The 113,281-nt window shown below is 68.6% G+C and carries 105 protein-coding genes, 3 tRNA genes and 1 riboswitch (1 of these 109 cut by a window edge); of the genes, 47 read left to right on the top strand and 61 right to left on the bottom strand.

Going from position 1 to position 113,281, the window contains the following annotated elements; genetic code table 11:
* The 3 genes in view from ABZ880_RS28620 to pdhA are tightly spaced (each overlapping or abutting the next) and all read right to left on the bottom strand, a layout consistent with a single transcriptional unit that may run on beyond the window.
* Positions 1 to 775 carry the 5' portion of a dihydrolipoamide acetyltransferase family protein gene (locus ABZ880_RS28620; RefSeq protein ID WP_361268139.1) on the bottom strand. It extends 536 nt beyond the left edge of the window, so only the first 775 of its 1,311 coding nucleotides appear in the window; it begins with the start codon at positions 773 to 775; the stop codon falls past the left edge of the window.
* Complete coding sequence (locus tag ABZ880_RS28615; RefSeq protein WP_361268136.1) at positions 775 to 1,779, bottom strand: alpha-ketoacid dehydrogenase subunit beta; 1,005 nt, start codon at positions 1,777 to 1,779, stop codon at positions 775 to 777. The genes ABZ880_RS28620 and ABZ880_RS28615 overlap by 1 nt, the downstream gene beginning before the upstream one ends.
* Complete coding sequence (gene pdhA, locus ABZ880_RS28610; protein WP_361268134.1) at positions 1,779 to 2,912, bottom strand: pyruvate dehydrogenase (acetyl-transferring) E1 component subunit alpha; 1,134 nt, start codon at positions 2,910 to 2,912, stop codon at positions 1,779 to 1,781. Before pdhA ends, ABZ880_RS28615 begins: the two co-directional genes overlap by 1 nt.
* Positions 2,913 to 3,103: 191 nt before the next feature.
* Here pdhA and ABZ880_RS28605 point away from each other — a divergent pair, with 191 nt between their 5' ends.
* The gene (locus tag ABZ880_RS28605; RefSeq protein WP_361268417.1) at positions 3,104 to 3,589 is read left to right on the top strand and encodes an Lrp/AsnC family transcriptional regulator; all 486 of its coding nucleotides are present in this window, start codon (positions 3,104 to 3,106) and stop codon (positions 3,587 to 3,589) included.
* Positions 3,590 to 3,607: 18 nt separating this feature from the next.
* Here the strand turns inward: ABZ880_RS28605 and ABZ880_RS28600 are convergent, their stop codons facing one another.
* Both ABZ880_RS28600 and ABZ880_RS28595 read right to left on the bottom strand, forming a co-directional pair.
* Positions 3,608 to 4,198: a TetR/AcrR family transcriptional regulator gene (locus ABZ880_RS28600; protein ID WP_361268131.1), complete on the bottom strand. Its 591-nt coding sequence runs from the start codon at positions 4,196 to 4,198 to the stop codon at positions 3,608 to 3,610.
* Positions 4,195 to 5,712 (bottom strand): 3-hydroxyacyl-CoA dehydrogenase, encoded by a 1,518-nt coding sequence (locus tag ABZ880_RS28595; RefSeq protein ID WP_361268128.1) that lies wholly within the window; start codon positions 5,710 to 5,712, stop codon positions 4,195 to 4,197. The genes ABZ880_RS28600 and ABZ880_RS28595 overlap by 4 nt, the downstream gene beginning before the upstream one ends.
* Positions 5,713 to 5,872: 160 nt before the next feature.
* Here ABZ880_RS28595 and paaN point away from each other — a divergent pair, with 160 nt between their 5' ends.
* Entirely contained in the window at positions 5,873 to 7,564 is a 1,692-nt protein-coding gene (paaN, locus tag ABZ880_RS28590) for a phenylacetic acid degradation protein PaaN (protein ID WP_361268125.1), read from the top strand.
* Here the strand turns inward: paaN and ABZ880_RS28585 are convergent.
* The 3 genes from ABZ880_RS28585 to ABZ880_RS28575 are packed head-to-tail and all read right to left on the bottom strand — an operon-like array spanning position 7,561 to position 10,331.
* Positions 7,561 to 8,304, bottom strand: coding sequence for a TrmH family RNA methyltransferase (locus tag ABZ880_RS28585; RefSeq protein ID WP_361268123.1), 744 nt, complete (start codon positions 8,302 to 8,304; stop codon positions 7,561 to 7,563). The two genes, paaN and ABZ880_RS28585, sit on opposite strands and share 4 nt — an antisense overlap.
* 33 nt (positions 8,305 to 8,337) lie before the next feature.
* Complete coding sequence (locus ABZ880_RS28580; RefSeq protein ID WP_361268120.1) at positions 8,338 to 9,552, bottom strand: HTTM domain-containing protein; 1,215 nt, start codon at positions 9,550 to 9,552, stop codon at positions 8,338 to 8,340.
* Positions 9,549 to 10,331, bottom strand: a complete 783-nt coding sequence (locus tag ABZ880_RS28575) for a DUF5819 family protein (protein ID WP_361268117.1) — start codon at positions 10,329 to 10,331, stop codon at positions 9,549 to 9,551. The genes ABZ880_RS28580 and ABZ880_RS28575 overlap by 4 nt, the downstream gene beginning before the upstream one ends.
* Before the next feature lie 296 nt (positions 10,332 to 10,627).
* Between ABZ880_RS28575 and paaA the strand changes: the two genes are divergently transcribed.
* The 6 genes from paaA to ABZ880_RS28545 all read left to right on the top strand — a co-directional run bounded on the left by paaA (position 10,628) and on the right by ABZ880_RS28545 (position 15,461).
* Complete coding sequence (gene paaA, locus ABZ880_RS28570) at positions 10,628 to 11,623, top strand: 1,2-phenylacetyl-CoA epoxidase subunit PaaA (protein WP_361268114.1); 996 nt, start codon at positions 10,628 to 10,630, stop codon at positions 11,621 to 11,623.
* The gene (gene paaB, locus ABZ880_RS28565; RefSeq protein ID WP_020130608.1) at positions 11,620 to 11,907 is read left to right on the top strand and encodes a 1,2-phenylacetyl-CoA epoxidase subunit PaaB; all 288 of its coding nucleotides are present in this window, start codon (positions 11,620 to 11,622) and stop codon (positions 11,905 to 11,907) included. The genes paaA and paaB overlap by 4 nt, the downstream gene beginning before the upstream one ends.
* Positions 11,904 to 12,626, top strand: a complete 723-nt coding sequence (gene paaC / locus ABZ880_RS28560; protein ID WP_361268110.1) for a 1,2-phenylacetyl-CoA epoxidase subunit PaaC — start codon at positions 11,904 to 11,906, stop codon at positions 12,624 to 12,626. The genes paaB and paaC overlap by 4 nt, the downstream gene beginning before the upstream one ends.
* Positions 12,620 to 13,162 (top strand): 1,2-phenylacetyl-CoA epoxidase subunit PaaD, encoded by a 543-nt coding sequence (paaD, locus tag ABZ880_RS28555; protein WP_361268107.1) that lies wholly within the window; start codon positions 12,620 to 12,622, stop codon positions 13,160 to 13,162. The genes paaC and paaD overlap by 7 nt, the downstream gene beginning before the upstream one ends.
* The gene (locus tag ABZ880_RS28550; RefSeq protein ID WP_361268104.1) at positions 13,162 to 14,223 is read left to right on the top strand and encodes a 2Fe-2S iron-sulfur cluster-binding protein; all 1,062 of its coding nucleotides are present in this window, start codon (positions 13,162 to 13,164) and stop codon (positions 14,221 to 14,223) included. The genes paaD and ABZ880_RS28550 overlap by 1 nt, the downstream gene beginning before the upstream one ends.
* Positions 14,224 to 14,327: 104 nt before the next feature.
* Positions 14,328 to 15,461 (top strand): acyl-CoA dehydrogenase family protein, encoded by a 1,134-nt coding sequence (locus tag ABZ880_RS28545; protein WP_361268101.1) that lies wholly within the window; start codon positions 14,328 to 14,330, stop codon positions 15,459 to 15,461.
* Positions 15,462 to 15,497: 36 nt separating this feature from the next.
* Here the strand turns inward: ABZ880_RS28545 and ABZ880_RS28540 are convergent, their stop codons facing one another.
* The 4 genes from ABZ880_RS28540 to ABZ880_RS28525 form a co-directional block, all read right to left on the bottom strand.
* Positions 15,498 to 15,827, bottom strand: coding sequence for a rhodanese-like domain-containing protein (locus tag ABZ880_RS28540; protein ID WP_361268415.1), 330 nt, complete (start codon positions 15,825 to 15,827; stop codon positions 15,498 to 15,500).
* Positions 15,828 to 15,943: 116 nt separating this feature from the next.
* Positions 15,944 to 16,786 carry a J domain-containing protein gene (locus ABZ880_RS28535; protein WP_361268098.1) on the bottom strand — a complete coding sequence of 281 codons (843 nt, stop codon included), beginning with the start codon at positions 16,784 to 16,786 and terminating at the stop codon, positions 15,944 to 15,946.
* A gap of 96 nt (positions 16,787 to 16,882) precedes the next feature.
* Positions 16,883 to 18,295 carry a DUF2252 domain-containing protein gene (locus ABZ880_RS28530; protein WP_361268095.1) on the bottom strand — a complete coding sequence of 471 codons (1,413 nt, stop codon included), beginning with the start codon at positions 18,293 to 18,295 and terminating at the stop codon, positions 16,883 to 16,885.
* Positions 18,296 to 18,527: 232 nt separating this feature from the next.
* A tRNA-Leu gene (locus tag ABZ880_RS28525) sits at positions 18,528 to 18,614 on the bottom strand.
* Between the two features lie 476 nt (positions 18,615 to 19,090).
* Here ABZ880_RS28525 and ABZ880_RS28520 point away from each other — a divergent pair.
* From ABZ880_RS28520 to ABZ880_RS28485, 8 genes are all read left to right on the top strand, one after another.
* On the top strand, positions 19,091 to 19,939 hold the full coding sequence (locus ABZ880_RS28520) for a DUF3662 and FHA domain-containing protein (RefSeq protein WP_361268093.1): 849 nt from the start codon (positions 19,091 to 19,093) through the stop codon (positions 19,937 to 19,939).
* 10 nt (positions 19,940 to 19,949) lie between these two features.
* Complete coding sequence (locus ABZ880_RS28515) at positions 19,950 to 20,462, top strand: FHA domain-containing protein (protein ID WP_361268091.1); 513 nt, start codon at positions 19,950 to 19,952, stop codon at positions 20,460 to 20,462.
* Between the two features lie 90 nt (positions 20,463 to 20,552).
* Positions 20,553 to 22,109 carry a Stp1/IreP family PP2C-type Ser/Thr phosphatase gene (locus tag ABZ880_RS28510; RefSeq protein ID WP_361268413.1) on the top strand — a complete coding sequence of 519 codons (1,557 nt, stop codon included), beginning with the start codon at positions 20,553 to 20,555 and terminating at the stop codon, positions 22,107 to 22,109.
* A gap of 27 nt (positions 22,110 to 22,136) precedes the next feature.
* On the top strand, positions 22,137 to 23,579 hold the full coding sequence (locus ABZ880_RS28505) for an FtsW/RodA/SpoVE family cell cycle protein (RefSeq protein ID WP_361268088.1): 1,443 nt from the start codon (positions 22,137 to 22,139) through the stop codon (positions 23,577 to 23,579).
* Positions 23,576 to 25,063, top strand: coding sequence for a penicillin-binding protein 2 (locus ABZ880_RS28500; protein WP_361268085.1), 1,488 nt, complete (start codon positions 23,576 to 23,578; stop codon positions 25,061 to 25,063). The genes ABZ880_RS28505 and ABZ880_RS28500 overlap by 4 nt, the downstream gene beginning before the upstream one ends.
* Before the next feature lie 169 nt (positions 25,064 to 25,232).
* Complete coding sequence (pknB, locus tag ABZ880_RS28495) at positions 25,233 to 27,251, top strand: Stk1 family PASTA domain-containing Ser/Thr kinase (protein WP_361268082.1); 2,019 nt, start codon at positions 25,233 to 25,235, stop codon at positions 27,249 to 27,251.
* A 187-nt stretch (positions 27,252 to 27,438) separates the two neighbouring features.
* A complete protein-coding gene (locus ABZ880_RS28490; RefSeq protein WP_361268079.1) occupies positions 27,439 to 27,927 on the top strand; it encodes a hypothetical protein in 489 nt (162 codons plus the stop codon).
* A gap of 213 nt (positions 27,928 to 28,140) precedes the next feature.
* Entirely contained in the window at positions 28,141 to 28,545 is a 405-nt protein-coding gene (locus tag ABZ880_RS28485) for a hypothetical protein (protein ID WP_361268076.1), read from the top strand.
* A 23-nt stretch (positions 28,546 to 28,568) separates the two neighbouring features.
* Here the strand turns inward: ABZ880_RS28485 and ABZ880_RS28480 are convergent, their stop codons facing one another.
* The 6 genes from ABZ880_RS28480 to ABZ880_RS28455 are packed head-to-tail and all read right to left on the bottom strand — an operon-like array spanning position 28,569 to position 32,881.
* Entirely contained in the window at positions 28,569 to 29,321 is a 753-nt protein-coding gene (locus tag ABZ880_RS28480) for a class E sortase (protein WP_361268073.1), read from the bottom strand.
* 6 nt (positions 29,322 to 29,327) lie between these two features.
* The gene (locus ABZ880_RS28475) at positions 29,328 to 30,545 is read right to left on the bottom strand and encodes a class E sortase (protein WP_361268070.1); all 1,218 of its coding nucleotides are present in this window, start codon (positions 30,543 to 30,545) and stop codon (positions 29,328 to 29,330) included.
* Entirely contained in the window at positions 30,542 to 31,180 is a 639-nt protein-coding gene (locus ABZ880_RS28470; protein ID WP_360843408.1) for an aminodeoxychorismate/anthranilate synthase component II, read from the bottom strand. Before ABZ880_RS28470 ends, ABZ880_RS28475 begins: the two co-directional genes overlap by 4 nt.
* Positions 31,177 to 31,374: a hypothetical protein gene (locus ABZ880_RS28465; RefSeq protein ID WP_361268067.1), complete on the bottom strand. Its 198-nt coding sequence runs from the start codon at positions 31,372 to 31,374 to the stop codon at positions 31,177 to 31,179. The genes ABZ880_RS28470 and ABZ880_RS28465 overlap by 4 nt, the downstream gene beginning before the upstream one ends.
* Before the next feature lie 17 nt (positions 31,375 to 31,391).
* Positions 31,392 to 32,078 carry a class E sortase gene (locus ABZ880_RS28460; RefSeq protein WP_361268064.1) on the bottom strand — a complete coding sequence of 229 codons (687 nt, stop codon included), beginning with the start codon at positions 32,076 to 32,078 and terminating at the stop codon, positions 31,392 to 31,394.
* A 23-nt stretch (positions 32,079 to 32,101) separates the two neighbouring features.
* On the bottom strand, positions 32,102 to 32,881 hold the full coding sequence (locus tag ABZ880_RS28455) for a DUF881 domain-containing protein (RefSeq protein WP_361268061.1): 780 nt from the start codon (positions 32,879 to 32,881) through the stop codon (positions 32,102 to 32,104).
* Between the two features lie 142 nt (positions 32,882 to 33,023).
* Between ABZ880_RS28455 and crgA the strand changes: the two genes are divergently transcribed.
* Positions 33,024 to 33,278 (top strand): cell division protein CrgA, encoded by a 255-nt coding sequence (gene crgA / locus ABZ880_RS28450; protein ID WP_361268058.1) that lies wholly within the window; start codon positions 33,024 to 33,026, stop codon positions 33,276 to 33,278.
* 257 nt (positions 33,279 to 33,535) lie between these two features.
* Here the strand turns inward: crgA and ABZ880_RS28445 are convergent, their stop codons facing one another.
* Together ABZ880_RS28445 and ABZ880_RS28440 are read right to left on the bottom strand one after the other, a co-directional pair.
* Positions 33,536 to 34,423: a rhomboid family intramembrane serine protease gene (locus tag ABZ880_RS28445; RefSeq protein WP_361268055.1), complete on the bottom strand. Its 888-nt coding sequence runs from the start codon at positions 34,421 to 34,423 to the stop codon at positions 33,536 to 33,538.
* 100 nt (positions 34,424 to 34,523) lie between these two features.
* On the bottom strand, positions 34,524 to 35,057 hold the full coding sequence (locus ABZ880_RS28440) for a peptidylprolyl isomerase (RefSeq protein ID WP_361268052.1): 534 nt from the start codon (positions 35,055 to 35,057) through the stop codon (positions 34,524 to 34,526).
* Between the two features lie 364 nt (positions 35,058 to 35,421).
* Here ABZ880_RS28440 and ABZ880_RS28435 point away from each other — a divergent pair, with 364 nt between their 5' ends.
* On the top strand, positions 35,422 to 36,123 hold the full coding sequence (locus ABZ880_RS28435; RefSeq protein ID WP_361268049.1) for a DUF5324 family protein: 702 nt from the start codon (positions 35,422 to 35,424) through the stop codon (positions 36,121 to 36,123).
* A 66-nt stretch (positions 36,124 to 36,189) separates the two neighbouring features.
* Here ABZ880_RS28435 and ABZ880_RS28430 read toward each other — a convergent pair whose 3' ends face one another.
* The 4 genes from ABZ880_RS28430 to ABZ880_RS28415 all read right to left on the bottom strand — a co-directional run bounded on the left by ABZ880_RS28430 (position 36,190) and on the right by ABZ880_RS28415 (position 38,398).
* Positions 36,190 to 36,918, bottom strand: a complete 729-nt coding sequence (locus ABZ880_RS28430; protein ID WP_361268046.1) for a hypothetical protein — start codon at positions 36,916 to 36,918, stop codon at positions 36,190 to 36,192.
* Positions 36,902 to 37,504: a sigma-70 family RNA polymerase sigma factor gene (locus tag ABZ880_RS28425; protein WP_361268043.1), complete on the bottom strand. Its 603-nt coding sequence runs from the start codon at positions 37,502 to 37,504 to the stop codon at positions 36,902 to 36,904. Before ABZ880_RS28425 ends, ABZ880_RS28430 begins: the two co-directional genes overlap by 17 nt.
* Positions 37,501 to 37,680, bottom strand: coding sequence for a hypothetical protein (locus ABZ880_RS28420; RefSeq protein WP_361268041.1), 180 nt, complete (start codon positions 37,678 to 37,680; stop codon positions 37,501 to 37,503). Before ABZ880_RS28420 ends, ABZ880_RS28425 begins: the two co-directional genes overlap by 4 nt.
* A gap of 645 nt (positions 37,681 to 38,325) precedes the next feature.
* Positions 38,326 to 38,398: transfer RNA gene (locus ABZ880_RS28415), tRNA-Ala, on the bottom strand.
* Between the two features lie 182 nt (positions 38,399 to 38,580).
* Here ABZ880_RS28415 and ABZ880_RS28410 point away from each other — a divergent pair.
* The gene (locus tag ABZ880_RS28410) at positions 38,581 to 39,129 is read left to right on the top strand and encodes a DNA-binding protein (RefSeq protein WP_361268038.1); all 549 of its coding nucleotides are present in this window, start codon (positions 38,581 to 38,583) and stop codon (positions 39,127 to 39,129) included.
* A gap of 189 nt (positions 39,130 to 39,318) precedes the next feature.
* A complete protein-coding gene (locus ABZ880_RS28405) occupies positions 39,319 to 40,899 on the top strand; it encodes a protein kinase (protein WP_361268035.1) in 1,581 nt (526 codons plus the stop codon).
* 56 nt (positions 40,900 to 40,955) lie between these two features.
* Here ABZ880_RS28405 and ABZ880_RS28400 read toward each other — a convergent pair whose 3' ends face one another.
* Complete coding sequence (locus ABZ880_RS28400) at positions 40,956 to 42,233, bottom strand: hypothetical protein (RefSeq protein WP_361268032.1); 1,278 nt, start codon at positions 42,231 to 42,233, stop codon at positions 40,956 to 40,958.
* Between the two features lie 255 nt (positions 42,234 to 42,488).
* A complete protein-coding gene (locus ABZ880_RS28395) occupies positions 42,489 to 42,617 on the bottom strand; it encodes a DLW-39 family protein (protein WP_003999697.1) in 129 nt (42 codons plus the stop codon).
* Between the two features lie 338 nt (positions 42,618 to 42,955).
* On the opposite strand from ABZ880_RS28395, the gene ABZ880_RS28390 reads away from it, so the two are divergent.
* Complete coding sequence (locus ABZ880_RS28390; RefSeq protein WP_361268029.1) at positions 42,956 to 43,276, top strand: DUF6344 domain-containing protein; 321 nt, start codon at positions 42,956 to 42,958, stop codon at positions 43,274 to 43,276.
* Between the two features lie 432 nt (positions 43,277 to 43,708).
* On the opposite strand, the gene ABZ880_RS28385 is transcribed toward ABZ880_RS28390, so the two are convergent.
* From ABZ880_RS28385 to dnaA, 9 genes are all read right to left on the bottom strand, one after another.
* A tRNA-Ile gene (locus tag ABZ880_RS28385) sits at positions 43,709 to 43,785 on the bottom strand.
* Between the two features lie 100 nt (positions 43,786 to 43,885).
* Positions 43,886 to 44,701 carry a DUF3566 domain-containing protein gene (locus ABZ880_RS28380; protein ID WP_361268026.1) on the bottom strand — a complete coding sequence of 272 codons (816 nt, stop codon included), beginning with the start codon at positions 44,699 to 44,701 and terminating at the stop codon, positions 43,886 to 43,888.
* Between the two features lie 18 nt (positions 44,702 to 44,719).
* Positions 44,720 to 47,314: a DNA gyrase subunit A gene (gyrA, locus tag ABZ880_RS28375; protein WP_361268023.1), complete on the bottom strand. Its 2,595-nt coding sequence runs from the start codon at positions 47,312 to 47,314 to the stop codon at positions 44,720 to 44,722.
* Positions 47,315 to 47,356: 42 nt separating this feature from the next.
* Positions 47,357 to 49,417 (bottom strand): DNA topoisomerase (ATP-hydrolyzing) subunit B, encoded by a 2,061-nt coding sequence (gene gyrB / locus ABZ880_RS28370; RefSeq protein ID WP_361268020.1) that lies wholly within the window; start codon positions 49,415 to 49,417, stop codon positions 47,357 to 47,359.
* A gap of 398 nt (positions 49,418 to 49,815) precedes the next feature.
* Positions 49,816 to 50,370 carry a DciA family protein gene (locus ABZ880_RS28365; RefSeq protein ID WP_361268017.1) on the bottom strand — a complete coding sequence of 185 codons (555 nt, stop codon included), beginning with the start codon at positions 50,368 to 50,370 and terminating at the stop codon, positions 49,816 to 49,818.
* Entirely contained in the window at positions 50,367 to 51,488 is a 1,122-nt protein-coding gene (recF, locus tag ABZ880_RS28360) for a DNA replication/repair protein RecF (protein WP_361268014.1), read from the bottom strand. Before recF ends, ABZ880_RS28365 begins: the two co-directional genes overlap by 4 nt.
* A 52-nt stretch (positions 51,489 to 51,540) precedes the next feature.
* On the bottom strand, positions 51,541 to 52,416 hold the full coding sequence (gene gnd, locus ABZ880_RS28355; RefSeq protein ID WP_361268011.1) for a phosphogluconate dehydrogenase (NAD(+)-dependent, decarboxylating): 876 nt from the start codon (positions 52,414 to 52,416) through the stop codon (positions 51,541 to 51,543).
* A 180-nt stretch (positions 52,417 to 52,596) separates the two neighbouring features.
* The gene (gene dnaN / locus ABZ880_RS28350) at positions 52,597 to 53,727 is read right to left on the bottom strand and encodes a DNA polymerase III subunit beta (protein ID WP_361268008.1); all 1,131 of its coding nucleotides are present in this window, start codon (positions 53,725 to 53,727) and stop codon (positions 52,597 to 52,599) included.
* Between the two features lie 857 nt (positions 53,728 to 54,584).
* On the bottom strand, positions 54,585 to 56,555 hold the full coding sequence (gene dnaA / locus ABZ880_RS28345; protein WP_361268005.1) for a chromosomal replication initiator protein DnaA: 1,971 nt from the start codon (positions 56,553 to 56,555) through the stop codon (positions 54,585 to 54,587).
* 383 nt (positions 56,556 to 56,938) lie between these two features.
* On the opposite strand from dnaA, the gene rpmH reads away from it, so the two are divergent.
* From rpmH to ABZ880_RS28300, 9 genes are all read left to right on the top strand, one after another.
* A complete protein-coding gene (gene rpmH, locus ABZ880_RS28340) occupies positions 56,939 to 57,076 on the top strand; it encodes a 50S ribosomal protein L34 (RefSeq protein WP_015659252.1) in 138 nt (45 codons plus the stop codon).
* Positions 57,077 to 57,097: 21 nt separating this feature from the next.
* On the top strand, positions 57,098 to 57,469 hold the full coding sequence (rnpA, locus tag ABZ880_RS28335; RefSeq protein ID WP_078912589.1) for a ribonuclease P protein component: 372 nt from the start codon (positions 57,098 to 57,100) through the stop codon (positions 57,467 to 57,469).
* Positions 57,466 to 57,843 carry a membrane protein insertion efficiency factor YidD gene (gene yidD / locus ABZ880_RS28330; RefSeq protein WP_361268001.1) on the top strand — a complete coding sequence of 126 codons (378 nt, stop codon included), beginning with the start codon at positions 57,466 to 57,468 and terminating at the stop codon, positions 57,841 to 57,843. The genes rnpA and yidD overlap by 4 nt, the downstream gene beginning before the upstream one ends.
* Positions 57,844 to 57,846: 3 nt before the next feature.
* On the top strand, positions 57,847 to 59,145 hold the full coding sequence (yidC, locus tag ABZ880_RS28325; protein ID WP_361267998.1) for a membrane protein insertase YidC: 1,299 nt from the start codon (positions 57,847 to 57,849) through the stop codon (positions 59,143 to 59,145).
* A gap of 15 nt (positions 59,146 to 59,160) precedes the next feature.
* Entirely contained in the window at positions 59,161 to 59,673 is a 513-nt protein-coding gene (locus ABZ880_RS28320; protein ID WP_361267995.1) for a R3H domain-containing nucleic acid-binding protein, read from the top strand.
* Between the two features lie 119 nt (positions 59,674 to 59,792).
* Positions 59,793 to 60,509 carry a 16S rRNA (guanine(527)-N(7))-methyltransferase RsmG gene (gene rsmG, locus ABZ880_RS28315; RefSeq protein WP_361267993.1) on the top strand — a complete coding sequence of 239 codons (717 nt, stop codon included), beginning with the start codon at positions 59,793 to 59,795 and terminating at the stop codon, positions 60,507 to 60,509.
* A gap of 298 nt (positions 60,510 to 60,807) precedes the next feature.
* Positions 60,808 to 61,881, top strand: coding sequence for a ParA family protein (locus ABZ880_RS28310; protein ID WP_361268410.1), 1,074 nt, complete (start codon positions 60,808 to 60,810; stop codon positions 61,879 to 61,881).
* Positions 61,878 to 62,978: a ParB/RepB/Spo0J family partition protein gene (locus ABZ880_RS28305; RefSeq protein WP_361267990.1), complete on the top strand. Its 1,101-nt coding sequence runs from the start codon at positions 61,878 to 61,880 to the stop codon at positions 62,976 to 62,978. Before ABZ880_RS28310 ends, ABZ880_RS28305 begins: the two co-directional genes overlap by 4 nt.
* Positions 62,979 to 63,307: 329 nt before the next feature.
* Positions 63,308 to 63,925: a GNAT family N-acetyltransferase gene (locus ABZ880_RS28300; protein ID WP_361267987.1), complete on the top strand. Its 618-nt coding sequence runs from the start codon at positions 63,308 to 63,310 to the stop codon at positions 63,923 to 63,925.
* A gap of 81 nt (positions 63,926 to 64,006) precedes the next feature.
* Here the strand turns inward: ABZ880_RS28300 and trxA are convergent, their stop codons facing one another.
* The 7 genes from trxA to ABZ880_RS28265 form a co-directional block, all read right to left on the bottom strand.
* The gene (gene trxA, locus ABZ880_RS28295; RefSeq protein WP_003991504.1) at positions 64,007 to 64,339 is read right to left on the bottom strand and encodes a thioredoxin; all 333 of its coding nucleotides are present in this window, start codon (positions 64,337 to 64,339) and stop codon (positions 64,007 to 64,009) included.
* A gap of 41 nt (positions 64,340 to 64,380) precedes the next feature.
* Positions 64,381 to 65,349, bottom strand: a complete 969-nt coding sequence (gene trxB / locus ABZ880_RS28290) for a thioredoxin-disulfide reductase (RefSeq protein ID WP_361267985.1) — start codon at positions 65,347 to 65,349, stop codon at positions 64,381 to 64,383.
* Between the two features lie 169 nt (positions 65,350 to 65,518).
* The gene (locus ABZ880_RS28285) at positions 65,519 to 66,433 is read right to left on the bottom strand and encodes a hypothetical protein (protein WP_361267982.1); all 915 of its coding nucleotides are present in this window, start codon (positions 66,431 to 66,433) and stop codon (positions 65,519 to 65,521) included.
* Positions 66,430 to 67,155 carry an RNA polymerase sigma factor SigM gene (gene sigM / locus ABZ880_RS28280; RefSeq protein WP_361267979.1) on the bottom strand — a complete coding sequence of 242 codons (726 nt, stop codon included), beginning with the start codon at positions 67,153 to 67,155 and terminating at the stop codon, positions 66,430 to 66,432. The genes ABZ880_RS28285 and sigM overlap by 4 nt, the downstream gene beginning before the upstream one ends.
* 31 nt (positions 67,156 to 67,186) lie before the next feature.
* On the bottom strand, positions 67,187 to 68,905 hold the full coding sequence (locus tag ABZ880_RS28275) for a serine/threonine protein kinase (RefSeq protein ID WP_361267976.1): 1,719 nt from the start codon (positions 68,903 to 68,905) through the stop codon (positions 67,187 to 67,189).
* A gap of 138 nt (positions 68,906 to 69,043) precedes the next feature.
* Positions 69,044 to 71,335, bottom strand: a complete 2,292-nt coding sequence (gene murJ, locus ABZ880_RS28270; protein ID WP_361267974.1) for a murein biosynthesis integral membrane protein MurJ — start codon at positions 71,333 to 71,335, stop codon at positions 69,044 to 69,046.
* Between the two features lie 45 nt (positions 71,336 to 71,380).
* A complete protein-coding gene (locus ABZ880_RS28265; RefSeq protein WP_361267971.1) occupies positions 71,381 to 73,771 on the bottom strand; it encodes a DUF6049 family protein in 2,391 nt (796 codons plus the stop codon).
* 270 nt (positions 73,772 to 74,041) lie between these two features.
* Here ABZ880_RS28265 and ABZ880_RS28260 point away from each other — a divergent pair, with 270 nt between their 5' ends.
* A complete protein-coding gene (locus tag ABZ880_RS28260; protein ID WP_361267969.1) occupies positions 74,042 to 75,484 on the top strand; it encodes a CCA tRNA nucleotidyltransferase in 1,443 nt (480 codons plus the stop codon).
* A 126-nt stretch (positions 75,485 to 75,610) separates the two neighbouring features.
* On the opposite strand, the gene ABZ880_RS28255 is transcribed toward ABZ880_RS28260, so the two are convergent.
* The 4 genes from ABZ880_RS28255 to ABZ880_RS28240 all read right to left on the bottom strand — a co-directional run bounded on the left by ABZ880_RS28255 (position 75,611) and on the right by ABZ880_RS28240 (position 79,424).
* Positions 75,611 to 76,138: a hypothetical protein gene (locus ABZ880_RS28255; RefSeq protein ID WP_361267967.1), complete on the bottom strand. Its 528-nt coding sequence runs from the start codon at positions 76,136 to 76,138 to the stop codon at positions 75,611 to 75,613.
* A 125-nt stretch (positions 76,139 to 76,263) separates the two neighbouring features.
* Positions 76,264 to 77,526 carry an MFS transporter gene (locus ABZ880_RS28250; RefSeq protein WP_361267965.1) on the bottom strand — a complete coding sequence of 421 codons (1,263 nt, stop codon included), beginning with the start codon at positions 77,524 to 77,526 and terminating at the stop codon, positions 76,264 to 76,266.
* Positions 77,527 to 77,613: 87 nt separating this feature from the next.
* Positions 77,614 to 78,696: an inositol-3-phosphate synthase gene (locus ABZ880_RS28245; protein WP_361267963.1), complete on the bottom strand. Its 1,083-nt coding sequence runs from the start codon at positions 78,694 to 78,696 to the stop codon at positions 77,614 to 77,616.
* Between the two features lie 44 nt (positions 78,697 to 78,740).
* Positions 78,741 to 79,424, bottom strand: coding sequence for a PadR family transcriptional regulator (locus ABZ880_RS28240; protein WP_361267961.1), 684 nt, complete (start codon positions 79,422 to 79,424; stop codon positions 78,741 to 78,743).
* 352 nt (positions 79,425 to 79,776) lie between these two features.
* On the opposite strand from ABZ880_RS28240, the gene ABZ880_RS28235 reads away from it, so the two are divergent.
* Positions 79,777 to 82,404, top strand: a complete 2,628-nt coding sequence (locus tag ABZ880_RS28235; protein ID WP_361267959.1) for a transglycosylase domain-containing protein — start codon at positions 79,777 to 79,779, stop codon at positions 82,402 to 82,404.
* Positions 82,405 to 82,535: 131 nt separating this feature from the next.
* Positions 82,536 to 84,044 (top strand): glycosyltransferase 87 family protein, encoded by a 1,509-nt coding sequence (locus tag ABZ880_RS28230; protein ID WP_361267957.1) that lies wholly within the window; start codon positions 82,536 to 82,538, stop codon positions 84,042 to 84,044.
* Between the two features lie 112 nt (positions 84,045 to 84,156).
* Here the strand turns inward: ABZ880_RS28230 and ABZ880_RS28225 are convergent, their stop codons facing one another.
* From ABZ880_RS28225 to ABZ880_RS28215, 3 genes are all read right to left on the bottom strand, one after another.
* Positions 84,157 to 85,188 carry an alanine racemase gene (locus ABZ880_RS28225; RefSeq protein ID WP_361267955.1) on the bottom strand — a complete coding sequence of 344 codons (1,032 nt, stop codon included), beginning with the start codon at positions 85,186 to 85,188 and terminating at the stop codon, positions 84,157 to 84,159.
* Positions 85,189 to 85,298: 110 nt separating this feature from the next.
* Complete coding sequence (gene femX, locus ABZ880_RS28220; RefSeq protein ID WP_099930055.1) at positions 85,299 to 86,420, bottom strand: peptidoglycan bridge formation glycyltransferase FemX; 1,122 nt, start codon at positions 86,418 to 86,420, stop codon at positions 85,299 to 85,301.
* A gap of 179 nt (positions 86,421 to 86,599) precedes the next feature.
* The gene (locus ABZ880_RS28215; protein WP_361267953.1) at positions 86,600 to 86,914 is read right to left on the bottom strand and encodes a hypothetical protein; all 315 of its coding nucleotides are present in this window, start codon (positions 86,912 to 86,914) and stop codon (positions 86,600 to 86,602) included.
* A gap of 286 nt (positions 86,915 to 87,200) precedes the next feature.
* Between ABZ880_RS28215 and rpsF the strand changes: the two genes are divergently transcribed.
* From rpsF to rplI, 4 genes are all read left to right on the top strand, one after another.
* Positions 87,201 to 87,491 (top strand): 30S ribosomal protein S6, encoded by a 291-nt coding sequence (gene rpsF, locus ABZ880_RS28210; RefSeq protein ID WP_005482942.1) that lies wholly within the window; start codon positions 87,201 to 87,203, stop codon positions 87,489 to 87,491.
* A 77-nt stretch (positions 87,492 to 87,568) separates the two neighbouring features.
* Positions 87,569 to 88,162 carry a single-stranded DNA-binding protein gene (locus ABZ880_RS28205; RefSeq protein WP_361267951.1) on the top strand — a complete coding sequence of 198 codons (594 nt, stop codon included), beginning with the start codon at positions 87,569 to 87,571 and terminating at the stop codon, positions 88,160 to 88,162.
* 81 nt (positions 88,163 to 88,243) lie between these two features.
* A complete protein-coding gene (rpsR, locus tag ABZ880_RS28200) occupies positions 88,244 to 88,480 on the top strand; it encodes a 30S ribosomal protein S18 (protein ID WP_003949403.1) in 237 nt (78 codons plus the stop codon).
* Between the two features lie 18 nt (positions 88,481 to 88,498).
* Entirely contained in the window at positions 88,499 to 88,945 is a 447-nt protein-coding gene (gene rplI, locus ABZ880_RS28195) for a 50S ribosomal protein L9 (protein ID WP_250073675.1), read from the top strand.
* 144 nt (positions 88,946 to 89,089) lie between these two features.
* On the opposite strand, the gene ABZ880_RS28190 is transcribed toward rplI, so the two are convergent.
* Positions 89,090 to 90,427, bottom strand: coding sequence for an MATE family efflux transporter (locus ABZ880_RS28190; protein ID WP_361267949.1), 1,338 nt, complete (start codon positions 90,425 to 90,427; stop codon positions 89,090 to 89,092).
* A 461-nt stretch (positions 90,428 to 90,888) separates the two neighbouring features.
* Between ABZ880_RS28190 and dnaB the strand changes: the two genes are divergently transcribed.
* The gene (gene dnaB, locus ABZ880_RS28185) at positions 90,889 to 92,367 is read left to right on the top strand and encodes a replicative DNA helicase (RefSeq protein ID WP_361267947.1); all 1,479 of its coding nucleotides are present in this window, start codon (positions 90,889 to 90,891) and stop codon (positions 92,365 to 92,367) included.
* Between the two features lie 73 nt (positions 92,368 to 92,440).
* Positions 92,441 to 93,826: a serine hydrolase domain-containing protein gene (locus tag ABZ880_RS28180; RefSeq protein ID WP_361267945.1), complete on the top strand. Its 1,386-nt coding sequence runs from the start codon at positions 92,441 to 92,443 to the stop codon at positions 93,824 to 93,826.
* Between the two features lie 59 nt (positions 93,827 to 93,885).
* Here ABZ880_RS28180 and ABZ880_RS28175 read toward each other — a convergent pair whose 3' ends face one another.
* Both ABZ880_RS28175 and ABZ880_RS28170 read right to left on the bottom strand, forming a co-directional pair.
* Complete coding sequence (locus ABZ880_RS28175) at positions 93,886 to 94,338, bottom strand: GNAT family N-acetyltransferase (RefSeq protein WP_361267943.1); 453 nt, start codon at positions 94,336 to 94,338, stop codon at positions 93,886 to 93,888.
* A 33-nt stretch (positions 94,339 to 94,371) separates the two neighbouring features.
* Positions 94,372 to 95,238 (bottom strand): GNAT family N-acetyltransferase, encoded by an 867-nt coding sequence (locus ABZ880_RS28170; protein WP_361267941.1) that lies wholly within the window; start codon positions 95,236 to 95,238, stop codon positions 94,372 to 94,374.
* A 196-nt stretch (positions 95,239 to 95,434) separates the two neighbouring features.
* Between ABZ880_RS28170 and ABZ880_RS28165 the strand changes: the two genes are divergently transcribed.
* On the top strand, positions 95,435 to 96,067 hold the full coding sequence (locus ABZ880_RS28165) for an HAD-IB family phosphatase (protein WP_361267939.1): 633 nt from the start codon (positions 95,435 to 95,437) through the stop codon (positions 96,065 to 96,067).
* Between the two features lie 415 nt (positions 96,068 to 96,482).
* Positions 96,483 to 98,048, top strand: coding sequence for a globin domain-containing protein (locus ABZ880_RS28160; RefSeq protein WP_361267937.1), 1,566 nt, complete (start codon positions 96,483 to 96,485; stop codon positions 98,046 to 98,048).
* A 14-nt stretch (positions 98,049 to 98,062) separates the two neighbouring features.
* Here the strand turns inward: ABZ880_RS28160 and ABZ880_RS28155 are convergent, their stop codons facing one another.
* From ABZ880_RS28155 to ABZ880_RS28135, 5 genes are all read right to left on the bottom strand, one after another.
* Complete coding sequence (locus ABZ880_RS28155; protein WP_351472992.1) at positions 98,063 to 98,545, bottom strand: NUDIX hydrolase; 483 nt, start codon at positions 98,543 to 98,545, stop codon at positions 98,063 to 98,065.
* 88 nt (positions 98,546 to 98,633) lie between these two features.
* Positions 98,634 to 99,539, bottom strand: a complete 906-nt coding sequence (locus tag ABZ880_RS28150) for a LysR family transcriptional regulator (protein ID WP_361267935.1) — start codon at positions 99,537 to 99,539, stop codon at positions 98,634 to 98,636.
* A gap of 242 nt (positions 99,540 to 99,781) precedes the next feature.
* Positions 99,782 to 100,933 (bottom strand): cystathionine gamma-lyase, encoded by a 1,152-nt coding sequence (locus tag ABZ880_RS28145; protein WP_361267933.1) that lies wholly within the window; start codon positions 100,931 to 100,933, stop codon positions 99,782 to 99,784.
* Positions 100,930 to 101,421, bottom strand: a complete 492-nt coding sequence (locus ABZ880_RS28140) for a low molecular weight protein-tyrosine-phosphatase (RefSeq protein ID WP_361267931.1) — start codon at positions 101,419 to 101,421, stop codon at positions 100,930 to 100,932. Before ABZ880_RS28140 ends, ABZ880_RS28145 begins: the two co-directional genes overlap by 4 nt.
* 7 nt (positions 101,422 to 101,428) lie before the next feature.
* Positions 101,429 to 101,806, bottom strand: coding sequence for a phage holin family protein (locus ABZ880_RS28135; protein WP_361267929.1), 378 nt, complete (start codon positions 101,804 to 101,806; stop codon positions 101,429 to 101,431).
* Between the two features lie 59 nt (positions 101,807 to 101,865).
* Here ABZ880_RS28135 and ABZ880_RS28130 point away from each other — a divergent pair, with 59 nt between their 5' ends.
* From ABZ880_RS28130 to ABZ880_RS28115, 4 genes are all read left to right on the top strand, one after another.
* Entirely contained in the window at positions 101,866 to 102,183 is a 318-nt protein-coding gene (locus ABZ880_RS28130) for a cupin domain-containing protein (protein ID WP_361267927.1), read from the top strand.
* Between the two features lie 149 nt (positions 102,184 to 102,332).
* Entirely contained in the window at positions 102,333 to 102,545 is a 213-nt protein-coding gene (locus tag ABZ880_RS28125) for a DUF5326 family protein (RefSeq protein WP_361267925.1), read from the top strand.
* 408 nt (positions 102,546 to 102,953) lie between these two features.
* Entirely contained in the window at positions 102,954 to 103,697 is a 744-nt protein-coding gene (locus ABZ880_RS28120) for an IclR family transcriptional regulator C-terminal domain-containing protein (RefSeq protein WP_361267923.1), read from the top strand.
* Positions 103,698 to 103,795: 98 nt separating this feature from the next.
* Positions 103,796 to 104,233: an SsgA family sporulation/cell division regulator gene (locus ABZ880_RS28115; protein WP_361267921.1), complete on the top strand. Its 438-nt coding sequence runs from the start codon at positions 103,796 to 103,798 to the stop codon at positions 104,231 to 104,233.
* Positions 104,234 to 104,441: 208 nt separating this feature from the next.
* Here the strand turns inward: ABZ880_RS28115 and ABZ880_RS28110 are convergent, their stop codons facing one another.
* Positions 104,442 to 106,019, bottom strand: coding sequence for a YibE/F family protein (locus ABZ880_RS28110; RefSeq protein WP_361267919.1), 1,578 nt, complete (start codon positions 106,017 to 106,019; stop codon positions 104,442 to 104,444).
* Positions 106,020 to 106,090: 71 nt separating this feature from the next.
* Positions 106,091 to 106,280: riboswitch (TPP riboswitch) on the top strand.
* Here ABZ880_RS28110 and thiC point away from each other — a divergent pair.
* A complete protein-coding gene (gene thiC / locus ABZ880_RS28105; RefSeq protein WP_361267917.1) occupies positions 106,273 to 108,075 on the top strand; it encodes a phosphomethylpyrimidine synthase ThiC in 1,803 nt (600 codons plus the stop codon). It overlaps the preceding riboswitch by 8 nt.
* A gap of 135 nt (positions 108,076 to 108,210) precedes the next feature.
* Here the strand turns inward: thiC and ABZ880_RS28100 are convergent, their stop codons facing one another.
* The 3 genes from ABZ880_RS28100 to ABZ880_RS28090 all read right to left on the bottom strand — a co-directional run bounded on the left by ABZ880_RS28100 (position 108,211) and on the right by ABZ880_RS28090 (position 111,666).
* The gene (locus ABZ880_RS28100) at positions 108,211 to 109,077 is read right to left on the bottom strand and encodes a hypothetical protein (RefSeq protein ID WP_361267915.1); all 867 of its coding nucleotides are present in this window, start codon (positions 109,075 to 109,077) and stop codon (positions 108,211 to 108,213) included.
* Positions 109,078 to 109,269: 192 nt separating this feature from the next.
* On the bottom strand, positions 109,270 to 110,352 hold the full coding sequence (locus ABZ880_RS28095) for a metallophosphoesterase (protein WP_361267913.1): 1,083 nt from the start codon (positions 110,350 to 110,352) through the stop codon (positions 109,270 to 109,272).
* Positions 110,353 to 110,553: 201 nt separating this feature from the next.
* Positions 110,554 to 111,666 carry a LacI family DNA-binding transcriptional regulator gene (locus ABZ880_RS28090; protein ID WP_361267911.1) on the bottom strand — a complete coding sequence of 371 codons (1,113 nt, stop codon included), beginning with the start codon at positions 111,664 to 111,666 and terminating at the stop codon, positions 110,554 to 110,556.
* A 421-nt stretch (positions 111,667 to 112,087) separates the two neighbouring features.
* On the opposite strand from ABZ880_RS28090, the gene hisC reads away from it, so the two are divergent.
* Positions 112,088 to 113,167 carry a histidinol-phosphate transaminase gene (hisC, locus tag ABZ880_RS28085; RefSeq protein WP_361267909.1) on the top strand — a complete coding sequence of 360 codons (1,080 nt, stop codon included), beginning with the start codon at positions 112,088 to 112,090 and terminating at the stop codon, positions 113,165 to 113,167.
* Positions 113,168 to 113,281 lie beyond the last annotated feature (114 nt).

Here is a 113,281-nt window from a genome sequence, read left to right as displayed (position 1 = left end):
TGCCGCCGGCGGCATTCATCGCCGTCCGCGCGCGCATGAGTTCTGTCGCGTCGGCGTCCACCCAGCAGGTCGCGTCCGGTATCTCCCGGCGGCTGCGGGAGAGCTTGTCTGCGACGGCTCCGCGGATGCCCTTGAGGGGGACGCGGATGCCGGTGGCGCCGGGTGCGGTCTGTGCAGGCGCCGGTGCCTTCCGAGGCTCGGGGGGTGCCGTCGCCCGGCCCTGCGCGGCAGCGGCCCGCAGTGCGTACTCGACGTCCGCCCGGAGGATCAGCCCGTCGGGTCCGGAGCCGGCGAGCTCCCTCAGGTCGAGACCGTTCTCCCGGGCGAGGCGACGGACCAGGGGCGAGATCACGGGGACGGGTCCCTCGACCGCTTCGGGAGTCGTGGACCGCCCGTTCACCGCAGCGGACACCGGCTGGCCCGGACGGACCCTGCGCCGCCGGGCGGGCGCCTCGGAAGTGCCGTAGCCCACGAGCACGTTGCCCGAGCCCTTGGTTTCCGAGGCCTCGGTCTCGCCGGCCGGGACCGGTGCGCCCACCGCCACCGTGATCAGCGGTGCCCCGACGGGCAGTTCCGTGCCCTCCTCGCCGAAGCGGGCGGTGACCACACCGCCGTAGGGGCAGGGCACCTCGACCATCGCCTTGGCAGTCTCGACCTCGACTACCGGCTGGTCGACCGTGACGACGTCGCCGACCTCCACCAGCCAGCGCACGATCTCCGCCTCGGTGAGCCCCTCCCCGAGGTCGGGGAGCTTGAACTCGAGCACCTGTGCCATCAGCTCTCGGCCTCCCACTGCAGACGCCCCACGGCGTCCAGGATCCGGTCCACGCCGGGCAGGTGGTGACGCTCCAGCATCGGCGGCGGGTAGGGGATGTCGAACCCGGCCACGCGCAGCACCGGCGCCTCCAGGTGATGGAAGCAGCGCTCCGTGACACGGGCCGCGATCTCCCCGCCCGGGCCTCCGAACCCGCCCGACTCGTGCACGACGACCGCGCGCCCGGTCCGCCGCACCGAGGCGCCGACCGTCTCGTCGTCGAACGGCACCAGTGAGCGCAGGTCGACGACTTCGAGGTCCCACCCCTCGGCCTGTGCCGCCTCGGCGGCTTCGAGGCAGACGGGAACCGACGGTCCGTACGTGATGAGCGTGGCGCTCCGGCCCGAGCGCCGCACCACCGCGCGGCCTATCGGTTCAACGTCCGTCGGGTGCTCGGGGTTCCAGGAGTCCTTCGACCAGTACATGCGCTTGGGCTCGAGGAAGACGACGGGGTCGTCGGAGGCGATGGCGGCGCGCAGCAGGCCATAGGCGTCGGCGACCGTGGCGGGCGTGACGACATGGAGCCCCGGAGTCGCCATGTAGTACGCCTCGGAGGAGTCGCTGTGGTGCTCGACGCCGCCGATTCCGCCGCCGTAGGGGACACGGATGGTGATCGGGAGCGGCATCGTGCCGCGGGTGCGGTTGCGCATGCGGGAGACGTGCGAGATCAGCTGCTCGAAGGCGGGGTACGCGAACGCGTCGAACTGCATCTCCACCACCGGGCGCAGGCCGTACATCGCCATGCCCACCGCGGTGCCGAGGATGCCGGCCTCGGCCAGGGGCGTGTCCGTGCAGCGGTCCTCGCCGAACTCCTTGGCGAGCCCGTCGGTGACCCGGAAGACACCGCCGAGGGTGCCGACGTCCTCGCCCATGACGTGCACGGTGGGGTCGGCGGCCATGGCGTCGCGCAACGCGCGCGTGAGGGCCTGCGCCATGGTGGCCGGCTTGACGGCGACGGTGGTCATCAGTGGCCGCCTTCGTGTTCCGCGTGCAGCTCGGCCTGCAACTGGGCCTGCTGCTCGCGCAGTTGCGGGGTGGGCTCGGCGTAGACGTGGGCGAACAGGTCCATCGGGTCGAGCACCGGGTCCTGGTTCATGCGTTCGCGCAGGTCGGCGGCCATGGTCTCGGCGGCGTCCCGTGCGGCCCGTATGCCGTTCTCGTCGAGCAGGCCGCGCTCGGTCAGCTCGTGCTCCAGGAGCGCGATGGGGTCGTGCGCACGCCAGGCCTCGACCTCGGCGTCGCCGCGGTAGCGGGTCGCGTCGTCGGCGTTGGTGTGGGCGTCCACGCGGTAGGTGATCGCCTCGATCAGCGTCGGGCCGCCGCCCTCACGCGCGTGCCGCACGGCGTCGGTGAGGACCTCGTGCACGGCGGCCGCGTCGTTGCCGTCGACCAGGCGGCCGGGCATGCCGTAGCCGACGGCCTTGTGGGCCAGCGACGGCGCCGCGGTCTGCTTGGCGAGCGGTACGGAGATCGCGAAGCCGTTGTTCTGGACGAGGAAGACGACCGGGGCCTGCCAGACGGCGGCGAAGTTCAGCGCCTCGTGGAAGTCGCCCTCGCTGGAGCCGCCGTCGCCGACCAGGGCGAGCGCGACCACGTCGTCGCCCTTGAGGCGTGCGGCGTGCGCGAGGCCCACGGCGTGCGGGAGCTGGGTGGCGAGGGGAGTGCACAGGGGGGCCACGCGGTGCTCGTGCGGGTCGTAGCCGGTGTGCCAGTCGCCGCGCAGCAGGGTGAGCGCCTGGACGGGGTCCAGTCCGCGGGCGACGGCGGCGAGGGTGTCGCGGTAACTGGGGAAGAGCCAGTCGCGCTCCTCGATGGCCAGCGCGGCGGCGACCTCGCAGGCCTCCTGGCCGGTGCTGGAGGGGTAGACGGCGAGCCGGCCCTGCTTGGTGAGGGCGGTGGCCTGTGCGTTGTACCTGCGGCCGCGCACCAGCTCGGCGTACAGGCGGCGCAGCAGGGCCGGGTCGGCCTTTCCGGCGGCCTCGGTGCCGAGGACTCGGTAGGGCTCCGCGTCGGGCAGCAGCGGCGCGGGGTCGGTGCGGGGCTGCCAGGCGGGCGGCGGCGATGGCCGATACGCGCCCCGCTGCTCCATGACCGTCATGACGGCACCTCCTCGTGGGAGCGGCTTCAGGCGCACCACGGGTGTGTGTCGCGCCTCACCTACCGATTGTTCGGTCGTCGGCACATTTTGGCTACAGGCCCCTTCGGGCTGTGGACAATCGGTTCTCCACAACCTCAAATGAACGCAGTACGTCCATGGTAGGGAGGCGGGGGGACATGGCACCTGAACAAATGGCCGAAGGGTCGGAAGGCGGAAGTCCCCTGCCGCTGCCGCGTCCGCTCGACGCCATCGATTCGGACATCCTGCAGATGCTCCAGGCCGACGGCCGCGCGTCGATACGGTCGGTCGCGGAACGGGTGCACGTGTCGCGCGCGAACGCCTACGCGCGTATCAACCGCCTCATCGAGGACGGCGTCATCCGCGGCTTCGGCGCCCGCGTCAACCACGAACGCGCTGGTCAGGGCACCTCTGCCTACATCACCCTGAAGATCGTCCAGAATTCCTGGCGCACGGTGCGGGAACAGCTCAGACAGCTGCCCGGTGCCTCCCACATCGCCTTGGTGGGCGGTGACTTCGACGTACTGCTGCTCGTCCACACACCCGACAACAAGGCGCTGCGCGAGCTGGTGCTCACCCGGCTCCAGGCCATGCCCGAGGTGCTCAGCACCCGCACGCTGCTGGTGTTCGAGGAGGAGGACCTGGAGCCGCAGGGCTGAACCCTTTCTGCGGCTCTCTCAGGCCTCCTTGCGCAGGCCGCCGAAGACCAGCTGCGCCACCGCGTCGGCCACTTCGCGCTCGCTCATCCCGCGCCCGTCGGGGCGGTACCACTCGACGATCGAGTTGATCATCCCGAAGACCAGCCGCGTCGCGAGCCGCACCTCGACGTCGCCGCGCACGTCCCCGTCGGCAGCCGCCGCCTTCAGCAGCTCGGCCACCTGGTGGTCGAAGTCGCGGCGCCGGTCCAGCGCCCACCGCTCGGTGTCCGTGTTGCCGCGCACACGCAGCAGCAGCGTCACGTACGGCAGGTCGCCGATCAGCACCTCGACCATGCGCCGCACGACGTACTCGAGGCGCTCGGCGGCGCGCCCCACGCGCGCGTGCTCCTCGTCGAGGATCCCGAAGAGCCCGTCGAGGGCCCGGCTGACCGCGCGGCGCAGCAGTTCCTCCTTGCCGGCCACGTGGTGGTAGATCGACGACTTGGAGATGCCCGCCGCCCTGGAGAGGTGCTCCATGGAGGTGCCGTCGTAGCCGCGCTCGTTGAAGACCTGGACGGCGACGGACAGCAGCGTCTCCGGGGTGTACGTGTCGCGCTTGGCGGTGGTCATGACGTGCTGCCCTCCCGCTTGTCGGTGGCGTACGCATGGCGGTACAGCGCGAGGGACGGAGCGTAGCGCCCCGAGGGGTCGCGCAGATGCAGGTCGTCGAGGAGGGCGTACGCCCAGTTGCGGCCGAGCCTGCGGCTCCATTCGAAGGGGCCGAGCGGGTAGTTGACGCCCAGGCGCATCGCGGTGTCGATGTCCTCCTCGGTGGCCACGCCCTTGGCGACGGCGTCGTGCGCGAGGTCGACGATCCGGGCGACCGTGCGGGCGACGATCATGCCGGGGACGTCGCCGATGACGCTGACGTCCTTGCCGAGCGCCTGGAAGAGGCCGGTGGCCTCGGCGAGGGTCTGCGGCGAGGTGTCCTGTGAGGCGGACAGGGCGATACGGGTGGCCCTGCGGTAGTCCAGGGCGAGGTCGAAGTAGACGACGTCCCGGAACTCCACCGAGGTCTGACCGTCGGCGAGGGCCAGCTGGCCGCCGCCCGGCAGCACCAGGCGGGTGCCGTGGTCCTCTTCCTCCTCGCGCACCTGGATGCCCGCCTCGCGGATCAGCGCGAGCAGTTCGGACGCGGGACCCAGGTCGCCCTCGGCGACCACGTACGCGGGCCGCTGCTGCTTCTCGGCGGTGTGCGGCTCGGCGCTCTCGGCCTCGTCGCCGTAGTCGTACCAGCCGTGCCCGCTCTTGCGGCCGAGCCGGCCGGACTCCACGAGGCGCCGCTGGGCGAGCGAGGGCGTGAAGCGCACGTCCTGGAAGAAGGACTGCCACACGGAGTGGGTGACGGACTCGTTGACGTCCTGGCCGATGAGGTCGGTCAGTTCGAAGGCGCCCATCCGGAAGCCGCCGGACTCGCGCAGCACCGCGTCGATGGTGGCCGGGTCGGCGCCCTGGGCCTCGTAGACCGCGAAGGCCTCGGCGTAGAAGGGCCGGGCGATGCGGTTGACGATGAAGCCGGGGGTGTCGGCGCAGGCGACCGGCGTCTTGCCCCAGGCGCGCGCCATCTCGTACGCGCGCGTGGCCGACGTGACGTCGGTGGCGAACCCGGAGACGACCTCGACGAGCGGCAGCAGCGGCGCCGGGTTGAAGAAGTGCAGGCCGACGAAGCGGCCGGGGTTGCGCAGGGCGCCGCCGATGGCCGTCACCGACAGGGACGAGGTGTTGGTGGCGAGCAGACAGTCCTCGCCCACGATGTCCTCGAGCTTGCCGAAGAGCTCCTGTTTGGCGTCCAGCCGCTCCAGGACGGCCTCGACGACCAGGGAGCAGTCCGCGAGGTCGGCGAGCTCCGCGGCGGGCAGCAGGCGCGCGCGTGCCGCGTCCCGGTCGGCGGCCGTGAGCCGGTCCTTCTCGACGAGCCGGTCGAGGCGCGCGCCGATGGTTTCGGCCGCTTCCAGGGCGCGCCCCGGGACGGCGTCGTACAGCCGTACGCGATGGCCTGCGACCAGCGCGACCTGGGCGATGCCCTGGCCCATGGTGCCGGTGCCGACGACGGCCACGGGGCTGCTGAGGTCGAGTGCTGTCATGTGCGCGATCCTCCCGCACGGGGTTTTCCACAGATGCGGCAGGCCCCCTTGTCCCGACCGATCGTTCGGTTACTCTAACTCTGACTGGCTGTTCCTGCCCATGTTTCTGCCCAGGTCATGAGCTCAACGAAGAGTTCACAAGACGAGGAGTTGGTCCCGCATGGCCGCCGAACTGACCGCGCACGAGCTGATCGCCAAGCACCGGCCCACCCTCGACCAGGCGCTGGAAGCGATCCGCACACGCGCGTACTGGTCCCCGCACCACGAGCACCCCAAGGCCTACGGCGAGAACGGCAGCCTGGACATGGCGGCGGGCAAGGCCGCCTTCGACGCCCTGGTGGGCACCCGTCTCGACCTCGGCCAGCCCGGCACGGACGACTGGGTGGGCGGCGAGGTGTCGCCGTACGGCATCGAGTTGGGCGTGGAGTACCCGCACGCGGACGTCGACGTGCTGCTGCCCGCCATGAAGGCGGGCCAGAAGGCCTGGCGGGACGCGGGCGCGGAGGCGCGCGCGGTGGTGTGTCTGGAGATCCTCAAGCGGATCAGCGACCGGACGCACGAGTTCGCGCACGCGGTCATGCACACCAGCGGCCAGGCCTTCATGATGGCGTTCCAGGCGGGCGGCCCGCACGCGCAGGACCGCGGCCTGGAGGCGGTGGCGTACGCGTACGTGGAGCAGGTCCGTACACCGGACACGGCGGAGTGGACCAAGCCCCAGGGCAAGCGCGAACCGCTCGCGCTGACCAAGCAGTTCACGCCGGTCCCGCGCGGGATCGCGCTGGTCATCGGCTGCAACACGTTCCCGACGTGGAACGGCTACCCGGGCCTGTTCGCGTCGCTGGCCACCGGCAATGCGGTCCTGGTGAAGCCGCACCCGCGCGCGGTGCTGCCGCTCGCGCTCACCGTGCAGGTCGCGCGCCAGGTGCTCGCCGAGGCCGGCTTCGACCCGAACCTGGTGGCGCTGGCGGCCGAGCGCTCCGGCGAGGGCATCGCGAAGACGCTGGCCACCCGTCCGGAGATCCGGATCATCGACTACACCGGCTCGACGGCGTTCGGCGACTGGCTGGAGTCCAACGCCCGCCAGGCGCAGGTCTACACCGAGAAGGCCGGCGTCAACACGGTGCTCGTGGACTCGACCGCGAACTACAAGGGCATGCTGTCCAACCTGGCGTTCTCGCTGTCCCTGTACAGCGGCCAGATGTGCACGACCCCGCAGAACCTGCTGATCCCCCGGGACGGCATCCGCACCGACGAGGGTCCCCGGACCTTCGACGAGGTCGTCGCCGACCTCGCCCGCTCGGTCGACGGCCTGCTCGGTGACGACGCGCGCGCGAACGCGCTCCTCGGCGCCATCGTCAACCCGGACGTGAAGGCGCGTCTGGAGGCCGCTGCCGGTCTCGGTGAAGTCGCCCTGGCGTCAAGGGAGATCAGCAACCCGGAGTTCCCGAACGCGGTCGTGCGCACACCCGTGATCGTGAAGCTGGACGGCGCCAAGCCGGACGACGAGGCCGCCTACATGAGCGAGTGCTTCGGCCCGGTCTCCTTCGCGGTCGCGGTCGACTCGGCGGCGGACGGCGCGGAGCTGCTGCGGCGCACCATCCGTGAGAAGGGCGCGATGACGGTCGGGGCGTACACGACCGACGAGGAGGTCGAGCAGGCGGTCCAGGAGGTCTGCCTGGAGGAGTCGGCCCAGCTGTCGCTGAACCTCACGGGCGGGGTGTACGTCAACCAGACGGCCGCGTTCTCCGACTTCCACGGGTCCGGTGGCAACCCGGCGGCCAACGCCGCCCTCACCGACGGGGCGTTCGTCGCCAACCGCTTCCGGGTGGTGGAAGTGCGCCGGGAGGCCTAGAAGGCAGCCGTCGCGCTCCAGTGGTACAGCGTCATCGCCACGCTCGTCGCCAAGTTGTAGCTGGAGACCTGGGGGCGCATCGGCAGGGACAGCAAGTGGTCGGTACGCGCGCGTAGTCCGGCGGACAGCCCGCTGCGCTCGGAGCCGAAGGCGAGGACGGCGTCGTCGGGGAGCTTGACGCCCCGGATGTCGTCGCCCTCCGGGTCGAGCGCGAACAGCGGGCCCGCCGGCAGCTCGTCGACGTCCAGTCGTTCCACGGCCGTCGCGAAGTGCAGTCCCGCGCCGCCGCGCACGACGGTGGGATGCCACGGGTCGAGCGTGCCCGTGGTGACCACGCCGGTCGCGCCGAAACCGGCGGCCAGGCGGATCACGGCGCCCGCGTTGCCGAGGTTGCGCGGGTTGTCGAGGACCACGACGGGCGCGGTGCGCGGGGTGTGCGCCAGCTTCTCGAGGTTGTCCGTGCGAGGCGGCCGTACGGCCAGGGCGGCCACGGCGGTGGGATGCGGGCGCGGGACCAGGCTCCGGTACGTCGCCTCCGGCACCTCGCTGAGGAGTGCGGCCAGCGTGTCCCGTACGTCGGGGGCCAGCTCGTCGGCGAGGGCGAGCGCCGCCCGCCGGTCGGCGGTGACCGCCACCGGGACCTCGGCTGCGAAGCGCACGGCGTGCTTCAGGGCGTGGAAGCCGTCGAGCAGCACACAGGTGTCTGCGAGGCGGTGCCAAGCACTCACGGGGTCGGTCATGGCGTGCAGCCTACGTGCGCATGTGCAGGGCGTTCACGCCGTGGAGCTCGCATGCGTGGGTTCGGGATTCTCGGGGGCGCGCGGCGCGGACGGCGCCGTACGGCCGCGGCGGGCGAGGACGCGCCCACGCGCGCGTGCCGCCCGGTCGCCGAGGCGGCGCAGCAGCGACGTCGGCAGGAAGACCGCGTCCGTCGCGATCATCGCCAGCGAGAAGAACGGCAGCCCGAGGACGACGGCGATCACGGCGTGCTCGGTCATCATGGCCGCCAGCAGGGCGTTCTTGACCCGCCGGTTGAACAGCGTGAACGGGAAGGCGACCTGCACGATGACGGTCCCGTAGGTCACGAGCATCACCATCGTGCCGCTGGAGGACAGCAGGTCGGCGAGCCCGGGCCAGGGTGAGAAGTAGTCCAGGTGGAGGGGGTAGTAGACCGCGGTGCCGTCCTGCCAGCGCGTGCCCTGGATCTTGTACCAGCCGGCCGTCGCGTAGATCAGACAGGCCTCGGCCATGATCACGAAGAGGGCGCCGTTGTGCACGATGTTGGCGATGACGTCCAGCAGGATCCGTGGCTGCGCGGTCCTCGCGCGGCGGCCGACGACCCACCACACGGCGTGCGCGAGCCACACGCCCCACAGGATCACCGGCACGGTCGGGCCGACACCGTCGAAGCGGCCGCCGGCGGTCGCCGCGACCAGCGCGAACCCGAGCACGCCCCACAGTGCGGGCCCGACTCGGTCCGAAACGCGCTCTCCACGCGCGCGTGCCTCGCGCGCGAGCCGTGCCCGCCGCGCGTCCAGCGACCAGACCTGGCCGCAGCGCGTGAACACGAGGTAGACGGACATCAGGTGCAGGACGTTGTCGCCGCCGTCGCCCATGAAGACGCTGCGGTTCTGCAGCGAGAGCACGCCGACCATGAACACCACGGACATCGCGCGCGTGCGCCAGCCGAGCAGCAGCAGGACGCTCGACAGGACGGCGAGCGCGTAGACGAACTCGAACCAGCCCGGTCCGTCGGACCACATCAGCGCCGTGAAGGCGCTGTTGGAGGCGATCAGCTGCTGGGCGAGGTCCCAGCTCCACGGGCTGGAGGGGCCGTAGAGCTCCTCGCGGTGGGCGAACTCGCGCAGCAGGAACAGCAGCCACGTCGCGCTGAAGCCGATGCGGACCACAGCGGTCTGGTACGGGCCGAGCGCCGCCTCGGTGATGCGGGCGATGCCGGCGGACACCGACAGCGTGAAGCGGTTCACTCGGCGCCTCCGTCGGTGTCCGAGGCCGCGACCGGCCACCAGGGCAGCACGCGGTACACCGGCTGGTCCGAGATCTTCTCCTGGCTCCACTTCGGCGGGGTCACATTGGTGGTACGGGAACGGACCTGGACCCTGTCGATGACGCCGCCCTTTCCGGCCGCGTCCTCGCGGTCCAGGCGCAGCACCACGATGCGCCGTATGTACGCCTCGGACAGGGCGCCGCGCAGCCCGGTCGGGCGGTTGTTGCCGTCGTGCGTGGCAATGAGGAAGTCCCAGGCCCGGCGCAGTTCGTTCTGCTCGGTGTGGCTGGGCAGCAGATTGCCGTCGATGGCCCGGCCGTCCTCGGCGGACAGGTCGTACCAGCCGGTGGTGCGCAGCCCGCCGTCCCCGGTCCGTATGTCGGCGCGGACCTGGACCGAGATGTTCTGCTGCAGCGGGTTCGGGGCGAACAGCTTCCAGTTCTGCTCGAACTCCGGGTAGATCCAGTCGTCGATCGCCTTGCCGTGCGCCTTGGTGACCGTGTTCGACGGCGCGACGTGCAGGAAGACCATGCCGACGTGCACGCAGACGACGACGGCGACGACGGCGAGCGCCAGCGCGGCACCGATCTGGTAGCGCAGGGAGAGGGCGGCCACACCGGCGCGGGGCTCGGGGAGCGGCCCGGGCGCACCGCTCGGCGCAGCCACATCGGCCGGCTCGGGCGCGCTGCCCGCATCGGGCGCACTGCCCGGCTCGTCCGGCCCCTGCCGGGCGTCCGAGTCTGTGCCGTACGCGTCCATTCCGCCCCGTCTCCCGGTCCCTCTTCCGGCCGCCCGGCCGCGGGGCACCGTACTGCCTGTGCACACCGCCGGCCCGCACTCGCACGGGAACGGTACTCAGGCCCGCCCGCGCCGCACAGCCCCTCTCGGAAGACCTCGCCGCGGCGCACGTGATCTCCCCCACTTGTCCACAGGGCACGTGCGCAGGTTATCCACAGCGGTTGACACCTTACGGCGCCCGTCTCACCATGGAATCGCACGAACCGAACGATCGGTCGGGAGCCAGCTCCGGGCAGAGTCCAGGTAGAGGGGGCCTCATGGCGACAGCAGCCGCGCACCAGACGTACGACACCGAGGAAGACACCACCGCCACCGGTGCGTACGAGCGTGCCTTCGACGCCGCCGTGGCGGCCGACGAGCGCATCGAGCCGCGCGACTGGATGCCCGACGCCTATCGCGCGACGCTGGTCCGCCAGATCGCGCAGCACGCCCACTCCGAGATCATCGGCATGCAGCCGGAGGCCAACTGGATCACGCGCGCGCCCTCGCTGCGCCGCAAGGCCATCCTGATGGCCAAGGTCCAGGACGAGGCGGGACACGGCCTCTACCTCTACAGCGCGGCCGAAACCCTCGGCACCGGCCGCGACGAGCTGCTCGACAAGCTCCACTCGGGCCGCCAGAAGTACTCCTCGATCTTCAACTACCCGACGCTGACCTGGGCGGACGTAGGCGCGATCGGCTGGCTGGTGGACGGCGCCGCGATCACCAACCAGGTCCCGCTGTGCCGCTGCTCCTACGGCCCGTACGCGCGCGCGATGATCCGCATCTGCAAGGAGGAGTCCTTCCACCAGCGCCAGGGGTACGAGCTGCTGCTGGCCCTCGGCCGCGGCACCCCCGAGCAGCACGCGATGGCGCAGGACGCGGTGAACCGCTGGTGGTGGCCGTCCCTGATGATGTTCGGCCCGCCCGACGACGAGTCCGCGCACTCGGCGCAGTCGATGGCGTGGAAGATCAAGCGGCACTCGAACGACGAGCTGCGCCAGCGCTTCGTCGACATCTGCGTCCCCCAGGCCGAGTCACTGGGCCTGACCCTGCCCGACCCGGGCCTGAAGTGGAACGAGGAGCGGGGTCACTACGACTTCGGCGCGATCGACTGGACGGAGTTCCGGGAGGTCCTCAAGGGCAACGGCCCGTGCAACGAACAGCGGATCACCCAGCGCAGGCGGGCCCATGAAGAGGGCGCCTGGGTACGGGAGTCGGCCGCGGCCTACGCGGCCAAGCACACCGGCGAGACAGGAGCGACCCGAGCATGACGAACACCGACTGGCCCCTGTGGGAGGTCTTCGTGCGCTCGCGCCGCGGCCTCTCGCACACCCACGCCGGCAGCCTGCACGCGCCGGACGCGGAGTTCGCCCTGCGCAACGCCCGCGACCTGTACACCCGGCGCGGCGAAGGCGTCTCGATCTGGGTCGTCCCCTCGTCCGCGGTCACGGCGTCCTCGCCGGACGAGAAGGACCCGTTCTTCGAGCCGTCCGCCGACAAGCCGTACCGGCATCCGACGTTCTACGAGATCCCGGAAGGGGTGAAGCACCTGTGACCGTCGACGTGACCGCGAACGCCGCCGCCCTCGCCCTGGGCGACGACGCCCTGGTGCTCTCGCACCGCCTGGGTGAGTGGGCGGGCCACGCGCCCGTCCTGGAGGAGGAGGTCGCCCTCGCCAACATCGCGCTGGACCTGCTGGGCCAGGCCCGGGTGCTGCTGTCGATGGCCGGCGACGAGGACGAGCTCGCGTATCTGCGCGAGGAGCGCGCCTTCCGCAACCTCCAGCTGGTGGAACAACCGAACGGCGACTTCGCCCACACCATCGCCCGCCAGCTCTACTTCTCCACCTATCAGCACCTGCTGTATGCCGAACTGGCCGCCGGGGACGGCCCGTTCGCCGGTCTCGCCGCGAAGGCCGTCAAGGAGGTCGCCTACCACCGCGACCACGCCGAGCAGTGGACCCTGCGCCTCGGCGACGGCACGGAGGTCGGCCACGAGCGGATGCAGCGCGCATGCACGGCGCTGTGGCGGTTCACCGGCGAGATGTTCCAGCCGGTGGACGGGCTGGACGTCGACGGGTTCGGGATGGAGACGGTATGGCTCGAGTCCGTCACTGACGTACTGCGCAGGGCGACCCTGACCGTCCCCGAGGGGCCGCGGACCGGCGCGTGGACGGCAGGCGCGGGCCGCCAGGGCGTGCACACCGAGCCCTTCGGGCGGATGCTCGCCGAGATGCAGCATCTGCACCGCAGTCACCCGGGGGCGTCATGGTGACGACCACCGCCGTGGAGGCGGAACTCCTCGAGATCGCCGGCTCGGTGCCCGACCCCGAACTGCCGGTGCTCACCCTCCAGGAGCTGGGCGTGCTGCGCGCGGTGCATCTGCGCGGCGCCGACTCGGTCGAGGTCGAGCTGACCCCGACGTACACCGGCTGCCCGGCCGTCGAGGCAATGTCCCTGGACATAGAGCGGGTGCTGCACGCGCACGGCATGCGCGAGGTGACCGTCCGCAAGGTGCTGCTGCCCGCCTGGTCGACCGACGACATCACGGCCGAAGGGCGTCGCAAACTCAGGGAGTTCGGCATCGCACCGCCACGCACGACAGAGCATGACTCCGGCCCCGTGGCCCTGGAGCTTGGGCGTACCCGCACGCTCGCCGACGAAGGCGCCCCCGAGCCCGACCCGATCCGCTGCCCGCACTGCGGCAGCACCGACACCGAACTGCTCAGCCGCTTCTCCTCCACCGCGTGCAAGGCACTGCGGCGCTGTCTCGCCTGCCGTGAACCCTTCGACCACTTCAAGGAGCTGTGATGGCCCGCTTCCACGCGCTCCCGGTGGCGGCGGTCGACCGGCTCACCGACGACTCCGTGGCCCTCACCTTCACCGTGCCCCCGGAGCTCCGCGAGGACTACCGGCACGCGGCGGGCCAGCACCTGGCCCTGAGGCGCCTGGTCGACGGGCAGGAGATACGGCGCACCTACTCGATCTGCTCCCCGGCACCCGCCGCCGACGGCGAGGGTCCGCGCACCCTTCGGGTCGGGGTGCGGCTGGTCGACGGCGGTGCCTTCTCGACGTACGCGCTGAAGGAGATCAACGTCGGCGACGAGCTGGAGGTGATGATCCCGGCCGGCCGCTTCACCCTCGACCCGGCGCCCGGCCTCTATGCCGCGATCGTCGGCGGCAGCGGCATCACCCCGGTGCTGTCGATCGTCTCGACGCTGCTGGCGCGCGAGCCGGAGGCCCGGTTCTGCCTGATACGCAGCGACCGTACGGCGGCCTCGACGATGTTCCTGGACGAGGTCGCCGACCTGAAGGACCGCCATCCGCAGCGGTTCCAGCTGGTGACAGTGCTGTCCCGGGAGGAGCAGCAGGCAGGACTGCCGTCCGGGCGGCTCGACCAGGAGCGGCTGACCGGGCTGCTTCCCGCGCTGCTGCCGATGGAGCAGGTGGCGGGCTGGTTCCTGTGCGGGCCCTACGGGCTGGTGCAGGGGGCCGAGCGGACCCTGCGCGGACTCGGCGTCGCCCGCACCCGCATCCACGAGGAGATCTTCCACGTGGACGCCGCCGCCCCCACAGTCACCGTGACCGCCCCCGCGCACAGCACGGTCACCGCCCGGCTCGACGGCCGCGGCGGCACCTGGCCCGTGCAGGACGGCGAGTCCCTGCTGGAGACGGTCCTGCGCAACCGGCCCGACGCGCCCTACGCCTGCAAGGGCGGAGTGTGCGGGACGTGCCGGGCCTTCCTGGTCGGCGGCGAGGTCCGCATGAACCGCAACTTCGCACTGGAGCCGGAGGAGACGGAGGCCGGTTATGTGCTGGCGTGCCAGTCGCATCCGGTGACGGAGAAGGTGGAGCTGGACTTCGACCGGTGAACCCACGGCAGCTGTTCGGGAGTTGGCGGACCGTTCCCTTCTTCTAGAACCTGTTCTATCTTGACGGTCCGTCAGATCAGCGGACCCTCCGGAGGGACAGGACCGTGGACTTCACCTTCACCGAGGAGCAGCAGGCGGCGGCCGAGGCGGCACAGGGGGTGTTCGCCGGGGTCGAGCCGGACGCGGTGCCCAGTCCCTCTCTCGTCCCTGGCGCCGTCGCCGACGACTTCGACCGCGTGCTGTGGGCGAGGCTCGCCGAGGCGGACCTGCTGAGCCTGCTGCTGGATGTGCGCCACGGCGGGGCGGGGCTGGACGCCATCGCGCTGTGCCTGGTGCTGCGGGAGTCGGCCAAGGTACTGGCACGGGTGCCGCTGCTGGAGAGCAGCGCGGCCGCGGCGGCCGTACAGGCATACGGCGGCGAGGAGTTGAAGGCGGCGCTGCTCGCCCGCGCGGGCCGGGGCGAGACGGTGCTGACGGTCGCCGCGAACGGCCGCACCGGTCACGACCCGGCCGAACTCGCCGTGACCGCACGGCAGGAGGGCAACGAGTGGATCCTGGACGGGGTGCAGACGGCCGTGCCGTGGGCGCACATCGCCGACTTCGTCCTCGTACCGGCCCACACGACCACCGACCGCACGCTCCTCGCCGTGATCCCCCGGGTCCACGAAGGGGTCGGTCTGGCCGAGCAGATCTCCACCACCGGCGAACGACTGGGCGAACTGCGTCTGGAGTCCGCGCGAATCGCGGCCCGCGACGTCATCGATGCCGAGGGCGCGTGGGAGTGGCTGCGCGAACTGCTGGCGACCGGGACGTGTGCGCTGGCGCTCGGTCTGGGTGAGCGGGTCCTCGCGATGACCAGTGAATACACCGGCAAGCGGGAGCAGTTCGGCTTCCCGGTCGCCACCTTCCAGGCCGTCGCCGTACAGGCCGCCGACCGGTACATCGACCTGCGCGCGATGGAGGCCACCCTGTGGCAGGCCGCGTGGCGGATCGCCTCGGGTGCGTCCGGCGCGCTGCCCGCCTCCGGAGACGTCGCCGTCGCCAAGATCTGGGCGTCGGAGGGCGTACGACGGGTCGTGCAGACGGCACAGCATCTGCACGGCGGATTCGGGGCGGACGTCGAATACCCGCTGCACCGGTACCACGCCTGGGCCAAGCACCTGGAGCTGCAGCTCGGCCCGGCAGCGGCGCACGAGGAGACCCTGGGCGACCTGCTGGCGGCGCACCCACTGGGCTGACCGCCCCCGACCAGGTCGTACCCCCGGCCCCAGGTCCTACAGGACGAACCCGGGCCGGCCCTCGTCCGTGACGACGGACCGGCCCGCGGCGGCCCACACCTGCATGCCGCCGTCGACGTTCACGGCGTCGATGCCCTGCTGGACGAGGTACATCGCGACCTGCGCCGAGCGGCCGCCGGAGCGGCAGATCACGTTGACACGGCCGTCCTGCGGCGCGGCTTCGGTCAGCTCGCCGTAGCGGGCCACGAACTCACTGATGGGGATGTGCAGCGCCCCTTCGGCGTGACCCGCCTGCCACTCGTCGTCCTCGCGGACGTCCAGCAGGAAGTCGCCGTCCTTGAGGTCCCCGACCTCGACCGTGGGCACACCAGCTCCGAAATGCATGCCCGAGACGCTACCCGACGCGGGCGGGCCGCGAACGGGCCGCCCGAACGGCGCCCACTGCACCGCCGTCCGCCACCGGCAGCCCCGGCCCGGCCCGGCTAGCCGAGCAGCTCGGCGAGATCCGCCTCGCGCTGGGCGACATCGGCCAGCAGCTTCTCGGCGATCTCCTCCAGGAGCCGGTCGGGATCGTCGGGCGCCAGCCGCAGCATCGCGCCGATCGCGCTCTCCTCCAGGTCCTTGGCGACCAGGGTGAGCAGCTCCTTGCGCTGGGCGAGCCATTCGAGGCGGGCGTAGAGCTCCTCGCTGCGGCTCGGACCGCGCTCGGCCGGAGCCGGGCCCTTGGCCCACTCCTCGGCCAGTTCCTGCAGCAGGGTCTCGTCGCCGCGGGCGTAGGCGGCGTTGACGCGGGTGATGAACTCCTCGCGCCGTGCCCGCTCGGTGTCGTCCTGCGCCAGGTCGGGGTGGGCCTTGCGGGCGAGTTCGCGGTAGAGCTTGCGGGCCTCGTCGCTGGGGCGCACCCGCTGCGGGGGCCGCACGGGCTGGTCGGTGAGCATCGCCACGGCCTCCGGGAAGAGCCCCTCCCCGTCCATCCAGCCGTGGAACAGCTCCTCGACGCCTGGCATCGGCATGACCCGGGCGCGCGCCTCGTCCGCCTTGCGCCGGTCCTCGGGGTCGCCGGTACGGGCGGCCCGGGCCTCGGCGATCTGCGCGTCCAGCTCGTCGAGGCGGGCGTACATCGGGCCGAGCTTCTGGTGGTGCAGCCGGGAGAAGTTCTCGACCTCCACGCGGAAGGTCTCGACGGCGATCTCGTACTCGATCAGCGCCTGCTCGGCGGCGCGCACGGCCCGCTCCAGCCGCTCCTCGGGGCGCGGCGCACCGTCCTCGGGCGTCGCCTGCGGCTCGCCGGCGACACCACCCTGCTCAGCTTCCGGGCTCGTCACCCGACCAGCGTAGGCCACGCCCGGGGCGGCCACTCCGGCACACGGCCACCGCCTTCGGAGGGATCCCCCGAACCCCTCCTGTTCTCGCGTCCTCCGTCAAACCCCCATCTCCGCCGCAACCCTCCCCGCCCGCACCCCCGCCACAAGATCGGCGTGGTCCGCCTCCGTGCGGTCGGCGTATGCGACGGCGAAGTCGGCGATCGCCTCGTCGAGTTCCTCGTTCTTGCCGCAGTACCCGGCGACCAGGCGCGGGTCGGCGCTGTGGGAGTGGGCGCGGGCCAGGAGGGCGCCGGTCATGCGGCCGTAGTCGTCTATCTGGTCGGCGGCCAGGGCCGCGGGGTCGACGCTGCCCTTGCGGTTGCGGAACTGCCGTACCTGGAAGGGCCGTCCGTCCACCGAGGTCCAGCCCAGCAGGATGTCGCTGACGACCTGCATGCGCTTTTGCCCGAGGACCACCCGACGCCCTTCGTGCTCCACCTCGGGCGCCTCGAAACCGGCGGTCACCAGGTGCGGCACCAGCGCGGAGGGGCGGGCCTCCTTCACCTGCAGCACCAGCGGTTCGCCCCGGTGGTCCAGGAGCAGCACCACGTACGACCGCGCGCCCACGCTGCCCGTGCCGACGACCCGGAACGCCACGTCGTGCACCGCGTGCCGGGCCAGCAGCGGGAGCCGGTCCTCGGAGAGCGTCGTCACGTACTGCTCGAGGGCCGCCGCCACCGCCGCGGCCTCCGCGTCCGGCACCCGCCGCAGCACCGGCAGCGCCTCGATGAAGCGCCGCCCGCCGTCCTCGGTCTGCTCCGTCGACTTGGCCGCGAACCGCCCGCTGGTGTTGGCCCGTGCCTTCTCGGAGACCCGCTCCAGCGTGCCGAGCAGGTCATGGGCGTCGGTGTGGGAGACGAGTTCCTCGTCCGCGATGGCGTTCCACGCGTCCAGCACCGGCAGCTTCGCGAGCAGCCGCATGGTGCGGCGGTAGGCACCGGTCGCGTCGTAGGCGGCCTTGCGGCAGCGGTCCTCGTCCGCACCCGCCTCCCGGCCCGCGAGCACGAGCGAGGCGGCGAGCCGCTTGAGGTCCCACTCCCACGGGCCGTGGACCGTCTCGTCGAAGTCGTTCAGGTCGATGACCAGGTCTCCGCGCGCGTCCCCGTACAGCCCGAAGTTCGCCGCATGGGCGTCACCGCAGATCTGCGCGCCGATCCGGGTCATGGGTGTGCGGGCGAGGTCGTAGGCCATGAGGCCGGCCGAGCCGCGCAGGAAGGCGAAGGGCGTGGCCGCCATCCGGCCCACCCGGATCGGGGTGAGCTCGGCGATCCGGCCGCGGTTGGACTCCTCCACGGCGCTGACCGCATGGGGCCGGGAGTCGTCGAGGTCGAGCGCGGAGTGCGCACTGCGCGGGACGACCTTGCGCAGCGCCTTGCCCTCGTCCCTGGGCGACCCCTCCACGGGCCACTCGGCGAACCCACGCACCCGGGGCAACCGGCGCAGGCCCGCCCCCACCACGTCTTCAGTCACAGCGACCGCCTCCACCGCACGCCCGAAAACGCACGCCCACGAACATCAACTCGTGGAGACCGTACAGCCGGTGGCCGAAACGCGTCAGACCTGTGGACAACTCCGTGCCTGTGGAAAACCCCGCCCGCCGAGCGCGGGACGGCCGCGTGTGATTGTCCTCACCAGGTAATACGCCTCACACCGGCCCGGACAACGCGGAAGCCCCCAGGTCCGAGACCTGGGGGCTTCCGGCTGGTGCGCGAGGGGGGAGTTGAACCCCCACGCCCTTGCGGGCACTGGAACCTGAATCCAGCGCGTCTGCCTATTCCGCCACCCGCGCATTGGGTGTGTCCTCAGGCCTTTCGCCCCTTGGGGTTGGCGCCTTCCGACACGCAGAACATTAGCACGCTGGCAGGGGTGGGTTCACATCCCTTATCGGCGGGCAGCCGCTCACCAGCACGGTCTTCCGATCCGGCCGGCCGTCGGCCAACCCTCGGCGCCGCCTGCTCCGTATCAACACGTGCCGGTTCACGTATCAACCTCGTACCGGTCCTGCCCGTCTCCCCAGGAGCCGGGCAGGGTCCACAGTCAGGTGCGGGACACTGGTCTGCGGCCGCCTCTACGATCCTGGGCAGAAGGAGTTCGAGGGACGAGTTCGAAGGGGAGCTTCGGAGGGAACCTCCGGAGGGAACTTCGACAGGCGTCGACACCCGTCGACGGGGCCGACAGGGGGAACCAGCCGATTCAACGGCGCGTGGATACGATCAGTAAGCAGTACCAGGCACGACACAGTGGCAACGACGGAGGAGGTGCCCCATGGGAGTCCTGAAGAAGTTCGAGCAGCGCCTCGAAGGTCTGGTCAACGGCACCTTCGCCAAGGTGTTCAAGTCCGAGGTCCAGCCCGTAGAGATCGCCGGCGCGCTCCAGCGGGAGTGCGACAACAACGCGACGATCTGGAACCGCGACCGGACCGTCGTACCCAATGACTTCATCGTGGAGCTGAGCGCGCCGGACTTCGAGCGCCTCAGCCCCTACTCCGGGCAACTCGGCGACGAGCTCGCCGGCATGGTGCGCGACTACGCGAAGCAGCAGCGCTACACCTTCATGGGACCCATCAAGGTGCACCTCGAGAAGGCGGACGACCTCGACACCGGTCTGTACCGGGTGCGCAGCCGTACGCTCGCCTCCTCCACCAACCAGCAGGCTCCCGGGTCCGCCGCCCCGGCGGCGCCCCCGGCCGCGGGACGGCCCGGCGGCTACGGGTATCCGCCCGCCGCCGCCCCCGCGGGCGCCCCGCCCATGCCGGCCGCACCGCCGCCCGGAGGCCGCGGCGGCTCCGCGCCCTATCTCCAGTCGGCCCCGGCTGCCCCGGCGGCCGGCGGACGTACCCGCTACTGGGTCGAGATCAACGGCGCCCGCCATCAGATCTCCCGCCCGACGTTGGTGATGGGCCGCAGCACCGAAGCCGACGTGCGGATCGACGACCCCGGCGTCTCGCGCCGGCACTGTGAGATCCGGACCGGAACGCCCTCGACGATCCAGGATCTCGGGTCCACCAACGGCATCGTGGTGGACGGGCAGCACACCACCCGCGCTACGCTCCGCGACGGCTCGCGGATCGTCGTGGGCAGCACCACCATCATTTACCGGCAAGCCGAAGGGTGAAGCGGGGGCAATGTCAGAGCTGACCCTCACGGTCATGCGGCTGGGTTTCCTGGCCGTACTGTGGCTGTTCGTGATCGTGGCCGTGCAGGTCATCCGCAGCGACCTGTTCGGTACGCGCGTCACCCAGCGCGGGTCGCGCAGGGAGGCCGGGCGCCAGCAGCAGCCCGCCCGCCAGCAGGCCGCGCCGCCGCAGCAGCGCCAGCAGGGCGGTGGCCGCCAGCGCCGCAACGCCCCCACCAAGCTGGTCGTGTCCGAGGGCACCCTCACCGGCACCACCGTCGCGCTCCAGGGCCAGACGATCACCCTGGGCCGGGCGCACGACAGCACGATCGTGCTGGACGACGACTACGCCTCCAGCCGCCATGCCAGGATCTACCCGGACCGCGACGGCAACTGGATCGTCGAGGACCTGGGCTCCACCAACGGCACGTACCTCGACCGGAGCCGGCTGACGACCGCCACGCCGATTCCGCTGGGCGCGCCGATCCGCATCGGCAAGACAGTCATCGAGCTGCGGAAGTAGTACGACAATGAGCGAGCGGAGCGAGCACGCAGCGGTGGCCCCCACAACGGGCCCCGGCGCGCTCCCGACCGGAGGGTGGGCACCGTGCGGATGTACCCGGAGCCGACGGGCGAGGTGCGCATGAGTCTGTCACTGCGCTTCGCCGCCGGATCGCACAAAGGCATGATCCGGGAGGGCAACGAGGACTCCGGATACGCCGGTCCGCGCCTGCTCGCGATCGCCGACGGCATGGGCGGCGCCGCCGCCGGCGAGGTCGCCTCCTCCGAGGCCATCTCGACCATCGTCGCCCTCGACGACGACGTGCCGGGCTCAGACATCCTCACCTCCCTCGGCACCGCCGTGCAGCGCGCCAACGACCAGCTGCGCGCCATGGTCGAGGAGGACCCACAGCTCGAAGGCATGGGCACCACGCTCACCGCCCTGCTGTGGACCGGCCAGCGCCTCGGTCTCGTCCATGTCGGCGACTCCCGCGCGTACCTGCTCCGCGACGGCGTCCTCACCCAGATCACGCAGGACCACACCTGGGTGCAGCGCCTGGTCGACGAGGGCCGTATCACCGAAGAGGAAGCCACCACCCACCCGCAGCGCTCCCTGCTGATGCGCGCGCTGGGCAGCGGCGAGCACGTCGAGCCCGACCTCTCCATCCGCGAGGTCCGCGCCGGCGACCGCTACCTGATCTGCTCCGACGGCCTGTCCGGCGTCGTCTCGCACCAGACGCTCGAGGACACCCTCGCCAGCTACCAGGGCCCCCAGGAGACCGTGCAGGAGCTGATCCAGCTCGCGCTGCGCGGCGGCGGCCCCGACAACATCACGGTCATCGTCGCCGACGTACTGGACCTGGACACCGGAGACACCCTCGCCGGGCAGCTCTCCGACACGCCGGTCGTGGTCGGCGCCGTCGCCGAGAACCAGCACCAGCTGCACGACAACGGCATCATGCAGACCCCGGCGGGCCGTGCCTCAGGACTCGGCCGCCAGGGCCACGGGCAGGGCGGGGGCGGCGAGTTCGGCCCGCCCGGCTCCGGCGACACCACCGGCTACATCCCGGCGGGCAGCTTCGGCGACTACACCGACGACGACTTCGTCAAACCCCGCAAGGGCCGCAAGTGGGCCAAGAGATCCTTCTACATCGTGCTCGCCCTCGCCGTCGTGGGCGGCGGCCTCTACGGCGGCTGGCGCTGGACACAGACCCAGTACTACGTCGGCACCAACAACGAGCACGTCGCGCTGTACCGGGGCATCAGCCAGGACCTGGCCTGGGTCTCGCTGTCCAAGGTGGAGAAGGATCACCCCGAGATCGAACTCAAGTACCTGCCGCCCTACCAGCAGAAGCAGGTCAAGAACACGATCGCCGAGGGCGGACTCAAGGACGCCCAGTCGAAGATCGACGAGCTCGCCGTCCAGGCCTCCGCATGCCAGAAGGAGTCGGAGCGTCAGCAGGCCGAGAGCGAGAAGAACTCGAAGACCGGCACGGGCCAGGCGGGCGGCACCACGGGAACCAGTAAGACCTCCCTCACGTCCAAGGCATCACCCAGCCCCTCGACCTCCCCGACCCCGTCCACATCAGCGACCGCTCCCACCCCCAGCCCCGGCCCCACCCTCTCGGAGGATGAGCAGAAGGTCGTCTCGCTGTGCGGTAAGCAGTAGGCAAGCCGTGAGAGGCCCCGTCACACGATGAGCAGTACTACCAACACACCGACGCACCATACGTCCACGATCGGCGCGATCGGCGCACCGAGCCGGCGCAACACCGAGCTCGCGCTCCTGCTGTTCGCCGTCGTCATCCCGGTCTTCGCCTACGCCAACGTGGGCCTGGCCATCGACGACAAGGTGCCGGCCGGACTGCTGAGCTACGGCCTGGGACTCGGCCTGCTCGCGGGCGTCGGCCATCTCGCCGTACGGAAGTTCGCCCCGTACGCCGACCCGCTGCTGCTGCCCCTGGCCACGCTCCTCAACGGACTCGGACTCGTCGTCATCTGGCGGCTCGACCAGTCCAAGCTGCTGCAGTCGCTGCCCAACTACTTCACGGCCGCGCCCCGCCAGCTGCTGTACACCGGTCTGGGCATCGCCCTGTTCGTCGTCGTGCTGATCTTCCTCAAGGACCACCGCGTCCTGCAGCGCTACACGTACATCTCCATGTTCGGCGCCCTGGTGCTGCTCATCCTGCCGCTGGTCCCGGGCCTCGGCGCCAACATCTACGGCGCCAAGATCTGGATCCGCGTCCCGGGCCTCGGCTCCCTGCAGCCCGGTGAGTTCGCGAAGATCGCCCTCGCGATCTTCTTCGCCGGCTACCTGATGGTGAAGCGCGACGCCCTGGCCCTCGCCAGCCGCCGCTTCATGGGCCTGTACCTGCCGCGCGGCCGCGACCTCGGACCGATCCTGGTCGTCTGGCTGATGTCGATCCTCATCCTGGTCTTCGAGACCGACCTCGGCACCTCGCTGCTGTTCTTCGGAATGTTCGTCATCATGCTGTACGTCGCCACCGAGCGGACCAGCTGGATCGTCTTCGGTCTGCTGATGTCCGCGGCCGGCGCGGTCGGCGTGGCCAGCTTCGAACCGCACGTCCAGCAGCGTGTCCAGGCCTGGCTCGACCCGATGAAGGAGTACACGCTCAGCCAGAAGGGCGTCGTCGGCCACTCCGAGCAGTCGATGCAGGCGCTGTGGGCCTTCGGCTCCGGCGGCACCCTCGGCACCGGCCTCGGCCAGGGCCACTCCGACCTCATCCGGTTCGCCGCCAACTCCGACTTCATCCTCGCCACCTTCGGCGAGGAGCTCGGCCTGGCCGGCATCATGGCGATCCTGCTGATCTACGGCCTGATCGTGGAGCGCGGCGTCCGCACCGCCCTCGCCGCCCGCGACCCGTTCGGCAAGCTGCTCGCCGTCGGCCTGTCCGGCGCCTTCGCCCTCCAGGTCTTCGTCGTCGCCGGCGGTGTCATGGGCCTCATCCCGCTGACCGGTATGACCATGCCGTTCATGGCCTACGGCGGTTCATCGGTGCTGGCCAACTGGGCACTGATCGGCATCCTCATCAGAATCAGCGACACCGCACGCCGCCCGGCGCCAGCTCCCGCCAGCAACCCCGACGCCGAGATGACCCAGGTGGTCCGCCCGTCATGAACAAGCCCCTGCGCCGGATCGCGATCTTCTGCGGCCTCCTGGTCCTCACCCTGCTCATCCGCGACAACTGGCTCCAGTACCTCAAGGCCGACAGCCTCAAGGACGACCCGAAGAACCGCCGCGTCACCATCGCCCGCTACTCCACCCCGCGCGGCGACATCATCGTCGACGGCGACCCCATCACCGGGTCCACCACGACCAGCACCAGCGGCCTGAACGACCTCAAGTACAAGCGCACTTACAAGAACGGCCCCATGTGGGCGCCGGTCACCGGATACGCCTCCCAGGCCTTCGGCGCAAACCAGCTGGAGTCCGTCGAGGACGGCATCCTCTCCGGCACCGACGACCGGCTCTTCTTCCGCAACACCCTCGACATGATCACGGGCAAGGAGAAGGCCGGCGGCAACGTCGTCACCACCCTCAACGCCGCCGCGCAGAAGGCCGCGTACAACGGCCTGAAGGCCCAGGGCGGCAAGGGCGCGGTCGCCGCGCTCGACCCGTCCACCGGCAAGATCCTGGCGCTGGCCTCCTACCCGTCGTACGACCCCTCGTCGTTCGCCGGGAACTCCACGTCGACTGACTCCAAGAACTGGACCAAGCTCCAGAAGAAGAACAACGCGGCCGACCCGATGCTCAACCGGGCGCTGCGCGAGACGTACCCGCCGGGCTCCACCTTCAAGGTGGTCACGGCCGCGGCCGCGCTGGAGAACGGGCTGTACACGTCCGCCGACGAGAACACCAAGTCGCCGCTGCCCTACATCATGAAGGGCACCACGACCGAGCTGAAGAACGAGGGCAACATCCCCTGCAAGAACGCGACGATGCGGATCGCGCTGCGTTACTCCTGCAACACCGTCTTCGGCAAGATCGGTTCCGACCTCGGCAACGACAAGATGCTCGCCGAGGCCAAGAAGTTCGGCTTCGACTCCGAGCAGTTCACGCCGGTCCGCTCCAGCTCCTCGGTCTTCTCCGAGAACATGAACTCCTCGCAGACCGCGCTGTCCTCGATCGGCCAGTTCAACACCGCCGCGACCCCGCTGCAGATGGCGATGGTCGCCTCCGCGGTCGCCAACGACGGCAAGCTGATGAAGCCGTACATGGTCGACAAGCTGCAGTCGTCGAACCTCGACACCATCGCGCAGACCGACCCGCAGGAGCTCAGCCAGCCCCTGTCCTCGAAGAACGCGCAGATCCTGCAGTCGATGATGGAGACGGTCGTCAAGGAGGGCACCGGCACCAAGGCCCAGATCAACGGCGTCACGGTCGGCGGCAAGACCGGTACCGCCCAGCACGGCGTGGAGAACAGCGAGAACCCGTACGCCTGGTTCATCTCCTACGCCAAGCTCAGCGACGACAGCTCGCCGGTCGCCGTGGCCGTGGTCATCGAGGACGACAACGCCAACCGTGACGACATCTCCGGCGGCGGCCTGGCCGCCCCGATCGCGAAGAGCGTGATGGAGGCGGTCATCAACTCCAAGAAGTGACCCCGCTCACGTCGCCTTCACATCGGTGCACGTTGCGATACCGGTCCTGTATCGGGTGACGCACTTGGCCAGGTCACACAAAGCTAGCCGGGTACGGTAGGCCCGGACGGCAGCCTCCGACCGCACACCCGTGCCGGTCGGGACCGACGGAGAGGGCTGGTAGGAAGCTATGGAAGAGCCGCGTCGCCTCGGCGGCCGGTACGAACTGGGCCAGGTGCTCGGTCGTGGTGGCATGGCGGAGGTCTACCTCGCGCATGACACCCGTCTCGGGCGCCAAGTGGCGGTGAAGACGCTGCGAGCGGACCTCGCGCGCGACCCGTCGTTCCAGGCCCGGTTCCGCCGGGAGGCCCAGTCGGCCGCCTCGCTCAACCATCCCGCGATCGTCGCGGTCTACGACACGGGCGAGGACTACATCGACGGGGTCTCGATCCCGTACATCGTGATGGAGTACGTCGACGGTTCCACGCTCCGCGAGCTGCTGCACTCCGGCCGCAAACTGCTGCCGGAGCGCACGCTGGAGATGACCATCGGGATCCTCCAGGCCCTGGAGTACTCGCACCGCAACGGCATCGTCCACCGCGACATCAAGCCGGCCAACGTCATGCTGACGCGCAACGGCCAGGTCAAGGTGATGGACTTCGGCATCGCCCGCGCCATGGGCGACTCCGGCATGACGATGACGCAGACGTCCGCGGTCATCGGAACCGCCCAGTACCTCTCCCCGGAGCAGGCCAAGGGCGAGCAGGTGGACGCCCGTTCCGACCTGTACTCCACCGGCTGCCTCCTCTACGAACTGCTGACGGTCCGTCCGCCCTTCGTGGGCGACTCCCCGGTCGCGGTCGCGTACCAGCACGTCCGCGAGGAGCCGCAGCCGCCGTCCGTCTTCGACCCCGAGATCACGCCGGAGATGGACGCCATCGTCCTCAAGGCACTGGTCAAGGACCCCAACTACCGCTACCAGTCCGCCGACGAGATGCGCGTCGACATCGAGGCCTGCCTCGACGGCCAGCCCGTCGCGGCCACCGCGGCCATGGGTTCCGTCGGCTACGGCGGATACCCCGACGACCAGCCGACCACGGCCCTGCGCGCCACGGACGCCGGCGCCACGTCGATGATGCCGCCGATGAGCCCGGACGAGGCGGGCTACGGCTACGACGACCGCGTGGACCGCCGCCGCCAGAAGAAGTCGAACACGTCGACGATCCTGCTGGTCGTGGCGGGCATCCTGGTGCTGGTCGGCGCGATCCTGATCGGCAAGTGGGCGTTCGGAGGCGGCGGGGGTGTCGGGAACGACACGGTGGCTGTGCCGAACCTCGTCAGCCAAAGCGAGAGCGACGCCAAGAAGCTGCTGACCAACAGCGACCTTGAGGTGGGGAAGATCACGCGACAGCCCTGCGACAACCAGACCAAGGGCAACGTCTGTTCTCAGGACCCCGGGAAGAACAGCGACGTCAAGAAGGGCTCCACCGTCAACTTCGTGGTGTCCACGGGAGCGCCGAAGGTCCAGGTGCCGAGCGTGATCGGCCTGAGCCTCGACGATGCCAAGGCGAAGCTCGAGGACGACGACCACCAGTTCAAGGTCGAGACAAAAACGCGTGAGTCGACGGAGAAGGCAAACACCGTCCTCGAACAGGACCCGATCGGTGGCAAGGAGAGGGAGAAGGGCGCGACGATCACCCTCACCATCGCCAAGGCCCCGGAGACGGTCGCGGTACCTGACGTCAGCGGCCAGAGCTGCGACGACGCCAAGTCCGCGCTGCAGGATGTCGGCCTGACCGGCAACTGCGTCAACACGCCCACCACCGACGACAACCAGGTCGACAAGGTCATCTCGACCAACCCGACCATCGGCACCTCGGTCAAGAAGAACACCGCGGTGCAGCTCAACGTCGGCCAGAAGCAGGAGCAGACGGCGGTCCCGAGCGTCGTCGGCCAGAGGGTCAAGGACGCCAAGAAGGCCCTGCAGCAGGCCGGCTTCAACAACATCCAGTTCGCCAACGGCAGCGACCAGAGCGACGACGCGATCGTGTTGCAGCAGGACCCGCAGGGCAACAGCCCCGTCGACGACCCCGGAAACACGACCGTCACCCTCACAACCGTGGGCAACGGCGGCAACAACGGCGGCAACAACGGCGGCACCAACTTCTTCGGTGGCGTCACCGGAACCGCGTACCGCACGGAGGACTGACAACGCCTCACACGCATCGCAGAGCCCCCGCGTCCTTCCGAGGAGGCGGGGGCTCTGTGATGTTCCAGGACCAGCTAGCCACTGAAACAAGCCAAGGTAGATCTTGTGTGTTGTCCTGCCCCACGGGCATCGGTACTTTCGACATTGACCGAATAAATGTTTGATTTCAGAACGGGGACGTTCCGCCGTGCAACTCCTTTCCAAGCGCACCGCCCGCGTGGCAAGCGTGGCTGCGCTCGCCTTCGGCGGTGTCATGTACGCGCCTGCCGCCCACGCGACCGCCAACGCAGCGTCCGACTACTGCACGGGCTACAAGCTCATCGCCAGCTACCCGGTGAAGACCAGCGGCGGCACCAGTTATGGCACCACCTACCTCTACTGGAAGGAGTCCTCGGGCTTCAACTGCGCCGTCGCCGTGAAGAACGCCGCGGGCGGTGCCGGCACCAAGGACTACATGTCGGTCGCCCTGACCGCGTGCAAGGAGACGAAGCCCAAGAGCACCTGCGAGGAGTCGGACGACATCTACAGCAGCTCCGAGGACGGGGACAACTACGCCAACTACGCGGGGTGGGTCCAGGTCCACACCGGCAAAGGCCACTGCGTGAAGCTCGACGCCGTGATCTGGAAGCACAACACCTTCGCCCAGTTCAGCTCAGGTGCCTTCCACTGCGACTGACGCCCCAAGGATGCAGTTCGGCAGCGACAAGAGCCCCGGCCCCCTGTTCACGCAGGGCGTCGGGGCTCTTGCATGTCACGAAGGATCCCCGACCGAACATCTGCTCCTCCATCGATCGTGTCTTCATATGTCACGACTCGTTGATCGGGTGGGGCGAGGTGTCGGAACTCTGCCCGGGCCGCACGGCCACACCACGTACGGAAGGGCAGAACAGTGATCAACGAATCAGCACTGCTGGAATCGAAGACCCTGCGCAACAGCGTCCTGGAGCGCACGGACGTACTCGACAGAGTCAAGGCGCTGTCACTGCTGCCGGACGGGATGCATGTGACTACGGCGATGGTGGCGGCGTACTTCGAGGTAGGGCTCGAAGCGGTCAAGTCACTGGTCAAAGATCACCGAGCCGAGTTGGAGACGAACGGCTACCGCCTGTTGACCAGCGAAGAACTGAGGTCCTTTAAGAACCTCAGTGGGATCCAGTCGCGCACACGGTCCCTCGCGCTCTTCTCCCGCCGAGCCGTCCTCAACATCGCCATGCTGCTCCGAGACAGCGAAGTCGCACGTCAGGTGCGTGTGTACCTCCTGGACATGGAGTACCTGGCACGCACACAGCGGTGACTGAGCTCCCGCAAGGAGCTCAGTCAGCGCAGTTCCTTCGGCAACGTCCGCTCACTGTCCACCTTCTCCACCCGCACCAACTCCCCCCACACCACATACCGATACCGAGACGTGTACACCGGCGTACAAGTCGTCAGCGTGATGTAGTGGCCGGCCTTTTTCTTTCCCGACTCCTTCGGGACCTGCGAGAGGACCTTCACGTTGAACTTCGAGGTCTCGTCGAGGATGTCGTAGACCTTGTAGACGTACCACTCGTCCTTCGTCTCGAAGACGATCGGATCGCCCTTCTTCAGCTTGTCGATGTTGTGGAACTTGGCGCCGTGGCCGTCCCGGTGCGCCGCGAGGGTGAAGTTGCCCTTCTTGCCGGACATGGGCAGCGTCGCCTTCACCGGGTCCGTGTAGTAGCCGGCGACACCGTCGTTCAGGACCTTCGTCGACGTGCCCTTCTCGACCAGGACCTCGCCGTTCTTCATGGCGGGCACATGCAGGAAGCCGATGCCGTTCTTGGTGTTCAGCGCGCCGGGGCCGGTGTCCTGGTGGGCCCAGTTGTCACGGACCTTGTCGGCTTCCTTGTCCGCCTTGCGGTCGGCGACGACGTTCGTCCACCACAGCGAGTACACGACGAACAGACCCAGCACCAGGCCCGCCGTGATGAGGAGTTCGCCGAAGACGCTCACCGCCATGGCGATACGGCCGGGACGCCGGCGGCGCACCGGTGGCGCCCCAGGAGCATCCGTGTCCGATTGAGTGTCGTCGGTGGTCGCTGCCACGTTCATCTGCCCCTACTCGACGAGCGCATCCGGCTTGCCCTTGCTGCGCGGCCGTTCCTCGACCATCTTGCCCCAGACGATCAAGCGGTACTTGCTGGTGAACTCCGGAGTACAGGTCGTCAGGGTGATGTACCGGCCCGGCTTGGTGAAACCCGACTGCGGCGGCACGGGACCGATCACGCTCGTGTTGCTCGGCGACGTCACCGGCAGCGTCGACGTCATCTTGTACACGTAGTACTTGTCCTGCGTCTCGACGACGACCTCGTCGCCCTTCTGAAGCCTGTTGATGTACCGGAACGGCTCGCCGTGCGTGTTGCGGTGCCCCGCGAGCGCGAAATTGCCGGTCTTCGCGCCGGGCATCGCCGTCTTCAGCTTGCCCTCGCTGTAGTGCCCGACCATGCCCTTGTCGAGCACCTTCTTGTTGCTGACGCCCTCGGCGATCGGCACAACCACATCCAGCTTGGGAATGTGGAGGATCGCGAAGCCCTGCCCCGGCTCGAACTCGCCCGGCGCACGCTTGCCGCTCGCCCAGTCGTCCTGAAGGGTGCTCGTCTCCTTGTCCGCCTGCGCATGCGCCCGCACGTTCGTCCACCACAGCTGGTAGGTCACGAACAGCAGCATCAGCACACCGGTGGTGATGAACACCTCACCGATCGCCCGGCTCGCGACGACGCCCGGACTGGCCTTACGGGCACGCGCCCGCCGCCGGGCCTCCACACGCGACAACGGCGCCTTGGAAGCCTCGGAGGCCGCCTCCTCGCCGCCCTCCGAGTCCGTACGAGAGCCAGGCCCCCCATGGCCCCCATGACGCCCATGACGGCGCTTGGCGGCCTTTCTGCGCGCCGCTCGGCCACCCGGAGTGGTTCCTGTGGCAGACGAGGCCGTTGAGGCGGTAGACGGCAATCTTGACCCGCTCGGCGGCTCCGGTATCCGCAGCGCCACCGTCTCCTCGTCGATGGGCGGCAAGTACGCCTCAACCACCTCCGCGGGCGCCACGTACCCCTCGTCGGCAGGAGCTGCATACCCCCCGTCGACGGGCACCGCGTACGCCTCGTCGCCGACCGGCACATACGCCCCGTGCTGCCCCGACGGATCCCCGCCCCACTCCTCGAACCCACCGGACGCACCGGAGCCCTCGAAAGAACCAGACGCCTCGTACGCACCGGACGCCCCGTACGGCTCCTGCCCGTACGAGGCGCCGGACTCGCGCTCGGGGCGCAGCGCGGTCACGCCGTGGCCCTGCCCACCACCGGGGCGAGCCCCGCAGACCTCGCCACGGCACCCTCGTAACCGCACTCCACCAGCCAGTTGGCCAGCATCCGGTGGCCGTGCTCCGTCAGCACCGACTCCGGGTGGAACTGCACACCCTCGACCGGGAGTTCACGATGCCGCAGGCCCATGATGATCCCGTCGTGCGTCCGCGCCGTGACCTCCAGCTCGGCCGGCACCGTCTCCGGCTCGGCGGCCAGCGAGTGGTAACGCGTCGCAGTGAACGGCGACGGCAGGCCAGCGAAGACACCCCTGCCCTCGTGCTCGACCAGCGAGGTCTTGCCGTGCAGCAACTCCGGCGCGCGATCCACCACACCGCCGTACGCCACCTGCATCGACTGCATGCCCAGACACACACCGAACACCGGCACACCCGTCGCGGCGCAGTGGCGCACCATCTCGATGCAGACGCCGGCCTCCTCGGGCGTACCCGGACCCGGCGACAGCAGCACACCGTCGAAGCCGTCCTGGGCATGCGAGGTCGACACCTCGTCGTTGCGCAGCACCTCGCACTCGGCACCCAGCTGGTACAGGTACTGCACCAGGTTGAAGACGAAGCTGTCGTAGTTGTCGACGACGAGAATCCGCGCACTCACTGGTTGTCCACCGTCACATCGTTGAAGGGCAGCAGCGGTTCGGCCCACGGGAACACGTACTGGAACAGGACGTAGACCACGACCAGGACCAGCAGGAGTGAGATCAGCGCCTTCACCCACACGTTTCCCGGCAGATGCCGCCAGATCCAGCCGTACATGCCGTCCCTTCCGTTCCACCACGGCACCGGACTCACGCCGTACCCGCACCAGACTAACGGCGCAGCGCCGCCGGTTTGCCTTCCTCCACAGGCTGTGTGCCGTCCAGGTGCGCCCACACGATGAGCCGATGACTGTGCCCCCACTCCGGATCACACGTGGTCAGCGTCAGATACCGGCCCTCACGCGTATACCCCGACTTACGTGGCACAGGGTCGATCACCTCAACGTCCGTCGGCACGGTTTTGTAGGGCCCTTTGTCGATCCGATACGTGAACCAAGTGGCCCCATCCGTCAACACCACCGCATCCCCCGGCCTCAGCTTCGGGAAGTCCACGAACGGATCCCCGTACGTACGCCGATGACCGGCGACCGAGAAGTTGCCCACCTGCCCGAGCTGCGCGGTGTTCGCGTAGTGCCCGAGCCCCTTCTTCAGGGTGTCCACGGCCGTGTCCTCGAGCACGGGCTTGTTCCACGTGAAACCAAGCCGCGGGATGTACATGATCGCGAACGGCTTGCCGGGTGCATAGGGCGCCGGCTTCTTCGGTACGGCGGAACTCCCGGCCGTCGACTTGGGCTGCGCCGTCTGCTTCGCCCACTGATCGTGCAGGACATCGATCTGATGGTCCATCGCACCGTCCGCCCGCACACCGGTCCAGAACAGCACGTAGACGACGAAGAGGCAGATCAGCGCACCGACCGTGATGCACAGCTCGCTGACGGTCCTCACGACAACGCGCACCGGCAGCTCCCGAACGGCTCAGATCACTCCACGGGCTGGGCGTAGTGCAGATCCACTGTGCCCGAGTAGCCGGGCAGAGTCACCGTCCCGTCCTCCGTCACTTTCCAGCCGAGGCCGTAGACATTCACGTACACCATGTAGTTCTGGATCGCCTTCGACGCCGACAGCGCCTGGTTCAGCTTGTCCGGGTCACCGACCGCCGTGATCTTGTACGGCGGCGAATAGACCCGGCCCTGAAGGATCAGGGTGTTGCCCACGCAGCGCACGGCACTGGTGGAGATCAGCCGCTGGTCCATGACCTTGATGCCCTTGGCACCGCCCTGCCACAGCGCGTTCACCACGGCCTGCAGATCCTGCTGGTGGATGACCAGGTAGTCCGGCTGCGGCTCGGGGTAGCCGGGGAGCTTGGCGGTGGCGTTCGGCGGAGCGTCGTTGAGCGTGACGGTGATCGCCTCGCCCTTCACCTTCTGCGTCCCCGCGCTCTTCTCCAGACCGGCGAGCTTCTCGTCCTCCGCCTTGGTACTGCCGTCGTCGCGCTCGGCGAGCGACTCGACGTCGCCACGCAGGGAAGCGTTGGACTCGTCCAGCTCCTTGTTCTTGCGGCTGCGCTCCTGGATGAGGTCGGAAAGCTTCAGCAAGGACGTGTCCGTGCGGATATTGGTGCCCTTGGCCGTATTGAAACTGGTGAAGAAAATGAGCCCCGCGAGGGCGAAGACGGCCACCGTGAGCACCCGCACCGGCCGGAAACGGCGCCCGGGGGCAGGACTGGATCCGGCCTGGGGGGAGTCGGCAGAATTGCTCAACGTACCCTTATCTCCTTCGGCGCCGCGGAAGCACTACGCTAACGGACGCCCGGGGGAGCGCTAAGAGTCCCCTTGTACGCTGCCCCGGAGCCAGCCACAGTTCCCTGCGCGGCCACGCAGCGCATCGACAGGAGAGACCCTCGTGCCGAAGTCACGTATCCGCAAGAAGGCCGACTACACGCCACCGCCCGCGAAGCAGGCGACCAGCATCAAGCTGAACAGCCGCGCCTGGGTCGCTCCCGTGATGCTGGCCATGTTCCTCATCGGGCTCGCCTGGATCGTCGTCTTCTATGTGACGGACGGTTCGCTGCCCATCGACAGCCTGGACAACTGGAACATCGTGGTCGGTTTCGGCTTCATCGCCGCCGGATTCGGTGTCTCCACGCAGTGGAAGTAAGGCCCGCATAAGAGCCTTGCCCAGGGCTATCCGCTGAGTTATCCACAGCCCGGAGAAATATCCACAACACCTGGGGATAAGCCGACGATCTGTGGATAACCAGTCGCCCATTGACGCCAGTACGACTGTCACACCCATCTTCGCAAGCCTGTTCGCCCCCTGCCTGACCTGCGGAAACACTGGTCGGTGACAGGGGGCACAGCTGTTCCCGCACATCATGCACAAGATTCGACACCCGCTGTGGACAACCGCGTACGTCAGGTGAGCTGAGCCGTCCTGAGCAGGGTCATCACCACCACGACGACCAGGACGAGCGCGCAGGTGCCGTACTGCACGAGGGCGCGGCGCTCGCGTGGGGCGTGGACCATGGCGTAGCCGGTGATGAGGCCGGCGACGAGGCCGCCGATGTGGGCCTGCCAGGCGATGTTGGCCCAGCCGAAGGTGAAGATGAGGTTGATCACCAGGAGGGCGATGATGGGCCGCATGTCGTAGTTGAGGCGGCGCATCAGGACCGCGGTGGCGCCGAAGAGGCCGAAGATGGCGCCGGAGGCGCCGAGCGAGGGCTGGTTCGGGGCGGCGAGGAGGTAGGTGAGTGCGCTGCCTGCGAGGCCCGAGACGAAGTAGAGGGCGGTGTAGCGGGCTCGGCCGAGGGCGGCTTCCAGGGGGCCGCCGAGCCACCACAGGCTGAGCATGTTGAAGATGATGTGGATCGGGCTGGCGTGCAGGAACATGGCGGTCAGCAGTCGGTACCACTGGCCTTCGGCGACTCCGTCGTAGGGCGGGAAGCCGTTGGTGGAGGCCTTGCCGAGCATTTCGAAGTGGTCGGTGAAGCTGTCGCCGACGGACACCTGGACCAGGTATGCGGCGATGCAGAGGCCGATGAGGATCTTGGTGACGAGCCGTGGGTCGCGCGCGACCGTGCCGCCGGCGATGGTGCGTGGCCGGGAGGCGGCGGGTGCGTGTCCGGTGCCGGAGTCGCCGCGGGCGCATTCGGGGCACTGGAAGCCGACGGAGGCGTTGACCATGCACTCCGGGCAGATCGGGCGCTCGCAGCGGGTGCAGCGGATGCCGGTCTCGCGGTCGGGGTGGCGGTAGCAGCCGGGCACGCTCTGGGCGTCCTGCGAGCTGCCTGCCGCGTGGTTCATGGCTGTCCCCTGGGTCGTCGTCCGGGTGCTCGGCACAAATGCACCGCCCCGCTCATCTTTACGGATGAGCGGGGCGTTTGGTTCCTGCCGTGCGGGAGACTCAGCCTTCGCGGGTCTCGACGACGACCGACTCGATGACGACGTCGTTGACGGGTCGGTCGGTGCGCGGGTTGGTCTGCGCGGTGGCGATGGCGTCGATCACCTTCTGGCTGGCGGCGTCGGTGACCTCGCCGAAGATGGTGTGCTTGCGGTTCAGCCACGTCGTGGGAGCGACGGTGATGAAGAACTGGGAGCCGTTGGTGCCCGGTCCGGCGTTGGCCATGGCGAGCAGGTAGGGCTTGTTGAAGGAGAGGTCGGGGTGGAACTCGTCCTCGAACTGGTAGCCGGGACCACCGGTGCCGTTGCCCAGGGGGTCTCCGCCCTGGATCATGAATCCGCTGATCACCCGGTGGAAGACCGTGCCGTCGTAGAGCTTGTCGGTGGTCTTCGCGCCCGTCTCGGGGTTGATCCACTCACGCTCGCCCGTGGCGAGTTCGACAAAGTTCCGGACCGTCTTGGGCGCGTGGTTCGGCAGGAGCCGGACTTCGATGTCGCCATTGTTGGTCTTCAGGGTGGCGTAAAGCTGCTCAGCCACGATCTGCCTTCCGTTGTCTTCCTGTGACCCCCCGATCCTCGCACGGTCCGCGCCGCGCGTCGCCCGGCGTCGGCTTCTGGGTGCGTTTGAGGGGGTGGGTGGGTGCAGAAATCCGGGCGAGTACGCCCGGGCCGGGGGCGCTCGGCGGCGATCCGTGGCATTGTCGACGACAAGCGCCCGTTGCCCCGTATTCATCCTCTATTGGACTCGATCGGCTCTTGATCGGCTCTTGTTCGGAGATCGTCTGGAGTCGGTGTGCATGACCCGGATGCCCGCCCTCACATGCCCCGGGGCCCGTTGACAGGCATGATCCGTAAAAGGGTGGAAAGTCGAATTACCGTACGCCACCGAGGAGGAGGAACCCGTGACCCGCATCGACAGCGTGCGCGCCGCGACCGGTTCGGCGAAGGACAGCGTGCTGCACGCCGCGGAAGTGGTGGCGCCCTACGCCGACACGGCCAAGGACAGGGCCGCGCACTACGCACACGAGGCACGCGTACGGCTTGCGCCGAAGGTGTCGCTGGCAGCCGATCAGGCTCGTGTCCAGTACGACGCCCATGTCGCGCCGCGCTTGGAGCAGGCCCTTACGCATGTGCCGCCGAAGGTCGACCAGGCCGCCCATGATGCTGCCGCCCGTACTCGTCTGGCTGCCCGGCAGGCGGCGGAGTATTCGCGGCCGAGGATTGAGCAGGCGGTGGCTGCGGCCGGGCCTGTGAGGGACGAGGCTGCTGCGCGTGGCGTTGCCGCATTGGCTGCGCTGCGTGGTCAGGTCTCGCCGAAGGAGATTCAGAAGCTGGCCCGCAGGCATGAGCGGCGGGCGAGGGCTGGTCGTGCCGCGAAGGTGCTGCTGGTGCTCGGTGCTCTGGCGGGTGGTGCTTTCGCTGCCTGGAAGTGGTGGGACAAGCAGGCCAACCCGGACTGGTTGGTCGAGCCGCCTGCGGCGACGGAGGTGCCCGAGTCGAGCCGGCTGACGTCGGTGGACGGCAGTGGTCAGTCTGTGCTGGATCCTGAGGTGCAGGCGAAGCAGGCTGAGGAGGAGGCCGCTCAGCGCGACGAGGGGCGGTGACGTCCGGTCGGTCGAACTGTGCCGTGGGGCGGGAGACTTGTGGGTCTCCCGCCCCACGGCGATGTTTCACGTGGAACCATGCCGGTCTCGTGTGCGGGTGCGGCGGCGGTAGGGCAGTGAGGTGGGTCCGCGGCCGCGTTGGGGGGTGACGCGGGTGGGTGCGGCCAGGGCGCGTATGCGGTCGGTGAAGTCGGGGTCGGGCAGGGGGAGGTCGAGGTCGTCGTCGACGTAGGCGATGGCTGCGGGGACGTAGTGCAGGACGGCGTTGACGGGGTCGGGGACGGGTGAGCTGTCGGGTTTGAGGGCGCGCAGGACGCGGAGTGTGGTGGTGATTTCTTCTTCGTCCTCGGCGGAGGTGTGCTGGGCGTGCTGGGCGTGCCACCAGTCGGCGGGTTCGTCTTCTCCGAGGGCGCGGTGGTGGAGGTAGAGGCAGTAGCTGGCGGCGGGGTCGCCGGCTCCGGCGGCGTACTGCCACCAGAAGCGGGCGGATTCCTCGCGTTGTGAGAGTTGGAGCATGCAGCCGAGGACGCGGGCTCCGGGGGGTTCGGGCAGTCGGGCGCGGGCGAGGAAGAGTTCGAGGTCGGCGAGGGCGTCGGTGTGGGTGATGACGGTTTCGCAGAGGGTCTGGAGGTCGTCGGCGGCGGGTGGCGTGGGTGTCGATGTGGTGGGTGGGGGTGGTTCGGGGTTGGCGGCGCGGGCGGCCAGGCGCTGGGCTGCGGCGTCGATGGCGGCTTGGGTGTAGGGCTCGCGGTTCAGGCGTGCGCGGGCGAGGAGTTCGTCAATGTGCGAGGTCATCGGTTTGTCCTTCCTCGCTGGCGGGTGTGGCCGTGAGGTTCCTCTTCACGCCGTATGCGTGCTGCAGTCGTCGTTTGGCGTGGCGGACGTTGGACCGTACGCCGGCGGGGGTGATGCCGAGTGCGTCGGCTATTTCGACCATGCTGTAGTCGAGTCCGAAGTGCAGGAGTACGACGTCCTTCTGGCGTGGTGGGAGTTGGCCGATCGCTTCGTAGAGGCCGAGGCTTTCCTCGAACTGGCTGATGGGGTCGACGGCTTGGGCGAGTGCCACGGTTTCGAAGGCGGCTTCGCCCATGAGTGCCGGGCGGCGGTGGCGGGCTCTGGAGAGGTCGATGGTTGCGTTCCTGAGGACGCGCCAGGCGTATGCGGCGGGGCTTTCTTTGGAGAGGACGGTGCTCCAGGACTTGAGGAGTTGTTCGAAGGCGGCGTCGACGGCTTCCTCGGCGTCGTGGCGGTTGCCGAGGCAGGATTTGGCCCAGTTCACGTACAGCGGCCGGTACATCTGGTGGAAGGCCTCGAAGTCCGGTGGCAGTTTTCGCTGCGTGTGCGGGGCGCGGGGTGCCTGGGGCGGGAGGTCGTGGGTCATGCCTGCCCCTTTTCGCGCGCGTTGTCGGCACCCTCGTTCAGGTCCCGGCGCATTTCGCTGATGCCGGCCCGCACGCCGGCTGCGGCCATGCGGCGCAGCAGGACGACCGCGTCGCGGCCGAACACCCTTAGGGCGAGTGCCGCGATGAGCACATCACCGGCAAGGTCGATGGTCACGAACTGTCTTGCCTCTCCTGAGCAAGGCGAGGCCTGTGGCATCTGTGGCGGCCTCGGGACGGCGCGTGTTTACGCCTTCCGTCCACGATGACGTTTGCAACGGGCCGCGTGTGCAAGGACCGCACAGACTTTCTTAACGGAGCGCGTTCTTCTGATTACGGTTCTCCGTTCACGCCAGCTCACACCGGGCTTGCGCGCGGCGGTTCGCCACCCCGTCGCCACGTCGGTCACCTGCGGGGCGACCTCTACGGCCTCACGGGCACCATCCGTTTGCGCAAACTTACGCAACGCCCTTGAGTGTTTTCGCGTGACGCACGTCACACAGGCGCGTGATGGTGGGCGGGCAGGCTGGTCCACGCGGCATTCGACGCGCCGGCTCGGTGGCGGCGCCGTACGGCGACTCACCGAACACGTGTATCGCTCGGGAGGACATCGCCGACGTGGCGCGGCACGGGTCCTCACCGGCCCCGGCTTGGAAAGCAGTCCTACGCCCTGATGTGCCCTCAGGCACTGGCCGTTGGAGGGACTGCGGCAGCTGGCTCTCGCGTTCGCCGAGTGAGCCGGCGGCAGGCGCGGCGCCTTCGGTGGTGGGGACGATAAAGCCCCTCCGACCAGGCTTTTCTTAGGCCGGAGGGGCTCGTGGGGTGGAGCCTAGGGGAGTCGAACCCCTGACATCTGCCATGCAAAGACAGCGCTCTACCAACTGAGCTAAGGCCCCGGAAGTGAAGCGTCCAGCCGGAAGAACCACGTACCGGCGGGCGTCGCTGACCAGAGTACCGGGTCACCCCCGGGATCTCGCAAAAAGATTGGGGGTCCCCGCGGGCGACCACTCTCCGTAAGATGCTCGGCGTGGTTCGCTACAGCGAACCACAGTACTTGGGGAAGCGATGGGGAGACGCAATGGACGCCGCACAGCAGGAAGCGACCGCAAGAGCGCGGGAACTGCAGCGGAACTGGTACGGGGAGCCGCTGGGGGCGCTCTTCCGTAAGCTCATAGATGATCTGGGCCTCAATCAGGCCCGTCTCGCGGGGGTGCTCGGACTGTCGGCACCGATGCTGTCACAGCTGATGAGCGGGCAGCGGGCGAAGATCGGCAACCCGGCCGTCGTGCAGCGGGTGCAGTTGCTGCAGGACCTGGCGGGGCAGGTCGCGGACGGCAGCGTGAGCGCGGCCGAGGCCACCGACCGCATGGAGGAGATCAAGAAGTCACAGGGGGGCTCGGTGCTCAGCAACACCACGACCACGACGAGCAGTTCGGGCGCGCCGACGGTCAAGCGGGTGGTCCGCGAGATCCAGTCGCTGCTGCGTTCGGTTGCCGCCGCGGGCGACATCATCGAGGCGGCGGACACTCTCGCCCCGAGCCACCCGGAACTGGCAGAGTTCCTCCGGGTGTACGGCGCCGGCCGTACGTCCGACGCGGTGGCGCACTACCAGTCCCACCAGAGCTGAGCCGGGGGCCCGGTCGCCGAAGGGGGTTCGGCTGCCGGGCCGACGGCCGAGGAGAGCGCGAGGGGCAGGGTTGTATCTCTCATCGAGGAACGACGTGTCTCTCATCGAGGAACAGTGCGAGGGGGAGTCGTAGCGCCCGTCGAGGGGCAGGCAAGGGGGTAGCCGAAGGGGGAGGAGCGACGCACAGCCATGGGTGAGGTCTTCGCCGGCCGGTACGAACTGGTCGACCCGATCGGACGTGGAGGAGTCGGCGCCGTCTGGCGTGCCTGGGACCACCGCCGTCGCCGCTATGTGGCGGCCAAGGTCCTGCAGCAGCGCGACGCTCACTCACTGCTGCGCTTCGTGCGTGAGCAGGCTCTGCGTATCGATCACCCCCATGTGCTCGCGCCCGCCAGCTGGGCCGCCGACGACGACAAGGTCCTGTTCACGATGGACCTGGTCGCCGGCGGCTCGCTGGTCCATCTGGTCGGGGACTACGGTCCCCTGCCTCCGGCCTTCGTGTGCACGCTGGTCGACCAGTTGCTGTCGGGTCTGGCCGCGGTCCACGCGGAGGGCGTCGTGCACCGCGACGTCAAACCCGCCAACGTGCTTCTGGAGGCCACGGGTACGGGCCGGCCGCGGCTGCGGTTGTCGGACTTCGGCATCGCCATGCGGCTGGGCGAGCCGCGGCTGACGGAGACCAACCTCGTGGTGGGGACGCCCGGTTATCTCGCGCCGGAGCAGATGATGGGCGCGGAACCGGACTTCCCGGCGGACCTGTTCGCCGTGGGGCTGGTGGCGCTGTATCTGCTGGAGGGCGCCAAGCCGGACGCCAAGGCGCTCGTCCAGTACTTCGCGGCGCACGGGACGCCGAGTGCGCCCAAGGGCGTTCCCGAGCCGCTGTGGCAGGTCGTGGCGACGCTGCTGCAGCCGGACCCGCAGGCGCGGTTCCGCACGGCCACGGGGGCGCGCAAGGCGCTCGCCTCGGCGTCGGAGCTTCTCCCGGAGCCGGGCCCGGACGACGAGTTGATCGAGATCTTCGACCAACTCGGGCCGCTCCCACCCGGGTTCTCCCCTGCCGGGCCGCTCAAACCCGCACAGGGCGTGGAGCGGCGAGCGGGCGCGGGATCGGGTTCTCCCGGCAACGGCGGAGGTGACACGGGCTCGGTGGCCGGTGTTCCCGTAAGTGGGGCAACCGCGGTGCCGTCGTGGCCCGTTGAGGGAAACGCAGCTTCCCATTCGGCCGGGTCGGACGCAGGCTCCGTACCGTCCGTGGGCGTCGGGCCTCCGCCCGATCCCCGTCAGGACACCGGGTCCCGGCCGGAGCCGTCCGCGGCCACGCAGCCGCCCAGCATGTCGGACACCGGCAGCTTCCACCTGCCACCTCCGCAGAGCACCGCCTCCTCCGCCCGAGCTGCGGGACCACAGGCGCCACCGGAGCACGCCGAGGCCCAGCCGCAGCCACACCAGGGCGTGCAGCACCAGTACGCCCAGGTCTCCCCCTACGACCCCACGCATGTGCTGCCCTCCCCCCAGTCGTCCGCGCCGCTGCACCCGGCTCAGGGTCCGATGCCGGTATCGGTGTCGCACCAGCGTGCTGATGCCTCTACTGCTTCGTACACCGCCCAGGTCCCGCAGGTTCCGCCTTCCGCGCAGAAAGTTACGCGCCGCGACCACCGTGCCCGTCGGCCTGCACGCCGGTCCGGCCCTCCGGCCAGGGTGGCGATCCCGCTGCTGCTCTTCGCGCTGGCCTGCTATGCCGTGGGTTTCTGGGCGCTGACCCGCATCTGAGGCGTCCGCCGATACACGCCACCGGGCCACCCCGATGCCGCCGGCCCTCGGCTTTGTCAGGTCCCGGCGCCCCGGCGTGCCGTGACGGTCCACACGCCGAGCACGACGAGCACCACCGTGCCCGCTCCGATGCCGCCCACGGCGACCGCCTTCATCGCGGCGTCGCCGCCCCCGGCCCCGCCGTCCGCGGCCGCCTGCTGATCCTGTGCCGTGACCTCGAAGGTGTTCGACGGCACGGACTGCCCCGCGTACCCGGGACCGGCCTGCGGCGCGCCCTTGACGCGTACGCGCAGCGTCAGCCCGAACGGTCCGTCGCCGAACGCGTCGGCCACTCCCGCCGACAGGTGCACCACGAGGTAGTACGAGCCGGCGAACCGCATCCCGTTGACCTGGTTGATGACGGCGTAGCGGTTGCTGTAGTCGACGGCCGGCACGGGAGCGAGGGGGGCCGTCTTCTGTTTGCCGTCGTAGCCGACGCTCGCGTCCTCGACGGCGGCGCGCACGGGGTTGTAGAGCGCCAGGTCCAGGGCGTCGATCGCATAGCCCTGGCTGCCGCCGCTCTGGCTGCCGAGTTCGGCGGTGGCGTACAACTGCTGCCCCCAGTCGACGGGGACCTTGTAGAACAGCGTCTGTCCGGGCGAGATGTCGGCGCGCCAGACGCCCTGTCCCACGGCCGTGGCCCGGCTGTACCCCGCGCCTCCCTGACTGTGCTTGGCCTGGCCCGTGAGGGGCGCCGGTGAGGCGGAGTCCCACGCTGTGGGCGAGCTCGTGCCGCCCGCCTTCGTCAAGGGCGGCTCGGTCGCCGCGGCCAGCTCCAGGTCCCAGGCGCCGGACGAGGATTCGGCCGTACCGACGCGTTCGACGACCACGTAGTAGGTGCCGGCGCCCTTGCACACGGGGGTGGCCGGTGCGGTCGTCCGTGCCCCCCATGCCGTGATGGGGTGCGGGCTCTGAGCGGCGCCGAAGCTTGCGCTCTGGTAGGAGCAGGAGTGGCTGTCGGCGTCCTGCACCGACACCCTGATGCCGTCGGTGACGGAGAGCTTGGCACCCGCGCGCGGGACGGCGGTGACGGAGACGTAGGTGTTCGACGGCTCGTCGAGTTCGAGGCCGTAGTAGACCTTCGCACCCTTGGGGAGGGAGCTGCGGTACGACTTGCCGGGCTCGAGCGTTTCGGCGTCCGTGGTGCCCGCGGCGCCGTCGACTGTCCGGGCGCCCTCCGCGAAGGCATAGGCGGAGCCGGCGTCGCCGCTCGGCGTTCCGGCTGCCGCCGCGGCGCCGGCCGGCCACGCCATCAGCGCCGCCGTTGTGCACAGGACCGCTCCCGCGGCCGCCACGCGCGCGCGTGTACGTGCGTACAGCGACGGACGACCGCGCCAGGCCCTGGCGCGCCACCACGCCGTACGCCGCCCCATCACGCGCCACCCCTTGTCGTTGCCGGACTGCGGACCGTGGCCCATCCTGCCCCGCGGGAGCGCGCGTCATCCGCGCATTCCGTGCGAGCGTCCGAAACGCCCGCCTCCGGGCCCTGCGGCAACACAAAACCCCGACCGCTCGGCGGCCGGGGTCTGTTCAGAATCGGATGTCGGTACTCACGAACCCGTGGGCACGGAGTCAGTCGCCTCCGTCCACAGATCCTGCTCGGCGCGATCCGCCTGGATCTGGCGGTACACGAGGAGCCCGCCGATGGCGGCCAGTGCGACCAGGAGAAGCTTCTTCACCGCGCGACCTCGTCTTTCCTTGACGTAGGGGACCTCTGGCGCCCGACTATACACACCGACCGATACCGATCGGTGACCTGCGTTGACCCCCAACTCCCTTCCGGCGGACCGCAGTAGAACCGGACGTCACCGCTCCGATCTGAGGGTGATCACATCTCCACGGACGGTGACTTTGACCCCTGATTGGGCACTCTCATTGTCTTTTCTACTCTCTTGCGCCCATACGGGTGGTGTTCATCCGAAGATCGAGGCGCCGCGGGCGTCGGTCCACCACTTCGCAGCCCTCATACACATGATTAGCAAAGTACGCAAATCGCCCAACCCGAAAGTGAGGGGCCATGGCCCAGAACCCGGTCATGAAGCTGTGGAACGTCATCGTCACCGCCTTCCTCGCGCTGTGCACGACGCTCGGACTGATCACGACGGCCACCGCGGCGGCCGTACCGCAGACCGAGGCGACCGGCAACCGCACCGCGCCCGTGACCATGCCGACGGTGTCCCACTGGTCCGCGTGCTACGCCAGGGCCCTGCCCCCCACGATGAAACAGCGCATCCGCGCCGAAGCCCACGGCAAGTCCCCCAGCTGCCGCCAGCGCCCGCTCGACGAGATGCAGACGGACGCCGAAGCGCCCGCACCGACCGCTCCCCTCCAGCTCTGAGACACCGCCTCGCACATCCCCGACGCAACGGCGATCTTGCGTACACAACCGCCCACGCAGAAGACCCCCAACCGGAATCGGTTGGGGGTCTTCGTGGTGATGGAGCCAATACAGCCGCCTATGCCCGGGGCCTCGTGTCCGGACACCGCGCCGACGGAGCGAGCGGACCCATCCTCCGGGCAAATCGGGGAACGGGCACACCCGCAGTGGCACACCGGAAGCCCAGGAGCTGTTCGACGGCTTCGACAATCAGGTCGGTCTCCGTCTTTCCGTCCGCGCGCGCAGCCTCGGCGAGCCGGGTCTCCAGCTCGACCGGCAGATGAACCGTCATGGAAGGCACGGCGCCATGGTCCGACCGCGTCATCACGGCGTCAATGATTGCCTCAGAGATACCGAAGACCCCCAACCATGATCGGTTGGGGGTCTTCGTGGTGGTGGGGCTAACAGGATTTGAACCTGTGGCCTCATCCTTATCAGGGATGCGCTCTAACCAACTGAGCTATAGCCCCGCCGCGCTCTGCGGTGTGTCCCGCGCGCTGACTCCTGAAGATTAGCGCACGACGTGCGCAGTCCCAAAATCGGTAATCCGGAGCTGATCAGCGACGTCTGTCACTCGTCCTCGGCGAGCGTCAGTTCGATGCCGCCGACGAAGCCCGCGGAGAGGTTGTAGATGAATGCGCCGAGGGTTGCGAGAGCCGTTGCGAGGACGACGTCGATGACCGCGATGATCGACGTGAACGTCAGGACGTGCGGAAGCGACAGGAAGGACTGCAGGTCGAAGCCGTTCGACTCGTTCGAGCCGGTCGCCTCCGAGATCGTGCCGCCGACGGAGGAGAAGACGCCCATCGCGTCCATGACCATCCACAGCACGGCGGACGCGACGACCGTGCAGATGCCCAGCGCGATGGAGAGCAGGAAGCTCACCTTCATGACCGACCACGGGTCGGCCTTCGCCACGCGCAGGCGTGCCTTGCGGATGCGCGGCGTGGTACGCGCGCCGGTGCGCGGTCGGCGTACGGCGCCCGCCGGTGACTGAGCGGGCGCCTGGGCCTGGTTCTGGTAGGCCTGCGGCGGGTGGTACGGCCCGGTGGGCTGCTGCGGCTGCCGCTCACCGGGGAGCGGGGAGGCCTGCGGCGGTGCGGGCTGGGCGATCGGAGGCTGCGCCGGGGGCTGCGGCTGGGCGCCGGGAGCGGCCGACCCCGCTCCCGTTTCGTGCTGCCGGGTCTGCGGACCGCGGGTGTCCGTCACAGTTCCCCCCTGGGATCCATGCGCGTCGGGCGAGGGCGAGCCGGTCGTGTCCGCCTCGACCTTGCGCAGTTGGGTCGTGTGCGGATCTGTCGCACCCGCGGCGGAGCCACGGCCGCCGCCGTCCTTGTCCGTACCGGTCGAGGTACTGGACGATCCGGCGCCCGTGGCTCCGCTCACGATGACTCACTCCTCGTGCTACTCGGACGAGGGCGACTCACCCTCGTCCGTGCCGGTGGTCGCGGCACCCTCGGCGGTCTCGTCCACGGCATCGTCACCGTCGACCTCCTCCGCCTCGCGTCCCGCCTCGGCGTTACGTGCGATACCGACCACGGCATCGCGCTTGCCCAGGTTGATCAGTTGGACGCCCATGGTGTCACGGCCTGTCTCCCTGACCTCGTTGACTCGCGTACGAATCACACCGCCCGACAGTGTGATGGCGAGGATCTCGTCGGTCTCCTCGACCACCAGCGCGCCGACGAGCGAACCACGGTCCTCGACGATCTTGGCGGCCTTGATGCCGAGGCCGCCGCGACCCTGGACGCGGTACTCGTCGACGGCGGTCCGCTTCGCGTACCCACCGTCTGTCGCAGTGAACACGAACGTACCGGGTCGAACAACATTCATCGAGAGCAGCTCGTCGCCCTCGCGGAAACTCATGCCCTTGACACCCGAAGTGGCACGGCCCATGGGGCGCAGAGCCTCATCGGTGGCAGTGAACCTGATCGACTGTGCCTTCTTGCTGATCAGAAGCAGATCGTCCTCGGCCGAAACGAGTTCGGCTCCGATCAGTTCGTCGTCTGATCCATCCTCAGTTTCCCGGAGGTTAATCGCGATGACACCACCGGAACGCGGCGAATCGTAATCCTTCAGAGGCGTCTTCTTGACCAGACCGCCCTTGGTGGCGAGCACCAGGTAGGGCGCCGCCTCGTAGTCGCGGATCGCGAGGATCTCGGCGATCGCCTCGTCCGGCTGGAAGGCGAGCAGGTTCGCGACGTGCTGGCCGCGTGCGTCACGGCCCGCGTCCGGAAGCTCGTACGCCTTCGCGCGGTAGACGCGGCCCTTGTTGGTGAAGAACAGCAGCCAGTGGTGCGTGGTCGAGACGAAGAAGTGGTCGACGATGTCGTCCTGCTTCAGCTTCGTGCCGCGTACGCCCTTGCCGCCGCGCTTCTGTGCCCGGTAGTCGTCCGTCTTGGTGCGCTTGATGTAGCCGCCGCGGGTGATGGTGACGACGATGTCCTCTTCGGCGATGAGGTCCTCGATGGACATGTCGCCGTCGAAGGGCACCAGCATCGTCTTGCGGTCGTCGCCGTACTTCTCGACGATCGCGGCGAGTTCCTCGCTGACGATGCCGCGCTGGCGGACCGGGGAGGCCAGGATCTCGTTGTACTCCGTGATCTTCGCCTGGAGTTCGTCGTGCTCCTGGATGATCTTCCGGCGCTCCAGGGCGGCCAGTCGGCGAAGCTGCATCTCGAGGATCGCGTTCGCCTGGATCTCGTCGATCTCCAGGAGGTCCATCAGGCCCGTGCGGGCGATGTCGACGGTGTCACTGGCCCGGATCAGCGCGATGACCTCGTCGATGGCGTCCAGGGCCTTCAGCAGGCCGCGCAGGATGTGCGCCCGCTCCTCCGCCTTGCGCAGGCGGAAGCGCGTACGGCGGACGATGACCTCGATCTGGTGCGTCACCCAGTGGCGGATGAACGCGTCGAGCGAGAGCGTGCGCGGCACGCCGTCGACCAGCGCCAGCATGTTGGCGCCGAAGTTCGTCTGCAGGTCGGTGTGCTTGTAGAGGTTGTTCAGTACGACCTTGGCGACCGCGTCGCGCTTCAGGACGATGACGAGTCGCTGACCGGTGCGGGACGAGGTCTCGTCCCGGACGTCCGCGATGCCGCCGACCTTGCCGTCCTTCACCAGGTCGGCGATCTTCTGCGCGAGGTTGTCGGGGTTGACCTGGTACGGCAGCTCCGTGACCACCAGGCACTGGCGGTTCTGGATCTCCTCGACCTCGACGACCGCGCGCATGGTGATCGAGCCGCGGCCCGTGCGGTACGCCTCCTCGATGCCCTTGCGGCCGACGACGAGTGCGCCGGTCGGGAAGTCGGGGCCCTTGATGCGCTCGATGAGCGCGTCCAGGAGCTCCTCGTGCGAGGCCTCCGGGTTCTCCAGGTACCACTGGGCGCCGGACGCGACCTCGCGCAGGTTGTGCGGCGGAATGTTGGTCGCCATGCCGACCGCGATACCGGCCGAGCCGTTGATCAGCAGGTTCGGGAAGCGGGCCGGCAGGACGGTCGGCTCCTGGGAGCGGCCGTCGTAGTTGTCCGTGAAGTCGACGGTCTCCTCGTCGATGTCACGGACCATCTCCATCGACAGCGGCGCCATCTTGCACTCGGTGTAGCGCATGGCGGCCGCGGGGTCGTTGCCCGGAGAGCCGAAGTTGCCGTTGGAGTCGACGAGCGGCATGCGCATCGACCACGGCTGGGCGAGGCGCACCAGGGCGTCGTAGATCGAACTGTCGCCGTGGGGGTGGTAGTTGCCCATGACGTCGCCGACCACGCGCGCGCACTTGTAGAAGCCGCGCTCGGGGCGGTATCCGCCGTCGTACATGGCGTACAGGACGCGGCGGTGGACGGGCTTGAGACCGTCACGGACGTCGGGCAGCGCGCGGGACACGATGACGGACATCGCGTAGTCCAGGTACGAGCGCTGCATCTCCGTCTCGAGCCCGACGGGCTCGACACGCATGATGATCTCGCCGCCCTCTTCAGGCGTGCTGGGAGTGTTCTCGTCGGCCATTGCTGGTCAAGATCCTTCCTGGTGCGGTCAGCTGAGACCGACTCAGATGTCGAGGAAGCGGACGTCCTTGGCGTTGCGCTGGATGAACTGGCGGCGCGCCTCGACGTCCTCGCCCATCAGGACCGAGAACAGGTCGTCCGCCTGCGCGGCGTCGTCCAGGGTGACCTGGCCGAGAACCCGGTGCTCCTGGTCCATCGTCGTGATGCGCAGCTCCTCGGCGTTCATCTCGCCGAGACCCTTGAAGCGCTGGATGGAGTCCTCGCGCACCCGCTTGCCGCGCTGGCGGCCCATCTCGAGCAGCGCGTCGCGCTCGCGATCCGAGTAGGCGTACTCGGTGTCGTCCCGGCCCCACTTGATCTTGTAGAGCGGGGGACGCGACAGGAACACGTGCCCGGCCTCGACCAGCGGCCGCATGAAGCGGAACAGGAAGGTCAGCAGCAGGGTGTTGATGTGCTGGCCGTCGACGTCCGCGTCCGCCATCAGGATGATCTTGTGATAGCGGAGCTTCTCGATGTCGAAGTCCTCGTGGACTCCGGTGCCGAAGGCCGAGATCAGCGCCTGGATCTCCTGGTTCTGCAGGATCTTGTCGATCCGCGCCTTCTCGACGTTGAGGATCTTGCCTCGGATCGGGAGGATCGCCTGGTACTGCGGGTTTCGGCCGGACTTGGCCGAGCCGCCGGCGGAGTCACCCTCGACGATGAAGATCTCGCACTTGGTCGGGTCGTTCGACTGGCAGTCGGAGAGCTTGCCCGGCAGCGACGCCGACTCCAGCAGGCCCTTACGACGCGTCAGGTCGCGGGCCTTGCGGGCCGCCACGCGCGCGGTGGCCGCCTGGATGCCCTTGCGGATGATGTCCGCGGCCTCGACCGGGTTGCGGTCCAGCCAGTCGTTGAGGTGCTCGTAGACGACCTTCTGCACGAAGGTCTTCACCTCGGTGTTGCCCAGCTTGGTCTTGGTCTGGCCCTCGAACTGCGGCTCGCTCAGCTTCACCGAGATGATCGCGGTCAGACCCTCACGGATGTCGTCACCCGTGAGGTTGTCGTCCTTCTCGCGCAGCAGCTTCTTGTCGCGCGCGTACTTGTTGATCAGCGAGGTCAGCGCGGCGCGGAAGCCCTCTTCGTGGGTACCGCCCTCGTGGGTGTGGATGATGTTGGCGAAGGAGTACACACCCTCGCTGTAACCGCCGTTCCACTGCATGGCGAGCTCGAGGGAAAGGCTCTTGTCCTTGTCCTCGGCCTCGAGGTCGATCACGGTGGGGTGAACCACCTCTCCCTTGCGGGAGTTGAGGTACTTCACGAAGTCGACGATGCCGCCCTCGTAGTGGTACGAGACGCTCTTGACCTCGTGCTTCTCGTCCTCGCCCGCCTCGTCCGCCCCGGCCGTGGCCTTCGCCGACTCACGCTCGTCGGTGAGGTTGATCCGCAGACCCTTGTTGAGGAACGCCATCTCCTGAAAACGCCGCGAGAGCGTCTCGAAGGAGTACTCGGTGGTCTCGAAGATGTCCGGGTCGGCCCAGAAGGTGACCGTGGTGCCGTGCTCGTCCGTGGCCTCGTGCTTGGCAAGCGGGGCCGTCGGTACGCCCAACTTGTAGTCCTGCGTCCAGCGGTGGCCGTCGGTCTTGATCTCGACGGAGACCTTGGTCGACAGGGCGTTCACGACGGAGACACCCACGCCGTGCAGACCGCCGGAGACGGCGTATCCGCCGCCGCCGAACTTTCCGCCCGCGTGCAGGACCGTCAGCACGACCTCGACGGCCGGCTTGCCCTCGGACGGCACGATGCCGACCGGGATGCCTCGGCCGTTGTCGACGACGCGCACGCCGCCGTCGGCGAGGATCGTGACGTCGATGGTGTCCGCGTGGCCGGCCAGTGCCTCGTCGACCGAGTTGTCGACGACCTCCTGCACAAGGTGGTGCAGCCCTCGCTCACCGGTCGAGCCGATGTACATGCCGGGGCGCTTGCGGACCGCGTCCAAGCCCTCGAGGACGGTGATGGCGCTGGCGTCGTACGAGGCGGTGACCTCGCCGTTCGACGAGGTCACCGCGCCGTTCTCGCCGGCGTCGGTGGACGGGATGTTCTCGTTGGGGTTGCCGGAATCGGCCACGAAGCGCCCTTTCTGGCACAGCACGAGCCAGGCTCGTCGGCGGGTTGCCGGAGCGGCTGCGGCATGTTGCGTTGGTAAGCCTTGTTCAGCGTTGCTCAGCTTTTCCCGGACGGTCCCCACGAGTGGGGCGGGATTAGCTTCCAGTCTACCGGTAGCGCCGACAGTGATGGGGGTTTGCCGGTACCTGAGTCCGCATGTGGCGCCCTCAACCGGTCTCTCCCGACTCCCCATATGCGGAGCGGGGCTCCAAGAGGCTCACGGAGGCACTCAGCGCTTCCGGCTGTCAACCCTTGGCTACTTGGGAGTCAGGTCGGGATTCGCAACCGCGTGCGTGTGTACGGCTCAGCTGCCGCCGGCGGCTCGGGAAGGCCCCCGACGGCCTGCGAGTGTGAGGTCTGTCACCCATACGTGTCGCCGGGTCCCGTGCTGCCCGGGGCGCGCAGGGGACCGTAGCGACGGGCGGGGCCGGCGGGACCGTTCACCTTGATCATCTTCACCGCGCCGTGCCCCAGATCCTCATTCAGGCGGGCCACGAGCGTCGGCGCGAGCAGGCGCAGATTCGTCGCCCAGGCCGTGGAGTCGCAGCGCACCACCAGCACACGCTCGTCCTCGTCGTACTTCTCCGGCTCGCAGTGCTTGGCGACGTCCTCACCGACGATCTGCGGCCAGCGGCCCATCACCCCGCCCACCGCGGCCGGAGTCTCCCAACCGCGCTCGGTGATGAGCCGGTTGATCGCAGCACCGAGGGCCATGGGGTCGCGCCCGTCGGCGCGCGCGCCGGAGCGCAGGCCACCGCGCCGCGCCTGCTTCTTCTGCTGCGCCGCGTCCCCACGCGCGCGTGCCTGCTCCTTCGCCGCCCTGAGCGCCACGCGCGCGAGGTCGACACCGGACGGCTCGGGGGTCTTCTCGGGGGCCCGCGGCGGCTGTTGGGGATTCGGCTCGTCCGTGCTCATGCCCGCTCCACCGTCCCGCCCGACACGGAATACCGCACGCCCGCCAGCACATGCGGTACGTCGTCGTCGACCGCGGCCGTCACCAGCACCTGCTCACCGGGCGCGACCAACTCCGCCAGACGCTCGCGGCGCCGGGTGTCGAGCTCGGCGAAGACGTCGTCGAGGACCAGCACCGGCTCATTGCCCTCGGCCCGCAGGAGGTCGTAGGAAGCCAGCCGCAACGCCAGCGCGTACGACCAGGACTCGCCGTGCGAGGCGTACCCCTTGGCGGGCAACTGACCGAGTTTGAGAAGCAGATCGTCCCGATGAGGGCCAACGAGCGTGACGCCCCGCTCGATCTCCTGCTTGCGCGCCTCCGCCAGCGCCGCCATCAGCTGCTCGTAGAGGTCCTCGCGCGTGTGCGCCTCGCCGGGCGCGGACGGCTTGTACTCCAGGGCGACCGGGCCGCCGCCGGGTGCCAGCTGCTCGTACGCCTTGTCGGCGAGCGGCTGGATCGAGGCGATCAGGTCGAGCCGCTGGGCGAGCAACTCGGCGCCCGCGCGCGCGAGATGCTGGTCCCAGACGTCGAGCGTGGACAGGTCCATGGAGCGGCCGCCGTGGCGACGGGCCAGCGCGGCCGTCTTGAGAAGGGTGTTGCGCTGCTTCAGGACCCGCTCGTAGTCGGAGCGCACGCCGGCCATCCGCGGGGAACGGGCGGTGATCAGCTCGTCGAGGAAGCGGCGCCGCTCGCCGGGGTCGCCCTTGACCAGGGCGAGATCCTCGGGTGCAAACAGCACTGTGCGCACTATCCCGAGCACGTCACGGGGTCTGACCTGCGAGGACCTGTTGATGCGGGCGCGGTTGGCCTTCCCGGGGTTCAGCTCCAGCTCGACCAGCTGCTGCCGGTCGCCCTGCCTGACCTGCGCCCGGATCACCGCGCGATCGGCGCCCATACGGACAAGGGGGGCATCGGAGGCGACGCGGTGGCTGCCGAGAGTGGCGAGGTAGCCGACCGCCTCGACGAGATTCGTCTTGCCCTGTCCGTTCGGGCCCACGAAGGCGGTCACGCCGGGATCGAGCGGAACCTCGACCCCGGCGTACGAGCGGAAGTCGGCCAGCGACAGATGCGTGACGTGCATGGTCGTTCGCCGACCTCCCCCAGACCTGTGGATCGCGCAGCGACCCTGTGGATTACTTCTTCTCTACGGCGTGGCCGCCGAACTGGTTGCGCAGCGCGGCGATCATCTTCATCTGCGGCGAGTCCTCCTGGCGCGACGCGAACCGCGCGAAGAGGGAGGCCGTGATCGCGGGCAGCGGCACCGCATTGTCGATGGCCGCCTCCACAGTCCAGCGTCCCTCGCCGGAGTCCTGTGCAAAACCCTTGAGCCTGTCCAGGTGCTCGTCCTCGTCGAGGGCGTTCACCGCGAGGTCCAGCAGCCAGGAGCGGATGACCGTGCCCTCCTGCCAGGAACGGAAGACCTCGCGCACGTCCGTGACCGAGTCGACCTTCTCCAGCAGCTCCCAGCCCTCGGCGTAGGCCTGCATCATCGCGTACTCGATGCCGTTGTGGACCATCTTCGCGAAGTGCCCGGCGCCGACCTTGCCGGCGTGCACCGCGCCGAACTTCCCCTCGGGCCTCAGGGCGTCGAAGACCGGCTGCACCTTGGCGACGTTCTCCGCGTCACCGCCGTACATCAGCGCATAGCCGTTCTCCAGGCCCCAGACGCCGCCGGAGACACCGCAGTCGACGAAACCGATGCCCTTGGCCGCGAGCTCCTCGGCGTGCCTCTCGTCGTCCGTCCAGCGGGAGTTGCCGCCGTCCACGACGACGTCACCCGGCTCGAGCAGCTCGGCCAGCTCGTCGATCGTCGCCTGGGTGGGGGCACCGGCCGGGACCATCACCCAGACCACGCGCGGACCGCTGAGCTTGCCCACAAGTTCTTCGAGGCTGTGGACATCGGCGAGATCCGGGTTGCGGTCGTATCCGACGACGGTGTGGCCTGCGCGGCGTATCCGCTCGCGCATGTTGCCGCCCATCTTGCCGAGGCCGACGAGACCGAGCTCCATCAGTTGTTCCTTAGGTTGCTGTGTGGCGTGTGGGGCACTTTCGTACCCACGTCCGAGCCTAAACCCGGACGCTCGCGCACACCTGTGGGCATACGCGCTCATACGTACGCCCCGACCTGCGACTTCTCCCCAAAGGGACACCCGGTTGTCCACGCCCTGTGGACAACCGGGTGGGGATGCTCAGCCGCTCAGGCGCACCGGCATGATCAGGTACTTGTAGGCCTCGTCCGCCTCCGCGTCGAGGGCCGGCTTGCCGCTCAGCAGCGCGGGCTTCGTGGACGTCGTGAACGACAGCTGAGCCACCGGGGAGTCGATGGCGCTCAGGCCGTCCAGCAGGAACGTCGGATTGAAGGCGATCGAGATGTCGTCGCCTTCCAGCTGCGCGTCCACCCGCTCCACAGCCTGTGCATCGTCGCTGGAGCCGGCCTCCAGGATGAGCACGCCCTGCTCGAAGCTCAGCCGCACCGGGGTGTTCCGCTCAGCGACCAGGGCCACACGCTTGACGGCCTCCACGAAGGGGGCGGTCTCGATCACCGCGACCGAGTTGAACTCCGTCGGGAACAGCGTGCGGTACTTCGGGAGGTCGCCCTCGAGCAGACGCGTCGTCGTCCGGCGGCCCGCGCCCTCGAAGCCGATGAGGCCCTCGCCCGCGCCCGAGCCGGACAGCGCCAGGATCACGCTGTCGCCGCTCGTCAGAGCCTTGGCGGTGTCCAGGAGCGTCTTCGCGGGCACCAGGGCGACCGCGGACGCGTCCGGGTTCTCCGGCTTCCACAGGAACTCGCGGACCGCGAAGCGGTAGCGGTCGGTGGAGGCCAGGGTGACGGTGTCGCCCTCGATCTCGATGCGCACACCGGTGAGGACGGGGAGCGTGTCGTCACGGCCGGCGGCGATGGCCACCTGGGCGGCCGCGGAGGCGAAGACCTCACCGGGGACCGTGCCCGTGGCGTTCGGCATCTGCGGCAGAGCCGGGTACTCCTCCACAGGCAGGGTGTGGAGTGTGAACCGCGAGGAGCCGCACACGACCGTCGCCCGTACACCGTCTGTGGAAATCTCCACCGGGCGGTTGGGGAGCGCCCGCGAGATGTCGGCGAGCAGCCGGCCCGAGACGAGGACGGTGCCCTCCTCCTCGACCTCCGCCTCCACGGACACGCGCGCGGAGACCTCGTAGTCGAAGCTGGAGAGGCTCAGAGCGCCGTCCTCGGCCTTCAGCAGAAGGCCGGCGAGGACAGGCGCCGGCGGACGGGCCGGGAGGCTGCGCGCCGCCCAGGCCACTGCCTCCGCGAGTACGTCGCGTTCCACCCGGATCTTCACTGTTGCCGCCTCCTGCTGTTGCCGGCGCTTCTCGCCCTGCCTGGCTTCGTCGTCTGTCTCGGTGTCGTCGTCCCCTGTGATGGGAAGGACACCGGGGAACAGTCTGACGCACCGCACTGACAGTAGGTGCCTCTCGGGGTCAAGTCGTGACGAGGGGCAGCCGGGAGCCGGACAGCGAGTTGTGCACAGGACCCCCTTCGAAACGAACTTCTCACTCTCTCTAGTTGGGAGTAGTAGTAGGGGCTGTGGAAACCGTGGATAACCGCGTTTGCGCAGGTCAGACCGGAAATTTTGTCCACTGGCCCTGTGGGCGGAGGCGGTGGACAACTCGGTGGCTCTGTGGAGAACGGAAAGTTCTGCACACCCCGTGCACAGCCTGAGGTGACTTCTCCCCAGCGGCGTCCCCAGCTTTACCCACGTTTCCCACAGCCCAACCCGGCAGCTTCGTGTGACGCCTTTCACTCGACACGGTGATCAGGCGCGTCGCGTTGCCGAACAGTGGACAGCGATGTGGAGAACGTAGTGATCGCTGGGGACAATCGGGCTCAGCCTGTGGGTTGCCGGTGGACAACTTCGTGCACAGCTTGTGGATCATTTCGCTGTCCACAGTCTGTGGAGATCCTTCATCCACCAATCCACAGCCACTTGACCTGCTCTGATGGTGTCTCAACAGGCAACCTGTGGATTGCGATCTGGACAACTTCACAGTCCCCAGGATGTGGACGGCAGAAAGTCTCGGAATCTGTGGAGAGTGGCCGTAACGCGGCAGGTAATCGAACAGCGGGCATCCCCGGCACGAAGAAGGGCGCCCCGGGAAGGAGTCCCGGGGCGCCCTCGACGACGTACGTCTGTGGCTGTCAGCCGTTCTTGATGCGGTTCGTCAGCTCGGTCACCTGGTTGTAGATGGAGCGCCGCTCGGCCATCAGATTGCGGATCTTGCGGTCGGCGTGCATGACCGTGGTGTGGTCGCGGCCGCCGAAGAGCGCGCCGATCTTCGGCAGGGAGAGGTCCGTCAGTTCGCGGCACAGGTACATGGCGATCTGGCGGGCGGTCACCAGTGCGCGGCCGCGGGAGGTGCCGCAGAGGTCCTCGACGGTCAGCCCGAAGTAGTCCGCCGTCGCGCTCATGATGGCCGTCGACGTGATCTCGGGAGCCGAGTCCTCGCCGCCCGGGATGAGGTCCTTGAGGACGATCTCCGTCAGGCCCAGGTCCACCGGCTGGCGGTTGAGCGATGCGAACGCCGTCACACGGATCAGCGCGCCCTCCAGCTCGCGGATGTTGCGCGAGATGCGGGAGGCGATGAACTCCAGTACCTCCGGCGGGGCGTTGAGTTGTTCCTGGACCGCCTTCTTGCGGAGGATCGCGATGCGCGTCTCCAGCTCGGGCGGCTGGACGTCGGTGATCAGACCCCACTCGAAACGGTTCCGCAGTCGGTCCTCCAGCGTCACCAGCTGCTTGGGCGGCCGGTCGCTGGAGAGCACGATCTGCTTGTTGGCGTTGTGGAGCGTGTTGAAGGTGTGGAAGAACTCCTCCTGCGTCGACTCCTTGTCCGCCAGGAACTGGATATCGTCGACGAGCAGGATGTCCATCTCGCGGTAGCGCTTGCGGAAGCTGTCGCCCTTGCCGTCGCGGATGGAGTTGATGAACTCGTTGGTGAACTCCTCCGAGCTCACATAACGCACACGCGTGCCCGGGTAGAGGCTGCGCGCGTAGTGCCCGATCGCGTGCAGCAGGTGGGTCTTGCCGAGCCCCGACTCCCCATAGATGAAAAGGGGGTTGTACGCCTTCGCTGGCGCCTCGGCGACGGCGACCGCGGCCGCGTGCGCGAAGCGGTTGGACGCGCCGATGACGAAGGTGTCGAAGAGGTACTTCGGGTTCAGGCGCGCGGTGGGCTCACCGGGGCCGGTCGCCGGCGCGGGCTTCGCGGCCAGCGGGCCCGGGGCGCCACTGGGGGCGGGCAGCGAGGAGCCGACCGGGCCGCCGCGGTGAACGTGCCCGGAACCGGACGGCGGCTCGGGGCGCTCTCGGCGCGCGTCGCGCTGGTCGTAGTCGGAGCGGGGCTCGTACTCGGTGCGCTGCTGGTCGTAGTCCGGGCGAGGCTGGTCGTAGTCGGGGCGCGGTGCGTCGTACGAAGGGCGCTCCACCGACTGCGGGCGGTAGTCCTGGGGCGGCGGGGCGTACGAGTCCTGGGGTGAAGGCGGGTACGAGTCCTGCGGCGGTGAGGCATAGGGGTCGCGCTCCGGGAAGCCGAGGCGTGGCTGCTGCCAGCTGTACTCGTCCTGCGAAGAGCGCGGCCAGGCGCCGGGCTCGGGGCGTTGGTACTCCGAGGGGTATGCGGGGCGGGCGGTGGGGAGCTGGTCCGCGCGGGGCGGTGGCAGCTGGTCGCCCGGGGCGCCGGGGAGCTGCTCGGCGCGACCCTGCCGGTGGTCGTCGGCGCGGTGGCGGCCGTAGCCCTCGTACTGGTTGTTGTCGTACTGGCCGGAGGGGAGCTCGGGCTCCTCGTAGCGCGGTTGCGGGCGGGACGGCGGGGCCGGCGGCGCGGGGGGTTCGCCCGCGGAGTCGTCGACGGTGATCGCGATGCGGATCGGGCGGCCGCACTCGCGGCTCAGCGTCTCGCTGACGATGGGGGCGAGGCGGCCCTCGAGCACGCCTTTGGCGAATTCGTTCGGTACGGCGAGCAGTGCGGTGTCCGCGACCAGCGCGAGCGGCTGGCAGCGGCGGATCCAGTGCTCGTCCTTGGTCTCCACTCCCTGCCCGCGGCCCTCGCCGAGGAGCTGCTCGAGTACTCGTGGCCACACTGCGGCAAGATCGGCAGGTACGTCAGCCACAGGGCACGCTCTCTCACGGGTCCCACGAACGTGTGGTTGTGGGACGGGTCGGGATTCAAATGGGTGGAGCCAAGAACAAGGGGTCAAGGGAACGAATCGGAGTTCAGCCACGGTAGTCAGGGCGACCGGTGCGGTTCAAGTTGTTGTCCCCAGCCTGTGGATAGTGTCTCTCGGTGACCGTTGGTTTGACCGGATGGCGTAGCCCCGCGTACCGTAACCAGGTCGAGTTGTCGATGGCTGCTGCCGCCTGCCTCCGATGGGCACAGATCGCGTCAGGTGATCGGGAAGCGGTGCACTCGGGCGTAACTGCGAGCTACTCGTGGGCGCACGGTGACAGCCAGTACGGCACCCGCCACCACCGATTTGATTTCTGGAGCCCCCGAGTGAGCAAGCGCACCTTCCAGCCGAACAACCGTCGTCGCGCGAAGACCCACGGCTTCCGCCTGCGGATGCGTACCCGTGCCGGTCGCGCGATTCTCGCGAACCGTCGTGCCAAGGGTCGCGCCAGCCTGTCCGCCTGATTCCGGTCAGGTCATGCCGTCGTGCTGCCCACCGAGAACCGGCTGAGGCGGCGCGAGGACTTCGCGACCGCGGTACGACGAGGGCGTCGGGCCGGACGCCCGTCTCTCGTCGTCCATCTTCGTAGCGGTGCCACGGACCCGCACGCGCCTGGGGAGAGCGCTCCCCCGACGCGTGCGGGTTTCGTCGTGAGCAAAGCTGTGGGCGGAGCGGTCGTACGCAACAAGGTGAAGCGCAGACTGCGTCATCTGATGCGCGATCGAGTAGCCCTGTTGCCCCCCGGTAGCCTGGTAGTCGTACGAGCGCTGCCCGGTGCGGGTGACGCCGACCATGCACAACTGGCCCGAGACCTGGATGCCGCCATCGAGCGGCTGCTGGGAGGGGGCGCGCGATGAAGTACCCGCTGCTGGCTCTGATCAAGCTGTACCAGTGGACGATCAGTCCGCTGCTCGGGCCGGTGTGCAAGTACTACCCGTCGTGTTCCCACTACGGCTACACGGCCATCGACCGGCACGGTGCGATCAAGGGCACGGCGCTCACCGCCTGGCGCATCCTGCGGTGCAATCCGTGGTCGCTGGGCGGTGTGGACCATGTCCCGCCGCGCAAGCGCCCGCGGTGGCACGAAATGCTGCGTGACGCGTGGCGTGCACGCAGGGGCGGGTCCTCCGCCGCCGAACCGGCCCCCGAAGAGAATCCTGTTTCGAGCACCGAAGAGAATCCTCCTTCGAGCCCGGCCGCAGAGACCTCGTCCCATGCCCAAGGAGCATGATTAGTGGACACGATTGCCAGCCTCTTCAGCTTCATCACGACACCCGTCTCATGGGTCATCGTCCAGTTCCACTCCGTGTACGGGAAGATCTTCGGTCCTGACACGGGCTGGGCCTGGGGCCTGTCCATCGTGTCCCTGGTGATCCTCATCCGTATCTGCCTGATCCCGCTCTTCGTGAAGCAGATCAAGGCGACCCGGGCCATGCAGACGCTCCAGCCCGAGATGAAGAAGATCCAGGAGCGCTACAAGAACGACAAGCAGCGTCAGTCCGAAGAGATGATGAAGCTGTACAAGGAGACGGGCACCAACCCGCTCTCCTCGTGCCTTCCCATCCTGGCGCAGTCCCCGTTCTTCTTCGCGCTGTACCACGTGCTCAACGGCATCGCGACGGGCTCGACGATCGGTGTCATCAACGACTCGCTGCTCGCCAGTGCCCGTAAGGCGCACATCTTCGGTGCCCCGCTGGCGGCGAAGTTCACCGACAGCTCGGCGAAGGTGGAGTCGCTCGGCGCTTCCCTCACCGACGTCCGTGTCGTCACCGCGATCATGATTGTCCTGATGTCGGCGTCGCAGTTCTACACGCAGCGCCAGCTGATGACGAAGAACGTCGACACCACGGTGAAGACGCCGTTCATGCAGCAGCAGAAGATGCTGATGTACGTCTTCCCGGTCATGTTCGCCGTCTTCGGCATCAACTTCCCGGTCGGTGTCCTCGTCTACTGGCTGACCACCAACGTGTGGACCATGGGCCAGCAGATGTACGTCATCCACAACAACCCGACCCCGGGTTCCAAGGCCCAGGCCGCCTACCTGGAGCGCCTGACCAAGCACGTCACGAACCACGGCAAGGCCCGCAAGCGCAGCGAGCGCACCATCATCAAGGCGATCGTCGCCAAGGGTCGCGACCGCAACGAGTTCGAGCGCAAGTTCATCAACGGTCTGACCAAGGCGGGTCTCGCGGCCCAGGCCGACGGCACCGTGGTGAAGAGCGACAGCGCCGTTGCTGCCGAGACCGAGGACGGTACGCCGACGACCGGCAGCGCCGCCCCCAAGCGCCAGCAGCCCAAGCGTCAGACCAAGGCTCAGCGTCAGTCCGGTGGTGCGAAGCCGGCGGACGCCGGATCGTCCGCGTCGGACTCCGGTTCGTCCACGTCGCTGAGCAAGTCCGACGAGCCCGAGGACGCCAAGCCTGCCTCCGCCGCCAAGAAGCCCGCTCAGCAGTCGGGCAGTGGCGGCCGTAGCAAGGCCCAGTCCGGGCAGCGCAAGGGCCAGCAGCGCCCCAAGTCCCCGTCCAAGAAGTAAGAAGGAGCCCATCCCGTGACGGAAGGCACCACCTCCGCCGCTGCCGAGGGTGCAGACACCCTGACCCGCCTGGAGCAGGAGGGCGAGATCGCGGCGGACTACCTCGAGGGTCTGCTGGACATCGCCGATCTCGACGGCGACATCGACATGGACGTCGAGGCCGACCGCGCCGCTGTCTCGATCATCAGCGATGCGGGCAGCCGCGATCTGCAGAAGCTGGTCGGCCGTGACGGTGAGGTGCTGGAGGCACTCCAGGAGCTCACGCGCCTGGCCGTGCACCGGGAGACCGGGGACCGCAGCCGGCTGATGCTGGACATCGCGGGCTACCGCGCCAAGAAGCGTGCCGAGCTCTCCGAGCTGGGTGCGAAGGCCGCCGCCGAGGTCAAGAGCACGGGCGAGCCCGTGAAGATGCAGCCGATGACGCCGTTCGAGCGCAAGGTCGTGCACGACGCGGTCAAGGCCGCGGGTCTGCGCAGCGAGTCCGAGGGCGAGGAGCCGCAGCGCTTCGTCGTCGTGCTTCCCGCCTGATTCGGTTCATACGTTCCTCCGGCCCCGTCTGTAGCGCAGACGGGGCCGGTCTTTGTCAGCCTGATAGTTCTGGTGGTCGGCGCCCGGTGCGCTGATGCGGTACGGAAGGACGGTCCCCCGTGACGGAGGCAGCGGAGCTTCCCCCTGCGCCCGAGCAGGCGCGCGAGGTGTTCGGCGATCGCTTCGCGGACGCGGTTCGCTACGCGGAGCTACTCGCCGAGGCGGGTGTGCAGCGCGGTCTGATCGGCCCGCGTGAAGTGCCCCGCCTGTGGGAGCGGCACCTGCTGAACTGCGCGGTCCTCTCGGAGGTCGTGCCCGAGGGGGTGACGGTGTGCGACGTCGGCTCTGGCGCCGGCCTGCCGGGCATTCCCCTGGCGCTCGTCCGTGAGGACCTGAAGATCACGCTGCTGGAACCCCTGCTGCGGCGTACGAACTTCCTCACCGAGGTTGTCGAGCTGCTGGGCCTGGACCATGTGACGGTCGTCCGTGGCCGTGCCGAGGAGGTCATGGGCAAGGTGCCGCCGGTCCATGTGGTGACGGCACGGGCCGTGGCGCCGCTGGACCGACTAGCCGCGTGGGGCATTCCGCTGCTGCGGCCGTACGGGGAGATGCTGGCACTCAAGGGCGACACGGCTGAGGAGGAGCTCAAGAGCGCGGCGACCGCGCTGAGCAAGCTTGGTGCCGTGGAGACATCCATTCTCCATGTCGGCGAAGGTGTGGTGGATCCTCTGTCCACGGTTGTGCGGGTCGAGGTCGGGGAGAGCCCCGGGGGCGTGCGCTTCGCTGCCAAGAAGGCCAAGGCTGCCCGTACGGGGCGGACGCGTCGTCGCCGCTGATCCGCCCTGACGACGAGACGTACTCCACACAAGCTGCCAAACCTACGCACGCCGGAGTGTCGCGACAGTTCGGCCACGGCGGCTGTGCATCGTGTTTCACGTGAAACGTCGCTCACTGCTGCACGGCATCATCAGCCGCGGCCGCGCGGCCGAACCCCGCGACCGCAAGCCTCTTGGTTCACTTGGAGAGGCACCCGCATCCGACAGCACTCAGTCCCCCGCGAGGGGCACGGAGTTGTCCACAGAGGTGGATTTCTCCACAGAACAACAGGCCTCACTGGTTCACGACCCCGAAGACATGGGAGGCTCTGTTCATTGCGAGCCTGAAGTCGAGGAGAGTGAATCCTTGCGGTCCGACGCCAACATCGCGGGACCGATGACCGATCCGGTCCCCGGTCCCCGTACCGAGTCGATGGGGGAGGATGTTTCACGTGAAACACCGCCCCCGATGGACGACACTCCGATCGGTCGTGCTGCCCAACTGGCGGTGGAGGCTCTGAGCCGCGCCGGCGAGGGCCTGCCACGGCCCGAGCAGACCCGCGTCATCGTGGTCGCCAACCAGAAGGGTGGCGTGGGTAAAACGACGACTACGGTCAACCTCGCCGCATCGCTGGCTGTGCACGGGGGCCGAGTCCTTGTGATCGACCTCGACCCGCAGGGCAACGCGTCCACAGCTCTGGGGATCGACCATCATGCCGAAGTGCCGTCGATCTATGACGTGCTGATCGACAGCAAGCCGCTGGCCGAAGTCGTCCAGCCTGTCCCGGACGTCGAGGGGCTCTTCTGCGCGCCCGCCACGATCGATCTCGCCGGTGCGGAGATCGAGCTGGTGTCCCTGGTGGCACGTGAGAGCCGACTGCAACGGGCGATCCAGGCCTACGAGCACCCACTGGACTACATCCTCATCGACTGCCCGCCCTCACTCGGTCTGCTGACGGTCAACGCATTGGTCGCCGGTGCCGAGGTCCTCATCCCGATCCAGTGCGAGTACTACGCGCTGGAGGGTCTGGGCCAGCTGCTGCGCAACGTCGATCTGGTGCGGGGGCACCTCAATCCCGCCCTGCATGTATCGACGATCCTGCTCACCATGTACGACGGCCGGACGCGGCTCGCGTCGCAGGTCGCGGAAGAGGTGCGCACCCACTTCGGTGACGAGGTGCTGCGGACGAGCATCCCCCGCTCGGTCCGTATCTCCGAGGCACCGAGCTACGGACAGACAGTGCTGACCTACGATCCCGGATCGAGCGGCGCCCTGTCCTATCTTGAGGCGGCACGAGAAATCGCGCTGAAGGGTGTCGGCGTCAGTTACGACCCGACTCAGGCCCACATCGGCGCCCAGAGCAACCCGAGCATGGTGGAGGGGATTCAGTGAGCGAGCGACGGAGGGGTTTGGGCCGTGGACTAGGCGCACTGATCCCCGCTGCCCCGACGGAGAAGACGCCGGCCCCGGCGGCGGTGGGGGGCGCAGGTTCCGCGTCCCCGAGCTCTGTGCCGGTGCTGACTTCCGACCGTGGAGTGGCCGCGGCGAAGGTGGCCACGCTGCCGCCTGTTTCACATGAAACCGAGGAACCGTCGCTGAACGGCTCTGCGGAGACGCCCGCGGCTCCCATCGGTGCCCACTTCGCGGAGCTCCCCCTCGACGCCATCTCGCCGAACCCGCGACAGCCACGTGAGGTCTTCGACGAGGACGCACTGCAGGAACTCGTCACCTCCATCAAGGAGGTCGGTCTCCTCCAGCCGGTTGTCGTACGTCAGCTGGGCCCCGCCCGTTACGAGCTCATCATGGGCGAGCGGCGCTGGCGGGCCTGCCGTGAGGCGGGGCTGGAGGCGATCCCGGCGATCGTGCGGGCCACGGAGGACGAGAAGCTCCTCCTGGACGCTCTCCTGGAGAACCTGCACCGGGCGCAGCTGAACCCGCTGGAAGAGGCCGCCGCCTACGACCAGCTCCTGAAGGACTTCAACTGCACGCACGACCAGTTGGCGGACCGCATCGGCCGCTCCAGGCCGCAGGTTTCCAACACCTTGCGTCTGCTGAAGCTTTCGCCGGCGGTCCAGCGTCGCGTGGCCGCCGGGGTTCTCTCCGCCGGGCACGCACGGGCACTGCTCTCCGTCGAGGACTCGGAGGAGCAGGACCGTCTGGCCCACCGGATCGTGGCCGAGGGGCTCTCGGTGCGTGCCGTCGAGGAGATCGTGACCCTCATGGGTTCGCGGCCTCAGACGGCTCAGCGCTCCAAGGGACCGCGGGCCGGCACCCGGGTCTCCCCGGCGCTGTCCGACCTCGCGGGCCGGCTCTCGGACCGTTTCGAGACGCGCGTGAAGGTCGACCTGGGGCAGAAGAAGGGCAAGATCACCGTCGAGTTCGCCTCCATGGAGGACCTCGAGCGGATCCTCAGCACCCTCGCTCCCGGCGAGGGACCGGTCTTGCAGAAGAGTCTTCTTGAGGGCGCATCCGAGGAGACCGAGGACTGAAGTGCCTGTGGCCGGAAGGGCGGATGTCCTCACTCGGCCGAGGGAGGGGGCCGTGTCCGGTGTGTACCGGAACACGGCCCCCTCTTTGCTTTCAGGCGGTATCGATGCAATCGCATCGTGGATACGATGCGTTCGGACAGGGCGCATCCACCTGGCAGTACCTCTGAGAGGGAGGCAGGGGCCATGCGAACGATGAGCCGCAGCGGACTGGTGAGCGCGGGCCTGGGGCTGGGCGCGGTCGGCGGCTTCGTCGGCAGCCTGCTGAAGGAACGGAGCGCTCTGACAGCCGCCCGCGACGCTGCGGGCGAAGGAAGCGAGGAACAGCCTTCATGGGGCGTCGGCTCGTACCGCTCACGCTGGACAACGTTCAGGACCTTCCCAAGCGCTGTCGCGCGTGCGTCTTCTGGGAGTTGGACCCAGTCAGCAGTGAGGCCGCGGTAAGGGCGGGCACACCCGCCCTGGAGAAGGAGGCGTGGATCTCGGCCGTTCTGCTGGACTGGGGTTCCTGCGGCCGGATCGTCTACGTCGACGATGTACCGGTGGGCTTCGTCCTCTACGCCCCTCCGGCCTACGTACCCCGTTCGACGGCATTCCCGACGAGCCCCGTCTCGCCGGACGCGGTGCAGTTGATGACCGCGTTCATCATGCCGGGGTATCAGGGACAGGGACTGGGGCGGGTCATGGTCCAGACGGTCGCCAAGGATCTGCTGCGACGGGGCTTCAAGGCCATCGAGGCCTTCGGGGACGCGCGTTGGAAGGAACCCGCCTGTGTCCTTCCGGCCGACCATCTGACGGCCGTGGGATTCAAGACGGTCCGCCCGCACCCGACATACCCGCGTCTCAGGCTGGAGCTGCGCACGACGCTCTCCTGGAAGGAAGACGTGGAGATGGCGCTCGACCGCTTGTTGGGGGCCGTACAGAAGGAACCAGCGCTGCGGCCGCTGTAAATGCCGGATGGGCCAACCCGCGGGGTTGGCCCATCCGTGTTTCACGTGAAACATGTGCCGTCGGCTCGACAGCTTCACCGACTACTCGGCGATGAAGTCCTCGAGGTCACGGACGATCGCGGCCTTCGGCTTCGCGCCGACGATGGTCTTGGCGACCTCTCCGCCCTGGTAGACGTTCAGCGTCGGGATGGACATGACGCCGTACTTGGCGGCCGTACCCGGGTTCTCGTCGATGTTGAGCTTGACGACCTCGATCTTGTCGCCGTACTCGGCGGCGATCGCTTCGAGGGACGGCGCGATCTGGCGGCACGGACCGCACCAGGCGGCCCAGAAGTCCACCAGTACGGGCTTGTCGCTCTTGAGGACGTCCTGCTCGAAGGAGTCGTCGGTCACATTCTTCAGGGTGCCGGCCACGGCGGGCTCCTTAACTGGTTGGTGCGTGGGGCGGATGGAGGTCAGACAGAGGTCTTCTCGGGCTCGGCCTGCTCCTCGTCCGCAAGGGCGGAGAGGAAGCGCTCGGCGTCGAGGGCGGCGGAGCAGCCGGTGCCGGCCGCGGTGATCGCCTGCCGGTAGGTGTGGTCGACCACGTCACCGGCGGCGAAGACTCCGGTGAGGTTGGTGCGGGTCGAGGGGGAGGCGACCTTGAGGTAGCCCTCCTCGTCGAGGTCGAGCTGGCCCTTGAAGAGTTCGGTGCGAGGGTCGTGGCCGATTGCGATGAACAGGCCGGTGACCGCCAGGTCCGAGAGTTCGCCGGTCTTGAGGTTGCGCAGCTTCAGGCCCGAGAGCTTGGGGTCGCCCTGGATCTCGGCGACCTCGCTGTCCCAGACGAACTTGATCTTCGGGTCGGCGAAGGCGCGCTCCTGCATCGCCTTGGAGGCGCGCAGGGTGTCCCGGCGGTGGACGATCGTCACGGACTTGGCGAAGCGGGAGAGGAAGGTGGCCTCCTCCATCGCGGTGTCACCGCCGCCGATCACGGCGATGTCCTGGTCCTTGAAGAAGAAGCCGTCACAGGTGGCGCACCAGGAGACGCCGCGGCCGGAGAGCGCGTCCTCGTTCGGCAGGCCGAGCTTGCGGTGCTGCGAGCCGGTGGTGACGATGACGGCCTTCGCCTTGTGCACGGTGCCGGCGGTGTCCGTGACGGTCTTGATGTCACCGGTCAGGTCGACGGAGACGATGTCGTCGGGGACGAGTTCGGCGCCGAAGCGCTCGGCCTGGGCGCGCATGTTGTCCATGAGCTCGGGGCCCATGATGCCGTCCCGGAAGCCGGGGAAGTTCTCCACGTCGGTGGTGTTCATCAGGGCGCCACCGGCGGTGACGGCGCCCTCGAACACCAGCGGCTTCAGCGACGCGCGCGCGGTGTAGAGCGCCGCCGTGTAGCCGGCGGGCCCGGAGCCGATGATGATCACGTTACGGACGTCGCTCACGGCTTGGTTCCTCGTCTCTGGACTGCGTCGTCGGACCGGTGGGAGCCCCTCTCAGAACTCTCACCCCACCCAACGGATCCTAAGGGGCGCGCATTCCCGCTGTGTCCGGGCACACGGAGACGCGACACCGTACGGGATACCACGCAGGACGGAGACGAAGCGTGTGCGCTCAGGGGCGAATGTAGGAGTGCGTCAGGAGAACCCTCGCCTTGGCCGACGAAGGATGACTCACACAGGACGCATCCACGATGTACGCGGTTACCCGGGTGCTGCTGCCGGAGGTGTCGGGCAGGACCACGAGCAAGGCGGTCTTCCCCTCGTAGCGGCCCTGCTCCGTGGCGAGCGCCGCGTCCTTCCGTCCGATGCCCTCCTGGACACAGTCCGGGACCGTGGGCGTCTTGAAGACCCTGGGCTGGTCGGTGCCACCCTTGACTCCGAGGCTGTGCGGAGCGTGCGAGCCGCTCCCCGTCGTTTCCTCGAGGAGACCGGTGACCTGGGTCTCCAACTTGGCCTCGGAGAAGGTGTCCCCGGCGGACTCACGGTTGCCGGCCTGAGGAGTGGAGGTCTTGCCGTCGTCGAGCGTTGACAGCAGAACGGAACCGAGGCCCAGAGCGGCGACGGTGAACACGGTGCCCAGGATGGCGACCCTGCGGCGTCCGCCCCTCTTGCGGTCCTTGCGGCCCGGGCCGGTGGTGGCGGTGCGGGCGTGCCCGGTGGGACGGTCCGCTGCTGCCGATGTTTCACGTGAAACATGTGCGCTGTCGTCGGTGTCGTCCGATGAACGGGATGCACCGATGAGTGCCGGGGCATCCGTGTCCTCGGGTGCCGTCGCGTCCAGCAGTGCCTCCGCCGCGAGGGCGGCGTCGATCCGTCCCGCGACATCGGCGGGCATGCGCGGCGGGCCCGGCAGCGTGCCGAGCAGCCCCCGGATCTCCTCCAGCGACGCGTAGACGTCCCCGCAGAGCTCGCAATCGTCCAGGTGCTGTTGTACGTCGGCGGTCCGGGACGGCGGGAGGAGGCCTTCGGTGAGGTCGGAGATCTCGGCGACGTCCGGGTGTCCGGCCATGTCCGTCGTGGATGTCACGCTCGCCCACCTCCGCCCTTCACAGCAGCTGAATCGCTTTGCCCGGTATCGCGTGGACCGGCAGTCGGTGGTCCCGCTGCCGGTGGGACGGATGTCCCCTGAGTCCGGTTCCGCCCCTCGCCCCGTTCTTTGCCGCCACCGGCGTTTTCCGGCCGCAGATGAGTGAGGAGGGGCAGAAGTCTGGCTCTGCCGCGAGCGCAGCGGCTCTTCACCGTGCCGGTGGGGACGTCGAGCACGCGGGCGGCTTCGGCGACCGGGTATCCCTGCATGTCCACAAGGACGAGCGCGGCGCGCTGGTCGTGGGGAAGCGTGCCCAGGGCCTCCAGCAGCTGCCGGTGCAGATCGTTGCGCTCAGCGGGAGCCGATGCCTCCTCGTGCGGCTCCAGCAACTGCTCCAGCCGCTCTGTGTCGTCGACCGGGGAGGTCTTCCGCGAGGCCGCCTTCCGTGCACGGTCGAGGCACGCGTTCACCGTGATCCGGTGCAGCCACGTCGTGACGGCCGACTGGCCGCGGAAGGTGTGGGCGGCCCGGTAAGCGGACACAAGGGCGTCCTGAACGGCGTCAGCGGCCTCCTCGCGGTCGCCCAGCGTCCGCAGGGCCACCGCCCACAATCGGTCGCGATGACGCCGTACGAGCTCGCCGAAGGCGTCGGGGTCGCCCTCTACATGGCGGGCCAGGAGGTCCTGATCGCTTGCGTCGCCGTATGCGGTCTCATCTGCCATCGGACCCCCTCCCCTGGGATGTGGTGCGTTGTCAGCCGGTGAACTTCACGTCGGTGACGGCCTGCTTGTAACCGGCGCTGCTGTAGGAGTCCCCGGGCGCCTTCGGCACGTCCGTGATCCACAGCAAGACGTACTGGGTCTTCGGCTTCTTCGAGGCCTTCACCGTGAGAGAGGTGCCGCTCGTGGTCGCGGTTCCGATCTCCTCCATCCCGTCGACCGAAGTCGCGGGGGACAGCGAGTCGGTGGCGTACAGGTGGACCGTCGTGTGGTTGCCCCCGTACCGGAGCCCTATGGTCGCCGTCGAGATCGTCTGGGCCGAGCCGAGCTCGTAGACGATGCCCACGCCCGGCTTGTACGGCGCGAGCTTGGGACCGGCGTTGTAGCTCTTGGTCCGCCAGTAGGTCGAACTGTTGCTGTCGTACGTGTTCTTGACGTCCTCGGGGGCTTGAAGCGAGCCCTCGACGGCGTACTCCTGCGCGTTCTCGATCGTGATCGACTTGACCGGCTTCGTGTTGCCGCCGTTCTTGTCGTTCCCGTCCGTCGTCTGCGTCTTGTTGGTGTCGTCCGACTTGTTGCCGCTGTCCATGAGGGCGTCGGCGAGCTGCCAACTGCCCAGGCCCAGCGCGGCGATCAGGAGGGCCGAGACAGCCCACTTCAGGGCCTTGCCGGTGCGGCTCTGCAGGGGGGCCGGAGGAGCCGGCACGGGCTGCGTGGCGCCGGGGTGCGGTGCGGGGCGGCCGTAGGTGCCCTGCTGGTACGTCGTGCGCTGGTACTCCGGCGGCGCGGTGAAGGCGGGCTCCGGCGGGCGGATGCGGGGCATCTCGCCGACTGCCTTCACCAGCTCCTCCGGCGTCGTGCACGGGGACTCGTGACGGGACGCGGTGGCCCCGTCGTTGGCGAGCGCGCGCATGGAGAGCTCGGACAGGCCCCTGTGGACTCCGGCACGCACCTGGTCGGGTGCGATGAGGCCGACGTCCTTGGGAAGACCGGACAGGCCGTACGCGTCGCTCTCGTACGGCCAGCGCTGGGTCAGTCCCGCATACAGGAGCGCGCCGACCGCCTCCGTGTCGGTGCGCTGCGGGGTGTCTGAACTGATGCCGCGCAGCGCGGCGTTGACGGCGAGTCCGCGGATGCGCCACTGACCGCTGGAAGTTCGCAGTACAGCGTTGGGGTTCAGCCGCAGATGGGCGAGTCCCTCGCGGTGCGCTGCAGCCATCGCGGAGGCGATCTGACTGACCATCTGGTAGGCGTCGTGCGGCTCCAGCGGACCGGAGGCGAGCAGCGTGGTCAGCTCGACGGCGTCGGGCAGCCACTCGTGGACGACGTAGACGAGGTCGTTCTCCTCGACGGCGTCGAGTACCTGGACGAAGCGGGGATCACCCAGCAGCGCCGAGGAACGGGCCGCCGCCAGGACGGATCGTGCCCGCGAATGGTCCGCCGGCAGGATGTGAACGCCGACGGCACGCCGGAGTTTCTCGTCCACCGCACGCCAGCTGCTGAATCCGTCCAGACGGGTGACGCACTCCTCGAGCCGGTACCGTCTGGCCAGCTTGTGACCGCTGTGCAGCTCGGGCGGTGAGGCCTTCCCGGGACCCTCGGTCCCGCCACTCCCCTGTGCCTCGTCGATCTCCGTGTCCCGCTCCCGGTTCTGGGCCACCCCGTCGGCCGTGGACTGGTCCGCCTGTGCGGTCAGCGGCTCGTCGCCGCTGTTGTCTGCCACGTCGACGGCAGCCGTGCTCCGTTCTGCCACCGTCGTTCCTGCCTCCCCATTCATTGCGCGCCGACCGACATCCGTGCGCGCTGTCCGACGCCGAAACCAATTGTGCCCACAGTCCGCCGCTATGCACGACACACGGTGGCGGACGATGGTTGTGCGCGTACCCCGGCCTCAGCGTCCCAGACGCCCGCGGACCATGCCGACCAGCGAATTCAGTTCCTCGATGCGCATCTTGCGGGCGGCGACGAAGAAGATCCCGAGAAGGACCACCCCGCCGGCGACAAGTGCCGCGAAGGATCCGACGACACCCTGGCCGAGCGTGTGGCCGATCCCGTAGCAGGCCGCGCCGCTCAGAGCGGCCGCGGGCACCGAGGCGATGCAGAGCCTGGCGTACGTCCGCAGGACACGGGCACCGTCCAGGTCGCCGCCCAGCCGCTTGCGCAGCCGGTTCCAGGCCACACCGACGCCGATGGCGTAGGCGAGGCCGTAGGAGGCGGCCATGCCCGCCACGGCCCAGCGAGGCGGCAGCACGAAGTAACACAGCGCCGAGGCACCCGCATTGACGGCGGCCACGATGACCGTGTTGTAGAAGGGCGTCCGGGTGTCCTCGTAGGCGTAGAACGCACGCAGGACGACGTACTGCACGGAGTACGGGATCAGGCCGAGGGCGAAAGCCATCAGCATGAAGCCCATGTTCGTGGCCTCGCTGATGCCCGAGGAGCCGAAGATCAGCGTGCACATCGGGATGCCGAGGGCGAGGAAACCGAAGGCGATCGGCACGATGGCGACGGCCGTGGTGCGCAGGCCCTGGGAGATGTCGTCGCGGACGGCGCCGCCGTCGTCCTCCGCCGCCGAGCGCGAGATGCGCGGCAGCAGGGCGGCCATCAGGGAGACAGTGATGATGGCCTGCGGCAGGCCCCAGATCAGCTGGGCGTTGGCGTAGGCGGCGAAGCCGGTGCCGTCGACGGGCGAGGCCTTGCCGGCCGAGGTGGACAGCTGTGAGACGACGATCGCGCCGGCCTGATTGGCGAGGACGAACAGGACGGTCCACTTGGCCAGCGTCACGGCCTTGCCGAGGCCGTGGCCCCTCCAGTCGAAGCGCAGCCGCAGCCGGAAGCCGGTCTCCCGCAGATACGGGATCATCGCCAGCGCCTGGACGACGAGGCCGAGCAGCACGCCGATGCCGAGGAGCCGCTGGCCCTCCGGCGGGATGTTCGTGACCTTCATGCCGGAGTCGGCCGCGGTGCCGTACACCCACATGAACATGCCGAGCGTCACGATGATGACGATGTTGTTGAGGACCGGCGTCCACATCATCGCGCCGAACTTCCCGCGGGCGTTGAGGATCTGCCCCATCACCACGTGGACACCCATGAAGAAGATCGAGGGCAGGAAGTAGCGGACGAAGGTGATGCCGACCTCGTTGGCCGCCGGGTCACTGGCCACCGAGTCGGACAGGAGGCGGATCAGGAACGGGGCGCCGAGGACAGCGAGTGCGGTCAGCACACCGAGGGCCACCATGACCAGGGTCAGCAGCCGGTTGGCGTACGCCTCGCCGCCGTCCTCGTCCTCCTTCATGGCGCGCACGAGCTGCGGCACGAACACGGAGTTGAGGCCGCCGCCGACGGTCAGGATGTAGATCATCGTCGGCAGCTGGTAGGCGACCTGGAAGGTGTCACCGAGCAGACCGACGCCGAGCGCCGAGACGATCAGCGCCGAGCGGATGAAGCCGGTGAGGCGGGAGACCATCGTGCCGGCCGCCATCACCGCGCTGGACTTGAGCAGACCCGAGGCCTTTCCGCCCTTCTTCGCCGCAGCGGGAGCCGGCGCAGGAGTCGGCGCCGGGGCCGGGGCTGCGGCGGGTGTGGCGCCGAGGTTCAGGGTCTGGTCGGCCGGGGGCGTGGGGGCCGTCGGAGCCTGGTGCTGCGGCGCCGGTGACGGCCCGCCCGGGGCGGCTGCCGGACCAGGTACCGACGGGGGATCCGACGGCAGGTATCCGCCCTGCTGCTGGTCGCGGAAGAGGTGCGCGAACGCGTCCGGCTCATGGCGCTGCTCGCCGGCCTGGCTGACGAGGTCGTCGACGCCCACGAACTGGGTCGTCCTGGGGTCGTCGCCGTACGGCAGGTACTGGGTCGGGCCCTCCGGCTCCGGAGCCGGCGTCTGGGCCCACATGCGCGGGTCGGGGGCGTACGGCGACTGGGGCGGCTGGGCGTACAGGGGCTGCTGAGGCTGGTACGTGCCCGGGGGCGGCGGGGGGTGCGCGGCGCGGTCGTAGAGCGCCTCGGCGACCGGGTCCTGGGCGGCGAGGTCCTGGGACCGGTAGGGGTCCTGGTCGTAGGCGTCCTGGAGGTACATGTCGGCCGGCGGCTGCGGCGGTACCTGGCCGGGCTCGGGCGGCGGGCCCTCGGGGCGGCCCGAGCTGCCCGCGGCCCGGCCGCGGTCACCGTCGTACGGCGCGTTCATGGTTACCCCACCTCATCGTCCCCGGCCCACCGGCCACGACATCGCTCAACGGTCCACTCTCTCACCCGTGCCGGACGGGTCGACGCTTTCCGCTGCGGTGTCCGGTGTCGGGTCACTCGGCTGCTCCGGGTCGTCTGCCCGGGCATCGATGCCGGACTCCTCCTTCAGACGGTCCTCGGGGTCCTCCGGGTTCTCCGGCCCGTCGGCGCCCTCGCCCGCCTCGTCGGGACCGTCCTCGTCGGCCTCGCGGGCGGCGGCCCGCTTGCGCTGGGTGTACATGCGGAAGCCGGCGAGGACGAGCAGGAGGAAGCCACCGCCGATGACCAGCATCACGGTGGCCGTGAACTCGGTGACCTTCACGTCGAACCTGACGGGGTCGCCGTACTTCTGGCCGTCCTGCGTGTACAGCTGGGCGACGACCGTCGCCTGGCCGTTGGCCTTCGCGGACGTGGTGAACTTCACCGTCTGGCTGTGCCCGCCGGAGACCGCCACGGGCTGTTCGTCGTAGTCCTCGCCGCCGATCTGGAGGCGGGTGGGGCTCGTCGAGGTGAGTCGCAGTGTCAGGTGGTCGACGCCCTGCACCAGGTTGTTCTGCACGGTGACGGGGATCGTGGCGCTGCGTCCGGACAGCTTGGTGTCGGACTTGTCGATCAGCTTGACCTGGTTCTTGAGCTCGTTGAGATGTGCCTCGACGCTGGTGCGGAAGTTCTCCGCGTCGGTCGGGCGGCCGCGCCAAGACGAGGACATCTCGCGGTTCATGGCCCGGCCGAAGGGGGTCACCACCCGGGACTCGTCGGTGAGGATCACCCTGAAGTTGTCGAGCTTGTCCTGTGTGGTGCCGATCTCCGCGAAAGCCGAGCGCGGCAGCTCCTGCCTGCGCAGCGACGAGGGGTACGCGGACGTCGACGGCACCTTCGTCGTGGCACCCGGATCCGGCTTGTCCTTGGCGGCCGACGTGAGCTTCTGGACCTCGGACCAGTTCCCGCTCTGGAGGTCCGTCAGTGCCTCGGCCATCGCCTGGGCCTGGCGCGTCGTCGGCACGCGCTGCGGGGCGACGACGATGCTGCGCTGCTTGTCGCTCTGGGCGTTGAGGGTCAGGCTCTGGGCGAGGAACTGCTGCACGGCGAGTGTGGATGCGGACGCCTTCGTGAGATCGCCCTGGAACACCGTCGACAGGCGCGCGTCCGCGACCACGGCTGTGGTGCCGCCGCCGATCGGGCGGGCCGCCGAGGGGGTGTAGGGCAGGCCGCCGGTCTCCTGGAGGCTGTCACTGCGCGCGATCACCTTGTCGGCGCCGGCCGAGGTGGCGACCTTGACGATCGACGGGTCGACGGCGCCCTCCACCGGCCAGGCGAAGTCGGTGCTCGGCGTCACGTGGAGGACCGTCTTCACCGTGGTGGCTGCGACGTCGGTGGCTTCCTTGAGATGGCTCAGCGAGCCGGTGACGCTCGTGCCGTTGTGGGCGAGGGAGGCCAGGTCGGGGTCGGCGAAGGGCAGGGCGACGACCTCCTGGCCGGCCACCGTGTCCTGCAGCTCGGCGAGCCACTGCTTGGCGATCGCCTGGTGCGTGCCCGCCGTGGTGGCGCCGCTGTCGGTCCGGACCTTGTAGCTGCGGGTCATCGCGTCGACCGAGGCCAGCAGGTCCGGGTCGATCACCCAGGTGACGTCGAGGTCCTTGCCCAGCGACAGCATCTCGTCCAGACGGCCGCCCGGGGAGATCTCCTTCGCGAGGTCGTCGTTGAGGAAGACCGGCGTCTGCTGCTCGTTCGACCCCGTCTCCGCCGTCATGTGGACGGTCGAGATGAGCGGCCACAGGAACGTCGTCCTGGTCTTCGTGTCGGCCTCGTCGGGCTGCCACGGCAGGAAGGTCTGCCGGCTGCCGAGGACCTGGTTCCACGGCTGCGCGGAGGTCTGGCCGGACAGCGAGACGGCGAACTGGTAGACGCCGTCGGCGCCGAGGTCCAGCTTGTCGACCGGTACGGAGATGCTGAAGTGCTCGGCGACCCCCGGAGTGAGCTTGGAGAACTTCTCGACGTACTTGCCGCCGACCTCAGGGGCCGCCGCACCCTGGACGTCGTCGCTGTCCCTGACGACGCTGTCGACAGCCGAGCGCGTGTTCAGCCGGGGGCCCACGCGCAGTCCCACATGGGCGCCGGTGACCGTCTGTTTGCCGTTGTTGGTCACCGTGCCCGACACGGTCACGGTGTCCCCGTCCGTGGGGACGCCGGGGCTGAGCGAGTCGAGGGCTACGGCCACCGAGCCCGAGCCGGAGGCGTCCTTCAACGACGCCTGGCCGACTGCTGCAGCGGAACCGGCTGTGGGCAGCTGGAGCAGCCCGGCCAGCAGAGGCGCCCCTGCGAGCAGTGCTCCGGTGCGCCGCAGCCAGCGGCGGGCAGGTGAGGGACTCGTCCTCAGGAAGTCTGCCGCCTCGGCCACGCGCTCGCCCGTCCCTCGTCGTCGTCAGTGGTCGTCGGAATGTGCGTCCACGCATGGTAACGATGCGCGCTGAGGGTAAGTGCCGCGGACCGGTCCACAAGATCGGGGGGACAGCGCCCTGGAGTCCAGTATGTGCGCGTATAAGGAGAAGCACCTTCGTACGTGCGCAAAGGCTTGGCTTGCGCACCTTGGGGCGGATGCGTCCAAGCGTAGATGTGCACGTTCAATGGAGGCGCTCGCCGTCGCCCGGGCCACGTACCCTCTTCTGTTGTGCCGAACGCCAACGAAGCCACTTCCAGTGCCCTGAGTCAGGAGCAGCTCCGCGTGCCGAGTGAACCGCTGCGAGTCGCCCCTGTCGCCGACGACCTCGCCCGCCGCTTCCAGGAGGCCGGGTTCTCACTCGCGCTGGTCGGCGGCTCGGTCCGGGACGCACTGCTCGGCCGGCTCGGCAACGACCTCGACTTCACGACCGACGCACGCCCCGAGGACGTTCTCAAGATCGTCCGGCCGTGGGCGGACGCCGTGTGGGAGGTTGGCATCGCCTTCGGCACGGTCGGGGCCCAGAAGGACGGCTTCCAGATCGAGGTGACGACCTACCGGTCGGAAGCCTATGACCGGACCTCGCGCAAGCCCGAGGTGTCGTACGGCGATTCCATCGAGGAAGACCTCGTCCGGCGTGACTTCACGGTGAACGCCATGGCGCTGGCGCTGCCGGAGAAGAAGTTCATCGACCCGCACGGCGGACTCGACGACCTCGCGGCGCGAGTGCTGCGTACTCCGGGCACGCCTGAGGCGTCCTTCTCCGACGACCCGCTGCGGATGATGCGGGCCGCGCGATTCGCCGCGCAGCTCGACTTCGAGGTGGCTCCCGAGGTCGTGACAGCGATGAAGGAGATGGCCCGGCGGATCGAGATCGTCTCGGCGGAGCGGGTACGGGACGAGCTGAACAAGCTGATCCTGTCTTCCAACCCGCGTAAGGGTCTGACGCTGTTGGTCGACACCGGCCTTGCCGACCACGTGCTGCCCGAACTGCCGGCCCTGCGGCTGGAGAGCGACGAGCACCACCGCCACAAGGACGTCTACGAGCACACGCTGATCGTCCTGGAGCAGGCGATCGCGCTGGAGGAGAACGGCCCCGACCTGACCCTCCGACTGGCCGCGCTCCTGCACGACATCGGCAAACCCCGCACGCGCCGCTTCGAGAAGGACGGCCGGGTCTCGTTCCACCACCACGAGGTGGTCGGGGCGAAGATGACGAAGAAGCGCATGACCGCGCTCAAGTACTCCAACGAACTGGTGAAGGACGTCTCACGCCTGGTCGAGCTCCACCTGCGCTTCCACGGCTACGGCACCGGTGAGTGGACGGACTCGGCGGTCCGCCGCTATGTCCGTGACGCCGGCCCGCTCCTCGGTCGCCTCCACAAGCTGACCCGCTCGGACTGCACGACACGGAACAAGCGCAAGGCGGCGGCGCTGTCGCGCGCGTACGACGGCCTCGAGGAGCGCATCGCTCAACTCCAGGAGCAGGAGGAGCTGGACGCGATCCGCCCGGATCTCGACGGCAACCAGATCATGGAGATCCTGGACGTCGGGCCTGGGCCGGTCATCGGCCGTGCGTACAAGCACATGCTGGAACTGCGGCTGGAGAACGGACCTATGGGGTACGACGCGGCGGTGGCTGCGCTCAAGGAGTGGTGGGCGGAGCAGAGCTGAGCCTGCGGAGCGGGGTGATGTTTCACGTGAAACATCACCCCTGATCCATGAAGGCGTGGTGCCGGATGCGCTGAGGGGCGGTGTTTCACGTGAAACACCGCCCCTCAGCGCGTACCGGCTCCGGTGTTACTTGGTTTCCTTCAGGCAGAGCACCACGTCGTGGCCGCCGCCGTACTGGATGTACGAGATCGTCGCCGCCGTGACGGCCTCGCACTTGCTGTCGTCGCTGGAACCGTCGAATTTCTGCACGACCTCGTACTGGGCGTCAGTGGAAGAGCAGTCGACTTCCTTGAGGTCAGGGTTGGTGTTGGAACCGTCGTTGTGCATGCAGGAGCCCACCGACGTCGTCTCCGCGTCGTCGCGGGTCAGGAACCAGCCAGCGCCGAACTTGAGGAGGCCGACGATGACGGCGACGACGATGATGCCGATGAAGCGTATGGCCTTCTTACCGAGGCGTCGGCCGGTCGGGGCGGGGGCCGGAACCGGTGCGCCCTGGTTGGGGAACGGTGCGTACGGCGCCTGCTGGGGAACCCCCGGCTGACCGGGCTGCGGCTGGCCACCCTGGGGCGGGTACGGGGCCTGGCCCTGGGGCTGGCCGTAGGGCTGCTGGCCCTGTGCGAACGGGTTCTGGCCCTGGGGCGGCGGAGTGGTCACTGAGGGGTCCCCCTAGAACAGGTAGGTGAGCGGCGCACATAAGAGGCGCATAAGACGCAGGTAAGTTACAGGCCCTCACTGACACTTCTGCGCCTAGGGGGAACTCTGTGGCTTTGATGTGACACTTACCGACGTTCAAAGCGGGCCATAGCCACAGCAACTGCCCCGTAGATAACGGCAACTGTGACCACCAGCGTCACTGAGCGGCCGTCAGGTGGGAGCATCAGCGCGGCCGCCGCGGCGGCGCCGACGAAGGCGATGTTGAACAGGACGTCGTAAACGGAGAAGATGCGCCCGCGGAAGCCGTCGTCGACCGAGGACTGCACGACCGTGTCCGTCGCGATCTTCGCGCTCTGGGTGGTCAGGCCGAGGACGAACGTCGCGACCAGCATGGGGGCGATGGCGAACGGGAGGCCGAGGGCGGGCTCAAGGACCGCTGCAGCCGCGGCGCACACGACGATCCAGCGTATCGGGCCGAGTCGACCCGCCGCCCAGGGGGTCACCACGGCCGCCGCGAAGAAGCCGGCGGCGGAAGTCCCCAACGCCAGCCCCAGCAGGCGCAATCCGTCGTCCGTGTTGGAGGAGAAGGCGTACCGGCACAGCATCAGCAGCATCACCAGCAGGGCGCCGTAGCAGAACCGCATCAGGGTCATCGCCGCGAGCGCCCACGCGGCCGCCCGGCGTGGCGGAGAGGCGAGGTGACGTACACCCGCTGTGAGGTCGTGGGCCGTTCCGGCGAGTGCAATGGTCAGCTTCGGCTGTACCAACTCGGCGTCCGGCCCCAGCAGTTCCGGTGCCAGGCGCAGTGAGGCGAGTGCCGCGCACAGGTACAGGACGGCGCCGAGCAGCACCACGGCGGCGTCGGAGTCCGCCACCACCAGCCGTACGACGAAGGCGAGCCCGCCGCCCGCGGTCGCGGCGAGCGTACCGGCTGTCGGGGAAAGGGAGTTGGCCATCACCAGGCGTTCGTCGTCGACGACGCGTGGCAGCGCGGCGGACAGTCCGGCCAGGACGAAGCGGTTGACGGCGGTGACGCACAGCGCGGAGACGTAGAAGAGCCAGTCCGGGACGTGACTGAGGATCAGAACGGCCGTTGCCGACGCCATCACGGCGCGCAGGAGGTTGCCGTAGAGGAAGACCTGGCGGCGGCGCCAGCGGTCGAGGAGGACGCCGGCAAAAGGGCCTACGAGGGAGTACGGGAGCAACAGGACGGCCATTGCGGAGGCGATCGCGGTGGCCGAGGTCTGCTTCTCCGGTGAGAAGACGACGTAGGCGGCGAGCGCAACCTGGTAGACACCGTCGGCGCCCTGGGAGAGCAGCCGCACGGAGAGCAGTCGTCGGAAGTTCCGGAAGCGGAGCAGAACGCACAGGTCACGGACGACGGCCATGGGGCACAGCCTCACATACGGGGAGGGTCCCCGGGGTGTACACCCCGGGGACCCTCGACGCCCTGGCAGGAGCAGTTTTGTCAGCGCTTAGCGCTCGACCTCACCCTTGATGAACTTCTCGACGTTCTCGCGGGCCTCGTCGTCGAAGTACTGGACCGGCGGGGACTTCATGAAGTAGCTGGAGGCCGACAGGATCGGGCCGCCGATGCCGCGGTCCTTGGCGATCTTCGCGGCGCGCAGGGCGTCGATGATGACACCCGCGGAGTTCGGGGAGTCCCAGACCTCGAGCTTGTACTCCAGGTTCAGCGGGACGTCACCGAAGGCGCGGCCCTCGAGGCGGACGTACGCCCACTTGCGGTCGTCGAGCCAGGCGACGTAGTCGGACGGGCCGATGTGGACGTTCTTCTCGCCGAGGTCCCGGTCGGGGATCTGGGAGGTGACGGCCTGCGTCTTGGAGATCTTCTTGGACTCGAGGCGGTCGCGCTCGAGCATGTTCTTGAAGTCCATGTTGCCGCCGACGTTCAGCTGCATCGTGCGGTCCAGGACCACGCCGCGGTCCTCGAACAGCTTCGCCATCACACGGTGCGTGATGGTCGCGCCGACCTGCGACTTGATGTCGTCACCGACGATCGGGACGCCCGCCGCGGTGAACTTGTCCGCCCACTCCTTGGTGCCAGCGATGAAGACCGGAAGGGCGTTGACGAAGGCGACCTTGGCGTCGATGGCGCACTGGGCGTAGAACTTCGCCGCGTCCTCGGAGCCGACGGGCAGGTAGCAGACGAGGACGTCGACCTGCTTGTCCTTGAGGACCTGGACGACGTCGACCGGCTCCTCGGCGGACTCCTCGATGGTGAGGCGGTAGTACTTGCCGAGGCCGTCGAGGGTGTGGCCGCGCTGAACCGTGACACCGGTGGTGGGCACGTCGGCGATCTTGATGGTGTTGTTCTCGGAGGCGCCGATCGCGTCCGCGAGGTCGAGGCCGACCTTCTTGGCGTCGACGTCGAAGGCGGCGACGAACTCGACGTCACCAACGTGGTAGTCGCCGAACTGGACGTGCATCAGGCCGGGGACCTTCGACGCCGGGTCGGCGTCCTTGTAGTACTCGACTCCCTGCACCAGCGACGCGGCGCAGTTGCCCACACCGACGATGGCTACGCGAACCGAACCCATTCCGGTTGCTCCCTGTGTGTACGAGTGAGGCCCCGACTGGGCTCTCACGTGGCGGTGTCGTCGGGCGTATCCGGACCGGGGGTGTCCCCGGGCCGGGGCAGGACGCCCGGCGCTCCATTGGTGTTGTCATGCTCAGCGGGCCCCCCGGAGGCGGAACCACGAAGGTCCCGTCCGGCCCGCTCGCTCTCGATGAGCTCGTTCAGCCAGCGCACTTCGCGCTCCACGGACTCCATCCCGTGGCGCTGGAGCTCAAGCGTGTAGTCGTCGAGGCGCTCCCTGGTACGCGCGAAGGAGAGGCGCATCTTCTCCAGACGCTCCTCCAGCCGGCTGCGGCGGCCTTCCAGCACCCGCACGCGTACGTCGCGCGACGTCTGCCCGAAGAAGGCGAAGCGGGCGGCGAAGTGCTCGTCCTCGTACGCGTCCGGGCCCGTCTGCGAGAGCAGTTCCTCGAAGTGCTCCTTACCTTCCGCCGTCAACCGGTAGACGATCTTGGCGCGTCGTCCTGCGAGTGGTGCGGCGAGTGCGTCCTCAGGAGCGTTCCCCGACTCCTCGATCAACCAGCCGTTGGCGACCAGCGTCTTGAGGCACGGGTAGAGCGTCCCGTAGCTGAAGGCACGGAACACACCCAGTGATGTATTGAGCCGCTTGCGCAGCTCATAGCCGTGCATCGGGGACTCGCGGAGCAGGCCGAGTACGGCGAATTCGAGGATCCCGGAACGCCGGCTCATCCCCTCGCCTCCTCGTCTTATCTCGCTCCGATGTATCGACTCGATACATCACGACGATAGAACGGCCTTCCGGATGCGACAAGTGGGGAGACGGTGAACGGGATCACATCACTTATTCATCCGAGGCAAGTTGCCTGTTTTGGGGTGAACTTCGAAGCTCGGTGTGGTTTGACGGTGCGTAGTCTGTGCGCCATGCACACCACCGGGAGCCGAGTGACGCGAGGGGGCGTCGGCGTCCCAGGTGCTGTACGGATGAATGCGGGATCGACCACATCCGTACTTCGGGGGGACCGGAAACCAGCCGCCGTTTCCAGGCGCGCAAAGGTGCGCCTGCCCGAGGAGTAGTCGTTCGATGAGCGAGCACCGTCGCAAACCGCCGCAGCCGCAGGGAGGCGGACGTGCCGCGGCCCGACGCGGCCAGTCCGGCTCGTCCTCCGGCCGCCGCGCGGCACCGCGAGGCGCCACCGGGTCCCCGGCCGATTACGGACTGGGCCAGGGGTCGACTGACGAGGAACGGCCGTACGGCGGCCGTGCCGAAGCCCGCCGCGCGGCACAGAGAAGTGGGGGCGGTCGCCGCAGAGCGCCCGAACCCGTCCGGGGCCGGGGGCGCGCGGCGCCTCCCGGCAAGAAGCGGATCATCGACTATCCGCGGGCGGGCAAGTACGGCGCGGCGCGCTGGCTGCCGTCGTGGAAGCTGGTGGCCGGCCTGTTCATCGCGTTCTTCGGCAGCGTCGTGGCCGTCGCAGGCATCGCCTACGCCATGGTGGGTGTTCCGGACCTCGCGAAGACCGCGAAGGCTCAGAACAACGTCTTCTACTGGTCCGACGGCAGCGAGATGGTCGCCACGGGTGGTGAGACGAACCGTCAGATCGTCAACCTCTCGCAGATCCCGAAGAACATGCAGTACGCCGTCATCTCGCAGGAGAACAAGACCTTCTACACCGACAGCGGCATCGACCCGAAGGGCATCGCCCGCGCCATGTTCAACATGGCCAGGGGCGGTGAGACGCAGGGTGGCTCCACCATCACGCAGCAGTACGTGAAGAACGCGATGCTGGACGACCAGTCCCAGACGATCTCGCGGAAGTTCAAGGAGATCTTCGTCTCGATCAAGGTGGGCACCACCAAGTCGAAGGACGAGATCATGGCCGGCTACCTGAACTCCGCGTACTACGGCCGCGGGGCTTACGGAATCCAGGCGGCCGCGCGTGCGTACTTCGGCAAGGACGCCGTCGACCTGAACGCCGGCCAGTGTGCCTTCCTGGCCGCGATGCTCAAGGGCGCCACGTATTACGACCCGGCGGGTGCGACGTCCCTCGACGCGTCCGCCACTCCCCAGGCCAACAGCAGGCGGGCCCTGGCGCAGATGCAGAACACCCTGGACAAGATGGTCGAGTACGGCCATCTGAGCGCCACGGATCGCGCCAAGTACACCAAGCTCCCCAAATGGCAGAACCCGCGCTCGAACAACGAACTGAGCGGTCAGGTCGGCTACCTCGTCGACCTCGCCAAGGCGTACCTGGTCAACAACACGACCATCTCCGCCGACGACCTGCAGCGGGGCGGCTATTCGATCTACACGACCTTTGACAAGAAAAAGGTCAAGGAGCTCGAGAAGTCGGTCGAGAACGTCCAGAAGACCAACATCAAGCCCAAGGAGCGCCCGAAGACGGACACCCACGTCCAGTTCGGCGGCGCCTCCGTCGAGCCGACGACCGGTGCCATCAAGGCCATCTACGGCGGTGAGGACGCGACCAAGCACTTCACCAACAACGCTGACGTGACCGGCGCCCAGATCGGTTCGACCATGAAGGCGTTCGTGCTCGCCGCGGCGATGAAGTGGGGTGTCAAGGACCCGAGCCTTGGAACGGAGCAGGCGCAGGACGAGCGCACCCAGGTCTCGCCACAGAGCCTGTACAGCGGCAAGAACAAGCTGAAGATCCAGGACTACGACAAAACGACCTGGAAGAACGAGAAGGGCGAGGAGTGGCTGCAGACCAACGACGGCAACGAGTCGTACGGCACTCCGCCCAAGTACCGGATCACCCTGCGTGAGGCGATGCGGGAATCGGTGAACTCCGCCTTCGTGCAACTCGGCATGGACGTCGGGTTGGACAAGGTCAAGGAGGCGGCGATGGACGCCGGCCTCAAGAAGGACAGCCTGGCGGGCACCAACTACCCGTCCTTCTCCATCGGTATCTCCGACCCGAGCGCGATCCGCATGGCGGGGGCATACGGCACCTTCGCGGCCAGCGGTGAGCGGCATGATCCGTTCTCCGTCACGAAGGTGACGAGCAAGGACGGCACGGTCTTCACGCACGAGGACAAGCCCGTTGAGGCGTTCACCCCGAAGGTCGCCGACAACGTCACCGACGTGCTGAGGACCGTGGTCGAGAAGGGCACGGGTACCAACGCCCAACTGCCCGGACGGCAGGTGGCCGGCAAGACCGGTACCACCGACGGCAACAAGTCCGCCTGGTTCGTCGGCTACACCCCGCAGCTGTCCACGTCGATCACGATGTTCCGGTATGACGACGACGAGACCAAGAAGAACCGCACCTTCCTGGAGATGTACGGAACGGGCGGCCAGAAGAAGATCCACGGTGCTTCGTTCCCGGCGCAGATCTGGCACGACTACATGGAAGAGGCGCTGCAGGGTACGCAGCCGAAGAACTTCCCGACACCCGAGCCCATCGGCGAGGTCATCAACGACGTCCCGAGCCCGACGCCGACTCCGACGCCCAGTGAGACGCTGACGAGCCCGACGCCGACTCCGACGCCCAGTGAGACGCTCACGAGCCCGACGCCCACGGCGAGCGAGTCCTGCAAGTTCAGCTGGCAGTGCACCGACACAGGTGGCACGGACACCGGAGGGACGGACGGAGGCGTGACGTCGACACCGACGGCCACGGAGACATCCGGAAACGGCAACACCAGAGGGAACGGCAATGGAGGTCTCTTCGGAGGCTCGACCGGCTAGCCGTCCAAATGCCCAGCACGGGTGTTTCACGTGAAACATCCACATGTTTCACGTGAAACGAGGGCCGCCGCACCTGAGTGGGTGCGGCGGCCCTCGGCGTATTCCTAGACATGTACGGCAGGATGTGCGGCATGCCCAGCGCAGAATCGACGCAAGCGAGCGTGCACGAGCCGGACCCGGTGCGGCCGACCAAGGAGGACGAGGTCGCCAGGTCCGGCAGCGAGCTGATCGGCGGCCCCCTCGGGCGGCGCGCCCTGCTCGGGACGTCCTGGTGGACTCCCGTCAGGGTCGTCGCGCTCGTCGCGATCGGCATGTTCGCCCTCGGCCTCGTCCAGAAGGCGCCCTGCTACAACGGCGCCTGGTTCTTCGGAGCCAGCTCGCAGTACACGAAGGCGTGCTACTCGGACATCCCGCACCTCTATCAGGGGCGCGGTTTCGCCGACGGTCTCGTGCCGTACTTCGACAAGCTGTCCGGCGACATGCCGTACCTCGAATACCCGGTGCTGACCGGTGTGTTCATGGAGGTCGCCTCCTGGCTCACGCCGGGCAGCGGCAGCATCCAGGACCAGGAACAGTGGTACTGGATGGTCAACGCCGGGATGCTCATGGTGTGCACGGCCGTCATCGCCGTGTGCGTGGCCCGTACGCACGCCCGGCGGCCCTGGGACGGTCTGCTGGTCGCCCTGGCGCCCGCTTTCGCACTGACCGCCACCATCAACTGGGACCTGCTGGCGGTCGCTCTGACGGCCGCAGCGATGCTGATGTGGTCCCGGGGCCGCTCCGTGGCCTTCGGAGTCCTCCTGGGGCTCGCCACGGCCGCCAAGCTCTATCCCGTCTTCCTGCTCGGCCCGCTGTTCCTGCTGTGCTGGCGTGCGGGCAAGTGGAGGGACTTCGGCAAGGCCCTGAGCGGAACGATCGTCGCCTGGCTCGTCGTGAACCTGCCGGTGATGCTCTTCGCCTGGGACGGCTGGTCGCAGTTCTACAAGTTCAGCCACGACCGGGGCGTGGACTTCGGGTCCTTCTGGCTGATCATGGCCCAGAACTCGACCGACCCCCTTACCACCGACACCGTGAACAACCTCGCCACGGCGCTGGTGGTGCTCTGCTGCGTGGGTATCGCGGTGCTCACGATGACCGCTCCACGCCGCCCGCGGTTCGCGCAGCTCGCGTTCCTGATCGTCGCGGCGTTCATCCTCACCAACAAGGTCTACTCACCGCAGTACGTCCTGTGGCTGGTCCCGCTGGCCGTGCTGGCCCGGCCCAAGTGGCGGGACTTCCTGATCTGGCAGGCGTGCGAGGTCGCGTACTTCCTCGGGATCTGGTTGTACCTCGCGTACACGACCAGCGGCGACGCCCACAAGGGACTGCCGCAGGACGGCTACCACTGGGCGATCGGCGTGCATCTGCTGGGGACGCTGTACCTGTGCGTCGTCGTCGTGCGCGACATCCTGATGCCGGAGCGGGATCCCGTACGCCGGGCCGGCGACGACGACCCGTCAGGGGGCGTGCTGGACGGGGCGGAGGACGTCTTCGTCCTCGGCGCGGCGTCTCATCCACCGCGGCACGCGGCCTACTTCGAGGGGTCGCAGGTGGAGTGGGGCAATCCCGGAACGGCGTCGTCCACGGACAGTTCGCTCTGAGCGAACACGGTGTGGGCGGCCGTAGCCGAACCACGTAGAGGCCGCATCGGCTCAAGCGAAAGGCCGTACACGGAAGGTTCCGTGTACGGCCTTTCGGCGGTCTGCGTGTCGCTCAGCGGTCGACGAGCCGGTCGAACTGCGTGGTGGTGTGCCGCAGATGGGCCACCAGCTCCTCGCCGACCTTCGGCTCGGGGGCGTCCGACGGCACGAACAGGATGGAGACCTGCATGTGCGGCGGTTCCGCGAACCAGCGCTGCTTGCCGCCCCAGACGAAGGGAGAAAGGTTCCGGTTGACCGTGGCGAGACCGGCCCGGGCGACGCCCTTGGCGCGCGGCATGACGCCGTGCAGTGCCTTCGGGGCCTCCAGACCCACCCCGTGCGACGTACCGCCCGCCACGACCACCAGGAAGCCGTCGGAGGCCGCCTTCTGCTGGCGGTAGCCGAAGCGGTCCCCCTTGGCGACGCGCGTGACGTCCAGGACCGCCCCGCGGTACTCGGTGGCCTCGTGGTCCCCCAGCCACAGCCGCGTGCCGATGCGGGCGCGGAAACGGGTCTGCGGGAACTGCTGCTGCAGCCGGTGGAGTTCCTCGGCCTTGAGGTGACTGACGAACATCGTGTGCAACGGCAGCCGGGCCGCGCGCAGATGGTCCATCCAGCCGATGACCTCCTCGACGGCGTCCGAGCCGTCCGTGCGGTCCAGCGGCAGGTGGATGGCGAAGCCCTCGAGACGGACGTTCTCTATGGCGGCGTGCAGCTGCGGGAGGTCCTGGGCGCTGATGCCGTGCCGCTTCATCGAGGACATCACCTCGATGACCACGCGGGCTCCCACGAGGCCGTACACGCCGTCGATGGACGACACCGAGCGGATGACCCGGTCGGGCAGCGGGACGGGCTCCTCGCCACGGCGGTACGGCGTCAGCACCAGCAGGTCTCCGCCGAAGAAGTCCTTGATGCGCGCGGCCTCGTAGGTGGTGCCGACGGCGAGGATGTCGGAGCCCAGCCGTGTGGCCTCCTCCGCCAGCCGCTCGTGCCCGAAGCCGTAGCCGTTTCCCTTGCAGACCGGGACGAGCCCCGGGAACTGGTCCTGCACGTGCTTGTGGTGCGCACGCCAGCGCGCGGTGTCGACGTAGAGCGTGAGCGCCATGGCCGGACCTGGAACCTTTCTCGTGGCTGCGGTGTATCAAAGGTATGGAAGCGAACGAGGCTGTCGGACTTGTCGAAGCAATCGAAGCAAACGGCCGGGGCCGGTGGGTCTCAGCGCCGCGACATGTAGATGTCGAGCGCCTTGTGGAGCAGCTTGTTGAGCGGGAAGTCCCACTCACCGAGGTACTCGGCCGCCTGACCGCCCGTGCCCACCTTGAACTGGATCAGGCCGAAGAGGTGGTCGGTCTCGTCCAGCGAGTCGGAGATGCCGCGCAGGTCGTAGACGGTCGCGCCGAGCGCGTAGGCGTCACGCAGCATCCGCCACTGCATCGCGTTCGAGGGCCGGACCTCACGGCCGATGTTGTCGGAGGCACCGTAGGAGTACCAGACGTGCCCGCCGACGATCAGCATCGTCGCCGCCGACAGGTTCACGCCGTTGTGCCGGGCGAAGTACAGCCGCATGCGGTTGGGGTCCTCGGTGTTGAGGGCCGTCCACATGCGCTGGAAGTACGACAGCGGGCGGGGCCGGAAGTGGTCGCGCACGGCCGTGATCTCGTACAGCCGCTGCCATTCCTCGAGGTCCTGGTAGCCGCCCTGGACGACCTCGACGCCGGCTTTCTCGGCCTTCTTGATGTTGCGGCGCCACAGCTGGTTGAAGTTCTTGTGGACCTCTTCCAGGGAGCGGTTAGCCAGCGGCACCTGGAAGACGTAGCGGGGCTGTACGTCGCCGAAGCCGGCCCCGCCGTCCTCGCCCTGCTGCCAGCCCATCCGGCGCAGCTTGTCGGCAACCTCGAAGGCACGCGGCTCGATGAAATCGGCCTCGATGTCGCGCAGCCGCTTCACGTCCGGGTTCTGGATGCCCTGCTTGATGGAGCCGGCCTCCCAGCGGCGGATGATCACCGGCGGGCCCATCTTCACGGAGAAGGCGCCCTGCTGCTTGAGGTGCGCGAGCATCGGTTCCAGCCACTCCGTCAGATTCGGCGCGAACCAGTTGATGACCGGGCCCTCGGGCAGATAGGCCAAGTAGCGCTTGATCTTGGGCAGTTGGCGGTAGAGGACGAGGCCCGCGCCGACCATCTCGCCGGTGCGCTCGTCGAACCAGCCAAGACTCTCGGAGCGCCACTCCGCCTTGACGTCCGCCCAGGCCGGAACCTGCATGTGGCTCGCCGAGGGCAGGCTCTGGATGTACGCCAGATGCTGCTCGCGGCTGATCGTCCTCAGGGTCAGGCTCATTCGGGGCGCTCCTCGGGCTGGTGTGTCCCCATGGGTACAGGGGCTCCGGCTCTCGCGCCGAAGCCTACTGCGCCTTGCGAGCGCCCCGGCTGGGCGTACGGAACCTGCGCCCCGGCCCGGGGGCCGCCGAGGCGTTCCGTAGTCCTTTATGTGAAGTTCGGGAAACGGTGTCCCTGGCGTCAGCCGATGACCCCGCCGAAGAGGCCGCCGTGCGCCATGCCGAGGAAGAAGCCGACCCCGGAGGCGCCGAGACCCAGGATGAGTCCGAAGCGCTCGCGGGTCGTCTCCGAGATCCACTGGCCGTACGCGCCGGTGAGGACTCCCACCAGGCCGGTCCAGGAGCTGAGCAGGTGCAGGCTGTGGAAGAAGCCCGTCACGAACGCCGTCACACCGAGCACCAGGGTCACCGCGAGCAGCGTGTCCTGGAGAGGGTGGGACTTTCCGTCCGTGGCGAAGAGGCCTCCGACGGTGTTGGGTCGCAATGCCTGTGCCATGGGGCACCTCCTGCGAAAGGCGGCGCATCGTAGCGCCATACACACCCGATGTGTACAGATTGACGGTCCCCGCGGCCGGATTTCAACCGGAAGCCGGTGTGCGGGTACTCTGTACCGTCTGCACCGGTGTCTGCCCAGGCAGAGCCAGGGATACGCCCAGGCCAGACCGAAGATGTCGCTCGTCGACTCTCGGTTGTCAGTGGCGACCGATACCGTTGCGTACGCATCACAACCCTCCTGCCACGGAACGACCGTGGCCGCTGAGTCCAAAGGAGGTGGGTTCCACATGCGTCACTACGAGGTGATGGTCATCCTCGACCCCGATCTGGAGGAGCGCGCTGTCGCCCCCCTGATCGAGAACTTCCTCTCCGTCGTCCGTGAGGGCAACGGCAAGGTCGAGAAGGTCGACACCTGGGGCCGTCGTCGTCTCTCGTACGAGATCAAGAAGAAGCCCGAGGGCATCTACTCGGTCATCGACCTGCAGGCCGAGCCTGCGGTCGTCAAGGAGCTCGACCGCCAGATGAACCTGAACGAGTCGGTCCTCCGGACCAAGGTCCTCCGTCCCGAGACCCACTGAGCTCTCCCGCTCAGCTGATCTCGGGATTCGAGTAGCAGCAACCAAGCAGCCAGAGCAAACCCGCCGAGAGGTTCCCCATGGCAGGCGAGACCGTCATCACGGTCGTCGGCAATCTTGTCGACGACCCCGAGCTGCGCTTCACCCCTTCCGGTGCGGCGGTCGCGAAGTTCCGTGTCGCGTCCACTCCCCGCACCTTCGACCGTCAGACGAACGAGTGGAAGGACGGCGAGAGCCTGTTCCTGACCTGCTCGGTCTGGCGTCAGGCGGCGGAGAACGTCGCCGAGTCGCTCCAGCGAGGCATGCGCGTCATCGTGCAGGGCCGGCTGAAGCAGCGGTCCTACGAGGACCGTGAGGGCGTCAAGCGCACGGTCTACGAGCTGGACGTCGAGGAAGTCGGCGCCAGCCTGCGCAACGCCACGGCCAAGGTCACCAAGACCGCCGGCCGCGGTGGGCAGGGTCAAGGCGGTTACGGCGGCGGTGGCGGCCAGGGTGGCGGCGGCTGGGGCGGTGGCTCCGGCGGCGGTCAGCAGGGCGGCGGCGCTCCCGCCGACGACCCGTGGGCGACCGGCGCTCCCGCCGGTGGCAACCAGGGCGGCGGCGGTGGCGGCGGCTGGGGTGGAAACTCCGGCGGCGGCGGTGGCGGCGGCTACTCGGACGAACCCCCCTTCTAAGCCCTTCGGGCCCGGGTTGCCGGGCTTGATCGGTCGAGGGCGGGTCGCACCCAAACTTCTTGATCACACAGGAGAAACACCATGGCGAAGCCGCCTGTGCGCAAGCCTAAGAAGAAGGTCTGCGCTTTCTGCAAGGACAAGGTCACGTACGTGGACTACAAGGACACGAACATGCTGCGGAAGTTCATTTCCGACCGCGGCAAGATCCGTGCCCGCCGCGTGACCGGCAACTGCACGCAGCACCAGCGTGACGTCGCCACGGCCGTCAAGAACAGCCGTGAGATGGCGCTGCTGCCCTACACCTCCACCGCGCGATAAGGGAAGGGTGACCGACACATGAAGATCATCCTCACCCACGAGGTCTCCGGCCTCGGTGCCGCGGGCGACGTCGTCGACGTCAAGGACGGTTACGCTCGCAACTACCTGATCCCGCGGAACTTCGCGATCCGCTGGACCAAGGGTGGCGAGAAGGACGTCGAGCAGATCCGTCGTGCTCGTAAGATCCACGAGATCCAGACCATCGAGCAGGCCAACGCTGTGAAGGCCCAGCTCGAGGGCGTCAAGGTCCGCCTGGCCGTCCGCTCCGGCGACGCCGGCCGCCTCTTCGGCTCCGTCACCCCGGCTGACATCGCTTCCGCGATCAAGGCTTCGGGTGGCCCCGAGGTCGACAAGCGTCGCATCGAGCTCGGTTCGCCGATCAAGACCCTGGGCGCCCACGAGACGTCCGTGCGTCTGCACCCCGAGGTTGCCGCCAAGGTCAACATCGAGGTTGTCGCGGCCTGATCGCCGCGCTCGGCTTGAACGGCTGAGAGAAGGGGCCGTGCCCGTCGTGGGTGCGGCCCCTTCTTCGTGTCCCAGCCGTTCGTGCTCGGGCTTGGTGCGACGGCGCGCATGTTTCACGTGAAACGTCGGTTTCACGTGAAACAGTCAGCGGATTGCGCCCGTGACGATCCAGCGACCCGAGCGTGTCCGCACCCAGAGTGTCAGCATGCGCACCGCCATCATCAGCGTCATGGCGCCCCAGAGGGCGGTGAGGCCGCCGCCGAGTGTCGGGATGAGCAGCGCCACCGGGGTGAAGACGGCAAGGGTGACCACCATGGCCCAGGCCAGATACGGCCCGTCGCCCGCTCCCATCAGGACGCCGTCCAGGACGAAGACGACGCCGCAGATCGGCTGGGAGAGGGCCACTACGAGCAGGGCGGGCAGGGCAGCGTCCTTCACTGAGCCATCGCTGGTGAACAGCGGCAGGAACACCGGCCGGGCGATCACCACGAGCACGCCGAGCGTGATGCCCACCGCGGTTCCCCACTGCACCATGCGGCGGCAGGCATCACGGGCACCTTGGGAGTCCTCGGCTCCGAGATAGCGCCCGATGATGGCCTGACCTGCGATGGCGATGGCGTCGAGGGCGAAGGCGAGCAGGCTCCACAGGGAAAGAATGATCTGGTGTGCCGCGATGTCGGCGTCGCCGAGGCGGGCGGCGACGGCGGTGGCGATCATCAGGATGGCTCGCAGCGAGAGAGTACGGAACAGCAGGGGCACGCCGGCTTGTGCGGAGGCCCTTATCCCCGCCACGTAGGGGCGCAGTGAGGCGCCGTGCCTGCGGGCTCCGCGGACGACCACGGTGAGATAGGCCGCGGCCATACCGCACTGCGCGATGACGGTGCCCCAGGCGGAGCCCGCGATGCCGAGGTCGGCGCCGTAGACCAGACCGGCGTTGAGGCCGGCGTTGGCGACGAAGCCCGCGACGGCGACGTAGAGCGGTGTCCTGGTGTCCTGCAGGCCGCGCAGGACACCGGTCGCGGCGAGGACCACGAGCATGGCGGGGATGCCGAGGGCGGAGATGCGCAGATATGTGGTCGCGTACGGGGCGGCCGTGTCGGAGGCCCCGAAGAGTTCCACAAGGAACGGTGCCGTGGGGAGGACGAAGGCGATGACGGCGGCGCCGAGAAGGAGTGCCAGCCAGATGCCGTCGACGCCCTGGCGTATGGCGGCCTGGAGGTCGCCGGCGCCGACGCGTCGGGCGACGGCTGCCGTGGTGGCGTAGGCGAGGAAGACGAAGATGCTGACCGCCGTCGTGAGGAGGGCTGAGGTGACGCCCAGTCCGGCGAGCTGTGCCGTGCCGAGATGACCGACGATCGCGCTGTCGGCCATGACGAAGAGAGGCTCGGCGACGAGTGCGCCGAAGGCCGGGACGGCCAGGGCGACGATCTCGCGATCGTGCTGCCGTCGGGTGGCCTTGGGGATCGCGGGAGCCTGTGTCATGAGCATCAATCTAATCGTCCACAGGTAAGAGATGCAATATGTCTTTGGTCCTTACCTCCCTCGTCGTCGTGTGCTCTTTCGCGTGCCGTTCGAAGGGATCTTGGTCCGACTGGGGAAGTTTTTCTTCTGCACAGCCGGTGGACGGGAAAGTTGCAGGTCAAGGTGGGTGTCTCCGAAAGCGGCGAGGCTTGTTCACAGGGCTGTCCACCGTGTCGTGCACAGGTTTTGCGGAGTTCTCCACAGCATCCGGGCCGTCGTCCACATGGCCTGTGGATAACCAGATTGGCTGACGGTGCCCGCAGGCCTAACGTGGTCCGGCGCCCACTCCCCGCGTCGGCCGGGAAACCATCAGAAAACCGACGTGCCAGAACCGGAGTTGGGCCTCTCATTTGTCAGTGCCGTGCCGTAGAAAAGATGGCACGGCTAGGTCCGCTCGGCGGCGGACGGGAGGAGGTGGCTCGGTGAGTATTTCCGAGCCCTTGGACGACCCGTGGGCCGACAGTGGTCCAAGCGATCGTCTTCCTGCCTCCCGCCGACGCGGCGAGGGGGGCCGGGGGCGGGAGGACCAGCACGACCGCGGCCGGGACAACGGCGAGTGGGAGGGTGGGGGCACCTCCTTCGAGCGCGTCCCGCCGCAGGACCTCGATGCCGAGCAGTCCGTCCTCGGTGGCATGCTCCTGTCCAAGGACGCCATCGCGGACGTCGTCGAGATCCTCAAGGGTCACGACTTCTACAAGCCGGCGCACGAGACGATCTTCCAAGCGATCCTCGACGTCTACGCCAAGGGCGAGCCGGCCGACCCCATCACGATCGCCGCGGAGCTCACCAAGCGCGGTGAGATCAACAAGGTCGGCGGCGCATCGTATCTGCACACGCTCGTCCAGACCGTGCCGACCGCGGCCAACGCCGAGTACTACGCGGAGATTGTCCACGAGCGCGCGGTCCTGCGCCGCCTCGTCGAGGCAGGCACCCGCATCACCCAGATGGGATACGCGGCGGACGACGACGTCGACGAGATCGTCAACCGCGCCCAGGCCGAGATCTACGCAGTCACCGAGCAGCGCACCAGCGAGGACTACCTGCCGCTCGGCGACATCATGGAGGGTGCGCTCGACGAGATCGAGGCGATCGGCTCGCGCAGCGGCGAGATGACCGGTGTGCCCACGGGGTTCACCGACTTCGACTCGCTCACCAACGGCCTGCACCCGGGCCAGATGATCGTCATCGCTGCCCGTCCCGCCATGGGAAAGTCCACGCTCGCGCTGGACTTCGCCCGGGCCGCGTCGATCAAGCACAACCTGCCGAGCGTCATCTTCTCCCTCGAAATGGGCCGCAACGAGATCGCGATGCGTCTGCTGTCCGCCGAGGCCCGTGTCGCTCTGCATCACATGCGTTCCGGCACGATGACCGACGAGGACTGGACACGCCTGGCCCGGCGCATGCCTGACGTCTCGGCCGCACCGCTCTTCATCGACGACTCGCCCAACCTGTCGATGATGGAGATCCGCGCCAAGTGCCGGCGCCTGAAGCAGCGCAACGACATCAGACTGGTCGTCATCGACTACCTCCAGCTGATGCAGTCCGGCGGCTCCAAGCGTGCCGAGAACCGTCAGCAGGAGGTCTCGGACATGTCCCGTAATCTCAAGCTCCTCGCCAAGGAGCTGGAGATCCCGGTCATCGCGCTGTCCCAGCTGAACCGTGGCCCCGAGCAGCGCACCGACAAGAAGCCGATGGTCTCCGACCTGCGTGAGTCCGGTTCCATCGAGCAGGACGCCGACATGGTCATCCTGCTGCACCGCGAGGATGCGTACGAGAAGGAGTCGCCGCGAGCGGGCGAGGCCGACCTGATCGTGGCCAAGCACCGTAACGGCCCGACGGCGACGATCACGGTCGCCTTCCAGGGCCACTACTCGCGGTTCGTGGACATGGCGCAGACCTGATCGGCCCGTCCGGCGTCGTCCCCCGGGGCAAATGAGCTCGACGGCCGAGCGTCCGGCGGGATGGACTGGGAGCATGACGACTTCTCAGGAAGAGCTGCTTCCCGGTACACGTCGGGCACTTCTGCACCGGATCGCCGTGGCCCAGGCCGAAGGGCGTGCACCGTCGCTGGTCGCGGCGTTGGTGCGCGGCGGACAGACGGTGTGGCACGGGGCGCGGACCTCGGTGGACGGGCACGGGCCGGACGAGAACGTGCAGTACCGCATCGGCTCGATCACCAAGACCTTCACGGCCGTGCTCGTACTGCGACTGCGTGACGAGGGCGCCCTCGACCTCGGTGACCCGTTGGAGAAGTACGTGCCGGGCACCGGTGCGGGGGAGGCCACCGTCGCCGATCTCCTCGCCCACACGAGCGGTTTGGCGGCGGAGTCGCCCGCCCCTTGGTGGGAGCGCACCCCGGGATCCCTGCGTCCCGAACTCGCCGATGTCCTGGGCGAGCAGCCCCTTCTGCATCCCGTGGGCCGTCGTTTCCACTACTCCAACCCCGGCTACACCGTGCTGGGCGCACTGGTGGAGAAGCTGCGCGCGGCACCGTGGGAAGAGGTACTTCGGCGTGAAGTGCTCGAACCCCTGGGCCTCGACCGTACGAGCGCTCACCCGCAAGCGCCCCATGCGGGTGGCTGGGCCGTGCACCCCTGGGCCGACGTCCTGCTGCCCGAACCCGCCGAGGATCTCGGACGCATGGCCCCGGCCGGTCAACTCTGGTCCACCACCGGTGACTTGGCGCGCTTCGCCGCCTTCCTTGCACAGGGGGACGACCGGGTGCTGAGCGCCGAGACCGTGAGAGAGATGCGGACGCCCGCGGCGCCGGCCGAGGCAGCGGACGTCGTGGACGGAGCGACGTACGGACTCGGGCTGCAGATCCAGCATCGGGACGGGCGGCTGCTCGTGGGGCACTCCGGATCACTGCCGGGTTTTCTGGCGAATCTCACCATCAGCGTGGAGGACGATGTCGCGGCCGTCGTTCTGGCCAACTGCACGTCCGGCCCTCTGCTGGGCACCGTCGGAGCGGACCTCGTACGGATCGTCGCCGAGGCCGAGCCGCGGATTCCCGATCCCTGGCAGCCACTGCCCGAAGTCGACCCGTCCGTACTGGAGTTGGCGGGACCGTGGTACTGGGGAACGCATGCGTTCGCCCTCCGTCTCGGGGCCGCTGGAGGTGTCTCGCTGGAGCCGCTCGCCGGCGGCGGCCGCCGCTCGCGCTTCAGGGAGAACGGCGACGGCACATGGACCGGACTCGAGGGCTACTACGCCGGAGAGCTCCTGAGGGCCGTACGACGTCCGGACGGGACCGTGAGCCACCTGGACCTCGGATCGTTCGTGTTCACGCGTCAGCCGTACGACGAGGAGGCTTCTGTGCCGGGTGGGGTGGACCCGGACGGATGGCGGGGGATCGGCTAGTCACCGTCGCCGACGGGCCCCCTGTTTCACGTGAAACATGACGCTTCGGTTTCACGGCCTCACAGTTGGAGCTTGAAGCCCATGTGTGAGGCCGTGAAACCAAGCCGTTCGTAGAAGCGGTGGGCGTCGGTGCGGGTCTTGTCGGAGGTCAGCTGGACCAACTGGCAGTCCTGGCGCCGGGATTCGTCGATCGCCCACTCGATGAGCTGGGTGCCCAGACCGCTGCCGCGTTCATCGGCGTGGATGCGGACACCTTCGATGATCGACCTGGTGGCACCGCGTCGCGACAGACCGGGGATGATCGTGAGCTGAAGCGTGCCGACGACACGGCCGTCGCGGACGGCGACGACCAGATGCTGGTTCGGGTCGGCGGCCAGTCGCTCCAACGCGGCCAAGTACGGAGTCAGATCGTCCGGTGACTCGCGCTGGGCGCCCAGCGGATCGTCGGCGAGCATTGCGACGATCGCGGGCACGTCGTTCGCCTCGACGGACCGAATTTCAAGATCTCCCATGGTCACACCTTAGGGAGGCCGGCTGTAGGGAGTTCAGCCCGCGGCCACCGTCAGCGGAGCGAATCGCCGGGTCCAGTCGCCGGGCAGGTCCGGGATCCCGTAGGTCATGACCGAGTTGAACGCGACGGAGACCAGACCCCGCTCCTTCGCCCACGCCAGCAGCGCCTCGTGCCGTACGTCGATGTCCGTGCGCACGGGGCGATCGGTATGTGCGGCGAGCGAGGCGATGAGCGCCTTTGCCGTCTCCGTGTCCCGGGCGATCAGCGGACCGACGACATGGGTGTCCATGTTGGGCCAGGCGGCCGCGTACCCGGTGAGTCGGCCGTTCTCCTCCGCGACGCGCAACTGGTCGGCGAAGGCGGGCAGTCGCGTGATGATGTGGGTGCGGTCGGCCCCGAAGATCTCCTCGTCGAGCCGGAGGATCGCGGTCAGATCTTCGGCCGTGGCGGCACGCGTGGCGACTTCGGGCGCCGTCCCGCCGGGCGTGAAGTGTCCGCGCAGCATCTCGGCCCGGCCTGCGACCTTGAAGCCGAGTTCCTCGTAGAGGGGGCGGCCATACGGCGTCGAGTGCAGCGTGAGCGGGGTGCTGCCCATCGCCGAGACGACGTGCCGCATCAGGTGACGTCCGATGCCCTGACGGGCGTACCGTTCGGCGACGAGCACCATGCCGATGGCTCCGAGATCGGGGCGCTCCTGCGGCCCGTACTCGGTGACGACACAGGCGCTCACCAGGCCACCGTTCGGGTCGTCGATGCCGTATCCCTTCCCGGCCGTGAGCAGGAAGCCCCACTTGTGTTCCTCACGCGGCCACCCCCGGTCCTCGGACAAGTCGGCGCAGGCGGTGAGATCGCGAGGCGTCAGACGGCGGATGCGGAGAGCAGCGAGGGAAGGAGTCGACACGCAGGTCAGGCTGTCCGACAGGTGCCCTCGGCGTCCACCTGTTTCCGGTGAGAAGCAAGAGCTTTTGGCCATGTCATGGCCGGGTGCACAGCGCGCCGACAGTAGCTGGGTGTTTCACGTGAAACACCGGCGAACGCCGAGCATCCCGTGGTGTGCCGTGAGGAGTCGGCCGTCGGTCCCACTAGCCTCGCGTCCTATGGCGAGACTTCATCTCTTCGATCTCGATGGCACTTTGCTGCGCGGCACTTCGTCTCCTGTGGAGATCTCACGGCAACTGGGGCTGGAAGCCGAGACGGTCGCACTCGATCAGGCGATCTCCGCGGGACTCATAGATCCGCCGCAGTATGCAGCTCAGGTGTATGCGCTCTGGGCGGATCTCACCGAGGCGCATGTGACGGCGGCCTTCGAAGGAGCTCCGTGGCTGGAGCGCATCCGCGACGTCTGGGCTGAGATCCGTGAGCGGGGCGACTACTGCGCCGTCGTATCCCTCTCGCCCTCCTTTTTCGTGGAGCGGCTGACGGGATGGGGAGCGCACGCGGCGTTCGGATCCCGTTTTCCCGCAGTGCCGTTCACCGAGCCCGTGGATCCGGCCGGAGTGCTCAGTGCCGCTGCCAAGGTCGAAATCGCCGACCGGCTGTGCAGAGAGTTCGGGGTCACGCGGGCCGACTGCATTGCGTATGGCGACTCGATGTCGGACAGAGACCTGTTCGGTGTGGTGCCGGTCTCCGTAGCGGTCAATGCGGACCGTCATCTGTCCGGTCTCGCGACACACTCGTACATGGGCGGGGATCTGTGGGAAGCCTATGAATTGGTGTGCCACGCCCAGTAATTGAGGGAATTGTTGGTTCGCCCCCTGTCACATTCGTGGTGGAGGCAAGGGGGACTTGTGATCGGAGCGGTGGCCGGTAGGGTCGACTCCGGTTCGCCTCCGGGCGCGAGATGTACCCACCCGGTGCGGACCGAGAGCAGGGCAACGCAGCCTAACGGGACGGAGAGATCGAAGACCCGCATTTTCGGTTATGCGGCCGAGGCGTCCCCGTGGATGGGATGCTGCGGTGAGAGCGCTGCGGCCAATGTCACACTCTCGCCTTACTTGTCCGTACGGATCACGAATACGGGTTGAATGTGGCCGCATTGGCCGCGGAACGAAACGGGGAAAGCAAGCCGTCTACGGGGGAAAGCAGGCATCTTCCGACCAAGGAAGTGCGCAGACCGACCGAAAGATGTTCGAGGCGAGGCACACCATGGACGCTCCGACCACCGCGTCGGCCGACAACGGCACTTCCGGCGGCGGGGGCGGCGGCTGGTTCACGCCGCACACGCAGCCGGCGACGACTCCGGGCAGCGGGCGCGAAGCGGCCGAGGGCAGCCGCCTCGCCGCGATGCGCCCGGTGGGCCGGACCACGACGGACACCGACGACGAGCAGTCGACGGAGGACACCACGCAGGCCGCACGACCTGCCGAGCTCGCCTTCACTGCTGAGACAGGCTGGTCCGCCCCGACCCCAGGAGTGTCCTCGTCCGCCTCGACCGGTGCCTCGGCCCGCCCCGTTGCAACCGAGACTGCCGCTCAGCCCCCTGTGCCGGAACCGACGGCCACGGAGGCGCTCACGGACGGCCTGCATGTGCCTGGCCAGCGTTCCACTCCGTCGGCGCCGCAGCCACAGGCCGGCGTGCATGCCCAGGCAGAGAAGGCGTCACCGGACGCCCTACTCATCCGCCGGACCATGGCCGAGGTCGCCCCGATCGCCGACAAGGTCACCTCGTACTTCTATGCGCTGCTCTTTGTCCGCCACCCAGATCTGCGGTCGCTGTTCCCGGCTGCCATGGACACCCAGCGGGACCGGCTGCTCAAGGCTCTGCTCACCGCCGCCGAACACATCGACAACACCGAGGTCCTTGTCGCGTATCTGCAGAACCTGGGCCGCGGTCACCGCAAGTACGGCACCAGGGCCGAGCACTACCCGGCTGTCGGTGAGTGCCTCATCGGCGCGCTGAGCAAGTACGCCTCCGGCATCTGGGATGCCGAGCTGGAGGCGGCCTGGGTGCGGGCGTACACGACGATCTCGCAGGTCATGATCGACGCCGCAGCCGCGGACGAACTGCGTGCGCCCGCCTGGTGGTACGCCGAGATCGTCGCGCACGACCTCAGGACTCCGGATGTCGCCGTGCTCACCGTCCGGCCCGACCAGCCCTATCCCTTCCTCGCCGGCCAGTACACGAGTCTGGAGACGCCGTGGTGGCCGCGGATCTGGCGGCACTACTCCTTCGCCTCGACACCCCGCTCCGACGGCCTGCTGACGTTTCATGTGAAGGCCGTCCCCGCGGGCTGGGTGTCGAACGCCCTGGTGCACCGCGCACGGCCCGGCGACATCATCCGCCTCGGCCCACCGGCCGGTTCGATGACCGTCGACCACACCTCGGACAGCGGTCTGCTGTGCCTGGGCGGCGGCACCGGCATAGCCCCCATCAAGGCGCTGGTGGAGGACGTCGCCGAGCACGGCGAACGGCGGCCGGTGGAGGTGTTCTACGGCGCCCGCACCGACCACGACCTGTACGACATCGACACCATGCTCAGGCTCCAGCAGAACCACCCCTGGCTCTCGGTCCGCGCGATCATCGACCAACAGGCCCATCTCCAGCTCCCCGACGCCATACGCGAGTACGGGCCGTGGAACGAGTACGACGCCTATCTCTCGGGCCCGCCCGGCATGATCCGCAGCGGTGTGGACGCCCTCAGGAACATCGGCATTCCGTCGGAGCGCATACGGCACGACTCGGTGGAGGAGCTCGTCGTCACCGGAAGCTGACGCGCCGCCGGGTGTCAGCCCAGGTCCGGGGCGTGCATGGCGCGTACGCCCTCGATATTGCCGTCCAGGTAGTGCCGCAGGGACAGCGGTACGAGATGGACGGAGGCGATGCCTACGCGGGTGAAGGGCACCCGCACGATCTCGTACTCGCCGGCGGGCTCATCGACTTCTGGACCGTGCCGCAGGGACGGGTCCATCGACTCCAGACGGCAGACGAAGAAGTGCTGCACCTTCACGCCGGTCGCGCCGCCGTCCTCGCCGATGTGCTCCACGGTGTCCACGAAGCAGGGCACCACATCGGTGATCTTGGCGCCGAGCTCCTCGTACACCTCGCGGTGCAGGGCGTCGACGACGGTCGTGTCCCCGGGCTCGACGCCGCCACCGGGCGTGACCCAGTAGGGATCGACACCGGGCTTGGTGCGCTTGATCAGGATCAGGTTGTCGCCGTCCAGCAGAACGGCACGAGCGGTGCGCTTGACCACGGGTCGGACGGTCATGGGAGAAATGTGGCCCGGTTGGTTCCACGTGAAACATCGCGGGGTGTCACCGGTCGAGTCCGCCCCGTGACCGCCGCAAAAGCGCTGGTCAGCACCAGTCGGCAGCCGCCCGCAGGAGCCATTCGTGAGCCCGCGCGATGTGCGGCATCGCGAGCGTGCCGGTACGGACCACCAGGAAGTACGTTCGCAGCGGCGGCACCGCGGGGTCGTGCAGGGCGACGACCTCGCCGCGTTCCAGTGCGGCCCGGCACAGATAGCGGGGCAGCACCGCGAGCCCCGCGCCCGCGACGGCGCAGGCCAGGACCGCGCGCAGATCGGGAACGATGACCGTGCCCGGGGCGGCAGGCCGGGAGTCGAAGACGGAGGCCCAGTAGCGGGAGACGAAGGGCAGCGACTCGTGCACCTCGATGAGGGGGACGTCCTCCAGGGCGGGCGCCCCCTTGTGGCGCGGCTTCCCGGGGCCGATCTGCTCGGCCCGACCCGGCGAGGCGACCAGGACGTGTTCCTCGTCGCAGAGCGCAGTCGCCGTGAGCAGGGCGCCGCGCGGACGGGCTGTACTGATGGCCAGATCATGATGCCCGGCGGCCAGTCCCTCCAGGGCCTCCTCGGCGTTCCCGAAGGATGCGCGCAGCGCGAAGCCCTGGCCGTCCTCGCCGGTCAGCTCCGTCAGGGCGGGCAGGGCCCGTGCGGCGGTGAACTCGGGAGGACCGGCGAGGTGCAGGGTCCGTAAGGAGGACTCGTCGTCCAGGCCGGTCTCGGCGATCTCCACCAGGGCGTCGAGATGCGGGGCGGCCTTGTGTGCGAGCTCGTCCCCGATGGTCGTCGGGGTCACTCCGCGGGCCTGCCGCAGGAACAGGGGGCGGCCCAGCTGCCGCTCCAGCGTGCGGATCTGGGAGGTCACGGCCGGCTGCGACAGACCGAGCAGCGCGGCGGCGCGGGTGAAGGAGCCGGCCCGGTGCACCGTGACGAAAGTGCGCAGCAAGGCCAGATCCATGGTTTGCCCTCCCCAGTTCCCTGCCCTTCTCCCGGCCCCCAGGCAGGGCCCAACTATAAATAAGTCGATAGGTCTCTGTCGCTACTGTGATTGGACACTGACACAGAGTCAACTAGCCTTGTTCGCGCGGTTCTTCGCGCGCAGAACCGAGGACGGTCCGAGCCACGAGGGGGGAGGCTCGGACCGTCCGTTGTGCGTAGCCGGACACCGGCCGGGCGTCCGTGAAGCAGGCCCTGAAGTGGTCATTCCGCCGACTCGTCCAGCGCGCGGAGCACATCCGCCACCAGGTCCTCGGGGTCCTCGGCACCGACCGAGAGCCGGATGAAGCCCTCCGGCACCGCGTCCCCGCCCCACCGTCCGCGCCGCTCGGCAGTGGACCGCACCCCGCCGAAGCTCGTCGCGTCGTCCACGAGCCGCAGCGCGTCGAGGAAACGGTCGGCACGCGCGCGCGTGGGCAGCGTGAACGAGACGACGCACCCGTAGCGGCGCATCTGCTGCGAAGCGACCTTGTACGAGGGGTCGTCGGGCAGCCCCGGGTAGCGCAGCCCGGTCACCTCGGGCCGCTCCCGCAGCGCCTCGGCAACGGCCAGGGCGGTCGCGCTCTGCCGGTCGACACGCAGCTGCAGCGTGGCGATCGAACGGTGCGCGAGCCAGGCCTCCATGGGCCCCGGAATCGCGCCGACGATCTTCCGCCAGCGGCGCACGGCGGCCATGGCCTCGGCGTCGCGGCCGGCGACGTAGCCGAGCAGGACGTCCCCGTGCCCGGTGAGCTGCTTGGTGCCGCTGGCCACGGCGAAGTCGGCGCCGAGTTCCAGCGGGCGCTGACCGAGCGCGGTCGCGAGCGTGTTGTCGACGGCGACGAGCGCGCCATGCGCGTGTGCCGCCTCCGCGAGGCGCCGGATGTCGCACACATCGAGCCCGGGGTTGGACGGCGTCTCGAGCAACACCAGCTTCGCGCCGTCGAGGACTTCGAGCTGGGCGTCGTTCCCGGTCGGCGCGGTACGCACCTCGATGCCGTACGCCTCCAGTTGCGTACGCACCAGAGGCAGCGCCTGATAGCCGTCGCTGGGCAGGACGACCGTGTCGCCGGCGCGCAGCTGCGAGAACAGCACCGCCGAGATGGCGGCCATCCCGGAGGCGAACACGAGCGTCTCCACGCCCTCCTGACCGGGCGCCTCGAGCTCGCCGACGGCGTGCTCCAGCAGGGTCCACGTCGGGTTCTCGTCGCGGCCATAGGTGTACGGCCCGGTCGGCTCGCCCGGCAGATGGTAGTGAGCGGCGAACGCCGGGCCCGGCAGGGTCGGCTCGTACTTCACCGGCTCGGGCAGCCCGGCGCGCACCACGCGCGTGCCGTCACCGTCGCCCGAAGACCTGCCCGTAGCGGAATCACTCATGCCGCCCGTCCTTCCACCTGCTCGCGCACCGCGGCGAGCAGACCCTCGCTCGCCGCCTCCACCATCTCAAGGCACTCCTCGAAGCCGTCCATGCCCCCGTAGTACGGGTCCGGTACGTCGAGGTCGTCGCCCGCTGCGGGGTCGTAGGAACGCAGCAGGCGGACCTTCGCCGCGTCCTCCGGGGTGGGAGCGAGGCGGCGCAGGGCCTTGAGGTGGCCGGAGTCGAGGGCGATCACGAGGTCGAGGCGGGCGAACCAGGACGGCTGGAACTGCCGGGCCGTGTGACCGCCGTCGTAGCCGCTGTGCTCGAGCACGGAGACGGTGCGGGGATCGGCGCCGTCACCCTCGTGCCAGCCGCCGGTGCCGGCGCTGCCGACCTCGACCAGGCCGTCGAGCCCGGCCTCCGCAACGCGTGCGCGGAAGACGGACTCGGCCATCGGGGAACGGCAGATGTTGCCGGTGCAGACGAAGCAGACGCGGTAGGTCATGACCTGGTCAGTCCTCGTCGGGCAGGACGACGTGCAGTGCCCAGGAGACGATCGAGATGATCAGGCCGCCCAGGACCGCGGTCCAGAAGCCCTCGACGTGGAAACTCACGTCGAGCTTGTCGGCCACCCACGAGGTCAGCAGCAGCATCAGGGCGTTGACGATCAGGGTGAACAGACCGAGAGTCAGGATGAGCAGCGGCAGGCTCAGGAGCTTGACTATCGGCTTGACCAGGAAATTCACCAGACCGAAGATCAGCGCGACCACGATCAGAGTGCCGGCTTTCTTGCCCGTGCTGTCACCGGTCAGGGTGATCTTGTCGAGCAGCCATACGGCGACCGCCAGGGCACCCGCGTTGGCGATCGTCTTGACTACGAAATTCTTCATGTGTCTGATCGTGGCAGACGAGATCGGCTACGAGCAGTGGGGCGAGGGCGGCAACTGCGATGAAGGCATTCCGGCTGGACGAACTGGAGGCGGAGCGCGCCGCCAATGAAGGCGCCTACCTGCAGTTTCTGCGGGAGCGGAACATGTCGGTCGGGCTCTACGCGCTCAATGCCGGCGAGCATGATCCACAGAAGCCTCACAACCAGGACGAGGTCTACTTCGTTGTGAGCGGCCGCGCCGCGATCACCGTCGGCCTGGAGACCACCCAGGTGGCGCGCGGAAGCGTGATCTACGTGCCGGCCGGTGTCGCCCACAAGTTCCACCACATCAGCGAGGACCTGCGGGTGCTCGTGGTGTTCTCTCCGCCGGAAAGCTGAGCCGCCGCCTCGGGGTTCCCTAGGGGATCGATCAGGGGAGGACAAGGGGTGCGAGGCCCCCGCCGGGCCCCCTCCCGGCCCTAGCATCGAGTGCAGGACATCAACGGGCCCCTGCACAGCAGTCGGGCGGAGAGGTAAGGACTAGGGCAATGGGAGAAATCTTCGCGGGACTGCCGTGGTGGGTGAAGTGGATCGCGGTGCCGGTCATCGCCCTGGTCGTGTTCGGCGGGCTGATAGCGAGCGTCGTCGGTTTCGTCATCGGACTGCTCTTCAAGGTGCTGGTCTTCGTGGCACTGGTCGGCGGACTGATCTACGTCGTACGGAAGTTCATGTCGAGCTCCTCGTCACGCAGCGACTGGTGAGGGCCCTGGGACACCGGTGATCGGTAACAGGAATCACCGGTTCCCTCGCGCGAGGGAAGTTTTCCGGGCAGGTCGTCCCCAGGCGGTGGTGGGCGGTTAGAGTCCGGAATTCGACGCGGGGACGACCCCGCGAGCGGCGTACACCCCCTCCCGTGTTCCCCCAGCACGGGCTGCCCCCTCGCGCTTCGGGAGTGACCCTTGGCCACGGTAGACACCGCACTCACGGATCCCGGCGTACCTCCATCCCCGGTCCGGGCCGAAGTCCCGCCCACGGGACGCCGCATCCGGCCCCCCGAGCAACCGGGTCCCTCGACGCAGGAGTGTGCGACGGCAGCACCGGCACCTCGGGCGCCCTCGCAGCGGACCGCACACCAGGCACCGACGCACCCGGCCGCACCGGCACAGGCCGTGACGCTCATCGGATCCGTCCAGCGGGCCATGCGCCTCCTGGAATGCGTCGCCGGACATGAACACGGAGCCCCTGCAAAACAGCTGGCCCGCGAGACCGGACTGGCCCTCCCCACGGCGTACCACCTGCTGCGCACCCTCGTGCACGAGGGCTATCTGCATCGAGACAAGGGGCTGTTCTTCCTCGGTGAAGCCGCAGTGCGGCTGAGCAGCAACGGAGCCGAGCAGAAACGTCGCAGCGTGATCGTCGACGCACTCGCCCACTGGCGGGACGCGATCGGAGTGCCCGTGTACTACGCCCTGTACCGGGACGGCGAGATCGACGTCAGGTGTGTCTCCGACACCCCGGGCAACCCGGCGGTCGAGGAGTGGGCCGACTTCCGCGAGACGGCGCACGCACACGCGATCGGGCAGTGCCTGCTGTCCCAGCTGGACGACGAGGCCCGCCGCGACCACCTCGACCGGTACCCCGTGCAGTCCATCACCCCGTACACGGTGCGTGACAACCACACCATGCTCCGTCGGCTGGATCGGATGCGGCGCATGGAACCGGTCACGGAGCGGCAGGAGTACGCGCTGGGGACGGTGTGCGCGGCGATTCCGATCACCGTGGGCACCACGGCCGCGACGATGGCCATTTCACTGCCTTCTCATCAGGCCGATCGGCTGCTTTCCGCGGCCCAGCAGTTGCAGAGCGAAGTGGGACGACTGCTGGGATCGCTCGCGATCTCTATCAGTATCTGAAAACTCACTCCTTGTGATCTCCCGTGTACGTTCAGCAAGATGCCACCAGTGTCAGGGATCATTCCCAGCCAGTCGGCTTCACAATGACGGGGTAGGCGATGCGCGAGTCCGTACAGGCAGAGGTCATGATGAGCTTCCTCGTCTCCGAGGAGCTCTCCTTCCGCATCCCGGTGGAACTGCGTTACGAGACCTGCGATCCCTATGCCGTACGGCTGACCTTCCATCTCCCCGGTGATGCCCCGGTGACCTGGGCGTTCGGTCGCGAGCTGCTGATCGACGGGGTCGGCAGGCCGTGCGGAGAGGGCGATGTACGGGTCTCGCCCGCCGAACCCGACTCGCTGGGCGAGGTCCTGATCCGGCTTCAGGTCGGCTGCGACCAGGCGCTGTTCCGCTCTTCGACGGCGCCGCTCATCGCCTTCCTCGACCGCACCGACAAGCTGGTGCCGCTCGGTCAGGAGGGCTCCCTCGCGGACTTCGACGCCCACCTCGACGAGGCGCTGGACCGCATCCTGGCGGAGGAGCAGAGCGCGGGCTGAAACGGCAGCGGCATGGCGAGAAGTCGGTGGAACGCTTCAGCGCGGGCGCGGGGGTGTGCAGTAACGCTTCTCCGCGGGCCGGCCGGGCGGCCACCGGACCCTCTTCTCGGGTGTCTGGGCGGCCGTCGGACGCCTTTTTCGGTTGCCCGGGCGGCAGTTGTCGGACCGCTTCCACTCGCGCGCCCCGGCGGCGCACGTGCCGTTCGCCTCAGCGCTTGCGGCGGCGGCCGTGCCCCGTGCGCGTCTGAGCCTGAGCCGGCGCCGTGACGGGCACCGCAGCGGCCTGCTCGGGCCCCGGACGGTCGGCCGCGACCACCAGCGCCGCGAGCAGCGTTGTGACCGGCACGGAGGCGACCAGGCCGATCGAGCCCACCAGGGTGCGCACGATCTCCTCCGCGACCAACTCGCTGTTGGCGACCGCCCCCACGCTGCTCTGCGCGATGGAGAACAGCAGCAGCAACGGCAGCGCGGCGCCCGCATAGGCGAGGACCAGCGTGTTGACGACGGACGCGATGTGGTCGCGGCCGATGCGGATGCCCGCCCGGTACAGTCCCCGCCAGCCCATCGACGGATTGGCCTCGTGCAGCTCCCAGACGGCCGACGTCTGTGTGACCGTGACGTCGTCGAGGACACCGAGCGAGCCGATGATGACGCCCGCGAGCAGCAGACCGCTCATGTCGATCGACGGATACAGGCCATGGATCAGACCGGTGTTGTCGTCCGTGTTGCCGGTGAGGGCGGCCCAGCCGATGAACCCCGACCCCAGGAAGCCGATCAGCACCAGCGAGAGCAGCGTGCCCAGCACGGCCACAGACGTACGGGCAGACAGCCCGTGGCACATATAGAGGGCGATCAGCATGATGGCGCTCGACCCGATCACCGCCACGAGCAGCGGATTCGAGCCCTGCAGAACTGCGGGCAGGATGAAGAAGGTGAGCACCAGGAAGCTGATGGCGAGCGCGACCAGCGCCATGACGCCACGCATCCGGCCCACCACCACGACGGCGAGCGCGAAGATACCGGCGAGCAGTGCCATCGGGAACCTGCGGCTCACGTCGGTGACCGAGTACTGCAGGTCCTTGGGCGCCGAGGGTTCGTAGGCGACCACGACCTTCTCACCCTCGTGCAGTTGCCGTGACTGGTCGGGCTGCACGATCTCGGTGAAGGTACGGCCCTTGTCCTTGCCGGTGTCGACGCGGATCGTCGCCTTCTTGCAGGTGCCGTTCGCCTCCTGCTTCGCGGAGGAGCCTTCGGCGGTGGAGGTGTCGCCGGTCGGGGTCTCGCCCGAGGCGTTGACCGACTTGCAGCTCACGCTCGCGACCTTGGTGACGGTCGCCTGCTGGGTCTGCCGGTCGAAGCCCACTCCGGTGCGCTCGTGCGGCGGAGCGCCACCGGGCCACAGCACCGCGAGCCCGACCACGACGGCCGCGGCGAACGGGATGAGGATCGCCGCGATGACCTTGCGCAGGTGCTTGGAGACCGGAGCCGCCGGACCGTGGCTGTGACTGTGCCCGTGCCCGCCGCCAGAGCCGGGGTCGGGACCGTGTCCATGGTCGCCGTGATCGTGCTCGTGTCCGCCGTCCGACCGGGGCCCGTGACCGTGGTCGGATCCATGCCTGTGTCCGGACTCGTAGTGCTGTCCCGAATCGTGATCGTGTGTGCCGTCGAAATCGCCGCCGTATCTGCGGCTGTCGGCACGGCCGTTGCCGTGTCCGGGGCCGTTGCCGTAGCCGGGCCGGCGGGGCGGCTCCGGTGGTGGGTACGGGGGCTGATGTGTCGTGGTCACCGCCCGATCATCGCAAGAACGACAGGGGCCCCCTGTTCACCGCGCCCGAATTGACGCTAGCGTGGAGGCACCTTTGCACACGCGGGAGCTCGGAGCACCGGGCTGAGAGGGCGCTGACCTCCGTCCCAGCGATGTTTCACGTGGAACATCACCGAAGTCGAGTGATGTTCCCCACGAAACGTCGGCAGACGGAAACCGCTGCGTCGACCGCCGAACCTGTTACCGGGTAATGCCGGCGTAGGGAGTAGGTCTCATGACCAACAAGGACGCACGCACGCCTGCCTCCAGCCAGGACGAACAGCCCATCGCGGGTGAAAAGTCCCAGGAGGCCGGGAAGTCCATCGGCTGGCACAAGGCGTATGTCGAGGGTTCACGCCCCGATCTGCACGTGCCTGTCCGTCAGGTGCACCTCACCAACGGGCAGTCGGTGACGCTGTACGACACGTCGGGCCCGTACACCGATCCGCTCGTCGACACCGACGTCCGCAGGGGGCTCGCCCCGCTGCGGGAGAACTGGATCATCGCTCGCGGCGACACCGAGGAGTACGCGGGCCGCCCCGTCCGTCCCGAGGACGACGGGATCAAGCACACCTCGCCGCGAGGTGGTCTGCGCAACCTCGACGCGGTCTTCCCGGGGCGGCCGCGCCAGCCGCGCCGGAGCCGCGACGGCAAGGCGGTCACGCAGCTCGCGTACGCGCGCCGCGGTGAGATCACGCCCGAGATGGAGTTCGTGGCCGTCCGCGAGAACGTGTCCCCCGAGGTGGTCCGCGAGGAGATCGCGGCAGGGCGCGCGGTGCTGCCGGCGAACGTCAACCACCCGGAGATCGAGCCGATGATCATCGGCAAGCGGTTCCTGGTGAAGGTCAACGCCAACATCGGCAACTCCGCGGTCACTTCCTCCATCGAGGAGGAGGTCGAGAAGATGACCTGGGCCACCCGCTGGGGTGCCGACACGGTCATGGACCTGTCCACCGGCCGCAACATCCACACCACCCGCGAGTGGGTGCTGCGCAACTCCCCCGTCCCCATCGGGACGGTGCCGCTCTATCAGGCACTCGAGAAGGTCGACGGCCGCGCCGAGGAGCTGACCTGGGAGATCTACAAGGACACGGTCATCGAGCAGGCCGAGCAGGGCGTGGACTACATGACCGTCCACGCAGGCGTCCGCCTGCCGTTCGTCCCGCTCACCGCGAACCGCAAGACCGGCATCGTCTCGCGCGGCGGCTCGATCATGGCGGCGTGGTGCCTCGCGCACCACAAGGAGTCGTTCCTGTACGAGAACTTCGAGGAACTCTGCGAGATCCTCGCCGCCTACGACGTCACGTACTCGCTGGGCGACGGCCTCAGGCCGGGTTCGATCGCGGACGCCAACGACGAGGCGCAGTTCGCGGAGTTGAGGACTCTCGGGGAACTCAACACGATCGCCAAGCGTTTCAACGTACAGACCATGATCGAGGGCCCGGGACACGTCCCGATGCACAAGATCAAGGAGAACATCGACCTTCAGCAGGAGATCTGCGATGAAGCTCCGTTCTATACGCTCGGCCCGCTGACGACGGACGTCGCGCCCGCGTACGACCACATCACCTCCGGCATCGGCGCCGCGATGATCGCCTGGTGGGGCACGGCGATGCTCTGCTACGTCACGCCCAAGGAGCACCTGGGCCTGCCCAACCGGGACGACGTCAAGACCGGCGTCATCACCTACAAGATCGCCGCCCACGCGGCCGACCTCGCCAAGGGGCACCCCGGTGCTCAGGAGTGGGACGACGCGCTGTCCGACGCCCGCTTCGAGTTCCGGTGGGAGGACCAGTTCAACCTCGCCCTGGACCCGGACACGGCACGGGAGTTCCACGACGAGACGCTCCCCGCGGAGCCGGCCAAGACCGCCCACTTCTGCTCGATGTGCGGGCCGAAGTTCTGCTCGATGAAGATCTCCCACGACATCCGCCGTGAGCACGGCGGGAGCCAGCAGGAGATCGAGGAGGGCATGGCCCAGAAGTCGAAGGAGTTCGCGGCGGCCGGCAACAGGGTGTACCTGCCCATCGCGAACTGACCCAGGGCAGCCGAGAGGGCTCGCGCCCCCGAACCGTCCTGGACTCGGGGAGGCGGCGCGGACCCGGGTGTTCGACTTGCGCTCCCCCGGCGGACCCTCACGGGCCTCCCTGTTGCGGAGGGCGCAAGCCGAGCGTTACTCCGGCTGGTGTTCCGGGCCTCCGAAGTCCGGGCTGGTGTAGTCCGGGCTCGTGAAGCTCGGGCGCGGGCCGGGGGCCGGGCCGTCGTCCGGGCTGCTGAAGCCCGGGCGGTTGTAGCCGAGGTGCGGGATGCGGCTCGGCGCCGGCGGTGTCGTGCTGTGCAGTACCGCCGCGGCGCCGGGGTCGGCGAGTGCCTCCCGGAGGAACGGCAGGACGCCGCGTTCCAGAAGCGCCTCGCGCCAGGCTTCCCTGGCTCGGGCGACCTCCCCGCTCAACTCCCCGTACGGCCCTGCTTCGAGCGAGGGCCTGTTGCGCAGGGCGGTGAGCAGCAGCCCGACGGCGGCGACGAGGATCGCGGCCGCGGTCATCGCGCCGAACACCCATCCGGCGGTGATCATGGTCTTGCCGAACACCTGCTTGGAGTCGAGCGACTTGATGATGTAGCCGACGAGCAGGAAGATCACCGCGGCCGTGCCGGCCAGGACGGGGGTGAGGACGGCGGCGACGGCGACGGCGCCCGCACCGGCGGGCTCGGCTGCCTCGCCGAGGGTGGTGGCGAGCCCCATCGCGCCCGCACCCGACTCCGCGGAGCCGGATTCACGGGTGGACGGCGGGGTGGACGACGCCGGCTGGCGCAGTTCCTCGCGGACCTTCACGTAGTGCTGGTACTCGGTCGCCGCGGCCACCGTTATGAGTGCGGTGGCGTTCAGCGCCATGGTGCGCAGCTGTTCGGGGTTGAGCCGCTGACCTACAGCGGCCAGTTCCGGGCGGTTTGGGGCGGAGCGCAGCGCCTCATCGAGGACCCGCTCGTACTCCTGGCGGTCCTCGCTCAGCAGGTGCTGCGGAACGCTGTTCATGTGCATCCCCCGATGCTCCGTAGGGCTTGGGGCTCGCATGACAACGAGCCGTCGGGCAGAAACGGAGGGGAGCCTGCTACGGATAAGCCGATGGTAGAGCGGTGACGGCACGCGGTGACAGGGGGTTTCCGGAAATTGGGCCCTGGCCTGCGCCGTTTATCGCGATTCCTCCGTGGGGGTCGCCTGCCCTGTGAACGTTCAGATATCCAGGGGAAGTTGCTGGACCAGCAGTTTTCCGGCCATGGTCACTCCGCCGTCCATGGCGATGGCCAGACCATCGGCGTAGACGTGCGGCCCTTCGACCACGGGCCCCGCGCTGTCCTCGCCGTCCTCGGAGCCGACTTCGCCCAGCAGATACGGAATGGGGCTGTGACCGTGAACGATGCGGGCGCCGCCGTACGTATTCAGCAGGGAGCGTACGGCGTCTGCACCACCCTCGTCGCGGAAGGAGAACCGCTTGGTGAACTTGCGGAACATGTCCCAGCACTCGTCCGCGTCGTTGCGCGTGAGCGTTTCGCGGACCGTGTCGTTGACCGCCTCGATCGAGTCGCCGTAGTCGAGGTAGGCGGTGGTGTCGGAGTGGACGAGCAGATAGCCGTCGACCTCTTCGACGGCGTCGAGGCGGGCCATCCACTGGAGGTGGTGGTCCTGGAGGCGGTCCATGTCGGTCTTCTGGCCGCCGTTGAGCAGCCAGGCCGCCTGGAAGGTGGCAGTGCCCGCACCGGAGTTGACGGGGGTGTCGCCGAACCGCTTGGCGCCGAGCAGCAGCAGCTCGTGGTTGCCCATGAGGGCCTTGCAGTAGCCGCCGGCCGCGGCGGCCTCCGCGGACAGCCGCATCACGAGGTCGATGACGCCGATGCCGTCGGGACCGCGGTCGGTGAAGTCGCCGAGGAACCACAGCCGGGAGGTGCCCGCGCTCCAGTTCCCGGCGGCGTCGATGAGGCCCTGCTGCTGGAGGGCGGCCACCAGCTCGTCGAGATAGCCGTGCACGTCTCCGACGACGTACAGCGCACCCGCGCCCTCTCCTTGCTGAGGGGCCGCCAGGGACGCGGGGTCGACGCTCACCTGAAGCGTGTCACCGCGGTTGATGACGGGCAGGTCGCGCTGCGTCGGTGTGTATCCCTCCGGGACGTCTGCCGACCCGTCCAAGGGTCTGGCGACGTCGCCGGGGAGCGTGCTGTGGCCGTACGGACCGGTCTCGTGGACGTACGCAGGTACCCGGAAGTCGCGCAACGTCGCCGTCCGCTCCACCTCGGGTCCCTGACCGGCCCCCTGAGTCATCAGACCCCTCCACCATCGCGCCGCATCTGCACCGCGTCGGACTGCCTGGTCGCAGCGGCCCGCGGTGTCGTGGGCCCATCATAGGAATGCGGATCGCGCCATGTGATGACCCAGGGGTGGTGAATCGGAGCAAGAGTCCTGTTCACCGCGGCATTCGCCCCGATTGGGCAGGGCTTCGACCGCCTGCTGACAGCGCTTGTTCTATTCCTCTTCGGGTGATCGGGGAGGGCTGACCGTCGTGCGCGGCGGACGCCGCTGGGACGAGGTGCGCACGATCAGCTCCGTCGGTATCACCTGCTCGACCGGTTGGTCCGATTCGACCCCCTCGATGGCGTCGATGAGGAGCTGGACCACGGCCGTGCCGATCCGGCGCGGCTTCAGTGAGAGCGTGGTGATGGGCGGTTCGGTGTTCGCGTACACGGTGGACTCGCTGCAGCACACAAGAAGCAGGTCGTCCGGTACGCGCAGACCGTAGCGGCGGGCGGCGGCGAGCAGGTCGGTGCCGTTCGGGTCGAACAGTCCGTAGACGGCGTCGGGCCGGTCGGGCCGGGCGAGCAGCCGGTCGGCGGCGACGGCGCCCGCGCACGGGTCGTGCGCCGGGTAGGCCTCGTACACCGGGTCCTGGCCGACGCGTTCGCACCAGCGCAGGTACGCCGTGGTCGACAGATGGGTGTACGTGTCCGTCGTCGTCCCCGTGAGCAGGCCGATGCGGCGGGCGCCTGCGTCGGCCAGGTGATCGAGGATGCCGAGTACGGCGGCCTCGTGGTCGTTGTCGACCCACGCGGTGACCGGGAGCGAGCCGGCCGGGCGGCCGTCGGAGACGACCGGTAAACCCTGCCGGACCAGTTCGCTGACCACCGGGTCCTGGTCGGAGGGGTCGATGACCACCGTGCCGTCCAGTGCGACGTTCGACCACACGTCGTGGCGCGAGGTCGCGGGGAGGATCACGAGGGCGTAACCGCGGGCGAGCGCGGCCGAGGTGGCGGCGCGCGCCATCTCCGCGAAATACGCGAACTCGGTGAAGGTGAAAGGTTCATCCCCGTACGTCGTCACGGTCAGGCCGATGAGGCCGGACTTGCCGGTACGGAGGGTTCGGGCCGCCGCCGACGGGCGATAGCCCAGCCGGTCGGCGACCTCGCGGACATGGCGTCGGGTGGCGTCCGGGAGCCGGCCCTTGCCGTTGAGGGCATCGGAGACGGTTGTGATGGAGACTCCGGCGGCGGCGGCCACGTCTCTGATGCCCGCCCGGCCCGGCCGGCTGCCTCGGCGTGAGGTTTCCGCGCGGCTCACCTGGTGCTTCCCTGCTGCTGTCATGGCGAGCCGATAGTAGGGCTCATGCAGTGGGGTAGGGCGGACGCATATGCACGCGTTGACAGGCACGTTTCTGCATGGTCATTTATCGTCAACTACCTTTGAAACAAAGTCAGTTGAACGATCCAATGGTGCTACGTGACTTGTCGGCACGCATGAGCCTGCCAAGTGTCCGATGTTTCGAAGAGGTCTCAACTCACCTGGACGGGTGATGCGCGCCAGGGCGTGAGCCACCGGCGCGCAGATATATGTGATCGCGCCCCCCGATTCGTCTGCCTTGGTGCGTGATGCCCCTGATGCGCGTGTGACGGGTGGGGTGAAGCTCCCCGGCAGAGGAGGTCTGCCCTCAGCTGTACGCAGCGGCGCCGAATCCTCATAAGGTGAGCAGTATTGGAAGCCGGTGGTGGTCACGAGGAGGACTGCGGTGAGCGAGACGAGCCCCAAGCTGCGCGCCGAGCTGGAGGGTATCCCCACCTACAAGCCGGGCAAGCCCGCCGCGGCCGGTGGCCCGGTGGCCTACAAGCTGTCCTCCAACGAGAACCCCTATCCGCCGTTGCCCGGCGTGATGGAGACCGTGACGGCCGCGGCCTCGTCCTTCAACCGCTACCCGGACATGGCGTGCACGGGCCTGATGAACGAGCTGTCGGACCGCTTCGGCGTCCCGCTCACCCACCTGGCCACCGGCACCGGGTCGGTCGGCGTCGCCCAGCAGCTGATCCAGTCCACCGCCGGCCCCGGCGACGAGGTGATCTACGCCTGGCGGTCGTTCGAGGCGTACCCGATCATCACGCAGATCAGCGGCGCGACCTCGGTGCAGGTTCCGCTGACGCCGGGCGACGTGCACGACCTGGACGCGATGGCGGACGCCGTCACCGACCGGACGCGCCTGATCTTCGTCTGCAACCCGAACAACCCGACCGGCACGGTCGTGAAGCGGGCCGAGCTGGAGCGGTTCCTGGACCGCGTGCCGAGCGATGTGCTGGTCGTGCTGGACGAGGCCTACCGCGAGTTCATCCGCGACGTCGAGGTGCCGGACGGCGTGGAGCTGTACCGCGAGCAGCCGAACGTCTGCGTGCTGCGTACGTTCTCCAAGGCCTACGGCCTCGCGGGTCTGCGTGTCGGCTTCGCGATCGCCCACGAGCCGGTGGCCGCCGCGCTCCGCAAGACGGCGGTGCCGTTCGGGGTGAGCCAGCTTGCGCAGGACGCGGCGATCGCCTCCCTGCAGGCCGAGGACGAACTGCTCGGCCGGGTCGGCTCGTTGGTGTGCGAGCGGTCCCGTGTGGTCGACGGGCTGCGTGCCCAGGGCTGGACGGTGCCCGAGACCCAGGCCAACTTCGTGTGGCTGCGGCTGGGGGAGCGCACGGTCGCGTTCGCGCAGGCATGCGAGCAGCACGGCGTGGTGGTCCGGCCGTTCCCCGGCGAGGGTGTGCGCGTGACGGTCGGGGAGACCGAGGCGAACGACATCTTCCTGAAGGTGGCGGAAGGGTTCCGCAAGGAGTTCTAGGCGTCCGTGGGCCGTGGACCTAGGGCGTTTCGTTTAGATCATCGGATCGTTGGTCTGGTGTGTCGTTGAGTGATGCGCAGTGGGCGCGGATCGAGCCGTTGCTCCCGGACCGGA

It is taken from the genome of Streptomyces sp. NPDC047043, from assembly GCF_040644055.1.
In the GTDB taxonomy this organism is placed as follows: domain Bacteria; phylum Actinomycetota; class Actinomycetes; order Streptomycetales; family Streptomycetaceae; genus Streptomyces.
Note: the sequence above shows the minus strand (reverse complement) of the source record. Positions and strands in the feature narration are given on the sequence as shown.

Excerpts from the sequence above, each read along its gene's own strand:
- murJ (WP_361267974.1), bottom strand. The coding sequence starts at position 71,335 with ATGAACGCGCCGTACGACGGTGACCGCGGCCGGGCCGCGGGCAGCTCG.
- ABZ880_RS28095 (WP_361267913.1), bottom strand. The coding sequence starts at position 110,352 with ATGACTCAGGGGGCCGGTCAGGGACCCGAGGTGGAGCGGACGGCGACG.
- ABZ880_RS28310 (WP_361268410.1), top strand. The coding sequence starts at position 60,808 with ATGGGAGGCTCTGTTCATTGCGAGCCTGAAGTCGAGGAGAGTGAATCC.
- ABZ880_RS28595 (WP_361268128.1), bottom strand. The coding sequence starts at position 5,712 with ATGACAGCACTCGACCTCAGCAGCCCCGTGGCCGTCGTCGGCACCGGC.
- paaN (WP_361268125.1), top strand. The coding sequence starts at position 5,873 with ATGGCCGCCGAACTGACCGCGCACGAGCTGATCGCCAAGCACCGGCCC.
- paaB (WP_020130608.1), top strand. The coding sequence starts at position 11,620 with ATGACGAACACCGACTGGCCCCTGTGGGAGGTCTTCGTGCGCTCGCGC.
- gyrA (WP_361268023.1), bottom strand. The coding sequence starts at position 47,314 with ATGGCCGACGAGAACACTCCCAGCACGCCTGAAGAGGGCGGCGAGATC.
- ABZ880_RS28230 (WP_361267957.1), top strand. The coding sequence starts at position 82,536 with ATGCCCAGCGCAGAATCGACGCAAGCGAGCGTGCACGAGCCGGACCCG.
- rplI (WP_250073675.1), top strand. The coding sequence starts at position 88,499 with ATGAAGATCATCCTCACCCACGAGGTCTCCGGCCTCGGTGCCGCGGGC.
- ABZ880_RS28175 (WP_361267943.1), bottom strand. The coding sequence starts at position 94,338 with ATGGGAGATCTTGAAATTCGGTCCGTCGAGGCGAACGACGTGCCCGCG.
- ABZ880_RS28405 (WP_361268035.1), top strand. The coding sequence starts at position 39,319 with ATGGGTGAGGTCTTCGCCGGCCGGTACGAACTGGTCGACCCGATCGGA.
- ABZ880_RS28430 (WP_361268046.1), bottom strand. The coding sequence starts at position 36,918 with ATGACCTCGCACATTGACGAACTCCTCGCCCGCGCACGCCTGAACCGC.
- sigM (WP_361267979.1), bottom strand. The coding sequence starts at position 67,155 with ATGGCAGATGAGACCGCATACGGCGACGCAAGCGATCAGGACCTCCTG.
- ABZ880_RS28510 (WP_361268413.1), top strand. The coding sequence starts at position 20,553 with ATGTACCCGGAGCCGACGGGCGAGGTGCGCATGAGTCTGTCACTGCGC.
- ABZ880_RS28245 (WP_361267963.1), bottom strand. The coding sequence starts at position 78,696 with ATGGGTTCGGTTCGCGTAGCCATCGTCGGTGTGGGCAACTGCGCCGCG.
- rpsF (WP_005482942.1), top strand. The coding sequence starts at position 87,201 with ATGCGTCACTACGAGGTGATGGTCATCCTCGACCCCGATCTGGAGGAG.
- ABZ880_RS28145 (WP_361267933.1), bottom strand. The coding sequence starts at position 100,933 with ATGAGTGATTCCGCTACGGGCAGGTCTTCGGGCGACGGTGACGGCACG.
- ABZ880_RS28390 (WP_361268029.1), top strand. The coding sequence starts at position 42,956 with ATGGCCCAGAACCCGGTCATGAAGCTGTGGAACGTCATCGTCACCGCC.
- ABZ880_RS28505 (WP_361268088.1), top strand. The coding sequence starts at position 22,137 with ATGAGCAGTACTACCAACACACCGACGCACCATACGTCCACGATCGGC.
- ABZ880_RS28160 (WP_361267937.1), top strand. The coding sequence starts at position 96,483 with ATGGACGCTCCGACCACCGCGTCGGCCGACAACGGCACTTCCGGCGGC.
- ABZ880_RS28600 (WP_361268131.1), bottom strand. The coding sequence starts at position 4,198 with ATGACCACCGCCAAGCGCGACACGTACACCCCGGAGACGCTGCTGTCC.
- ABZ880_RS28250 (WP_361267965.1), bottom strand. The coding sequence starts at position 77,526 with ATGGCCGTCGTCCGTGACCTGTGCGTTCTGCTCCGCTTCCGGAACTTC.
- paaA (WP_361268114.1), top strand. The coding sequence starts at position 10,628 with ATGGCGACAGCAGCCGCGCACCAGACGTACGACACCGAGGAAGACACC.
- ABZ880_RS28240 (WP_361267961.1), bottom strand. The coding sequence starts at position 79,424 with ATGAGCCGGCGTTCCGGGATCCTCGAATTCGCCGTACTCGGCCTGCTC.
- ABZ880_RS28365 (WP_361268017.1), bottom strand. The coding sequence starts at position 50,370 with ATGAGCACGGACGAGCCGAATCCCCAACAGCCGCCGCGGGCCCCCGAG.
- ABZ880_RS28410 (WP_361268038.1), top strand. The coding sequence starts at position 38,581 with ATGGACGCCGCACAGCAGGAAGCGACCGCAAGAGCGCGGGAACTGCAG.
- thiC (WP_361267917.1), top strand. The coding sequence starts at position 106,273 with ATGACCAACAAGGACGCACGCACGCCTGCCTCCAGCCAGGACGAACAG.
- ABZ880_RS28090 (WP_361267911.1), bottom strand. The coding sequence starts at position 111,666 with ATGACAGCAGCAGGGAAGCACCAGGTGAGCCGCGCGGAAACCTCACGC.
- ABZ880_RS28225 (WP_361267955.1), bottom strand. The coding sequence starts at position 85,188 with ATGGCGCTCACGCTCTACGTCGACACCGCGCGCTGGCGTGCGCACCAC.
- gnd (WP_361268011.1), bottom strand. The coding sequence starts at position 52,416 with ATGGAGCTCGGTCTCGTCGGCCTCGGCAAGATGGGCGGCAACATGCGC.
- femX (WP_099930055.1), bottom strand. The coding sequence starts at position 86,420 with ATGAGCCTGACCCTGAGGACGATCAGCCGCGAGCAGCATCTGGCGTAC.
- recF (WP_361268014.1), bottom strand. The coding sequence starts at position 51,488 with ATGCACGTCACGCATCTGTCGCTGGCCGACTTCCGCTCGTACGCCGGG.
- ABZ880_RS28480 (WP_361268073.1), bottom strand. The coding sequence starts at position 29,321 with ATGAACGTGGCAGCGACCACCGACGACACTCAATCGGACACGGATGCT.
- ABZ880_RS28445 (WP_361268055.1), bottom strand. The coding sequence starts at position 34,423 with ATGAACCACGCGGCAGGCAGCTCGCAGGACGCCCAGAGCGTGCCCGGC.
- ABZ880_RS28135 (WP_361267929.1), bottom strand. The coding sequence starts at position 101,806 with ATGAAGAATTTCGTAGTCAAGACGATCGCCAACGCGGGTGCCCTGGCG.
- ABZ880_RS28180 (WP_361267945.1), top strand. The coding sequence starts at position 92,441 with ATGACGACTTCTCAGGAAGAGCTGCTTCCCGGTACACGTCGGGCACTT.
- rpsR (WP_003949403.1), top strand. The coding sequence starts at position 88,244 with ATGGCGAAGCCGCCTGTGCGCAAGCCTAAGAAGAAGGTCTGCGCTTTC.
- ABZ880_RS28515 (WP_361268091.1), top strand. The coding sequence starts at position 19,950 with ATGTCAGAGCTGACCCTCACGGTCATGCGGCTGGGTTTCCTGGCCGTA.
- ABZ880_RS28215 (WP_361267953.1), bottom strand. The coding sequence starts at position 86,914 with ATGGCACAGGCATTGCGACCCAACACCGTCGGAGGCCTCTTCGCCACG.
- paaD (WP_361268107.1), top strand. The coding sequence starts at position 12,620 with ATGGTGACGACCACCGCCGTGGAGGCGGAACTCCTCGAGATCGCCGGC.
- ABZ880_RS28615 (WP_361268136.1), bottom strand. The coding sequence starts at position 1,779 with ATGACCACCGTCGCCGTCAAGCCGGCCACCATGGCGCAGGCCCTCACG.
- ABZ880_RS28190 (WP_361267949.1), bottom strand. The coding sequence starts at position 90,427 with ATGACACAGGCTCCCGCGATCCCCAAGGCCACCCGACGGCAGCACGAT.
- pknB (WP_361268082.1), top strand. The coding sequence starts at position 25,233 with ATGGAAGAGCCGCGTCGCCTCGGCGGCCGGTACGAACTGGGCCAGGTG.
- ABZ880_RS28500 (WP_361268085.1), top strand. The coding sequence starts at position 23,576 with ATGAACAAGCCCCTGCGCCGGATCGCGATCTTCTGCGGCCTCCTGGTC.
- ABZ880_RS28100 (WP_361267915.1), bottom strand. The coding sequence starts at position 109,077 with ATGCACATGAACAGCGTTCCGCAGCACCTGCTGAGCGAGGACCGCCAG.
- ABZ880_RS28130 (WP_361267927.1), top strand. The coding sequence starts at position 101,866 with ATGAAGGCATTCCGGCTGGACGAACTGGAGGCGGAGCGCGCCGCCAAT.
- ABZ880_RS28300 (WP_361267987.1), top strand. The coding sequence starts at position 63,308 with ATGGGGCGTCGGCTCGTACCGCTCACGCTGGACAACGTTCAGGACCTT.
- ABZ880_RS28150 (WP_361267935.1), bottom strand. The coding sequence starts at position 99,539 with ATGGATCTGGCCTTGCTGCGCACTTTCGTCACGGTGCACCGGGCCGGC.
- ABZ880_RS28520 (WP_361268093.1), top strand. The coding sequence starts at position 19,091 with ATGGGAGTCCTGAAGAAGTTCGAGCAGCGCCTCGAAGGTCTGGTCAAC.
- ABZ880_RS28575 (WP_361268117.1), bottom strand. The coding sequence starts at position 10,331 with ATGGACGCGTACGGCACAGACTCGGACGCCCGGCAGGGGCCGGACGAG.
- ABZ880_RS28605 (WP_361268417.1), top strand. The coding sequence starts at position 3,104 with ATGGCCGAAGGGTCGGAAGGCGGAAGTCCCCTGCCGCTGCCGCGTCCG.
- ABZ880_RS28585 (WP_361268123.1), bottom strand. The coding sequence starts at position 8,304 with ATGACCGACCCCGTGAGTGCTTGGCACCGCCTCGCAGACACCTGTGTG.
- ABZ880_RS28550 (WP_361268104.1), top strand. The coding sequence starts at position 13,162 with ATGGCCCGCTTCCACGCGCTCCCGGTGGCGGCGGTCGACCGGCTCACC.
- ABZ880_RS28140 (WP_361267931.1), bottom strand. The coding sequence starts at position 101,421 with ATGACCTACCGCGTCTGCTTCGTCTGCACCGGCAACATCTGCCGTTCC.
- ABZ880_RS28205 (WP_361267951.1), top strand. The coding sequence starts at position 87,569 with ATGGCAGGCGAGACCGTCATCACGGTCGTCGGCAATCTTGTCGACGAC.
- yidD (WP_361268001.1), top strand. The coding sequence starts at position 57,466 with ATGAAGTACCCGCTGCTGGCTCTGATCAAGCTGTACCAGTGGACGATC.
- ABZ880_RS28425 (WP_361268043.1), bottom strand. The coding sequence starts at position 37,504 with ATGACCCACGACCTCCCGCCCCAGGCACCCCGCGCCCCGCACACGCAG.
- pdhA (WP_361268134.1), bottom strand. The coding sequence starts at position 2,912 with ATGACGGTCATGGAGCAGCGGGGCGCGTATCGGCCATCGCCGCCGCCC.
- ABZ880_RS28235 (WP_361267959.1), top strand. The coding sequence starts at position 79,777 with ATGAGCGAGCACCGTCGCAAACCGCCGCAGCCGCAGGGAGGCGGACGT.
- ABZ880_RS28125 (WP_361267925.1), top strand. The coding sequence starts at position 102,333 with ATGGGAGAAATCTTCGCGGGACTGCCGTGGTGGGTGAAGTGGATCGCG.
- ABZ880_RS28155 (WP_351472992.1), bottom strand. The coding sequence starts at position 98,545 with ATGACCGTCCGACCCGTGGTCAAGCGCACCGCTCGTGCCGTTCTGCTG.
- ABZ880_RS28165 (WP_361267939.1), top strand. The coding sequence starts at position 95,435 with ATGGCGAGACTTCATCTCTTCGATCTCGATGGCACTTTGCTGCGCGGC.
- ABZ880_RS28115 (WP_361267921.1), top strand. The coding sequence starts at position 103,796 with ATGCGCGAGTCCGTACAGGCAGAGGTCATGATGAGCTTCCTCGTCTCC.